Annotated in this window: 90 protein-coding genes, 1 tRNA gene and 20 pseudogenes (1 of these 111 running past the window's edge); 56 read left to right on the top strand and 55 right to left on the bottom strand. The window is 69.4% G+C overall.

All coding sequences use genetic code 11. From position 1 onward, the window contains the following. The coding region (locus ACFYOV_RS17850) for an IS630 family transposase (protein ID WP_389088781.1) at positions 1–524 on the top strand (524 nt) is incomplete at its 5' end. A gap of 155 nt (positions 525–679) precedes the next feature. Further along, positions 680–967 carry a hypothetical protein gene (locus tag ACFYOV_RS17855; RefSeq protein ID WP_389088783.1) on the top strand — a complete coding sequence of 96 codons (288 nt, stop codon included), beginning with the start codon at positions 680–682 and terminating at the stop codon, positions 965–967. A 20-nt stretch (positions 968–987) separates the two neighbouring features. Here the strand turns inward: ACFYOV_RS17855 and ACFYOV_RS17860 are convergent, their stop codons facing one another. Further along, a complete protein-coding gene (locus ACFYOV_RS17860) occupies positions 988–2,022 on the bottom strand; it encodes an IS110 family transposase (RefSeq protein ID WP_389088786.1) in 1,035 nt (344 codons plus the stop codon). Positions 2,023–2,359: 337 nt separating this feature from the next. Here ACFYOV_RS17860 and ACFYOV_RS17865 point away from each other — a divergent pair. The 3 genes and pseudogenes from ACFYOV_RS17865 to ACFYOV_RS17875 all read left to right on the top strand — a co-directional run. After that, positions 2,360–3,387: pseudogene (locus ACFYOV_RS17865) on the top strand (IS110 family transposase); the annotation flags it as partial. Between the two features lie 37 nt (positions 3,388–3,424). After that, a pseudogene (locus tag ACFYOV_RS17870) lies at positions 3,425–3,933 on the top strand (transposase); the annotation flags it as partial. A gap of 377 nt (positions 3,934–4,310) precedes the next feature. After that, positions 4,311–4,745, top strand: a complete 435-nt coding sequence (locus ACFYOV_RS17875) for a hypothetical protein (RefSeq protein ID WP_389088788.1) — start codon at positions 4,311–4,313, stop codon at positions 4,743–4,745. 113 nt (positions 4,746–4,858) lie between these two features. Here the strand turns inward: ACFYOV_RS17875 and ACFYOV_RS17880 are convergent, their stop codons facing one another. The 5 genes from ACFYOV_RS17880 to ACFYOV_RS17900 all read right to left on the bottom strand — a co-directional run bounded on the left by ACFYOV_RS17880 (position 4,859) and on the right by ACFYOV_RS17900 (position 8,725). Next, complete coding sequence (locus tag ACFYOV_RS17880; protein ID WP_389088791.1) at positions 4,859–5,248, bottom strand: galactosyltransferase-related protein; 390 nt, start codon at positions 5,246–5,248, stop codon at positions 4,859–4,861. A gap of 34 nt (positions 5,249–5,282) precedes the next feature. Then, positions 5,283–6,044, bottom strand: coding sequence for a (d)CMP kinase (locus tag ACFYOV_RS17885; protein ID WP_389088793.1), 762 nt, complete (start codon positions 6,042–6,044; stop codon positions 5,283–5,285). A gap of 84 nt (positions 6,045–6,128) precedes the next feature. Next, the gene (locus ACFYOV_RS17890; RefSeq protein ID WP_389088796.1) at positions 6,129–6,806 is read right to left on the bottom strand and encodes an ATP-binding cassette domain-containing protein; all 678 of its coding nucleotides are present in this window, start codon (positions 6,804–6,806) and stop codon (positions 6,129–6,131) included. A 46-nt stretch (positions 6,807–6,852) separates the two neighbouring features. Further along, positions 6,853–7,998, bottom strand: a complete 1,146-nt coding sequence (locus ACFYOV_RS17895) for an acyl-CoA dehydrogenase family protein (RefSeq protein WP_389088798.1) — start codon at positions 7,996–7,998, stop codon at positions 6,853–6,855. 112 nt (positions 7,999–8,110) lie between these two features. Further along, positions 8,111–8,725, bottom strand: a complete 615-nt coding sequence (locus tag ACFYOV_RS17900; RefSeq protein WP_389088801.1) for a TetR/AcrR family transcriptional regulator — start codon at positions 8,723–8,725, stop codon at positions 8,111–8,113. A 128-nt stretch (positions 8,726–8,853) separates the two neighbouring features. Here ACFYOV_RS17900 and ACFYOV_RS17905 point away from each other — a divergent pair, with 128 nt between their 5' ends. The 3 genes and pseudogenes from ACFYOV_RS17905 (at position 8,854) to ACFYOV_RS17915 (ending at position 11,537) form a co-directional block, all read left to right on the top strand. Further along, a complete protein-coding gene (locus ACFYOV_RS17905; RefSeq protein ID WP_389088803.1) occupies positions 8,854–9,939 on the top strand; it encodes a DUF2855 family protein in 1,086 nt (361 codons plus the stop codon). A gap of 101 nt (positions 9,940–10,040) precedes the next feature. After that, positions 10,041–10,297, top strand: a pseudogene (locus ACFYOV_RS17910) (transposase); the annotation flags it as partial. A 535-nt stretch (positions 10,298–10,832) separates the two neighbouring features. Then, complete coding sequence (locus tag ACFYOV_RS17915; protein WP_389088806.1) at positions 10,833–11,537, top strand: hypothetical protein; 705 nt, start codon at positions 10,833–10,835, stop codon at positions 11,535–11,537. 28 nt (positions 11,538–11,565) lie between these two features. On the opposite strand, the pseudogene ACFYOV_RS17920 reads toward ACFYOV_RS17915, so the two are convergent. Both ACFYOV_RS17920 and ACFYOV_RS17925 read right to left on the bottom strand, forming a co-directional pair. Continuing rightward, positions 11,566–12,001 (bottom strand): annotated as a pseudogene (locus ACFYOV_RS17920) (IS5 family transposase); the annotation flags it as partial. A 118-nt stretch (positions 12,002–12,119) separates the two neighbouring features. Further along, positions 12,120–12,251, bottom strand: a pseudogene (locus ACFYOV_RS17925) (hypothetical protein); the annotation flags it as partial. Here ACFYOV_RS17925 and ACFYOV_RS17930 point away from each other — a divergent pair. The 6 genes and pseudogenes from ACFYOV_RS17930 to ACFYOV_RS17955 all read left to right on the top strand — a co-directional run bounded on the left by ACFYOV_RS17930 (position 12,193) and on the right by ACFYOV_RS17955 (position 19,936). Next, positions 12,193–12,471: a DUF6233 domain-containing protein gene (locus ACFYOV_RS17930; protein WP_389088808.1), complete on the top strand. Its 279-nt coding sequence runs from the start codon at positions 12,193–12,195 to the stop codon at positions 12,469–12,471. The pseudogene ACFYOV_RS17925 and the gene ACFYOV_RS17930 overlap by 59 nt on opposite strands. Positions 12,472–12,642: 171 nt before the next feature. Further along, a pseudogene (locus ACFYOV_RS17935) lies at positions 12,643–12,939 on the top strand (DUF4872 domain-containing protein); the annotation flags it as partial. A 315-nt stretch (positions 12,940–13,254) separates the two neighbouring features. Beyond that, entirely contained in the window at positions 13,255–15,861 is a 2,607-nt protein-coding gene (gene lanKC, locus ACFYOV_RS17940) for a class III lanthionine synthetase LanKC (RefSeq protein ID WP_389089230.1), read from the top strand. A gap of 37 nt (positions 15,862–15,898) precedes the next feature. Then, the gene (locus tag ACFYOV_RS17945) at positions 15,899–16,027 is read left to right on the top strand and encodes a SapB/AmfS family lanthipeptide (RefSeq protein WP_149551904.1); all 129 of its coding nucleotides are present in this window, start codon (positions 15,899–15,901) and stop codon (positions 16,025–16,027) included. Between the two features lie 154 nt (positions 16,028–16,181). After that, on the top strand, positions 16,182–17,966 hold the full coding sequence (locus ACFYOV_RS17950) for an ABC transporter ATP-binding protein (protein WP_389088811.1): 1,785 nt from the start codon (positions 16,182–16,184) through the stop codon (positions 17,964–17,966). Next, the gene (locus tag ACFYOV_RS17955) at positions 17,963–19,936 is read left to right on the top strand and encodes an ATP-binding cassette domain-containing protein (protein WP_389088814.1); all 1,974 of its coding nucleotides are present in this window, start codon (positions 17,963–17,965) and stop codon (positions 19,934–19,936) included. The genes ACFYOV_RS17950 and ACFYOV_RS17955 overlap by 4 nt, the downstream gene beginning before the upstream one ends. 31 nt (positions 19,937–19,967) lie before the next feature. Here ACFYOV_RS17955 and ACFYOV_RS17960 read toward each other — a convergent pair whose 3' ends face one another. Continuing rightward, positions 19,968–20,564, bottom strand: coding sequence for a LuxR C-terminal-related transcriptional regulator (locus tag ACFYOV_RS17960; protein WP_389089231.1), 597 nt, complete (start codon positions 20,562–20,564; stop codon positions 19,968–19,970). Between the two features lie 456 nt (positions 20,565–21,020). Between ACFYOV_RS17960 and ACFYOV_RS17965 the strand changes: the two are divergent. Beyond that, positions 21,021–21,545, top strand: a pseudogene (locus ACFYOV_RS17965) (transposase family protein); the annotation flags it as partial. Positions 21,546–21,602: 57 nt separating this feature from the next. Here ACFYOV_RS17965 and ACFYOV_RS17970 read toward each other — a convergent pair. The 3 genes and pseudogenes from ACFYOV_RS17970 to ACFYOV_RS17980 form a co-directional block, all read right to left on the bottom strand. Further along, a pseudogene (locus ACFYOV_RS17970) lies at positions 21,603–21,803 on the bottom strand (CHAT domain-containing protein); the annotation flags it as partial. 57 nt (positions 21,804–21,860) lie between these two features. Further along, positions 21,861–22,186, bottom strand: a pseudogene (locus tag ACFYOV_RS17975) (hypothetical protein); the annotation flags it as partial. Beyond that, positions 22,155–23,579 (bottom strand): MFS transporter, encoded by a 1,425-nt coding sequence (locus ACFYOV_RS17980; RefSeq protein ID WP_389088816.1) that lies wholly within the window; start codon positions 23,577–23,579, stop codon positions 22,155–22,157. The pseudogene ACFYOV_RS17975 and the gene ACFYOV_RS17980, both read right to left, overlap by 32 nt. Before the next feature lie 125 nt (positions 23,580–23,704). On the opposite strand from ACFYOV_RS17980, the pseudogene ACFYOV_RS17985 reads away from it, so the two are divergent. Together ACFYOV_RS17985 and ACFYOV_RS17990 are read left to right on the top strand one after the other, a co-directional pair. Then, positions 23,705–24,339: pseudogene (locus ACFYOV_RS17985) on the top strand (helix-turn-helix domain-containing protein). A gap of 1,178 nt (positions 24,340–25,517) precedes the next feature. Beyond that, entirely contained in the window at positions 25,518–28,058 is a 2,541-nt protein-coding gene (locus ACFYOV_RS17990) for a tetratricopeptide repeat protein (protein ID WP_389088819.1), read from the top strand. A gap of 71 nt (positions 28,059–28,129) precedes the next feature. Here ACFYOV_RS17990 and ACFYOV_RS17995 read toward each other — a convergent pair. Beyond that, positions 28,130–28,891, bottom strand: a pseudogene (locus tag ACFYOV_RS17995) (IS5 family transposase). Positions 28,892–29,012: 121 nt separating this feature from the next. Further along, on the bottom strand, positions 29,013–29,702 hold the full coding sequence (locus tag ACFYOV_RS18000) for a MurR/RpiR family transcriptional regulator (RefSeq protein WP_389088821.1): 690 nt from the start codon (positions 29,700–29,702) through the stop codon (positions 29,013–29,015). A 1,933-nt stretch (positions 29,703–31,635) separates the two neighbouring features. Between ACFYOV_RS18000 and ACFYOV_RS18005 the strand changes: the two are divergent. The 3 genes and pseudogenes from ACFYOV_RS18005 (at position 31,636) to ACFYOV_RS18015 (ending at position 33,968) form a co-directional block, all read left to right on the top strand. Next, positions 31,636–32,802: pseudogene (locus ACFYOV_RS18005) on the top strand (IS256 family transposase). A 222-nt stretch (positions 32,803–33,024) separates the two neighbouring features. Then, on the top strand, positions 33,025–33,750 hold the full coding sequence (locus ACFYOV_RS18010) for a type I-E CRISPR-associated protein Cse1/CasA (protein WP_389089232.1): 726 nt from the start codon (positions 33,025–33,027) through the stop codon (positions 33,748–33,750). Then, positions 33,747–33,968: a hypothetical protein gene (locus ACFYOV_RS18015; protein WP_389088823.1), complete on the top strand. Its 222-nt coding sequence runs from the start codon at positions 33,747–33,749 to the stop codon at positions 33,966–33,968. Before ACFYOV_RS18010 ends, ACFYOV_RS18015 begins: the two co-directional genes overlap by 4 nt. A gap of 64 nt (positions 33,969–34,032) precedes the next feature. Here ACFYOV_RS18015 and ACFYOV_RS18020 read toward each other — a convergent pair whose 3' ends face one another. The 5 genes from ACFYOV_RS18020 to ACFYOV_RS18040 all read right to left on the bottom strand — a co-directional run bounded on the left by ACFYOV_RS18020 (position 34,033) and on the right by ACFYOV_RS18040 (position 38,989). Next, a complete protein-coding gene (locus ACFYOV_RS18020) occupies positions 34,033–34,479 on the bottom strand; it encodes a DUF6234 family protein (protein ID WP_389088826.1) in 447 nt (148 codons plus the stop codon). A gap of 488 nt (positions 34,480–34,967) precedes the next feature. Then, entirely contained in the window at positions 34,968–36,146 is a 1,179-nt protein-coding gene (locus ACFYOV_RS18025; RefSeq protein ID WP_389088829.1) for a cytochrome P450, read from the bottom strand. Continuing rightward, positions 36,143–37,471, bottom strand: coding sequence for an MAB_1171c family putative transporter (locus ACFYOV_RS18030; RefSeq protein ID WP_389088831.1), 1,329 nt, complete (start codon positions 37,469–37,471; stop codon positions 36,143–36,145). The genes ACFYOV_RS18025 and ACFYOV_RS18030 overlap by 4 nt, the downstream gene beginning before the upstream one ends. Beyond that, positions 37,472–38,011: a ParH-like protein gene (locus tag ACFYOV_RS18035; RefSeq protein WP_389088834.1), complete on the bottom strand. Its 540-nt coding sequence runs from the start codon at positions 38,009–38,011 to the stop codon at positions 37,472–37,474. A 177-nt stretch (positions 38,012–38,188) separates the two neighbouring features. Further along, positions 38,189–38,989: a helix-turn-helix domain-containing protein gene (locus tag ACFYOV_RS18040; RefSeq protein WP_389088836.1), complete on the bottom strand. Its 801-nt coding sequence runs from the start codon at positions 38,987–38,989 to the stop codon at positions 38,189–38,191. 753 nt (positions 38,990–39,742) lie between these two features. Between ACFYOV_RS18040 and ACFYOV_RS18045 the strand changes: the two are divergent. After that, positions 39,743–40,324 (top strand): annotated as a pseudogene (locus ACFYOV_RS18045) (acetyl-CoA carboxylase biotin carboxylase subunit family protein); the annotation flags it as partial. Positions 40,325–41,134: 810 nt separating this feature from the next. On the opposite strand, the gene ACFYOV_RS18050 reads toward ACFYOV_RS18045, so the two are convergent. Together ACFYOV_RS18050 and ACFYOV_RS18055 are read right to left on the bottom strand one after the other, a co-directional pair. Then, positions 41,135–41,668 (bottom strand): DUF6448 family protein, encoded by a 534-nt coding sequence (locus ACFYOV_RS18050; protein ID WP_389088839.1) that lies wholly within the window; start codon positions 41,666–41,668, stop codon positions 41,135–41,137. A 533-nt stretch (positions 41,669–42,201) separates the two neighbouring features. Then, entirely contained in the window at positions 42,202–42,666 is a 465-nt protein-coding gene (locus ACFYOV_RS18055) for a MarR family winged helix-turn-helix transcriptional regulator (RefSeq protein WP_389088841.1), read from the bottom strand. A 97-nt stretch (positions 42,667–42,763) separates the two neighbouring features. Here ACFYOV_RS18055 and ACFYOV_RS18060 point away from each other — a divergent pair, with 97 nt between their 5' ends. After that, the gene (locus ACFYOV_RS18060) at positions 42,764–43,711 is read left to right on the top strand and encodes a zinc-binding alcohol dehydrogenase family protein (RefSeq protein ID WP_389088844.1); all 948 of its coding nucleotides are present in this window, start codon (positions 42,764–42,766) and stop codon (positions 43,709–43,711) included. A 547-nt stretch (positions 43,712–44,258) separates the two neighbouring features. Then, on the top strand, positions 44,259–45,305 hold the full coding sequence (locus ACFYOV_RS18065; RefSeq protein ID WP_389088846.1) for a hypothetical protein: 1,047 nt from the start codon (positions 44,259–44,261) through the stop codon (positions 45,303–45,305). 10 nt (positions 45,306–45,315) lie between these two features. On the opposite strand, the gene ACFYOV_RS18070 is transcribed toward ACFYOV_RS18065, so the two are convergent. Together ACFYOV_RS18070 and ACFYOV_RS18075 are read right to left on the bottom strand one after the other, a co-directional pair. After that, complete coding sequence (locus ACFYOV_RS18070) at positions 45,316–45,495, bottom strand: hypothetical protein (RefSeq protein ID WP_389088849.1); 180 nt, start codon at positions 45,493–45,495, stop codon at positions 45,316–45,318. Positions 45,496–45,531: 36 nt separating this feature from the next. After that, positions 45,532–46,083 carry a TetR/AcrR family transcriptional regulator gene (locus tag ACFYOV_RS18075; RefSeq protein ID WP_389088851.1) on the bottom strand — a complete coding sequence of 184 codons (552 nt, stop codon included), beginning with the start codon at positions 46,081–46,083 and terminating at the stop codon, positions 45,532–45,534. Between the two features lie 90 nt (positions 46,084–46,173). Here ACFYOV_RS18075 and ACFYOV_RS18080 point away from each other — a divergent pair, with 90 nt between their 5' ends. Both ACFYOV_RS18080 and ACFYOV_RS18085 read left to right on the top strand, forming a co-directional pair. Beyond that, positions 46,174–46,695, top strand: a complete 522-nt coding sequence (locus ACFYOV_RS18080) for a carboxymuconolactone decarboxylase family protein (protein WP_389088854.1) — start codon at positions 46,174–46,176, stop codon at positions 46,693–46,695. Beyond that, a complete protein-coding gene (locus ACFYOV_RS18085; RefSeq protein ID WP_389088855.1) occupies positions 46,692–46,910 on the top strand; it encodes a hypothetical protein in 219 nt (72 codons plus the stop codon). The genes ACFYOV_RS18080 and ACFYOV_RS18085 overlap by 4 nt, the downstream gene beginning before the upstream one ends. 359 nt (positions 46,911–47,269) lie before the next feature. On the opposite strand, the gene ACFYOV_RS18090 is transcribed toward ACFYOV_RS18085, so the two are convergent. From ACFYOV_RS18090 to ACFYOV_RS18110, 5 genes and pseudogenes are all read right to left on the bottom strand, one after another. Further along, a tRNA-Val gene (locus ACFYOV_RS18090) sits at positions 47,270–47,344 on the bottom strand. 156 nt (positions 47,345–47,500) lie between these two features. Next, positions 47,501–47,930: pseudogene (locus tag ACFYOV_RS18095) on the bottom strand (fic family toxin-antitoxin system, toxin component). After that, a complete protein-coding gene (locus ACFYOV_RS18100; RefSeq protein ID WP_389088858.1) occupies positions 47,930–48,067 on the bottom strand; it encodes a hypothetical protein in 138 nt (45 codons plus the stop codon). Before ACFYOV_RS18100 ends, ACFYOV_RS18095 begins: the two are co-directional and overlap by 1 nt. A gap of 83 nt (positions 48,068–48,150) precedes the next feature. After that, entirely contained in the window at positions 48,151–48,516 is a 366-nt protein-coding gene (locus ACFYOV_RS18105) for an STAS domain-containing protein (RefSeq protein WP_389088860.1), read from the bottom strand. Positions 48,517–48,977: 461 nt separating this feature from the next. Next, positions 48,978–49,298, bottom strand: a pseudogene (locus ACFYOV_RS18110) (alkaline phosphatase PhoX); the annotation flags it as partial. A gap of 152 nt (positions 49,299–49,450) precedes the next feature. Between ACFYOV_RS18110 and ACFYOV_RS18115 the strand changes: the two are divergent. Together ACFYOV_RS18115 and ACFYOV_RS18120 are read left to right on the top strand one after the other, a co-directional pair. Continuing rightward, complete coding sequence (locus ACFYOV_RS18115) at positions 49,451–49,894, top strand: helix-turn-helix domain-containing protein (RefSeq protein WP_389089233.1); 444 nt, start codon at positions 49,451–49,453, stop codon at positions 49,892–49,894. 363 nt (positions 49,895–50,257) lie between these two features. Further along, positions 50,258–51,391, top strand: coding sequence for an alpha/beta hydrolase family protein (locus ACFYOV_RS18120; RefSeq protein WP_389089234.1), 1,134 nt, complete (start codon positions 50,258–50,260; stop codon positions 51,389–51,391). Between the two features lie 19 nt (positions 51,392–51,410). On the opposite strand, the pseudogene ACFYOV_RS18125 reads toward ACFYOV_RS18120, so the two are convergent. Further along, positions 51,411–51,524: pseudogene (locus ACFYOV_RS18125) on the bottom strand (DDE endonuclease); the annotation flags it as partial. A gap of 396 nt (positions 51,525–51,920) precedes the next feature. Here ACFYOV_RS18125 and ACFYOV_RS18130 point away from each other — a divergent pair. Together ACFYOV_RS18130 and ACFYOV_RS18135 are read left to right on the top strand one after the other, a co-directional pair. Next, positions 51,921–52,079: a hypothetical protein gene (locus ACFYOV_RS18130; RefSeq protein WP_389088863.1), complete on the top strand. Its 159-nt coding sequence runs from the start codon at positions 51,921–51,923 to the stop codon at positions 52,077–52,079. 338 nt (positions 52,080–52,417) lie between these two features. Then, the gene (locus ACFYOV_RS18135; RefSeq protein WP_389088865.1) at positions 52,418–53,035 is read left to right on the top strand and encodes a hypothetical protein; all 618 of its coding nucleotides are present in this window, start codon (positions 52,418–52,420) and stop codon (positions 53,033–53,035) included. Positions 53,036–53,786: 751 nt separating this feature from the next. On the opposite strand, the gene ACFYOV_RS18140 is transcribed toward ACFYOV_RS18135, so the two are convergent. Both ACFYOV_RS18140 and ACFYOV_RS18145 read right to left on the bottom strand, forming a co-directional pair. Continuing rightward, on the bottom strand, positions 53,787–54,674 hold the full coding sequence (locus ACFYOV_RS18140; protein WP_389088868.1) for an aldo/keto reductase: 888 nt from the start codon (positions 54,672–54,674) through the stop codon (positions 53,787–53,789). A gap of 12 nt (positions 54,675–54,686) precedes the next feature. Next, the gene (locus tag ACFYOV_RS18145) at positions 54,687–55,622 is read right to left on the bottom strand and encodes an NAD-dependent epimerase/dehydratase family protein (RefSeq protein ID WP_389088870.1); all 936 of its coding nucleotides are present in this window, start codon (positions 55,620–55,622) and stop codon (positions 54,687–54,689) included. A 70-nt stretch (positions 55,623–55,692) separates the two neighbouring features. Here ACFYOV_RS18145 and ACFYOV_RS18150 point away from each other — a divergent pair, with 70 nt between their 5' ends. Beyond that, on the top strand, positions 55,693–56,601 hold the full coding sequence (locus ACFYOV_RS18150) for a LysR family transcriptional regulator (RefSeq protein ID WP_389088873.1): 909 nt from the start codon (positions 55,693–55,695) through the stop codon (positions 56,599–56,601). Between the two features lie 241 nt (positions 56,602–56,842). On the opposite strand, the gene ACFYOV_RS18155 is transcribed toward ACFYOV_RS18150, so the two are convergent. Further along, entirely contained in the window at positions 56,843–57,451 is a 609-nt protein-coding gene (locus ACFYOV_RS18155) for a DUF2867 domain-containing protein (RefSeq protein ID WP_389088875.1), read from the bottom strand. Between the two features lie 96 nt (positions 57,452–57,547). On the opposite strand from ACFYOV_RS18155, the gene ACFYOV_RS18160 reads away from it, so the two are divergent. Further along, on the top strand, positions 57,548–58,120 hold the full coding sequence (locus ACFYOV_RS18160; protein ID WP_389088878.1) for a TetR/AcrR family transcriptional regulator: 573 nt from the start codon (positions 57,548–57,550) through the stop codon (positions 58,118–58,120). Positions 58,121–58,351: 231 nt separating this feature from the next. Here the strand turns inward: ACFYOV_RS18160 and ACFYOV_RS18165 are convergent, their stop codons facing one another. The 3 genes from ACFYOV_RS18165 to ACFYOV_RS18175 all read right to left on the bottom strand — a co-directional run bounded on the left by ACFYOV_RS18165 (position 58,352) and on the right by ACFYOV_RS18175 (position 61,072). Next, positions 58,352–59,149, bottom strand: a complete 798-nt coding sequence (locus ACFYOV_RS18165) for an IclR family transcriptional regulator (RefSeq protein ID WP_389088881.1) — start codon at positions 59,147–59,149, stop codon at positions 58,352–58,354. A gap of 82 nt (positions 59,150–59,231) precedes the next feature. Continuing rightward, positions 59,232–59,957, bottom strand: coding sequence for an MIP/aquaporin family protein (locus tag ACFYOV_RS18170; protein ID WP_389088883.1), 726 nt, complete (start codon positions 59,955–59,957; stop codon positions 59,232–59,234). Between the two features lie 80 nt (positions 59,958–60,037). Continuing rightward, entirely contained in the window at positions 60,038–61,072 is a 1,035-nt protein-coding gene (locus tag ACFYOV_RS18175; RefSeq protein ID WP_389088886.1) for an NAD(P)-dependent alcohol dehydrogenase, read from the bottom strand. A gap of 255 nt (positions 61,073–61,327) precedes the next feature. Between ACFYOV_RS18175 and ACFYOV_RS18180 the strand changes: the two genes are divergently transcribed. After that, positions 61,328–61,660 (top strand): putative quinol monooxygenase, encoded by a 333-nt coding sequence (locus ACFYOV_RS18180; RefSeq protein ID WP_389088888.1) that lies wholly within the window; start codon positions 61,328–61,330, stop codon positions 61,658–61,660. A gap of 306 nt (positions 61,661–61,966) precedes the next feature. Here ACFYOV_RS18180 and ACFYOV_RS18185 read toward each other — a convergent pair. The 3 genes and pseudogenes from ACFYOV_RS18185 to ACFYOV_RS18195 form a co-directional block, all read right to left on the bottom strand. Then, positions 61,967–62,151 (bottom strand): annotated as a pseudogene (locus ACFYOV_RS18185) (transposase); the annotation flags it as partial. 210 nt (positions 62,152–62,361) lie between these two features. After that, positions 62,362–63,045 (bottom strand): alpha/beta fold hydrolase, encoded by a 684-nt coding sequence (locus ACFYOV_RS18190; protein ID WP_389088891.1) that lies wholly within the window; start codon positions 63,043–63,045, stop codon positions 62,362–62,364. A 15-nt stretch (positions 63,046–63,060) separates the two neighbouring features. Beyond that, the gene (locus tag ACFYOV_RS18195) at positions 63,061–63,681 is read right to left on the bottom strand and encodes an isochorismatase family protein (protein WP_389088893.1); all 621 of its coding nucleotides are present in this window, start codon (positions 63,679–63,681) and stop codon (positions 63,061–63,063) included. Positions 63,682–63,819: 138 nt separating this feature from the next. Here ACFYOV_RS18195 and ACFYOV_RS18200 point away from each other — a divergent pair, with 138 nt between their 5' ends. Then, positions 63,820–64,698 (top strand): LysR family transcriptional regulator, encoded by an 879-nt coding sequence (locus tag ACFYOV_RS18200; protein ID WP_389088896.1) that lies wholly within the window; start codon positions 63,820–63,822, stop codon positions 64,696–64,698. Positions 64,699–64,926: 228 nt separating this feature from the next. On the opposite strand, the gene ACFYOV_RS18205 is transcribed toward ACFYOV_RS18200, so the two are convergent. The 6 genes and pseudogenes from ACFYOV_RS18205 to ACFYOV_RS18230 form a co-directional block, all read right to left on the bottom strand. Continuing rightward, positions 64,927–65,307, bottom strand: coding sequence for a gas vesicle structural protein GvpA (locus ACFYOV_RS18205; protein WP_389088898.1), 381 nt, complete (start codon positions 65,305–65,307; stop codon positions 64,927–64,929). A 470-nt stretch (positions 65,308–65,777) separates the two neighbouring features. Beyond that, positions 65,778–66,501 (bottom strand): annotated as a pseudogene (locus tag ACFYOV_RS18210) (transposase). A 53-nt stretch (positions 66,502–66,554) separates the two neighbouring features. Continuing rightward, positions 66,555–67,358: a hypothetical protein gene (locus tag ACFYOV_RS18215; RefSeq protein WP_389088901.1), complete on the bottom strand. Its 804-nt coding sequence runs from the start codon at positions 67,356–67,358 to the stop codon at positions 66,555–66,557. A gap of 425 nt (positions 67,359–67,783) precedes the next feature. Next, positions 67,784–69,526 carry a serine/threonine-protein kinase gene (locus ACFYOV_RS18220; protein WP_389088903.1) on the bottom strand — a complete coding sequence of 581 codons (1,743 nt, stop codon included), beginning with the start codon at positions 69,524–69,526 and terminating at the stop codon, positions 67,784–67,786. Between the two features lie 404 nt (positions 69,527–69,930). Beyond that, positions 69,931–70,593, bottom strand: a complete 663-nt coding sequence (locus ACFYOV_RS18225; protein ID WP_389088906.1) for a DUF5701 family protein — start codon at positions 70,591–70,593, stop codon at positions 69,931–69,933. A 323-nt stretch (positions 70,594–70,916) separates the two neighbouring features. Then, positions 70,917–72,449, bottom strand: coding sequence for a hypothetical protein (locus ACFYOV_RS18230; RefSeq protein ID WP_389088908.1), 1,533 nt, complete (start codon positions 72,447–72,449; stop codon positions 70,917–70,919). A 348-nt stretch (positions 72,450–72,797) separates the two neighbouring features. Between ACFYOV_RS18230 and ACFYOV_RS18235 the strand changes: the two genes are divergently transcribed. From ACFYOV_RS18235 to ACFYOV_RS18245, 3 genes and pseudogenes are all read left to right on the top strand, one after another. Continuing rightward, complete coding sequence (locus ACFYOV_RS18235) at positions 72,798–73,301, top strand: N-acetyltransferase (protein ID WP_389088910.1); 504 nt, start codon at positions 72,798–72,800, stop codon at positions 73,299–73,301. 78 nt (positions 73,302–73,379) lie between these two features. After that, positions 73,380–73,643: pseudogene (locus ACFYOV_RS18240) on the top strand (transposase); the annotation flags it as partial. A 460-nt stretch (positions 73,644–74,103) separates the two neighbouring features. Beyond that, on the top strand, positions 74,104–74,505 hold the full coding sequence (locus ACFYOV_RS18245; protein ID WP_389088912.1) for a hypothetical protein: 402 nt from the start codon (positions 74,104–74,106) through the stop codon (positions 74,503–74,505). A gap of 112 nt (positions 74,506–74,617) precedes the next feature. Here ACFYOV_RS18245 and ACFYOV_RS18250 read toward each other — a convergent pair whose 3' ends face one another. Continuing rightward, positions 74,618–74,827 (bottom strand): DUF1330 domain-containing protein, encoded by a 210-nt coding sequence (locus ACFYOV_RS18250; protein WP_389089235.1) that lies wholly within the window; start codon positions 74,825–74,827, stop codon positions 74,618–74,620. Between the two features lie 341 nt (positions 74,828–75,168). Here ACFYOV_RS18250 and ACFYOV_RS18255 point away from each other — a divergent pair. Next, positions 75,169–75,732 (top strand): annotated as a pseudogene (locus ACFYOV_RS18255) (cupin domain-containing protein); the annotation flags it as partial. Positions 75,733–76,072: 340 nt separating this feature from the next. Here ACFYOV_RS18255 and ACFYOV_RS18260 read toward each other — a convergent pair. Then, positions 76,073–77,023, bottom strand: a complete 951-nt coding sequence (locus ACFYOV_RS18260) for a helix-turn-helix domain-containing protein (protein WP_389088915.1) — start codon at positions 77,021–77,023, stop codon at positions 76,073–76,075. A gap of 995 nt (positions 77,024–78,018) precedes the next feature. On the opposite strand from ACFYOV_RS18260, the gene ACFYOV_RS18265 reads away from it, so the two are divergent. Then, positions 78,019–78,420 carry an ATP-binding protein gene (locus ACFYOV_RS18265; protein WP_389088918.1) on the top strand — a complete coding sequence of 134 codons (402 nt, stop codon included), beginning with the start codon at positions 78,019–78,021 and terminating at the stop codon, positions 78,418–78,420. A 46-nt stretch (positions 78,421–78,466) separates the two neighbouring features. Here ACFYOV_RS18265 and ACFYOV_RS18270 read toward each other — a convergent pair whose 3' ends face one another. Next, entirely contained in the window at positions 78,467–80,770 is a 2,304-nt protein-coding gene (locus ACFYOV_RS18270; RefSeq protein ID WP_389088920.1) for an ABC transporter permease, read from the bottom strand. A 3-nt stretch (positions 80,771–80,773) separates the two neighbouring features. Then, a complete protein-coding gene (locus ACFYOV_RS18275; RefSeq protein ID WP_389088922.1) occupies positions 80,774–81,589 on the bottom strand; it encodes an ABC transporter ATP-binding protein in 816 nt (271 codons plus the stop codon). Between the two features lie 500 nt (positions 81,590–82,089). On the opposite strand from ACFYOV_RS18275, the gene ACFYOV_RS18280 reads away from it, so the two are divergent. Then, positions 82,090–83,364, top strand: coding sequence for an ABC transporter substrate-binding protein (locus ACFYOV_RS18280; RefSeq protein WP_389088925.1), 1,275 nt, complete (start codon positions 82,090–82,092; stop codon positions 83,362–83,364). A gap of 178 nt (positions 83,365–83,542) precedes the next feature. Here ACFYOV_RS18280 and ACFYOV_RS18285 read toward each other — a convergent pair whose 3' ends face one another. Then, a complete protein-coding gene (locus ACFYOV_RS18285; protein ID WP_389088927.1) occupies positions 83,543–84,058 on the bottom strand; it encodes a PadR family transcriptional regulator in 516 nt (171 codons plus the stop codon). 650 nt (positions 84,059–84,708) lie between these two features. Between ACFYOV_RS18285 and ACFYOV_RS18290 the strand changes: the two genes are divergently transcribed. Then, positions 84,709–86,031 carry an ABC transporter substrate-binding protein gene (locus ACFYOV_RS18290; RefSeq protein WP_389088930.1) on the top strand — a complete coding sequence of 441 codons (1,323 nt, stop codon included), beginning with the start codon at positions 84,709–84,711 and terminating at the stop codon, positions 86,029–86,031. A gap of 1,711 nt (positions 86,032–87,742) precedes the next feature. Here ACFYOV_RS18290 and ACFYOV_RS18295 read toward each other — a convergent pair. Beyond that, positions 87,743–88,207, bottom strand: coding sequence for a MarR family winged helix-turn-helix transcriptional regulator (locus ACFYOV_RS18295; protein WP_389088931.1), 465 nt, complete (start codon positions 88,205–88,207; stop codon positions 87,743–87,745). Between the two features lie 151 nt (positions 88,208–88,358). On the opposite strand from ACFYOV_RS18295, the gene ACFYOV_RS18300 reads away from it, so the two are divergent. From ACFYOV_RS18300 to ACFYOV_RS18310, 3 genes are all read left to right on the top strand, one after another. Continuing rightward, entirely contained in the window at positions 88,359–89,846 is a 1,488-nt protein-coding gene (locus tag ACFYOV_RS18300) for an MFS transporter (protein ID WP_389088934.1), read from the top strand. Positions 89,847–90,148: 302 nt separating this feature from the next. Further along, positions 90,149–90,853 carry a type 1 glutamine amidotransferase domain-containing protein gene (locus tag ACFYOV_RS18305; RefSeq protein WP_389088937.1) on the top strand — a complete coding sequence of 235 codons (705 nt, stop codon included), beginning with the start codon at positions 90,149–90,151 and terminating at the stop codon, positions 90,851–90,853. 82 nt (positions 90,854–90,935) lie between these two features. Beyond that, positions 90,936–92,255, top strand: a complete 1,320-nt coding sequence (locus ACFYOV_RS18310; RefSeq protein ID WP_389088939.1) for an aldehyde dehydrogenase family protein — start codon at positions 90,936–90,938, stop codon at positions 92,253–92,255. A 138-nt stretch (positions 92,256–92,393) separates the two neighbouring features. Here ACFYOV_RS18310 and ACFYOV_RS18315 read toward each other — a convergent pair whose 3' ends face one another. Continuing rightward, a complete protein-coding gene (locus tag ACFYOV_RS18315) occupies positions 92,394–93,080 on the bottom strand; it encodes a TetR/AcrR family transcriptional regulator (protein ID WP_389088942.1) in 687 nt (228 codons plus the stop codon). 99 nt (positions 93,081–93,179) lie between these two features. On the opposite strand from ACFYOV_RS18315, the gene ACFYOV_RS18320 reads away from it, so the two are divergent. From ACFYOV_RS18320 to ACFYOV_RS18335, 4 genes are all read left to right on the top strand, one after another. After that, the gene (locus tag ACFYOV_RS18320) at positions 93,180–93,335 is read left to right on the top strand and encodes a hypothetical protein (RefSeq protein WP_389088943.1); all 156 of its coding nucleotides are present in this window, start codon (positions 93,180–93,182) and stop codon (positions 93,333–93,335) included. A gap of 64 nt (positions 93,336–93,399) precedes the next feature. Then, positions 93,400–93,780 carry a hypothetical protein gene (locus tag ACFYOV_RS18325; RefSeq protein ID WP_389088945.1) on the top strand — a complete coding sequence of 127 codons (381 nt, stop codon included), beginning with the start codon at positions 93,400–93,402 and terminating at the stop codon, positions 93,778–93,780. A 604-nt stretch (positions 93,781–94,384) separates the two neighbouring features. Beyond that, entirely contained in the window at positions 94,385–95,257 is an 873-nt protein-coding gene (locus ACFYOV_RS18330) for an alpha/beta fold hydrolase (RefSeq protein ID WP_389089236.1), read from the top strand. Between the two features lie 4 nt (positions 95,258–95,261). Continuing rightward, on the top strand, positions 95,262–96,083 hold the full coding sequence (locus tag ACFYOV_RS18335; protein WP_389088946.1) for a hypothetical protein: 822 nt from the start codon (positions 95,262–95,264) through the stop codon (positions 96,081–96,083). Positions 96,084–96,384: 301 nt separating this feature from the next. On the opposite strand, the gene ACFYOV_RS18340 is transcribed toward ACFYOV_RS18335, so the two are convergent. Next, positions 96,385–96,921, bottom strand: coding sequence for an SRPBCC family protein (locus tag ACFYOV_RS18340; RefSeq protein WP_389088948.1), 537 nt, complete (start codon positions 96,919–96,921; stop codon positions 96,385–96,387). Between the two features lie 64 nt (positions 96,922–96,985). On the opposite strand from ACFYOV_RS18340, the gene ACFYOV_RS18345 reads away from it, so the two are divergent. From ACFYOV_RS18345 to ACFYOV_RS18365, 5 genes are all read left to right on the top strand, one after another. Next, positions 96,986–97,567: a TetR/AcrR family transcriptional regulator gene (locus tag ACFYOV_RS18345; RefSeq protein WP_389088949.1), complete on the top strand. Its 582-nt coding sequence runs from the start codon at positions 96,986–96,988 to the stop codon at positions 97,565–97,567. A 749-nt stretch (positions 97,568–98,316) separates the two neighbouring features. Continuing rightward, entirely contained in the window at positions 98,317–99,552 is a 1,236-nt protein-coding gene (locus ACFYOV_RS18350) for an alpha/beta hydrolase (RefSeq protein WP_389088950.1), read from the top strand. Positions 99,553–99,589: 37 nt separating this feature from the next. After that, positions 99,590–100,624: a trypsin-like peptidase domain-containing protein gene (locus ACFYOV_RS18355; RefSeq protein WP_389088951.1), complete on the top strand. Its 1,035-nt coding sequence runs from the start codon at positions 99,590–99,592 to the stop codon at positions 100,622–100,624. A gap of 4 nt (positions 100,625–100,628) precedes the next feature. After that, complete coding sequence (locus ACFYOV_RS18360; RefSeq protein WP_389088953.1) at positions 100,629–101,726, top strand: effector-associated domain EAD1-containing protein; 1,098 nt, start codon at positions 100,629–100,631, stop codon at positions 101,724–101,726. Between the two features lie 34 nt (positions 101,727–101,760). Further along, a complete protein-coding gene (locus ACFYOV_RS18365) occupies positions 101,761–106,188 on the top strand; it encodes an AAA family ATPase (protein ID WP_389088954.1) in 4,428 nt (1,475 codons plus the stop codon). Positions 106,189–106,903: 715 nt separating this feature from the next. Here the strand turns inward: ACFYOV_RS18365 and ACFYOV_RS18370 are convergent. Continuing rightward, positions 106,904–108,409 carry a diguanylate cyclase domain-containing protein gene (locus tag ACFYOV_RS18370; protein ID WP_389088955.1) on the bottom strand — a complete coding sequence of 502 codons (1,506 nt, stop codon included), beginning with the start codon at positions 108,407–108,409 and terminating at the stop codon, positions 106,904–106,906. 824 nt (positions 108,410–109,233) lie between these two features. On the opposite strand from ACFYOV_RS18370, the gene ACFYOV_RS18375 reads away from it, so the two are divergent. From ACFYOV_RS18375 to ACFYOV_RS18385, 3 genes are all read left to right on the top strand, one after another. After that, complete coding sequence (locus ACFYOV_RS18375; protein WP_389088957.1) at positions 109,234–110,130, top strand: MarR family transcriptional regulator; 897 nt, start codon at positions 109,234–109,236, stop codon at positions 110,128–110,130. A 481-nt stretch (positions 110,131–110,611) separates the two neighbouring features. After that, positions 110,612–111,151: a DinB family protein gene (locus tag ACFYOV_RS18380; RefSeq protein WP_389088958.1), complete on the top strand. Its 540-nt coding sequence runs from the start codon at positions 110,612–110,614 to the stop codon at positions 111,149–111,151. Between the two features lie 754 nt (positions 111,152–111,905). Continuing rightward, positions 111,906–112,184, top strand: coding sequence for a GlsB/YeaQ/YmgE family stress response membrane protein (locus tag ACFYOV_RS18385; RefSeq protein WP_389088960.1), 279 nt, complete (start codon positions 111,906–111,908; stop codon positions 112,182–112,184). 521 nt (positions 112,185–112,705) lie between these two features. On the opposite strand, the gene ACFYOV_RS18390 is transcribed toward ACFYOV_RS18385, so the two are convergent. Continuing rightward, positions 112,706–113,404: a TetR/AcrR family transcriptional regulator gene (locus ACFYOV_RS18390; protein WP_389088961.1), complete on the bottom strand. Its 699-nt coding sequence runs from the start codon at positions 113,402–113,404 to the stop codon at positions 112,706–112,708. 82 nt (positions 113,405–113,486) lie between these two features. On the opposite strand from ACFYOV_RS18390, the gene ACFYOV_RS18395 reads away from it, so the two are divergent. Continuing rightward, positions 113,487–114,728: a choice-of-anchor Q domain-containing protein gene (locus ACFYOV_RS18395; RefSeq protein WP_389088963.1), complete on the top strand. Its 1,242-nt coding sequence runs from the start codon at positions 113,487–113,489 to the stop codon at positions 114,726–114,728. Between the two features lie 106 nt (positions 114,729–114,834). Here ACFYOV_RS18395 and ACFYOV_RS18400 read toward each other — a convergent pair whose 3' ends face one another. Next, positions 114,835–115,343: the 3' portion of a LuxR C-terminal-related transcriptional regulator gene (locus tag ACFYOV_RS18400; protein WP_389088964.1), read on the bottom strand. Its footprint extends 2,284 nt past the window's final position; the window shows 509 of its 2,793 coding nt (coding positions 2,285–2,793); its start codon lies off the right edge, out of view; it ends in the stop codon at positions 114,835–114,837.

Below are 115,343 nucleotides of genomic sequence, written 5' to 3' on the forward strand. Positions count from 1 at the left end.
CCCAGCCGGTGCTGCCGATAATGCCCGGCATGCCTGAACGGCGCACCCACGACTACATCCGCAACGGCCTGACCACCTTGTTCGCCGCGTTCGACGTCGCCACCGGCGAGGTCATCACCGCCCTGCACCGCCGGCACCGGGCGGCCGAGTTCAAGAAGTTCCTGACCAGGATCGACAAGGAGGTTCCCGTGCATCTCCAGATCCACCTGATCTGTGACAACTACGGCACCCACAAGACTCCCGCGATCAGGGCGTGGCTGGCCAAACACCCCCGGTTCCAGATGCACTTCACACCGACCGGCTCCTCGTGGATCAACCAGGTCGAGCGGTGGTTCGGCTTCCTCGCCGACCAGAAGATCCGCCGTGGCGCACACAAGAACGTGCAGGCCCTCGAAGCCGACATCCGCGCGTGGGTCAAAGACTGGAACGAAGATCCCAAGCCGTTCATCTGGACCAAGACAGCCGAGGAAATCCTCGACTCCCTCGCCAACTTCTGCCGACGGATCTCCGGCGCAGGACACTAGCAGGGCTTGGTCAGGTTCGTATCGGGGTGGGTATGTCGCGGTGGCAGGTGGGGCAGGTGCCGGCCCAGAGGGCGAGGAGTGTCTGCAGTTCCCGGACGACCAGGTGCGGCACTGTCAATCGTTCGGTGTAACTCCCGATCATGGAAGATGCATCGATGACGAGTGAGAACGTGGCCGAGCACGAGGCTGTCGAGTCGGCAGCGGATCTGTCGGCGAAGGCCGTGGACGACCAGCTGATCGACAAGCTGGTGAGCCGGGCCCCGGCTGCGGGTCTGCAACTGACTGGTGAGGGCGGACTGCTGCAGCAGCTGACCGCGTTGATGCAGCCCGCGGCACCGCTTGGAGGTCTGACCCGGCAGCTGACCGGCACTTGGGTTGTCCTCGCTTGGAACTGTCGATCTCCCAAGCGGTGCTGCTGCGCGCGGCCGATCGGGCGTCCGTGACTTCATAGCGCCTCTGTGTGTCAAGCGGCTTGAGCGAGGTGGTTCCGCTGGTCTCGTTTCATGATCCGGTAGACCACGTTGGACAGGCGTCGCTTGAGTGCCCGGCGAGCCTCAGAAGGGGTCTTCCCCTCAGCGATCTTGCGGAGGTAGTAGTCCTGCCCGCGCCCGCCGTCGCGGATCTGGCAGACGGCGATGGTGTGCAGGACCGAGTTGAGCGCACGGTTTCCGCCGGTGTTGAGCCGGTGGCGGACGTTGTTGCCGCTGGAGGCGTCCAGGGGTGCGCTGCCGGTGTAGCTGGCGAAGTGGTGTTCGGTGGGGAACCGGCTGATGTCCCCGATGTGGCCGAGGACCTTCGCGGCCAGCACGGTGCCCAGGCCCGGCAGGGTGGTCAGCGTGGTGCGGGTCGCAGCGATGGCCTCGCGCATTTCGGCTTCGTTGTCCTTGACCTGCCGGTCCAGTCTGCGCAGGTCGGCCAGCAGGTCACGGGCTATGTCCCGGCGGCAGTTGTCGGTGGCCGTCACCGGCCGGATGCCCTTCATCAAGGCGGCAGCCTTGTCGGCCGACAAGCCGGTGGGTGCTCCGCCGGGCAGGAGATCGCGCAGGACGGCATGGAGTCGGTTGAGGACGCGGGTGCGCTCGTGGACCAGGTCGTCGCGCCGCTCGGTCAGCAGCCGCAGAATCGTGGTCTGGTCTTCCGGGACCACGACGCGCAGGTCATGGCGGAAGAGGGCGACCTGGGCGACGTGGAGGGCGTCCTTGGCATCGGTCTTGCGGTCTCCGCCGGTGGCCAGCAGCCGGGCCCGGGCCGACAGGGTGGAGGGCACGTCGACCACGTTCTCGCCTGCGGCGGCCAGCTGCTGGGCGAGCGAGCGGCCCAGGCCGCCGGCGCCCTCGACCGCGAAACGTCGGTCGGGCCACTGCTCGCACCAGCGCAGCAGCTGGCGGAAGGTTCCGGCGTTGACCACGAACCGGCGCTGGGCCACCTGGTGGCCGGCGGCGTCGACGGCGACGGCGGTGTGGGACGACTTGTGGGGATCGACACCGATCAGGATCACAGGCTGCTGCCCTCGCACTCGATGAGACAGGAAGGGGAGTGCGGTGGGCACCCTGACTCGAAGTCACTGCGTCACCTTCATGCCTCTGTCGAGCCACACCGCGCGGGTGCCGGCCGGCGGCGGCACGCTATCAGTGAGCCAGCCCGAAGGCGGCAAGGAGCACTGCGGGCCCGTGCCGACCGACACCCTGGACGCTACGGCTGCAGACCGAGCATCTGGGCTCGATTCAACAAGTCAGGAGCCCGGCCAAAGGTCCCATCACTGTCTTGTCCGTCTGCCCGGACCGGCGCGCGTGCCGCACCTCATGTGCCGTACGGAAGGAACAGCAGACACCAGCATGGCAGCGGATGAGATCGCCGTCATCGGCGGGATCGACACCCACACCGACACCCACCAGGCCGCAGTCATCGACACGGTCGGCCGTCACCTGGCCACAGGGCCATTCCCCACCAGCCCAGCTGGCTACCAGCAGCTACTGGATTGGCTGCGCTCGCATGGCGAGGTCCTCGCTGTCGGAGTGGAGGGGACCGGCGCCTACGGCGCCGAGCTGGCTCGGTTCCTGACGGCGAACGGCATCACCGTCGTGGAGGTCGACCGGCCCGACCGCAAGGCCCGAAGAGACAATGGCAAGTCCGACCCCGTTGATGCCTACGCCGCGGCAACGGCCGTGCTCTCGGGCCGCGCAAAGGGAATGCCGAAGTCCCGCGACGGCATCGCTGAGGCCATACGCGCCTTGCGGGGTGGCCCGCAGCTCAGCCATCAAGGCCCGTACCCAGGCCATCAACCAGATCCGCACCCTGATCATCGCCGCGTCTGCCGAAGTGCGCGAGCAGTTCAGGAAAATGCCCACGGTGGAGCTGATCGACCACTTGGCCCGCTCCCGTCCCATCGGCGATTTCGCGGACCCGGCCTGCGCCGTCAGGACCGCTCTGCGGCGTCTCGCCCGCCGATACCGGGCGCTCTGCCAGGAGATCGCCGATACGGACGCTGAGCTGAAGCCCCTGGTGACGAGGGCCGCACCTCAGCTGGTCGCTCTGCCGGGTGTCGGTCCCGAGACTGCCGGCCAGCTCCTGATCACCGCTGGTGACAACCCCGAGCGGCTCCGGTCGGAGGCATCCTTCGCGCACCTCTGCGCGGCTGCACCCATCCCGGCGTCCTCTGGCCGTACGAACCGGCACCGGCTCAACCGCGGAGGTGACCGCCAGGCCAACCGGGCTCTGCACACCATCGTCATCGTCCGCATGCGACACGATCGCCGAACGCAGGAGTACGTTGCCCGCCGCACCGCTCAAGGCATGTCGAAGAAGGACATCATCCGCTGTTTTAAACGTCGTCGCTCGGGAGGTCTACAGACACCTGCCTCGCCCGCACATCACGCCTCAACAGCTTCAGCCGATCACGCCCCCGAGACCGGGACGGCTCCTTCGAGCCAAAGATCGTCAAGAAACGGCAGAAGCGTCTGACCGGTGTCGACGAGATGGTCATCTCGCTGGCCGCCAAGGGCCTGACCACCGGTGAGATCCAGGCCCAGGCCATCTCGCGGAGGTCTACGGGGCCGAGGTCTCCCGGCAGACCATCTCCACCATCACCGACAAGGTCCTGGACGGCATGGCCGAATGACAGAACCGGCCGCTCGACGTCGTTTATCCGGTGGTCTTCATTGACGCCATCCACGTGAAGATCCGCGACGGCGCGGTCGCCAACCGGCCCATCTATGTGGCCCTGGCCGTCACCACCAAGGGCCGGCGCGAAATTCTCGGTCTGTGGGCCGGCGACGGCGGCGGGGCGCCAAGCACTGGCTGCACATCCTCACCGAGATAAAGAACCGCGGCGTGAGCGACGTGCTGATGCTGGTCTGTGACGGGCTCAAGGGCCTGTCCGAGGCGGTGGAAGCGGTCTGGCCCAGGACGATCGATGGCGTCCAGGCGGTCGCTCGGAGTGAGCGGACGCGGGTGCGGACCGTCCGATGCACGGCTCACCGGCTGGCACCTCCCGCCGGACTCTGCCGGTCGGCAAGGGCCAAAAGCTCCGCAGCGATGTCCAGGGCGGACAGGGTGGTGCGCAGGCTGGGAGCACGGCGCCCGCACAACCCCCGATTCCTGCCAAGAACTGCCTTCCGGACAGAACCCGGACATGGCTCTGACCAGGCCGGACACACGCCGGATGTCCGGGACAGCCGGATGGGTTGATCCGCCCGGCCGACGCCCAGCAGGCTCTGTGCTGCCCGGCCGCCGAAAGGCTGGCACTGCAGTCGCCATGCAATCGCCACAACACTTGAGGAGTACGCCATGAGCGTCCGATCCACCCTTGGCGCTGTGCTTGGGGGAGCCCTACTCACCGTCGGCGCAGCGGCCGTCCCCGCCCAGGCAGCCCAGCCGCCAGCTTCCACCGCTTCCGCAGAGACTGCTGCCGCATCCTGCACCAGCCACCTGGAAACACTCCCCATCCGAGCGAGGGCCGATGGCTACGCGAAGGGGCGGGTCTACATCGACGACTCCGCAACACCTTGCAGCGGAAAGCGAATCATCGTCGGTACTCAGACCAAGAACAGGGACGGGAGCTGGAGCCCTCTTCGAGCAGGGCTGCACTACGTCCCGACAGACGAGTTCGGCTTCGAGATGGAAGGCCAGTGGATCTACGCCGGATGCGGAGGCGTCGCCCGGTCGGTGTACCAGCTCGGCAGCCTGACCGTCACCGGCACGGGCTACCGAATCAACTGCTGATCACTCAGACAGCACCGCCCCAGCACCGAGGCCCGGCGCATGCTGCATTGCGCCGGGCCTCGCCGCCTGCACGCGGACGCCGTCGATCCGCTCCGGAAAGCGCATCATTTTCATCACCTCGAAGGCGGCGCAGCACGAGTCATTTGCTCAACTGACGCCGCCCATCGCGCGCCGTGCCCGGCGAGCCGGTAGGCGAGCTCCTGGTCCTCGAGGCCCCAGCCGACGAACGACTCGTCGAATCCGGCGGGCGCGGCCCGCTCCAGGAACCACCGGTCGACCGACACGTTGCATCCGTACGCCAGCGACCAGGGACGGGGTAGATACACCGTGTTGTAGGAGTAGACATCCAGCAGGGCTTCACGGCTGTCCCGGCGGAGCACTTCCCCGCCGGCCGGGTCGGTGACGCCGGGCGGCAGATGGCGGCGGCAGCCGACCACCACGGTGTCGTTGGCGGCCTCGTGCAGGCGCAGGTGCTCGGCGAGGAAGTCGGGCTCCACGAGCATGTCGGAGTCGGGGAGAAGACGACGACGTCGCCCGTCACCACCTGCAGACCGGCATTGCGGCGCCGCTACGGCCACGCGACGCGCCGAGCGAGACCACCCGAGCGCCGCTGGCTGAGGCGACGGCGGCGGTGTCGTCGGGCGAACCGTCGTCGACGACCACGATCTGCACGTCACTGTCGCTACCGGCCGCCGCGGGCGTCAGCCTCGGCAGGCCCAGGCCCAGTTCGTCCCGGCTGCGGCGAGCCGGTATGACCACCCACACGGATCGCCGTCGCCGGCCTAACGCGACCTTCACGCGCTCATGCAGCCGCGAGACGGTGTCATGCAGCGAACACGAGCCCCGGTCCCAAGCCACCATGCCGAGCCGCGGAGAGGCCTCCGGCCGTGCGGCGTCGAGTTCGAGCCCGGCCCGGTGCCGCCGTGCGCGCTGCGCCGGTGACGCCCCCAGGTGAAGGCGCAGCGCGGCCCGCGGGAACGCCTGGTTAGGGCCACGCCCTTCGACGACAGCGTGACGGCCGACGACGAACCGGCGTACTTCGGCGGCGGCGGCCGCCCGGACACGCGGGTCGTCCGCGAACGAATCGGCGTCGGCCGCGGCCGACCCGCGCAAACTGTCGATTCGCTGACCCTTGTACGTGGGCTGTGGGTGGCAGTCCGACGTCCGGTCGGCCCCGAACCGGATGTCGTCGACGGACGCCCGGTCGCCGGTTCGGCGGCAGACCACGGCGCGAGCGCGGTACAGCTCGTCCGTCGAGCACCACCGCCGGCCGAGCCGGGCGGCCAGGGCGGCGGCCACCGCCGCCTCCCTGTTCCGGCCGCCCCGTCGACCGTCACGCCCCTCGCCGGCGGCCCGCTCCCGGCCCGGCCCACCACCGGCGGTTCAGCCAGCCGCATATGCCTTGGCTTGGATGCCGTACAGCTGCGCGTAACGTCCGCCGGTCGCAAGCAGTTCGTCGTGGGTACCGGACTCGGCGATGCGTCCGGCGTGCAGCACCAGGATCAGATCCGCGTCGGTGACCATGGAGAAGCGGTGCGAGACGATGGCGGTGATGGTTCCGATACGCGCGCACAGTTCACGCGCGCGCCAAGTAGCGCTCGAAGATGGCGTGCGCGCTGGGCGCGTCCGGCGAGGCGGTGGGTTCGTCCAGTACGAACAGCAGCGGCGTCCGCCGCATCGAGGCATGAGCCAGTGCGGTCTTCTGTCACTGCCCCTCGGACAGGTCCACACCGTCGAAGCGGCGCCCGAGCTGGGTGTTCGTACCTTCGGCTGGCGCTGGACCAGCGCGTCGGCGTCGGCCGCGCGGACCGCCTCGTGGACCGCCTCGCGGTCCACGAGGCGCCGCACGTCGCCGAGCCCGACGGTCTGCCCAAAGAGGATCTGGAAGCGGCCGAAGTCCTGGAACGCCGCGCTGGTGCGGGCGTGCCAGTCCGCGGCGACCAGACGGGCGAGGTCAATGCCATTGACGCGGACTGTGCCAGCGTGCAGCTGGTACAGCTTGCACAGCAGTTCGATCAGTGAGGTCTTGCCGGAGCCGTACTCGCCGACAACGGCGACCACGCTGCTGGCGGGCAGATGGCAGGCAGGCCGTCCAGCGTGGCTGCGGTCACAGACCGAGGTCGCGGCCGATGAGTTCCTTCATGATCTCGTTCGACCCGGCCCAGATCTTGGTGACCCGGGCGTCGCGCCAGGCCCGGGCCACCCGGTACTCGTTCATGAAGCCGTAGCCGCCGTGCAGTTGGACGCAGGCGTCGAGCACGTCGTTCTGTACCTGCGCGGACCACCACTTGGCCTTCGCCGCGTCCACGGCGGTCAGTTCGCCGTCGTTGTGTGCCATGACCGCCTGGTCGACGAACGCCTGGGCCACCTCCATCTGCGTCACCAGTTCGGCGAGCAGGAACTTGTTGTACTGGAAGGAGCCGATCGGCTGGCCGAAGGCCCTGCGCTGCTTGGTGTACTCGATGGTTTCCGCGAGGATCTGCGCGGCGTGCGCGAGGTTGGCGACGGCCCCTCCGAGGCGTTCCTGGGGCAGGCGCTCCATCATGTGAACGAAGCCACGATCGACTTCGCCGATGACGTGGGTGTGGGGAACCCGGACGTTGTCGAAGAACAGCTCCGCCGTGTCGGACTCGGTCTGCCCTACCTTGTCGAGCTTGCGTCCCCGGGTGAAGCCCTCCATCCCCGTCTCCACGCCGAACAGGGTGATGCCATGGGCCTTCTTCTCGGGGCTGGTCCGTGCGGCGACCACGACCAGGTCGGCCGAGTAGCCGTTGGTGATGAAGGTCTTCGACCCGTTGAGCATCCAGGTGTCGCCCTCCCGCACCGCGGTGGTGCGCAGGGCCGCGAGATCTGAGCCGCCGCCGGGCTCGGTCATCCCGATCGCGGTCACGATCTCCCCGGAGCAGAAGCCGGGCAGCCAGCGGCGCTTTTGCCACTCGGTCGTCAGATCGACCAGGTAGGGGGCAACGATGTCGGTGTGGATGCCCAGGCAGGAGGAGAGTGCCGCGGTCACCTTGGCCAGTTCCTCCGCCAGCACGGTGTTGTAGCGGTAGTCGCGCGCTTCGCCGCCCCCGTACTCCTCGGGGATCTCCAGTCCAAGGAATCCCTGCTTGCCGGCCTCGATCCATATGTCGCGGGGAATCGCGGCCGCCTCGATGAACTCGTCGGTGCGCGGGTGGACGTGGCGGTGCAGGAACTCTCGTACGGAAACCCTGAAGGCCTCGTGATCCGCTTCGAACATGCGGCGTCTCATCAACAGCCACTCCCTCACTGACTAAGCGCTTGCTCATCTTTGGCGGTCAGCGTTGCGGGTGTGCGGCGCCGCCGTCAACCACCGACCATGACTGCCTCGCCCGTGAGTCGGATCACAAGCCGTGTCGCTCGGGCTCAGCCCGCGGCATGCGCAACGCGTTCGTCCAAAGCCGGGTGACGGTCTCGACCAGCGTGTCGAAGGGCACGGACTCCCCCAGGACGAAGGTCACGTACGCAAGCCGGCTGACCATCGCGTTAAGAGCCCGGGCGGTGATCTCCGGATCGAGCTCCGGGTCCGCCAGACCCGACAGCTGGAGGCGGGCGATGGCGGCGGCACTGCGGTCGATGAACACGCGCGACCGCTCCAGTCGCACTTCGACGAACCGCGGGTCGACGGCGGCGGCTTGCTCCATGGCGGCCATCAGTGGGGCGTTGCGCCGATATGACTCCAGGTAGGCGCGGTTCGCATCCTCGACCCCTCGCCACAGGCCCTTGCGTCCGCCGTTTCCGTCGTTGTCACTGCTGTGACCGACTCCGGCGTGCAGCATCTCGCCCTGCAGCCTCTCAAGGACGGCGGCGAACACGTCCTCCTTGGACGCGAAGTGCGTGTAGAAGCTGCCGGTGGCCACTCCGGCTTCAGCTGCTATGTCGACGATGCGGGCGTCCAGGTAGCCGTCCCGTTCGAAGATCCGGCGGGCCGCGGCCACCAGTGCATCCCGGGTGCGCATGCCACGCCGGGTACGCGTCCCAGCCCGCTGTGGCTGGACGGGCCGTTCGGTTCCAGGGTCAGGAGGAAGCATGTGGGTACCCTAACCCACTATTGAATCCGAATCCGGATTCAAGTACGTTCCCGGCCATGGACCACACCACTGCTGCGACCGCCTGGAACCTGCTCGTCCGCCGCGACGACCTGTCGACCTCGGAGCTGGCCGACGCCCCCGTCCCCCAGGTGCGCGACGGCGAGGCGCTGCTGCGCGTCGACCGGGTCGGCCTGACCGCCAACAACGTCACCTACGCCGCGCTCGGCGACTCGTTCCGCTACTGGGAGTTCTTCCCCGCGCCCCGCGCAGGCTGGGGCATCGTCCCTCTCTGGGGGTTCGCCGACGTCGTCGCCTCCCGGGTCGACGGCATCGAGACCGGCAGCCGCTACTACGGCTATTACCCGTCCGCGAGCCACCTGCTGGTTCGCCCCGACCGGGTCGACGCACGCGGCTTCCGCGAGGCCAGCCCCCATCGCGTGCCGCTGCCCCGGCCCTACAACGCCTATGCCCTCACCACCGGCGACCTCGCCTACGAAACCGGCCGTGAGGACCTGCACGTGCTGTACCGTCCGCTGTTCTGGACCTCGTTCATGCTGGCCGACTGGCTGGTGGACAACGCCTGGCTGGGCGCGACGACCGTCGTGTTGTCGTCTGCATCGAGCAAGACGGCGTACGGCGCCGCCCATCTGCTCCAGGGGCAGGGCTGCGAGGTGGTCGGGCTCACCTCCGCCCGCAATCTCGCCTTCACCGAGGGCCTCGGCTGCTACGACCGGGTACTGACTTACGAGGACGCGGCCCGGCTGCCACGCTCCCGGACGCTGTACGCCGATTTCGCGGGCGACGAGCAGCTGTCCGAGCGGCTGGGTGCCCACCTGGGCGACTTCCTGGTGCACGAGGTGGTCGTCGGCATCACCAACCAGGCACCGGCACCCGCCGGCACCCTGGCGGAGACGGGGCCGGGGATGTTCTTCGCCCCCGACCAGATGCGCAAGCGCATCGGTGACTGGGGGCGCGAAGGGCTGGACCATCGTTTCGCCGCGGCGTGGAAGGAGTTCCTGCCCGTGGCCGAGGCGTGGGTCGACATTGTGCACAGCAGCGGCCCGCAGGCCCTCGAGCGGGTCTGGGACGAGGTCCAGTCGGGTCGGACCTCGCCACGCACCGGCCACATCGTCACCCCCTGACCGGCCAAGGGGCTTGATCGTTCGTTGGTGTGGTCACGGGGAAGCGTCAGTTGCGGCCGTGGATAGTGTCGGACGACTGTGGTCGCTGATCGAGCCGTTCGATCCTGTTCGTCCTGCACAGCGGCATCCAGTGGGAGTATCTGCCCCAGGAGCTCGGCTTCGGCTCGGGCATGACCTGCTGGCGCCGCCTCGCGGTCTGGAACGAGGCAGGCGTCTGGGACCAGCTCCACCAGCTGCTGCTGAACAGGCTGCGGTCGAAGAACCAGCTGGACTGGTCCCGGGCGGTGATCGATTCCTCCCACGTCCGGGCCGCACGCAGGGGCCCAAAAGCGGACCCAGCCCGGTCGACGATATTCGGTGACTCCTGGACGCTCTCCTGCCCCACCCACGAGCCGACCGCGACCCCGTCACCCACGCACTGAAGTGGTCGGCCTGGAGAAGACAACGCCAGGCCGTCGCCCACCACTGCCACTACCGAAAACGCAGCTCAGGACACGAACCACTGCTGGAATATTTGGGGACGGCCGGTGACAGCCTCGGGCGTTCGTGGACGGGGCCCACGTGCTCTGTCCCCCCTCGGTTCGCGTCACGCCATGTGGCCGTGTACACCGGCCACCAAAATCGCCTTCCTTCGTACGGCACAGGTCATCGGCCACCGTGCCTACGGTCGTCTACCAGCGGTAGAGGACCGCGGTAGCGGGATCCGCTCGTTCTGCGCGGGCTGAGCCTCCGCGGCACTGGCGCAATCGGCCGCAACTGGACCTCGTTCAGGTGAAGTGGACTCGCGTGTCGCGGGACAGCGGCTGCATCTGGTGATCCTCAAGTACGTCGGTCGGTGACGTCGAGAAGACTGGGGACCGTTCATGAGTCCAGGTGTGCGGGGTGCCGAAGGGGTGGACACAGCTGGCTTCCGGCGACGTGGGCTGACGATCGCCGGCGGACTCATGCTCGGGGGATTCCTTCTCAATGTCATTCTGACCGCGGCACTTCATCCTTCGGGGGAGGAAGACGACCACCCCGCGATCTTCACCGAGTACGCGGAGAGCAGCAGCTGGGTCGCCGTTCATCTTGGCCAGTTCATCGGCGTTCTGATGACGTTGAGCGGCCTGCTCGTGCTGTACCGCGTACTGCGCGGGGTAGGAGGGTCCATCCTGGTTGCGCAACTCGGGGCGGCAGCAGCTGTTGCGACTGCTGCAATCTGGGCTGCGCTGCAGGGGCTCGACGGTGTGGGGCTGAAGCAGGCCGTCGACTCGTGGGTCAGCGCCTCTGGCAGGGAGAAGGAGATCCGCTTCGCCAACGCCGAGACGGTGCGCTGGCTGGAATGGGGGTTCCAGAGCTACTTCCGCGTCATGCTGGGGCTGACCCTCGCGCTTTTCGGGGCTGCCATTCTCGTCAGTCGCCGGATCCCTGGCTGGCTTGGCTGGACGGCCCTCGTCGCGGGCGTGTGCTCTCTGATCTTCGGCGTCGACGTGGGCTACAGCGGCCTGGCCAGTGGTCTTCAGGACGTCCTCGGTATCGCCACCTTCATCCTCGTCCTGGTCTTCGCGGTGGGAGTCCTTGCCGCCGGAGTGCGCGAGCACGGCCGAAACCGCAGCTGATCGTTGGCTGGGTCTCTTATCGATCATTTCAGAATGAGGTTCGGACTCGTCTCAAGCAGATGATGTTGCAGGCGAGTGGGACCAGTCCGAGGTGCGGGTCGGCTCGTATCTCGTAGCGGGTCCGCAGGCGCTTGAACTGATGGAGCCAGGCGTGGGTTCGCTCGACGACCCACCTGGTCCTGCCCGGGGGCCGGATCCGTGGGCGATGCCTTTGCGGGCGATCTTCGGCGTGATGCCGCGAGCGCGGAGGAGCCGTCGGTACTTGTCGTAGCGGCGGTCGGCGAGCAGCCGCCGCGGTCGGTGACGTGGCCTGCCCACCAGGCCGCGGATGCGGGGTATCGCGTCCAGCAGGGCATGAGCTGGGTGACGTCGTGACGGTTTCCGTTGGTCAACGACACCGCAAGGGGAGTTCCGTGCCGGTCGGTGATCACATGGTGCTTGCTGCCCCGGCGGCCGCGGTCGACCCGAGGCCGACGTCTGGCCCCGCCTGCAGACTGTGGCAGCTGCTGCCACACCGAGGACGCCTCCTGCGAAGACTCCAAGCCCCTCTCCGACGTCCGGCCATCCGAACAGGCCGCTCGGGTCGATGTTGTTGACGGGATCGCCGCTCGCGTACAAGTAGCCGTTCTTCTCCTGGTCAGAGGGGTCGGGCCGGGTGAAGCGGGCGAGGGACGGATTGCCCGCGCCGCCCGATTGGGTCGCCGCCTTCGGCATCGGCGGCGGTCGCGAGCCCGCGGAGATCCACGCGGGCGGCTGCCACATGACCGGGCCGCGCTGGCGCACAGTCGACCGCGACGAGGCCCGCCGCCTTCTCAGCTCCGGTGTGCGGGCGTGCGGCCACTGCCAGTCCGACGTCCAGTTGCACATCTTCGATCTGGACAGAAGAGGAAGCCCGTGGTGGGCAAGGGCGGGGCCGGTTGAATTGCCGCCGTGAACGACTTCTGGACGCCTGCTCATTTGGCCGTCGCGTCGGGCATGAGGATGCCGAGACGTTGGCCCGCCTGCTGGCCATGGGTGCTGATCCCGACGAGGTGCAGGGCAGTTCCACACTCCTGACTCGCGCCATCGATGTCGAGGCAGACAGCGCCCTGCAGAGCGGGGCCCGATGACCGCCAGGCACCGCTCGTTCACCCTCACCGCCGCGCCGGGAGCCACCTTCGCCGCGGGACCACATCGTCCCCGCCGTCACCGCCGCCTTTTTCTCGACACGCCCATCGCCAACCCCGGGCGCCGGGGGCTCGAGAAGGCTGCCGAGCTGGTGCCTACACGGTTCCGGCGCACCGACGACCCGGGGCGGGACCTGCCGCAGGCCGCCCGTCTGATGGAGCGGGCGGGCACCGGCGGCGCCTGTTCCGCAACCTCTACCGCGACTTTCTGGCCGAACGCACCCACTGGTCGACAGCGACCGGCTGCCCACTGGGCACCGGCTGATGCTGAGGCGGCCACCCTGTGGACGGAGTCGCGACACGGATCACGAAGGCCAGAGAATCGGGAGACGCGTGGTGGCTCGCCGAGGCGGGCACCGTCCTGCGCGAAGTCGCGCGTCGAGCGCGAGGACATGCGAGGGATGAGCCTCTCGGGGCCTGAGCACGGGCGTCCGGCGCCGGTAAGTTACCTGTGCGTTCCGCACCTCGGAGTCATGACGGTGGTGACTGTTGTGCGTGGTGCGCCGCGTGACAGCGTCTTTCCCGTCACCCACCAGGGGGAGGGAGAAGGCGTGAACAAGGGCTACGCCGTGTACTGCGACGCGGATCCGTACTTCTACGACGCTCCGCACCGCATGGGTCCCGGTACCCGTGACGGGCGTTCCCGGTACGCCGCCGCCTCCCTGCCCGTCCCGGAGGGGTGGAAGCGCAATGAAAGCGGGGACTGGCTGTCGTTGCGCCCGGTGGATGCCGAACTGCCCGACCAGGGCTGGAAGATCCACGTCTCCGCCTGTCTCGACAACGCCGATTCCGTGCTGGAGCGCGTGTACGGTCACTGCCTCGCCCGCGGCACTGCGTTCAAATTCGTCCCCAGCCGCTACCTGCTGCACCAGCGCAACGCCAAGTACGCGGACCGGGCCGGCAGCGGCAAGTTCATCACCGTGTACCCGGCCGACGAGGCGGAGTTCGAGCAGCTAGCGGGTGAGCTGTCGGGCCTGCTGGCCGGGGAACCCGGCCCGCACATCCTGAGCGACCTGCGGCTCGGCGACGGCCCGGTGCACGTCCGGTACGGGGGCTTCACCCGCCGCAACTGCTACGACGAGACCGGTGAGTTGCGGCCCGCCGTGGCCCGGCCGGACGGCATGCTGGTGCCCGACCCGCGCGGACCGGTGTTCCGCGTGCCCGACTGGGTTTCCCCACCGGCCTTCCTGCGCCCGCACCTTGACGCCCGTGCCGCGGTGACCGTCACTGGACTGCCGTACACGATCGAGTCGGCGCTGCACTTCTCCAACGGCGGGGGTGTGTATCTCGCCCGGGACACCCGTACCGGTCGGCGCGTCGTCCTCAAGGAGGCCCGCCCCTACGCCGGACTGGCCGCCGACGGGGCCGACGCGGTGACCCGGCTGCATCGCGAACGCCGGGCGCTGGAGCGGCTGTCGGGGCTCGACTGCACGCCTGAGGTGCTCGACCACCTGACCGTCGGGGAGCATCACTTCCTCGTCCTCGAGTACATTGACGGCAAGCCGCTCAACACGTTCTTCGCACGCCGTCATCCGCTCATCGAGGCAGACCCGGGCGAAGAGCGGCTGGCCGAGTACACCACGTGGGCGCTCGACATCCACGCCCGGGTGGAGCAGGCAGTCGCGGACGTGCATGCGCGGGGAGTGGTCTTCAACGACCTGCACCTGTTCAACATCATGGTCCGCGAGGACGGCAGCGTCGCCCTGCTGGACTTCGAGGGGGCGCACCTGATCGGCGAGCCGGGCCGGCAGACCGTCGCGAACCCGGGTTTTGTGGCACCGCCCGAGCGGCGGGGTATCGCGGTGGATCGGTACGCGCTGGCCTGTCTGCGGCTCGCGCTGTTCCTGCCGCTCACCAGCCTGCTGGCCGTCGACCGGCGCAAAACGGAGCATCTTGCTGATGTGATCGTCCGTCAGTTTCCCGTGGACCGGGCACTGTTGGACGCGGCAGTCAAGGAGATCACGGAGGGGGCCGCCGCCGCCTGGGCGGTGGTGCCCCGCGAGCCGGTCGTCCCCGTCGAACCGGGTGACTGGCCGCGCAGCCGGGACTCGATGGCCGCGGCCATCCGCGCGTCGGCGACGCCGTCGCGCACGGACCGCCTCTTCCCCGGTGACATCGCGCAGTTCGCCACTCCGGGCGGCGGGCTGGCGTTCGGCCACGGCGCGGCGGGCGTGCTGTACGCGCTGGCCGAGAGCGGGGCCGGACACGACGAGGACGGCGAACAGTGGCTGCTGCAGCGAATTCTGGAGCCGCCGTCGGGCATGCCGCTCGGTTTCCACGACGGGCTGGCCGGGATCGCCTGGACGCTGGAACGCCTCGGCCATCGGGACCGCGCGCTCGCCCTCGTCGACCTCCTGCTCGACCAGTCCTTCGACCGGCTGGCCTCGGACCTGCACAGCGGAACCTCCGGGCTGGGTCTGGCACTCGGCTCACTCGCCGCGGTCACCGGCGACGCCGCGCTGCATGCGGCGGCGCTGCGCTGCGCCGATCTGACTACGCGAGGCATACGGCCCGGGGGGTCGCCTTCGCCCCGGGCGCGCGCGGGACTGCTCCACGGGGCGGCGGGGTGCGCGCTGTCCTTCCTGCGTCTGTACGAGCGCACCGCGGACACCGGCCTGCTGGACCTCGCCCGCGACGCGCTCCGCCAGGACCTCGCCCGCTGCGTCCGGGGGGCAGGCGGCGCACTCCAGGTCGACGAGGGCTGGCGCACGATGCCCTACCTGGGGGCGGGCAGCGTCGGCATCGGCATGGTGCTCGACGACTACCTCGCGCACCGCCACGACGAGGAGTTCGCACGGGCCAGGGACGAGATCGTGGCCGCGGCGCAGGCGATGTTCTACGCCCAGCCGGGGCTGTACCGCGGCGTGGCCGGGATGGTGCTCTTCCTCGGGCGCACCGCGGCAACCGGGCCGGGCACCGCAGACGAGGACGTCCGGCGCCAGATCGACGCCCTGTCCTGGCACGCCATGTCCTACCGCGACCGGCTCGCCTTCCCCGGCGAGCAGATGATGCGCCTGTCGATGGACCTCTCCACCGGGACGGCCGGATGTCTCCTGGCCGTCGCCTCGATCCACGGCGACCCGCCGGCCGGGCTGCCGTTCCTTCCGCCGCTGCCCGCGAGGCGGCGGCCCCAGAGCCGGCCCCACCAAGGGCCGTAACGAAAGAGAACCCGTTGCCGTACGAAGGGATAATGTCATGAACCTGTTCGACCTGCAGTCGATGGAGACGCCCAAGGAAGAGGCCATGGGCGACGTGGAGTCGGGCAGCCGCGCGAGCCTGCTGCTCTGCGGCGACAGCAGCCTGAGCGTCACGACCTGTAACTGACGCGCCGGCCGACTGCCGCGGCGACGCGGTGGACCGCGTCGTCCGGCACCGGCGCCCCGGGCTTCCCGCCCGGGGCGCCGGTGCTGTGCCCGGCTAGCTGCCGGGTGCGCGGCCGGCGCCCCGGGGCGTGGGACGGACGGAAGGAAGTCGGCTGGTGCCTTCGACCAGGACCCGGCTGCGGCGCGAGCCCGCGAGGCCGGACGGGACTCCGAAGGGGGCACGCTCCCCCGGGCCCGGAGGCGTTCCCGCATTGCTGGTACTGCTCTGCTCGGTCGCCTCCGCCGTGGTGACCGTGGCCCAGCCCCTCGTGCTCGGCCACACCCTGGATCTGCTGCTGCGCGGCGGCGGCCGTGCCGGACTCTGGCCGGCCCTGAGCGCCGGGCTGCTCGCCGGCGAGGTGCTGCTCGACAGCCTCACCGCGCTGTTCACCGGCCGCTGCACCGCCGCGTGGACGGCGACGATCCGCTCCCGCGCCCTCACCGGCCTGCTGCACGGTGCACCGGACCGCGCACGGCCGTACTCCCCCGGAGACGTGGGGACCCGCCTCACCCTCAACGCCGCCGATGCCGGAGGCGCCCCCGCGGCCCGGGCGGCACTGGTGGCCTCGCTCGTCACACCGGCCGGTGCGCTCATGGCGCTGGCCTTCGTCGACCTGTGGGTTGCGGGGTGCGTCCTGGCCGGGCTGCCCGCGCTGGCGCTGGTGCTGCGCGCGTTCGCCCGCGACACCGGCGCGTCTGTGGCCGCGTACCAGAGGGTGCAGTCACGGATCGCGTCGCGGCTGCTGGAGGCCCTGGAAGGGGCGGCCACCATCGCCGCCGCCGGGACCGGGCCCCGCGAACGCCGGCGCGTCCTCGAGCCCCTGTCGGAACTCGGGGCGCTGGGCGGCCGCATGTGGGCGCTGCACGGCCGGGCGCTGGCCAGGAGCGGCGTCCTCGTGCCGCTGCTGACCCTGGCCGCCACGGCCGTCGGCGGTGTGCGCCTCGCGGCGGGCGGCCTGAGCGTCGGCGATCTCCTCGCCGCCTGCCGCTACGCCCAGCTGGCCGCCGGGGTCGGTGGCGCGGCGACGCTGCTCGCCGCGGTCGTGCGGGGGCGTCGGGCCCGGGAGCGCACCGAGGCGCTGGAACGGCTGCCGGCCCTGGAGTACGGCACTCGACGCCTGCCCGCCGACGGAACGGGCGCTCTCGAACTGCGCGGGGTCCGGGTGCTGCGCGACGGAAGGGAGGTGCTGCGCGCGGACGGGGTGCGGGTACCGGGCGGCACGACCGCCGCCGTCGTCGGGCGCAGCGGAGCGGGCAAATCCGTCCTCGCCGCCGTGGCCGGCCGGCTGATCGACCCCGACGAGGGTCGGGTGCTGCTGGACGGTGTCCGTCTCGACCGGCTGACGCACGGGGAGTTGCGCACCGAGGTCACCTTCGCCTTCGAGCGCCCGGTCCTGGGCGAGGGCACCGTCGCCGAGACCGTCGCCGCCGGGCCGCACCGCGTCTCACCCGAACAGGTGCGCCGGGCACTGCGCGCCGCGGGCGCCGACGCCTTCGTACGCCGTCTGGCCCGCGGTGAGGACACCCCGCTGGCCGAAGCCCCGCTCTCGGGCGGAGAGTTGCAGCGCCTCGGCCTGGCCCGCGCGTTCGCCCACGCGGGGCGGCTGCTGGTCATGGACGACGCGACGTCCAGCCTGGACACCGCCACGGAGTTCGAGGTGGACCGGGCCCTGCGCCGCTCGGTGCGGCCCGGCACCCGACTGGTGGTCGCTCACCGCCCGTCGGTCGCGGCCCGCGCGGACCGGGTGATCTGGCTGGATGACGGACGGGTCCGGGCGGTCGCCCCGCACCGCGAACTGTGGGAGGACGCCGGCTACCGGGCGTTGTTCGGCACCGGTGAGGACGGCGCCCCGCTGCCGCACCGGGACCACGGGCCCCTGTCCGAAGGGGCCCGGTCATGACGCGTGCCAAGGGCGACCGTACGGAGGCGATGGACGACGGCGCCGGGGCGCTGCGCCGGCTCGCACCGCAGGCCCGTCGTTTCCTCGCCCGCCGCAAGGGCGTGTCGGCCCGGCTCGCGCTGTGGTCACTGGCCGAGGCGGCGCAGACCTTCGTGGTGGGCTACGGGGTGGCCCGCGCCCTGGACCACGGGTTCCTCGCCGGTGACACCCGTCGGGGGCTTCTCTGGCTCGGCGTCGCCGCGGTGGCCGTGCTGCTCGGCGCCCCGGTGGTGCGGGGGGTGTTCGCCGAGCTGGCGGGGCTCACGGAACCGCTGCGCGACGCCCTGGTTCGGCGCGCAGTCGACCGGTCCCTGACCGCAGCCCTCGCCCGGCCGGGCGAGGCGGACCGGGCGGCGGTGTCCCGGCTGACCAATCAGGTCGAGATCGCCCGGGACAGCTTCGCCGGCCTCGTCCACACCCTGCGCTCGTTCGTGTTCACCGCCGCGGGAGCGTTGCTGGGCCTGCTGTCGCTGCATCCGGCACTGCTCGTGGTGGTCGCACCCCCGCTGCTGGCCGGTCTCGGACTGTTCCTGGCGACCTTGCGGCCCATGGCGGCGGCTCAGCGGCGGGCCCTGGCCGCCGACGAGGCACTGGGCGGCCACGCGGCCGGGGCACGGGCGGCGCTGCGCGACCTGACGGCCTGCGGCACCGGGCCCGGCGCGATGGCGCGGGGCGCTGACCTGGTCGCCGACGCCGCCACCGCGGCGCGTGTCCTGGCCCGCTGGGCCGCGGTGCGCACGGCCGCGCTCGGCATCGCCGGTCAGCTGCCCGTCCTGGCGCTGCTGGGGGCCGTGCCGTGGCTGCGCGGCCGGGGAGTGACGGCCGGGGCGCTGCTGGGGGCGTTCACCTACCTCGTGCAGTCACTTCTGCCGGCCGTGCACACCCTGATGACGGCGCTCGGAGCGGCGGGGTCCCGGCTGCTGGTGGTCCTGGACCGCATCATCGGCCCGGGGCCCGCGCCGGCAGCTGCCCTGAGCCCCCCGGCGACTGCCCCGAAGCCCGTGCCGACTTCTGCCCCGGCCGCCCAAGCGGCTGCTTCGGAGTCGGCGCCAACACCTGCCCCGCAGTCGGTGCCGCCGGCTGTCCCGGGGCCCGTGCCGGCCCCTGCCTCGGAGTCGGCGTCGGCGCCTGCCCCCGGCGCCCCCGCGGCTGCCGCAGGCCCCCCGTCGGCGGTCGACGCCCCTCAGTCGGACCGCCGGCCCACCGCGGCGGTGGAGCTGTTGGCCGTGACCCTGTCCTACGGGGCCCGTGCGGAGCCCGTCCTCGACGCACTGGACCTGCGCGTCGCCCCCGGCGAGCACCTCGCGGTCGTCGGACCGAGCGGCATCGGCAAGTCGACGCTCGCCCGCCTGGTCGCCGGGATGCTCGCACCGACGAGCGGCGAAATCAGAGTGGCCGGGCTGCCGGTCACCGAGCGCACCGTCACTGAGCTCTCCGGGATGCGCGTGCTGCTCCCCCAGCAGGCGTACGTCTTCGCCGGCACGGTGGGTGAGAACCTCACGTATCTGCGCCCGGACGCGCGTCCAGCCGACATCGACGCCACCGTCGAGAGCCTCGCCCTCGGACCGCTCATCGAACGCCTGGGCGGACTCGACAGGCCGGTGCGCCCGGACGAGCTCTCCCACGGCGAGCGCCAGCTCGTCGCGCTGGCCCGCGCCCACCTCTCGGCCGCGCCGCTCCTGCTGCTCGACGAGGCCACCTGCCATCTGGACCCGGCAGCCGAGGCGCGGGCGGAGGAAGCACTCGCGCGGCGGCCCGGAACGCTGCTGGTGGTGGCTCACAGGTTGTCGTCCGCCCTGCGGGCGGACCGGATCCTCGTGCTGGACGGCGTACGCTCGGTGTGCGGTACCCCTCGGCAGGTCCTGGCTCGTTCGGCCCTGTACCGCGATCTGATGGGCCACTGGAACGGCGGGCCGCACCGCGACGCGTGAAGAGCCGGCCGTGACCGCGCATCCGCGCCGGTCAGGTCCAGCCGGCGCTCTGGACGATGCGTATCGCGTCGACCCGGTTGCGCCCTCCCACCTTGCGGATCGCGGTGGCCATGTAGTTGCGGACGGTGCCCCGGGACAGATGCAGTCGGGTTGCGATCTCGGCCATCGGCGCGCCCTCTGCGGCCAGGGACAGCACGCTCAACTCCCGGTTGGTCAGGGGCATCTGTGCCCCCTTGAGCAGTGCCACTGTGAGCGTTTCGTCGAGGAACCGCTCACCCTTGGCGACCGTGTGCACCGCAGTGATCAGCCGCTGGGACGAGGAGTTTTTGTCGACGAGGCCGAGTGCGCCACCGTCGAAGGCCCTGCGGAGCACCCCGGGCCGCTCCAGAGTCGCCAGGACGACGAGCCGGTCTCCGCACAGCGGCCGAAAGGGGGCGCCGCACACCTCCCCTGGTCCCTCGAGGCAGTCCTCATCGACGATGCACACATCCGTCGGCCCCACGTCGCCGTGCATCGCGTCGGCGCGGGGCGACATGGATGAGACCAGCAGTCCGTCGTCGGATCTGAGCAGCTGCACCAACGCCGACCGCACCAGTCCCTCGTCGTGCACCACGAGAACACGAACCATTCCCACCCGCCCCTGTCCCCCGGCTGTCAGGCCGGTGAGCTCGATGCCCGCCCGCACCACGCCCATGTGCCCCGATCCGTCCCGGGGGAACGCGGCGCGTGGCTTGGCGGGAGGCGCACCGTAGCCATTCCGCCACGCCGAGCGCCCCGGAGGCGGTGGAGAAGCGGGCGTTCGGCCGTGCGAAAACGGCGCAGACGATTCGAACGAGGGGGCGGCGTCCGTGCGTTCGGGAGGGGACGGTACCGCCGTCGCGTCCGGGCCACGGAGCGGGTGCCCTGGCCGGGAGCACATCGACCCCGCCGACGCGACCGCGCCACGCCGGGCACGAGGGCGGCTGGCCCCGACCGGAGCGCGGCCGGAAACAGTCATCGTCCAATCTGACTCTAATCGACCCCCGCGCGGGGTGCCGCGGGCGGTTCGCGCGGCCGGCAGGCGGCCGTCACGTGACCTCTTGCGCGGGAACGTGGTGGCGAGGGGTGTGGGTGGGGTCGTCCGTGGCGGCTGCCGCCGGCCCAGCGGGTGCTGCTGGTGGACGTGTACTACCGCACGAACCTCACCATCCGGCAGCTCGCCCCGCTGTTCGGCGTCTCGCCGGCAACCGTGTGCCCGGGTGATCCAACGACGCGGAGACTCGACTGGTGGTGGCCGCGGCCCGGCCGGTGCCCGGCACCACCGCAGACGCGAAGGCCTGGCGGGACTCCGGCCCGGCCACACACTGCCAGGGCGTGACGGTCCTCGGCGACGGCGCCTGCAACAACACCGGACTGTTCGTCCCGCACCGCGAACGCCCCGGACGGCCCCTGCTCAAGGGCGACGAAGAAGACAACGCGCGGCATCGCAAGGTCCGCGCCCGCGTCGAGGCACACCTTCTCCCGCATGAAGAACTACAAATTCCGCCACGACTGCCGGCAACGCGGCAACGGCCTCCACCACTCCGTCCAAGCCGTCGCCCACATGCACAACCTCGCCCTCACCGCATGATCCGACAGGCCAGCCACCCACTTCAGGCTGCGTGACCACGGCCTTCTGCAACACCCTTCAGGCACCGGCGTGGATGTGCGCCGCCCACAGCGCCGGTGCGAGCGGATACGCGTCACGCATCTCCCGGACGGCCGCGTGCAGCGCGGCAGCGGGCGGCAGTCCCTCTCCGCCGTTCACCGACAGGCGTGCGTAGAAGACCTCCGCGAACCGCGCCGCCACCCGGTCGTCCACGTTCCACAGCGTTCCGATCACATGGGGGTACCCGGCGCGTGATCCACTGGTGCCCGAAAAACTAGGGTGCTCTGACGAAACGTCAGCGCGGTGACAGGTGTTGTCGTCCGTCACCATCCGTTCGATGTGGGTGAGTCCGTGGGCGGCGAACCACGCTCGTGCCCGGGGCAGGTACGCGGACGCTGGCGCCGCCTTCCCGTCCGGCAGGGCATCGGTGTGGCAAGTCGACCGAACCCGTCGATGGCTGAGTGCAGGTATACGTAGCCGCGGCGTTCGGCCTTCTTCTTGCCCCTGTCGACGGACTTGGCATCCCATTTCAGCGGCGACGTGAGCAACGGGGCGAGTTCGGCAGCGCGCTCGACGAGGCGGCGGCGCCCTTCAACGGACGACGGTGCGTTGCGATGAGTCACGCGGCTCACCGCGCTTGCGGGGAGGCGGGGCCGTGGAGGCTCCCTTCGTCCGTGATGTGTGGGCGACGAGGAGGAGCAGTACGCCGCAGATGGCGACCAGGATCCAGCCCGGGCGGGACGCGAGTGCGAGCTCCGTCGGGCTGGTGGCCGTGACCAGGCCGCCGGCGAGAGCGATGCCGAGGGCGGCGCCGAGTTGCCGTGCGGTGGAGGTGATCGCCCCGGCTACGCCGGCACGGGCGGGTGGCAGTCCATTGACCGCGGTGTTGGTGATCGGGGCGTTGGCGAAGCCGAACCCGATGCCGATGAGCGAGTATGCGGCCAACAGCAGGAACACGCTCGTGTGCGGGGTGAGCTGGACCAGGCAGAGAGCGCCAACCGTGATGAACCCGCCGGCCAGGAGCAGCGGCAGCCGCGGTCCCGTGCCGCCGACCATGCGGCCGGACCAGGGGGCGCAGACGGTCGCTCCGACGGCCAGGGGCAGGGTCGCCATGCCGGCGGCCAGCGGCGTCCATTCCCGGGTGTGCTGCAGGTAGAGGGTGTTCAGCAGCAGCGTCATGTTCAGGGCGACGAAGACCGCTACCGCGCCCACGACGGCACCGCTGAAGGCCGGGCGCCCGAAGAGCCGCAGATCCATGAGCGGCTCACGTCGGCGGGACTCGACCCACACGAATCCGGCTGTCGCCACGGCAGCCCATGCGTATCCGACCAGCGCCGCGGGCGACGTCCAGCCGAAGCGCGGCCCTTCGATCAGGACGCCGACCACGACGGCGAGCACCATGGTCAGCAGGACCTGGCCGGGCAGGTCGAGCCGCCGGGCCCGCGGTGCCCGGGACTCCGGCACGAACACCGCACTGAGCAGCAGAGCGGCCACGATGACGGGGGCGTTGATCCAGAACAGCGCCCGCCAGTCGAGCCCGGCGAGCAGCGCGCCGCCCGTGACGGGTCCGGCGGCCATGCTCAGTCCGAACACCGACGCCCAGACACCGATCGCCTTCGCCCGTTCCTTCGGGTCGGGCATCGCGTTCACCACGATCGCGAGCGCCACGGGGCTGAGCATCGAGGCACCGATGCCCTGCAGGGCGCGGGCCGCAATCAGTACGCCGGCCGACGGCGCGAGCGCGCAGACCAGTGAGGCCGCGCCGAACACGGCCAGCCCGCACTGGAACACCCGGCGGCGGCCGAAGCGATCCGCCAGTGCGCCGGAGGAGATCAGGAGACTGGCCAGGACGAGGGTGTAGGCGTCCACGATCCATTCGAGGCCGCGCGTGTCGACATCCAGGCCGCGCCCGATGGCCGGCAGACCCACATTGACGATGGTGGTGTCCAGGCCCACCAGGAACATGCTCAGACAGCAGACGGCCAGCACCGTCCAGCGTCTGCGCGCACTGAGCATGGGTTGAACAGGATGTGTCGTCGCGGTCACGTTTACCTCTGATGTCCGGGAACTATGCCCAGCAAGGGTCAGGCCGATCCACGGCCGCAGACCAGCAATTTTGCGAACACTGCAAAACTGGGTCCATGAACACAGAATCCGGGGACGCGGAGCTCGAGCAGATCCTCGATGGCATCGGGCCCGGCTGCGCAAGCTGCGCCGTGAACGGGAGCTCACGCTCGAGGCACTCGCCACCACCACCGGGATCTCCGTCAGCACGCTGTCCCGGTTGGAATCGGGCAGGCGACGCCCGACTCTCGACCTGCTCATCCCGCTGGCGCGGGCGCACCACATCGCACTCGACCAGCTGGTGGCGGCGCCGGCCAGCGGTGACCCTCGGGTGCACCTCCGGCCCCTGCACAAGGGGCGCGGCAGCGTCCTCGTGCCCCTGACGCAGTACCCGGGCCGAGCGCAGGTCTTCAAGCAGGTGCTGGCACCCCGCCGGCCTGAACTGGTCACCCACGAGGGCTACGAATGGCTCTACGTCCTCGCCGGCCGGCTGCGCCTCGTCCTCGGGGCGCAAGACTTCACGCTGCGGCCCGGCGAAGTGGCCGAGTTCGACACCACCGAGCCACACTGGTTCGGCCCCGCGGACACGAGCGCCGTGGAGATCCTGCACCTGTTCGGTCCACGAGGAGACCGAGCCATCGTCCGGACCAGACCGTGCACCACCGACCCCGTCCCGCCGACCGCCCAAAACCCACCATCAACAACATCATGACCCGCAACAACCAGGGTCAGGGCTGGTCACGGCGAGCCGAGCGACACTGGTAGCGATCGCGGCAGCCGACCGCTTCGGCAGCGCCCAGGGCTTTGCCGTTCCCGATGGTGTGACTGGGCGGTGTTGATTACCTCGATGAGGGCGGCGCATGCAGCCCGGCACACCTGCTCTGGGTGGCAAGGTGTTGTGTGGTGAGGGCGGGCGACATGGAGTTGAACGTCGGCGTGCAGGCGTCCGGCCTCCCAGGCGGCATCCCCCTGACGCTGGCCGGCCGCCCAGGCGGCACCCGCCGGACGGGCTGCGGCGGCACCCCAGCCGACCCTCAACCTCACTACCGTCCGGCGGACTCCCTCGAAGAACACCGAGGCACCACCCGCCGACTCGACCACGCCACAAACGGACTCCGGGAGGCCCTCGTCGACCGCCCCACCGCCCCGATCGGGCCGACCTCGCCCAATCCGCCGGCGAACGCGGCCTGGCTCACCCCGCCCTGCGCCTGTTCACCGCCGCCTACGATGCCGACAGTCAGCCTGCCTACGGCCGTCGGCACGCTCCTGCACAGACCCGGGCGCACTTCGCGCACCGGCTCCAGGACGCTCGACGACGCCATCGCCCGGTGTGAACGCTCAACGAGGCTGGCGACGGTGCCAGTCCCGGACTCGCCGTCAGCCTCTTCCACAACACCGAACGCATCGATGAGGCCATGGCCTGGCTCACCCAGCGTGCCATGCAAGACGACCCCACCGCTCCCGGCTGGATCACCCAACTCCAGTCCACGACCTCTGCCTCAATCACACCCTAAGCCGCCAATCAGAGTGGCCGAGCGGATCAAGGCCTGCGTCCTGTACGACGGGAGGAGGGCCAGGAGTAGAACGGAGCCGGTCCTTCGCGCCGCGCGCTGACCTCCCGCCCGGCCCCGGCTGCTACTGCCCTGTCGCGTGCCGCGCCCGGTGGCGCGAAGCGCGGAGGCTACTCCGCCTGGTCCGGTCTGGCTGGACCACTCGGGTCTGCCCTCCGAGTTCGAGACCGCCGACACGACGGCGAACGTCCTCAATCGGGACGGATACCCCGACCAGCAGTCCCACGCCACGTTCCCGCCGTCGACCGAAGCAGAGCGGCCGTGGCGCTGTGGGCGGGAGTATCCGGAAATTGCCAGGGTTCGATGAACCTTTCGCGGCATGGTGGTGGGGAACGAGGAGGGCGGGATGGCACGCAGGCGGGACGCGTGGGTGGGGTCCGCGGTGGCGGGTACTGCTGCCGTGGTCATGGCAGGGCTGGGGCTGGTGACCAATTACGCCAGCGCCTCGATTCCTGGGTGGGCCGCCGACCCATGGGTGGTGTGGCCTGCCTTCGCGGTTTTACTGGCGGGTGCTGTGGGTCTGCTGGTGTGGGGCCGGCGCCTGGACTCCGGCGGATCCGCAACGGCACCGCTGACGCCGGTGGACCGGCTGGTCGGGAGCCGACACGGCTCGCTGCGACGCCCGCATGTGGAACGGGTACGCGGCCGGGATACGGAACTGACTGCCCTGACCGGGATGTTGCGCCGACCGGAGGGTGAGGTGGCGGTGATCTGCGGCGCTGGCGGGCTGGGCAAGACCACCGTGGCGGCGCAGCTGGCCGCCCAGGCGGAAGAAGACGGCTGGCAGGTGTTCTGGGTGCGTTGGCGCGATCCGGTGGATATCGCGCAGCAGATGACCCGAGTGGCGGTGGCCTGCGGGCTGCCCGAGGCGGAGTTGGAAGCCGCCCGGGCCGGGCAGCGGAGTCTGCCGGACGTGGTCTGGCGGCAGCTTGCCTCCGCGCGGCGATGGTTGCTGGTGCTGGACAACATCGACGAGCCGCACGCCCTGGATCCGGACGGTGAGCCGGTGGCGCATTACCGGGGCTGGATCCGGCCCCAGGGGCGCGGGTTGCTGCTGATCACCAGCCGGGACACCAGCGAGCTCACGTGGGGGCGACGCGCGCGCTTGCTGCACCTGAGGCCGCTGGCCTCGCCCGATGCGGGGCAGGTGCTGCTGGACGCGGCTGCCCGGGCCGGCACCCCGGCGCAGGCGCAGAGGTTGGCAGAGCGACTGGGCAGGCTTCCGCTGGCCCTGCAGGCGGCCGGTTCCTATCTGGCGACCCCTACCAGCCGCTTTCGCACGTTCGAGCGCTACCGTCAGGCGCTGGACGGGGAGTTGGGAGCGTTGCTGGGCGCCGCACACCCGGACGCCTCCCATCCGGACGTCGCCCGTACGGTGGTCCGTCACACCTGGGAGCTGTCCCTGGACCAGCTCGCCACCGAGGGACATGTGCTGGCCCGCCCGTTGCTGCGGTTGCTGGCCATGCTCGCGCCCGCCCCCGTCCCGCTGTTCCTGATCACCCCCGGCCTGCTCGACGCCGCGACGGGGGAACCCGCCACCACCGCGGAGGTGGAGGGCGCTCTGGCGGGCCTGTACCGCTACGGCCTGCTCGGCCTGCCGGAGGAACACAGACCTCGTCCGCAGCCGACAATCGACGACGACGCCCTGCCGGCCCAGGTGGTGCTCCACCCGCTGGTGAGGGAGATCAGTGCCCTCGCCTTGGCGCAAGAGACTGCAGAGCTGGCCTCCTGGCACCGGGCCGTGGCAGTACGGCTGACCGATGCCATCAGCGAGGCGGTCCGCGCTGCTCGCTCCGGCTGGCCCGCAGCCCGGCTTCTGGCCCCGCACGCCCCGCTGTTACTTGACTGCACGATGGCCCTGCCGGATCTGACCGATGTCACCGACACCGTCAACCGGCTTGCCGATGTGCTGTACGACGCGGGCGCCTACACATCGGTGCACACACTGAGTCGGCGCCTCCTCGATGTGCAGACACGCGTCGCGGGTTCCGACCACCCCGACAGCCTCGCCAGCCGACACCGCCTGGGCAAAGCCCTGGACGGCATGGGCCAGTACGCACAGGCAGCCGACCACCACCGGCAGATCCTCGACGACCGCGCCCGCGTCCTGGGCCCCGACCACCCCGACACCCTGACCAGCCGCAACAACCTCGCCAACGCCCTCTACGGGATGGGCCAATACGCACAGGCAGCCGACCACCACCGGCAGGCCCTCGACGACCGCGCCCGCGTCCTGGGCCCCGACCACCCCGACACCCTCACCAGCCGCAACAACCTCGCCAACGCGTTGAATGGGACAGGACAATGCGAACAGGCCGTTGTGCTGCTCCGGCGGACCATCGATGAGCGTGCCCGCGTCCTGGGCCCCGACCACCCCCACACTTTGGACAGCCGCAACAACCTCGCGTTCGCCCTGCACGCGATGGGCCAGTACGCGCAGGCGGTCGAACGGCACCGGCAGACGCTCGCCGACCGTGCCCGCGTCCTGGGCCCCGACCATCCTCACACCCTGGGCAGCCGACACAACCTGGCCGACGCCCTCAGGGGCATGGGCGAGTACGCGGAGGCGGCCGACCTGTACCAGCAGGCCCTAACCGCCTATCTCCGGGTCTTGGGCCCCGATCACCCGAACACCCTCGGCAGCCGACACAGCTTGGCCATTGCCCTGGCGGACTTGGGCCGGCACGCGCACGCAGCCGACCACCACCGGCAAAACCTCGCCATCCGCATTCGTAACCTGGGGCCCGACCACCCTGACACCCTGCACAGCCGTCAAGGCCTGGAGGAGGCGCTGGCCGGCTCACGCGCGCCACAGCGGCCAATGGATCGCCGTCCCTGGCACAGAACCATCACCGACTGAACCAACGGGGCTTCCCGGCACATAGCTCTTTACTGAGCCCTTCTGGAAGTCCTGACAAAGCCTTGGACATGTCAGTGGGTGATGTGGCAGGTAGCGAGGCCGAGGAAGGGCTCATGAATGTCGTCGCACCGTTCCCAGCGGGTACGCAGACGACGGAAGCCGTGGAGCCAGGAGATCGTTCGCTCGACGACCCAGCGGAAGATGCCCAGGCCGGAACCGTGGGGCTGACCGCGTTCGGCGATCACGGGCCGGATGCCGCGTTTCCACAGCTGTCGCCGGTACTTGTCGTGGTCGTGGCCGCGGTCGCCGAAGAGCATGTCCGGCCGTCTGCGTGGCCGACCGACCCTGCCGGCCACGGGTCGAGACCTTGTCCAGCAGCGGGATCAGCTGAGTGCCGTCGTTGCCGTCGCCGCCTGTCAGCGACACCGCGAGCGGGATGCCCTGCCCGTCGGTGAGGACCGTGGTGCTTGCTGCCCGGCCGTGCGCGGTCGACCGGGCTCGGCCCGCTTTTGGGCCCCGCCGGGCCGCCCGCACATGGGAGGAGTCGATCACCGCCCGCCACCAGTCCAGCTTCTTCGCCGACCGCAGTGTCTTCAGCAGCACCAGGTGCAGTTGGTCCCCCACGCCGGCCTCGTTCCAGGCCTCCAGGCGCCGCCGGCAGGTCATGCCCGAGGCGAAGCCCAGCTCCTGGGGCCGGTACTCCCACTGAATCCCGGTGTGCAGCACGAACAGGATCCCGCACAACGCTTGGCGGTCCGGCACCCGCGGCCTGCCCACCACCAGCTTCGGCCCGGCTCCGGCAACAACGGCTCGATGAGCACGGCGCGGGACAGCTGGGGCCCGGGCGTGCACCACGACAGCGCCCACCCCCGACCTCGCGCCCGGTGCCGGTTCCCCGGTGCGGCGAGGCGTCCGGAGGGGCGGAGCGTCCGGACGACGGGCACGGCCCGTCCGTCACACCAGCCCGGTACGGCGCGAGACCTCCTCGGTGTGCCTCATGTGCTGGTGGGCCTCGTCGCCGAGCGCCGTGATGAGGCCCGCGACGACGGTCTCGATGACGGCGAGGGTGGGCACGAGGCTGTCGTACGGGGAGGGGGCCGTGACCTGGCTCGGCGGGACGACCTCGGCGTGCGCGCTGGTGGGTGAGAGCCAGGAGTCGGTGAAGACGGCGAACTTGCCGCCCTGCTCCTGCGCGAGCTGGGAGAGGGCCATCTTGTCGCTCTTGTAGCGGCGGTAGTCGAAGACGACGAGGACGTCCCGGCGGCCAAGGCGGGCCAGGGCGGCGGCCCGTTCGACATCGCGTTCGGGCAGGATGTGGACGTCGTCGCGCAGCTGCATCAGGTGCAGGCCGAGGTACTGGGCCAGCAGGTGCGTGAACCGGCCGCCGACCAGGGTGATCCGGCGCTTGCGGTCGGACAGCAGCGTGATGGCCCGTTCGACGTCGTGCGGCGGGGTTTCGGCCAGGGTCTGGGCCACGGCGGTGGTGAACAGCTTGCTGCTGCGGGCCATGAGGCCCGCGGCCGAGTCGTCGCCGGGAGTGTCCTCTCCCGTCTCCTCGTACAAGGAGAGGGGCGAGGCGTTGCGCTGGTCGAGTTCGGCGCGCAGGGCTGCCTGGAACTCGGGGAACCACGCTCTCGATGGCACTGGGGAACGTGTACGTGCCGGACTGCCCGCCCGTGCTCGCGTCCCACACACGAACAAGCCCGTCCTCCCCTCCGGCGGCCACGACGAAGCGGCCGTCCAGCATCCCTATCGCCCCAGCCCGCACAGAACTCGTGTGTCCCGTCATGGGGGATCCCAGCGCTTCACCGGTGGCCATGTCCCACAGCTGCACCGCCTCTGTCTTGAGGCAGGTCAGGATGACGTCGCGGCCGTCGAACCGTGTCAGGGCCAGGGCCTTCGCACCCTGGGGCTCCACGCCGATCCACTTGTCCGCAGTGAAGGTTCCAGATCCGTACCGACCTGCCCCCAGCACCGGTCACGGCCAGGTGACGCGCCTCCACCACCGCGGTTGCGATTCCCTTAACGTCGTTGTGACCGAGCAGGGGCAGTTGCAGGTGGGCAAGGGTCGAGATGTCCCACACCTGGACCGGCCCCCACGGGCCGTAGCCCACGAGGGCGGCGGGCCGCCCGCCGACCGTTCCCACGGCCATCGCAGTGATGTACGCAGCAGCAACAGGGGCACCGACCAGCTCCCCCGAGGCCAGGTTCCAGACGCGCACCTCCCCCCCCCCTCGAAGCTCACCGCCAGGGGGCGGCCGCAGGCCGGGTCTGCCGACACCACAGACACCTCACCGCGCTGGCAGGTCAAGAAGCCGTTCTGCGTTCCGGCGATCGGGTCCCACACCCGAACGGTCCCGTCGACGCCGCCGGTGACGACGACGGGGCGGCCGCACCACGCTCATCCCCACGGCGGTGACAGTCCCGGTGTGACCGGACAGCGGCCTTCCTCGCTGTTCACCGGTGGCCAGGTCCCACATCCGCACCAGCCCGTCGCGATCGCCGCTGACTCCAACCGGCCGTCCCTCTACCAGTCCGGTGGCCAGCGAAAACACCTCCGCGTCGCCGTGGGGGGGCGAACTCGTCGAGCTGTTCGCCCTCGGCGAGGTCCTACAACCGGACGGCGGAACCGCGACAGCCGGTCACGGCGACGGGCCGACCGTCCAGCGACGCCGTCGCCACGCATACACGGTGTGGGGGTGAGCGGTCAGGGCTTTGCCGAGCTGTCTGCCTGTGGCCAGACACCACCGATGCAACGTACCGTCCCAGCACCCGGCGACAGCGATGCCACCGCCCTCCGCCCCCACGGCCGCCACCACTTGCCCCTCAGCCGACACCGGTAGTGCGTACCGCTGCCGCGCGTCCAGATCGGAACCGGTCGTCCACTGCACCGCCCAGGCAGTCCCATTCTTCCGGGCATCCGCCACCCGGCCGATGTGCTCCGCGAGTTGGTCGTGCCCGTACCGGGCGGCATCCAGCGCCAGCAACTGCCGCCGCGCTCCCGCCGTCGCCCTCCGGTGCACGTGCCCCGATGCCTCATACACCGCCCTCAACAGTGGGGAACCTTCCAGCAACTGCCTGACCTGCTCTGGGTCATCCTTCACCAGCATCTCAACACAAATGTTCGCGTTCTGATAACGCCACCGGCGAAGCCGGTGGCCACCACAGGCGGCCCCCGGATGGCGGGGCGACTCGAGACGGCGTGGCTCCCCCCTCCCCCACACACACGGCCCTCCCCCACACAGGGCTGGGGCGGGATGCCGAGGCCGACCCCGCCATACGACCGATTCCAGTCACAACCCTGTCGCCTGGCCGAATCCAGTGCCATCCTGTGACCGCGGTGATCCTCTTCCTCCCCCAGGCGGAGGCCCCCCTCTGACCCCGTCCGTGTGCTGTCACCTGGGCGGGGCCGCGCCGTCCCTCCCGGCCTCCCCACGGGAGGGACGACGGCTGCGCAGACCCCGCACCATGTGCGTCTCTACGCGCTTGCCTCGCCGATGCGGCGTTTGCCCGCTCGACGGGTCTGTACGGTCTTCGGTGTAATTCCCGATCACGGAAGTGGCACCTGATGAGCGACGTGACTGTCTCTACCGAGGCGGTTGAAGAGGTCCGGCCGGCCGAGTTGCCGGCGGACGTGCTGGACGAGCAGTTGATAGGGCAGTTGGTCGACCGGGTCCGCGAGCGGCCTGCAGCTGACCGGTGAGGGCGGGCTGCTGCAGCAGCTGACCAAGCGCGTGCTGGAGTCCGCTCTCGAAGGCGAGATCACCGACCACCTCGGCTACGAGAAGCACGACCCGGCCGGTGCTGGCAGCGGCAACAGCCGCAACGGGGCCCGGTCCAAGACCGTCCTGCTGTCGCGCGGGGTCTGACGCACGGTGACATCTCCGCCCACCTGGCCGAGGTCTATGGCGCGAGCGTGTCCAAGCAGACCATCTCAACCATCACCGACAAGGTCATGGACGGGATGGCCGAGTGGCAGAACCGGCCGTTGGACCCGGTATATCCGGTGATCTTCATCGACTGCGTGCACGTAAAGGTGCGCGACGGGCAGGTGGCGAACCAGCCCGTTTACGTGGCTCTGGCGGTGACGGTGGACGGCACGCGCGACATCCTCGGCCTGTGGGCCGGCGACGGCGGCGAGGGTGCCAAGTACTGGCTCCAGGTCCTGACCGAGATCAAGAACCGTGGCGTCGAGGACGTGTGCATGGTCGTCTGTGACGGGCTCAAGGGCCTGCCTGACTCCATCTCGGCGGTCTGGCCCCAGGCGGTCACCCAGACCTGCGTCGTTCACCTGATCCGGGCGTCGTTCCGCTACGCGGGCCGCCAGGACTGGGACAAGATCTCCCGCGCGCTCAAGCCCGTCTACACGGCTCCGACTACGAGTGCGGCGGAAGACCGGTTCCTGGAATTCCAAGAGGAGTGGGGCGCCAAGTATCCAGCGATCGTGCGGCTTTGGGAGAACGCCTGGGCCGAGTTCGTGCCCTTCCTCCAGTTCGACGCCGAGATCCGCCGCGTCGTCTGCACCACCAACGCGATCGAGTCGGTCAACGCTCGAATACGCAAAGCCGTCCGGGCCCGCGGGCATTTCCCGAACGCAGCCGCAGCCCTCAAGTGCGTCTACATGGCCGTCATGAGTCTCGACCCCACTGGCCAGGGACGTAAACGCTGGACCATGCGATGGAAGCCCGCCCTGCAGGCTTTCGATATCGCCTTCGACGGCCGACTCTCCGTCGGCCGCCGCTAACTCACCCCACCCGAGTTACACCGTTGGCTGGACAGACCCGACCCCAGCGGCCCATCAGCTGGCGGCTCCGTCCCCTCAGCCGGGAAGGCGCGCGCTCGCCCGCCTGTCGTCGTCCTATTTACTGGCCCTAACAAAGTCTCTGGACGTGCCGACGGGTGATCAGACAGACAGTGAGTCCGAGGAAGGGCCTGGCAGGGGATCGCCGCACTCCTCGCCGACCGCCTGGAGGACGCCGGCGGTAGCGAGGCCCCCTCGCGTCTGCGGCCGGGGATCCTCCAGTGGATCGCCCGGCTGGTGACCGACGGCCACCTTTCTCGCCGTTTCCTCGTCCGTGCCCGCCTGGCGGGCGTCAAGTGCGGAACCCAGCAGTCCGTGGTCGATGAGGTCGTCGACGACCGCCTGGTGATGCCGGTCGTCCTGCTGGGGCAGGACCCCGCATGCGCCCGGCAGGCCATCGCCGCGGTCGAGGACGCCGATCGGGCGGTGCGGCCCCTGGGTGACCTTGCGGCCGACCTCGCCCGGGCGGCCGGCGCCGAGGAGGAGGGGCCGAAGAGCGCGGCCCGGGCCGAGGGATTCGACATCCTGGGCCACCCGTACCGCGGCTGGCTGTCCGCCATCGCTCAGGCTCCCAATCCCTTCGAGCACCGGCACACATGGCAGCGCCAGGTACGGCAGAAGGTGGGACATCTCGGCGACCGTCTCGTCGCCGCGGGCGATGCGGCATGGGAAGGGCGGATCCACACCGATCACAAGGGCGGCACCCACTGGCTGAACGCGGGCCTGGCCGACGTGCGGTTCCGGTCGCGACGGAACAAGGCGCCGGGAGACCCGGGTCCCCGGACGCCGGCGGAAACCCCGCCTCGACCGACGCCGGTCCGCCCGGAGCAGGGCCTGCCGGCCTGGCGGACACCGATCCCGCCTCGACCCAACCCGGAGGTGCGCGTATGACCACCGCATCCACATCAGCCACGTCCGTCCCCCTTCCGGTCCACCAGCGGGTCGCGGCGCTCGCCGCCACGCACATCGGCACCTGGCAGGAGGGATACCTCAAGGACAGGTCCCCGGCGGTCGCCGCTCTCGCCCGCCTGCGCCGCGGTGCAGGCTGGGAGGCGGGAGAGACGCACGCACGCCGCCGTGGGGCAGCACCGGGGTTCCCACCGCTGTGACAACCGGGCTTATCGTCGGCGCGATGATCCTTCAGCTGTGCCCGGGGCCGGACGACCGCGGTGATCAGTGGTGCGATGCGGCCGGGTGGCTGGACACGGATGTGTCGGCCGGGGGGCCGCGGTGTCCGTCGATCTGCGCACCGCCCACAGCGAGGACCAATATGGTGAAGCCGACGAGAACCTGCAGGCAGGCGCTGACAACGGCGCGGAGCCGGTACAGCAGTGCAGCGGTCAGCACCATGACAGCGCCAGCGATGCCCACGTACAGCCAGTTGGGAGTCAGAGCGATGTCGGAGTTGTCCGCCCCGGGGTCGAACGGCTCCCAGCCGCTGTAGTCGATGCCGAGCAGCAAGACCGCGAGGGCCGCGACGCCGTCGAGGACGAGTAGCCCGACGGCCAGGGCGACGTCCCCGATGAGAGGCAGCCACCGGCGTCCGGTTCGCGGGGGCGACACATTGTCACCGCGGAACTGCGGCAGGCCGGAGGGCCGTGGAGAGGCGGGGTCGGGCACGGCACAAGTTTCCCTCGAAAGGAGAACTGGGTCCTGAGTACAGGTACTCAGAACTCGGCGCGTGCCGATGTCAAACGTGCACCAGAGGCGAACCGTGCTTGTCGACGTAGGCGCGCACGTCGTCATGGAGGGCGTCGACGGCCCAGTGGGACGGTTGCAGCAGCCGCTACATCAATCCGCGTCCGACCATGGCCTGGTCGAAATCCCCCAACGGGCGGCTGTGGGCCGCGGCCCAGCAGGACGGGCTGCAGCGTGGCCGGTCGTGACGGGTCCGAAGACGGACGGGAGGTGCCCGTTGTGTCGACCATGGCCCCCTGCCGGTCGCGAGTGCAGGGAGTGCTCACCGCGTCGGCGAGCCGGTCAGCGAACTGGTGCACGGCGTCGCAGCAGCTGCCGGGGCTGCTGTTCGGCGTTTTGGAGGCTCAAAGGGTCATCAACACGGGGGCGGCAACGTCACGACGGCGGACCGGGTTCGAGCAAGCAGATGCTTACCAGCGGACGGGGAGCCGCACGAGGCCTCGCTTGTGAAATGACAGCCACCACTGCAGCTCTTCCGGCTGCGCAGCCAGGGCTACGTCTGGTCGGCGTCGGAAGAGGGTGGTGAGGGCGATCTCGGCTTCAAGGCGGGCCAGTGGTGCGCCCAGGCAGTAGTGAGCGCCGTGGCCGAAACTGAGGTGGGCGGAAGCACGGTACGGGTTGAAGTCGTCGGGATTCTCGAAGAGCGCCTCGTCCCGATTCGCCGATATGAGGGCTACCCAGACACGCCCCCCGGCAGGGATGGCAGTTCCGCCGATGGTGACGTCCTGCAAGGCGAAGCGGCGTACGGCCAGCGGGAAGGGCGGATTCCAGCGGAGCGTTTCTTCGATGACTTGCCGGGGAGAAAGCTCTCCGCTGCGGAGCGACGTGATGTGCTGTGGCTGGAGCAGCAGTCCAAGGACGGCGTTGCCAATGAGGTGGACCGCGTTGTCGTAGCCGGCGAAGAGCAGGAGGAAGGACAGCGAGACCAGCTCGGCCTCAGTGAGGCGGTCATGCTCGTCGTGGGAGGACAGTAGAGCGGACAGCAGGTCGTCCGAGGGGTGGCGGCGCTTGTCCGCGAGCACACCCATGAGGAACTGGTACATGCTCTTCATGGCCGCTCGCGACTCGCCGGCGGCTCCCGGCCGTGGGGACATCAGCGAGTCTGTCCAGGTGCGGAAGTCCCGCCGGGCCCTGGCGGGGATCCCCAGGAGCTCGCAGATCACGGTCATGGGCAGCGGTTCTGCCAGCGCTTCCATGAGGTCGGTCTCCGGTCCGGGAGCCGAGTCAATGAGCTCGTTCACGCGGTGTTGGATGCGTGGGCGCAGCTCTTCGATGCGCCGTGGGGTGAACGCTTGTGCGACAAGGCGTCTGAGCCGGGTGTGATCGGGGGCATCCATGTTGAGGAGGTGAGCGTCCAGTTCCGGAGGCATGGAGGACTGGTACTCGCCGCTGGTGCGTGCATTGGCCTTGTTCAGTGAAAAGCGCGGGTCCGTGAGGATGTCGCGGGCTTGTGCGTAGCGGGTGACCACCCACACAGGCTCGCCGTCGGGAGTGACGCCCTGGTGGACGGGACCGGCCGCGCGGAGCTTTCGGTATGCCGTATGCGGGTCTGCCATCAGTGCGTCATCGAGGAGTCTGTTTGCGCTCATGCTGTGATCCGGTCGCAGGGCTGGCCGTCAGTTGTGGCTGTGAGGTCCTTGACTATGGGAGACGAGTGGTAGGCGGCGGCAATGCGGGTGACCCAGGCCTGTTCCTTCTGGATGTTGCCGTCGGCGGGGTCTTGCGGTGTGCCGGCCGGTGATTCGGGTAGTGGGGCTCCGGCGGCCACGGCGTTGAGGGCGGCCGCGATTTGGGCGGCCTCTACGACGGCTTCCAGGTCGTCTTCCTCGAGGTCGGCGGCCTGCGCGCGGGCGCGGGCTTCTACCGCGATGCGCTGCTCGTAGTAGGGAAGGAGCAGGAGTTGCCCATCGCGGATTTCAGTGATCTGGCGGATGAGTAGCATTTTCAGGTCACTGGCGGTATGCAGTGCCTCGGGATCGTCGTGGGGGCGCAGGGCCAGGCTGCCGTCACGGACTTCTATCACCATCCGGCCGAAGAGCCGGTGTATGTTGCGGGCGTTCCAGTGTGTGGTGCGCGGCGGAGGTGGCTGGAACAGCACTACCTGTGGGAACGCCTCTGCTATGGCGCTCCACAGGGGGTAGAGACTGCGGTAGGCCCTGACGTCGGCTTGGAACTGGCGTATTCGGTCGAGCCCTACGCCCCAGGCAGGCATGGTGAACCCGACGGCGAACAGCGCAGCAGCGATGCTGGCAGACATGGGGGCTACGTAGCTGTTGACCTTGTCCGTGAGCGATGTCTCCCACCGCAGCGAGATCAACTTTGGCACCGCGTAGCCGAGGCCGAAGCCGGCTCCCAGCGTGACGACGCGAAGTCCGCGGCGCAGCCAGGGTTTGTCCACCGCCTTTGCGTAACGCCGGCACAGGAGCATCAGAGCGGACATGCTGACTGCGAAGAGCAGCGCGTACACGAGCAGGAACTCGGAGATGTACGGGGTATGGGCGTAGTGGGCATCGAAGTCGACGGGGTGTTCGCCATCGCTGACATCGCCCAGCAGGAAGAGGACGATCATGGCGATGACAGAGAGGACCGCGTAGCCGACGATGAGCCGGTGGCGTGGGCGTACCTGGGACTGCGCTGAGGACCAGTTGACCAGGAGAGCCAGGAATGAGGTGAGGCAGGTCGCGACGGACAGGTAGACGGGGAGGGTCATCAGGTTCGGGTAGCCGAACAGGGCGTCGAGCCGGACGTACACCCAGGGGGCAGCCAGAACGAAGGGGAGGGCAAAAGTGGCGATGGCAAGGCATAACAGTCGCACTTCGGGGTTGCGCCAATTCCTCGCCAGGTCCTTGGCCTTGTAGAAGAAGGCGCTCCATGTGATGAGTGCCAGGACTCCGTAGACGATGTTGTGGAACACTTACATTCCCTCGGCATTTCGCTCCAGGGAGCGCTCCAGATGGCTCACCAGCTTGGCCACTCCTGGGGCGAGATCTTGGCGACGCGTAGCCTGTCTGCCGGCTTGGCTTGCGCGTATGGCAAACTGTGACGCCACCATCTCGGCCGCCCGTTCCTCGTGGCTGGAGTAGACCGTGCGCCCAAGTACAGTGCGCACGAGGGCAGCGCTGAGGCTGGGCATGAGCAGCTGTGCGACTTCGTCTCGGTGAGCTGGTGCGGATGAGTGCCCCAGCAGCATATGGCCTGCTTCGTGACGGACGATATGGCCGCCGTGGGCTTTACTTGTGTTCTTCTGGTAGAGGATGTAGTCGATGTCGTCGGTGGCGATCCACAGCCCGCAGGGGCTGCCTGGCCGGGTCGGCATCGCCATCGGTACGAGGGATATCTCCCGTTGGCGTATCCGTTCCAGCGCGTCACACAAAGCATTCACGTCGTACGGTGCAGGAACGTCGACCTGCTCGACTACTTCAGCGCAGTAACGCAGAAGTGCCCTATCGTCCATCCCCGCTCCCCCCGGGTCCGTGGCCGGCCATTGCCAGCGAACAAATTCCATGAGCATCCCCCTCGTTCGGCAGGTTGGTGGCTCCGGTCCGGAGCGCTTGCGCCTCGGGGGCACCGACCTGATCGAGTCTGATGCCGCGGAGGATCGGACTACGGGCAGCCCCCAGCCAGTGGCGTGTCACATCCGTTGGCGAGGCCCTGCCTGCCCCAGCTGTTGGATTACGGGCACGAGTGCCCGGCATGCGTCCTCATCAAGGCCGAACAGGGCACGCACGGCGACTTCCCGTGCTCCAACGCTCCTGAGTGCGCTCAGCATTTCCAGGTCCTCGGACATCCTCTTGGCGACCGCAGCATCACTGAAGTAGGCCACCGGCACCATGAAGAAGTTGGCAATGCCCTCAAGGAAATCACGGGACGGAGCGGTCGTGCACTGACCTGTCCGCAGAGCGAAAACGTCGGATTCCGTGACCGGACAGCCTTGAGTGCTCACCGCGCGGGCAACTTCCGCTTCGCTGTATGCGTCGCGGCCTTTCGGAGTCACAACCTTGAAGAGGTAGTCGAGCTGTCGGGCGATGGTGTCGGCAGAGGTGGCTGCCGCCGCCACTCCCGCCTGGTCGCGCCCGCCCGAGCGGAGTGATGCTGTGGCCACGTCGGGTCCGTCAGGGAGGGGCTCGATGGTCAGCTCGTCGGTCTCACCCAGAAGGTAACTGACTCGCACCCGGAAGACGCGCGCAAGTGCTCTCACCGTGTTGACACCAGGGTTCTTGACCGCGCCCGAAGCGATGTTCAGCACGGTCTGGGTACTGATCCCCTTCTCCGCTCCCCCGTCTGCGGCTCCTTTGTTCATGTGCGGCAGCCGTCTGCTCCGCCTGGCGATCTCCTCGTAGGTCGAGGGACCGGTGCCGCTCGGGTGCCGATTCTCGATCAGCCAGGTGAGCCTGTCAGCGATGATCCCGCGGCTGGTGGGCACGTCACCCATCTCGTTGAATCACACTCCTAGCCAGGGACAGCAACCCTTGTGCCCCGCGTCAATCTAGCCGATTGGATTCCGCGTCAGCAACGCCCAACCCTTCCAATGCACTTGACAGCATCATGCGGCACGCGCATAGGGTCAACCCAACCATCCAATCAACTTGATGAAGCAGTGGCGCCGCGAGAAGTCTCAAATTCAATTGAAATCAGAAAGGTACAGCTTCGTGTCGAATTTCCGACCGAGTCGAGCAGTTGGCGAGCCGTCAGGCCGGCCAAACAGCTCCTCTCAAAGTTCTTCCCATCTCCGTTCGCTCGCCGAAATCAGGCTCATTTGGGACTGGTCATGCCGGCCTCGATGCAGGCCCGAAGCCCGACGAGATCGGCATCTGCGGGGTCGAAAACCAGCTGAACAGCGGAAGACCGTCCCCTACTCGATGGCCGCCGTGTCCCGGCCTCCCCCGGGTCCGGCCTCACGGGCAAGTGGGTGCGCTGACATACGCGGTGTCTCAGCACGGGCGGATTGCAGCTGCGCCGCCGGCGCCTGACGTACTTCCTCCAGCCTCGTCCCTACCCTGAAGGAACAACCGTGCCTCGGCCCTTACTGCTCCTCGGCCTCAGCGGAGCCGCCGACGAGAACGAGTTCATCCTCTCTGAAATCACGGCCGCCTACCCTGTTGTTCTGGTCGACGCTGCTGTACCGGACTGGGCGCGCCCCTACCTCGCCAGTCACCTCTGCACCGATCCCGCCGATGAGGCGGTCATGACTGCTGTGGTGCGGCAATATGTTGCCCGACACGGGGCAGCCGGTGTCATCGCCTGCTCCAGCGAGCGGCTCGTGGCCGCCGCGCGACTCGCCGAACGCTTGAGACTGCGGACAGCGTCCCCTCGAGCCGTGGCCAACAGCACTGATCGGGTGGCAGCTCGCCAGGTCCTGGCTCAGCACAAGGTACCGGTGCCGCGGTGGGCGGAAGCAGACAGCGATGAAGCCGCGGCTTCACATGCGGCCTTGATCGGATACCCAGCGGTGCTCCGCGCACGGACGGGGACCCCAGGCGGCAGCTCGGCCCGCAACCGTGAGGAGATGTCCGCCATGTATGGCCGCGCTCCCCGTACGCCTTCAGCGCTGAACGGTCCACCGCGTCGCGGAGTACTGATCGAAGAGCAGTTGGAAGGGCCTCGGGTGGCTGCCGAGACCGTTGTTCTCGATCGGGACGACATCCGGATCGTGGCCATCACGCGCAGCACTCTTGGTCCACCACCCGCCCAGCCAGTGGTACGTCACTGCGTGTACGCGCACGATCGCCTCTTACACAATCGGCTGGTTCGGCAAACGGTCGTTCGGGCTGTCGAGGCTCTCGGCATCGCACTCGGAGTACTCCACATCGAGATGACACTTACGCCTCGGGGCCCGCGTATCACTGACATCAGCCCCCATCTCGCCGGCGATCTGATCCCGCTGCTCGTCCAGCGAGCCACTGGCCTCAGTCTGCCCCGGGTGGCTGCTGACCTGGCGACAGGTCGGCCTCCGCACCTGACTCCCTCGAGCCAGCGAGCAGCCGCCGTCCAATTCGCTTACTCCTCAGTGACAGGTCGCATAGACCATCTCTCGCTAGTCCCACCCGATCACCAGCCGCTCGTTGACCGGACCGCTCTCCATCAGCGGGCCGGTAGCCACGTGCTGGCCGTGGAAGAGTCGGGCATCGAAGACAGACTCGCGCACTGGGTCGTCCTGAGCGCCACAGCTGAGGCATGCTCCTCCGCCCTGGACCGGCTGATGCAGGATCTTTCCGTTTCCGTTTCGCCCTTCGCCAGCGCCGCAGCCTACGCACGATGACAGGCATCTCAAAAACAACTGGAGCGAACGCCGTCGTCCTGGCGCGGGACCACCAGCCGACCATGTACCCATCCGCGCTGGGAAGCCTCGCGCGGTCTCGCTCCATGACCTGCACGTGCGCACCGAGGACGAGCGGTACGGTACGGAGGCCGCCGACACCCTGCGCGCCACGATCGACGCCGTCGGACGAGGCCGAGCAGGGGCGGCCAGCCCGACCGGACGGAACTGCGGCCACCCCCCCAGGCGGACGGCACAGCGGTGCACCTGACCTGGCACCCACCGGAGCGCTCACCGAGGTGACACTCGGACGCCGCTGCTTCAGGAGCGCTGGGTCGGCACATGTGGGGCAGCGGTTGCCTGCTTGTACAGGTGGTGAGCCCACACCTGTAGGCCGAGCCCGGCCTCCACGTATGCGCGGGCGCCCGCCACACCCTCAGCGGCGTGCTCCTTGAGCGCCATGGCACGGCCGTGCCGCTCTTCCACCTGTTCACGGATGATCCCGCAGAGTATCCGGGTCAGCTCGTCCGTGGAGCCGGCGTCGAGGGCGCGCTCGGCAACCGGTATCACCGGTCCGACATCGAGCCCGGCTCGCTTGAGCCCCGTGAAGGGAGCGCCTTCTCCGGTGCGGTGCACGCGGACGACCGTCTCGAAGAACCAGCGGTCGGCCACTTCCTGTGCCTCGTGGCCGAGAGTCCGCGCCTTGACGGTGAGCTTGAACGCCTCACGGACTTCTGGCTCTCCGGCTTCTGGCACGTAGGGCAGGATCCGGTCGACGTTCCTTTCTTCCAGAGCTTTGCGTGCAGCCGTGACGACGGGACCGTCGAGAGAATCACAGTGCGGGGGCATGGCCATCACCTCTTTCGCGGCTTACCTCCATCATCGGCTGACACCGGGTGTCCAGTCGCCCCGAGGACGGCTTCGACCGGTCCACCTCGTGATGCGGGTGTCCATGGTGAGCACCGAGGGTGGCTGCACGGCGATCGTCGTGGTGCGCGAACTGCCCAAGGAGCCGTCCAAAGACTGCGGCCCTGGCGACCCGCTGGGGTTCACCGAGGCCGTACACGCGGCGCCCTCCGACCGGATGTCCCCGGAGACCCGGACAACCGGACGTTCCGCGGAAAGTCGACCCTGGACATGCAGCGGGTGGACCTCCAGCCCCCAGGACCGGGAGCAGCGCGGCTGCCGCCAAACATGAGGAAGTGGGAGTGCCACACGTGCACCGACGCGCTCCGCTCGCTGCAGCCCGCATCACGTTCGGACCGGTCCGCGAAAACGGCCGGTAGCCGGGGCCGGTGGTCGGCCCCCGGGCCCCCGCTTCCCCGGCACCACCAGGCGGGCAGCGCTCCGGGACGAACGTGCCGACCGTGATGGAGCTGAGCCGGGGCTCAGGCGGTGGGCGGGGCTGTCGCGTGGCGCGTCTGCTGGATCAGGACAGCAGTGGCTCGTTCCAGGAGTGCGCAGAGTGCGGCGTGTTCCGATGGAGTGAACGCCTCGGTGAGTGCGCGCTCAAGGATGATCACCTCCTGGTAGGCGCGGTCGAGGACTGCCCGACCCTCGTCGGTCAAGGTGGCGATCTGCACCTTGGCGTGCACCGGAGACGTATCACGGCGGATGAGTCCCTTGACCTCCATGTTGGTCAGCACGCTGCTCATGCTCTGCTGCGTCACACCGCAGGAGCGGGCCAGTTGAGCACCAGACATGCCGCCTTCACGCGAGAGGGTCAGCAGCACGGTGTACTGGGTCATGGTCAGCCCGTAGCCGCGCAACACGGCCTCGTGATGCGACATCAGCGCCTGCTCCGACCGCCTGATCCGGGTACAGAGGGACTCCTCGACCGGGACTTCCACCATGCTCTCCCTCAACTGACAGGCCCATGAGTTGACTCAGGAACCTTACATCTCTAGCCTTCGATATAAGGATACTGAATCAACACAGGGGGCTGTAAGCATGAAGGCTGTACTGCTCGACACGGAGGGCCACTACGAGATCGCCGAAGTCGACGAGCCCGCCCCCGGCCCCGGCGAGGTGGCGATCCAGGTCGCCTACGCCGGGATCCAGTGGGGGGACGTCATGGTCCGGGACGGCGACTTCCCCGTCCCACGCCCCTTCGTCCCCGGTTTCGAGGCGGTCGGGCACATCACTGCTGTTGGCGAGGGCGTCACCCCCGACCGCAACGGCGCCCCCGTGGCCGCGCTGACCACGGGGGGCGCCTTTGCCGAGGTGGTCGTAGCGCCCGCCCTGCTCAGTCTGGACATCGGTGACCTGCCGCTGCGGACGGCGGCGGGCCTCGGCTGGGCCGCGCCGACCGCCTACGACCTGATCAACACCAGGGCTCAAGTGCAGCCCGGCGAAAGCGTGCTGATCCATGCTGCGGCCGGCTCGGTCGGCACGCTCGCCGCCGAGTTCGCCCGGCTCGCCGGAGCCGGTCGGGTCGTCGGCATCGTCGGCAGTGCGGCCAGGGCCGGCTACGCCACCCGGTTCGGCTACGACCAGGTCGTACTCCGTGAAGAGTTCCCGGCCAAACTCGACAACGAGCGCTTCGACGTGATCCTCGACCCGGTCGGAGGCTCGACTCGTCGCGCAGGCCTGGAGCAGCTCGCGCCGCACGGCCGCCTTGCGGTGTACGGCAATCTCAGCACCTATGAACCCGTCCTGGCCGACACCAACGACCTGCTCATGCATGGCAAGTCGCTGATCACTTACAACAGCAACCTGCTCAGCAGGACCCACCCCGAACGTCTCGCCGACAGTGCCCGCCGCGCACTTGACCTCGTCGCAGACAGCACAGTGCACGTGGACATCACCGTCGAATACAGCCTGGCAGACCTGGCCACCGCCGTGCAGCAGCTCGCGGAGGGTGCCACCTACGGCAAGAGCATCCTCCGCATCGTCTGACAACACGCCGAAGGCACCGCGACATACGTCGTTTCTCCCTGCGCCCTGCGTCAAGGGGATGAGATCAACCCCACGCGCCCCACTCATCCAGTGCTGGGCAGCGACCCAGTGTCGCTGCCCAGCCTGCGCATAACCCGCACAGCCGCGGAATCGCGTCCCGCCCAAGTGCGGACGCGAAAGCCTGGAGCGGCCCTTGGCGGAAGTCCGGCGAACCGTGGTTCAGGAGCGTGTGGTGCAAGGACGCCGTTTCGGCCGGGCTGTCGCAGACATGCTGGAGCGCATCGGCGCAGCGGTTGCGGGCCGCCGCCGCTGCGCCGACCGCTCTCGCCACGCCCGGCCCCACGACCCATGATCGGAACCAGCGTGTGGGAATCAGGAATGTGGGCATCCGGATCAGGCCGGTACCCCCCATCCCGCAGAGGCTTTTGGGCTATATCTCGTCAAATGCGGCTTACGTGATGTGCATCCTATCCGGCTGTCCAGGACGAGCTCTAGCTTCTGGGAGATGACCAAAGCCACCAAGACAACAGCGACCGCCGTCCGAGTAGTGGCCGCGGCGGCCACTGCCCTGAGCATCGCCGCGATGGTGCCGGGCCACGCAGTGGCGCAGGCGGCGACTGCTCAACGCATCGTGGTAGACAGCACCAGCGACGCACCCGACGCGTCCGCCCGTGACGGCAGGTGCCTTTCTACCAAGGGAGGATGCACGCTTCGCGCGGCGGTCATGGAAGCCAATGTGCACCCGGGTTCGACCATCGTGCTCCACGCCGGCCGTTACAACCTCAGTGTCCCGCCACTGCTCGGCCGGCCCTTCACCGACTACACCCTCGGCGACACGGCACACGGCAACCTGAAGATCTTCGCACCTACCACCATTACCGGGGCCGGAGCGGACGAGACCGTCATCGACGGCCGGGGTATCGACCGGGTGTTCACCGTCATGAGGCCGACCACGATCACCGACCTCAGCATCACCCGCGGCCGCTCTGAACCCACGGCCTCCCTCTACAACTATTACGGGGGCGGCGCCGCGCTGAACGCGTCGGAGCTGACGATGGAACGGGTGCGTCTGTTCGGGAACAAGGGGCGCATCGGCGGTGCTGTCCAGAACATCCCGTTCAGCTCCTTCACACTGCGCGACAGCGTGGTGGACCAGAACGAGGCGGGCGAGGCCGGAGGTATCCGATTCGACTCGTCCGGGCTGGTCGAACGGTCGACGATCAGCAACAACCGGGTCGTCGACCCTCACGACCCCACACGCCCTGGTGAACTGGCGGGTTACGGCGGGGGAATCGACGTACGAGGCGTCAGGGACGTGACGCTCGTGGACTCCAAGGTGACCGGCAACTACGCCGAGAAGGGCGGGGGCGGCATCAACATCACCCTCGGCTACACGCCTGCCCCACCGCTGCGGGTCGGTCCCGGCAGTGTCAGGCTCAGGAACACCACCGTCATGGACAACAGGCGTTGGGAAGGCCCGGCCAACTGCCGTGCCGTATTGGCGACGTTCGTTGATCTGGGCGGGAACGCGGACTCGGACGGCAGCTGTGGGACGAGTCCCCGAGGTCGAGCATCCGATCCGGATCACGGGTGAGTCGATCGGGTCAACTCCCGAGCTCCGCTGCAGTGCCCACGTACTGCTCCCACGCCGGCCCGCCCCCGCCGTTCCGGTAGGGCTGGGCCACACGGCCCACGGCGAGGTGGAAGAGCGTCGCGCCCAGGATGAAGTAGTAGCCCAGGTCGAGGGTCCTTCGACACGCCCACAAGTGGTCTGCAGCCCGCATCTCATTCGAGCTCACCCAAAAGGCTCAGGAATGGATTCAGGACCTGTTGCTGGTGAGCATGGCGGCTGCCACGGCGCAGGCCTCGTTCGCTGCGGCCGGCGTGCGTTCGCGCAGTGCAGTGACGATGGCCCCGTCCATCAGCAGCACGAACCGCCGCGCGAGTTCGTCGGTCGCCGCATGGCCGTTCTCGGCGAGCAGTCCGGCGACGTACTTGGTGACGTGCTCCTTGTGCTCCGCCGCGACCCGGTAGGCGCCGCTTTCGGTGTCGGCGGTCTCGGCCATGGTGTTGATGAAGGCGCAGCCGCGGAAGTCGGCGCGTGCGAACCGTTCGGCCAGCGCCTTGAACACATCCAGCGGTTTTCCGCCGAGCGCGTTCACCCTCTCCGCCAGCCAGGCGCGCCATGCCTCGTCACGTCGCTGGAGGACGGCCACGACCAGGTCGTCCTTGCTTGCGAAGTGGCGGTAGAAGGAGGCGCGGCCGACCCCGGACTCGGCCAGGATGCGCTCCACTCCGACAGCTCGGATGCCTTCGGCGTAGAAGAGTTCCTCGGCGGTGTCGAGGAGGCGTTCGCGGGCTTTGGTGGCCATGACTGCACCCTATCCCGACCTTGACGAATATGGAACCGATCAGTACCGTTCCGCAAGACGGAACCGATCAGTACCATCTGGAGGTCGACCATGCCCCGCATCCCACAACTCACCGAAGACACCGCAGGACTACTCGACAGGACCCGCCAGCAACTCGGCCGCGTGCCCAACCTCTATGCGACGCTTGCCAACGGACCGGCCGCGCTCGCCGGTTACCTGGCCATGCGTGACCACCTCACCCGTGGCGCCCTGCGCGTCCGGCTCCGTGAACAACTGGCGCTGCTGGTGGCCCAGGAGAACCACTGCACCTACTGCGTCAGCGCCCACACCCTGCGCGGCCGGAAGCTCGGCATGACCGACACCGAGCTGGCCCGCACCCGTGAGGCGTCCGACGACGGCGACCCGCACGCCGATGCGGTGCTGCGCCTGGCCCGCGAGATCATCCGCACTTCAGGGCGGGTCGAGGACACAGTGCTGGCCGCCGCCCGGGAGGCCGGGGTGACCGACGCCGAGCTGGCCGAGATCGTCGCTCACATCGCGCTCAACACCCTCTCGAATTTCTTCAACCACCTGGCTCAGCCCGATCTGGACTTCCCGGAGGTCGCCGCGTGAATGTGAACCCCAACTGGCGTACAGGCTCCATCGAGCTGATGGCCGGCTACACCCTCACCGATGCAGACGGCCGCCAAATCGACCGCGCCGACGACATCCGCTTCGCGATCGAGGGAGGCTACATCAACGTCCAGCTCCCCGACGTCCCGCACATCCAGATCGTCTCGGCCCCCGCCCTGCGTCTGCTGGCCTGCACCGCAACAACCGTCGGGTAGGCCTCGCCGGGCTGACCCGAGACACCAGGGGCCGAATACCTGGTGGATGAGCGGCCCATAGCGGCCGGCCGCGGCACCGCGGGCACAGCGTTCGAGAGGCGTCGCCCTGCGGGGCTCCTCGGACGCCCGCCGGTGACCAGGCCGGCCAAGAGGTCAGCCCCGGCCGGACCCGCCCCCCTCACGCGCGCTGCCTGAGGCCAGCCCCGGCCTCGAAACACACGCCCTCCAGAGCGACTCCACGCCCTGCGGCACATTGACGCACTACTGTCGCGCGGCGGCGACTTCACCAGGGGCGAGCCTGCCACATCGAACGCCGCGGAGAAACAGCCGACGCCGCGCTCGCGCATGGACGGCGAGGGGGCGGGGCGGTCGGATTCGAACCGACGTCCTCCGAGATGTCATCGCGGCGCATTACCTCTGTGCTACGACCCCGCCTTGCCCGTGATCATAAAGCCGAAGGGACCTGAAGGGCTACAGGTTTCCATGGCGGGACGCGTCGAAGGTCAATGTGCCGATGAGCTTGCGCAGCTGCCTTCGGCGACGACATCGCCCGCCGCCAGGCAGAGGACGCAAAGCCCCCGGCTCATCCGTCACCCGCCCGGCCCCCGGCCTCTTCCTGGACTCGGGCGAGCAGCATCGGGACCGCGACGGTGATGCAAGGTCCGCAGCAGGGCGGCGATCTTCCCGGCCGTGCAGGCCGGGTCCAGGAGGAGGTCCTTGAGGGCGACGGCGTCTTCGCGGGCGGGCCTTACGGTGATACCGGCGGCCTCGAGGTACATGACGCCGGTGGCGGGGCCAAAGCCATGCTGGAGCGGTCCAGCCAGCGGCACCGGCCCAGCGTGTGCACCAGGGCAGCGGCCCTGGCGTAGGGGCCGCCGTCGAAGACGCGCTGCTCGAACCCCTCTGCCCGGTGGCGGGCCACCGCCGGGACCGGGACACCATAGTCGTCGGGAGCCGGATCGTTCGCCCGGTGGCCTGGGCGGCCTACAAAATCCAGGGGACGTCGATGTGCAGGTTCATCAGGCGGCGCGAGCTCCCCGAGCCGTCTTCGGCTGCTGGGCGTCTTTGGCTTCGTCGAAGACCGTCTGGTGTTCGGCCAGGAAGCGGGCGACGGCCTCCACCGCGCGGGCCCGCAGTCCGCTGGCATCGTCCTGCACCAGCCGGGCGAGGGGGTCCCCGACGTTCAGCCCCGGATCGGCGGGCGTGACCTCGCGAGTTCCGCGACGTCCGCGTCACCCTGTCAGGAGGTCAGGTCGCGGTAAAGGGCGGGGTAGCAGGGGATGAGTTGGTCAAGGCCGATGAGTTGGACCGTGCTCAGTACGGAGGCGGTGAGCCCGGCCAGGTGCAGCCAGCCGCCGGATTGCCGGGCAGCGTGGTGGGCGGCGATGAAGGCGTTGATGGCGGTGGAGTCGATGAAGGTGACAGCGCTGAGGTCGATCACGGTACGGGCCGTGGCCGTGCCGTGGGGGTACAGCAACGTGTCGCTGAGGTGGGCGGCGTTGTAGTGGTCGATGTCGCCGTGCAGGGTGACCACGCTGATGTCTTCGCTGGTCGTGGGCTGCCCGAAGGGCAGCTGAGGGTGCGATGCTCCATGGTCAGAGGGCACGGAAGCCTTTGGTGAACTGTTGAGGATGGTGCGGCCACTCTCCCGTGCGTGGGTGAGCCGACGGACGATTTTTGAGGAAAATCCATCCTTTCGCATGTCCGGCTGGTGCATGAGACGTGTCCGTCGATGTCGCGGGTATCCGCCTCGGATGGGGTCCGTCACGGGAGTGTCGGTCGTCGCTGCCCCTTGGCATCACGAAGAGGGCGATGCGGGCGGTGATGCGTTGCCGGCCGGCTCGCGCCGCGCTTCGAAGCCCTGGGCGACGGCTGGCACGCTCTCCAGGGCGTGCTGCTCGACCCGCCCGGCCACGGTTCGGGCGGACTATCCGCCCGGCCTGTGGCCGCCGCTGCCGTCGGCCTGCTTGGTGCTGGGCAGAGCTTCGGGCCCGGCATGGTGGACGGCCGAGGGCGCAGGTCGGCGGCAACGCCGTCCTGCCGCCGCCGGCCGTCGCCGGTCGGCGCTCAGGCGGTGGTGCGGAACGGTCCGGTGACTTCGTAGGTGATGCCGCCGGAGGAGGTGCCGGTTGTGCCGCGCTGGCTGGAGAAGTACAGGCGCCTGCCGTCGGGGGAGAACGCCGGGCCGCAGATCTCCGAGCCGGACTGGCCGGTGATCCGCAGGAAGGGGGCGACGATGTCGTCGGGGGTGATGATGCAGATCTCCATGGTGCCGCCGTCCTCGGCGACGAACAGGTCCCCGGAGGAGCTGCCGGTGACGTTGTCGACGCCGGTCAGTGGTGCGGTGCCGTTGGTGACCAGGTTGTCGTCGTAGGCGAGTTCGTAGGTGCACTACTGGGCGGTCGAAGGCCGAGTCGATCCTGTCGAATGCCGAGCGGGCTGCGCTGGAGGGATGGGTGCGGCGCCGTTCCACTTCGCAAGCGTGGGCTTTGCGATGTCGGATCATCCTGGCCTGCGCGACCGGCGCGTCGAACAAGGACGTGGCCGCGCGGTGGGGCTCCACGCCGCATGCGGTGGGTCGCTGGCGGAAGCGGTTCGTCGAGCACCGGATCGCCGACCTGGGCGACATGCCGCGCTCGGGTGGCCCCCGGACGGTCACCGACGAGCAGGTCGCCGCGGTGGTGAAGCGGACGCTGGAGTCGACGCCGAAGAACGCCACGCACTGGTCGACGCGGGTGATGGCCACGGAGATGGGTCTGTCGCAGTCGACCGTGTCACGGAGCCGGCGGGCCTTGGGCCTGCAACCGCACCGCACCGCACCGCACCGAGACCTTCAAGCTGTCCACGGACCCGTACTTCGTCGAGAAGGTCCACGACGTCGTCGGGCCTGTATCTGGACCCGTCCGAGCGCGCTCTGGTGTTCTGCGTCGACGACAAGTCGCAGATCCAGACTCTGGACTGTTCCCAGCCGGTGCTGCCGATGATAGGGGCATCAAACTCGCCGTCCGCTATGAGGCGACCGTGCTGGTCGCAGTCCTCAACGAGTGGCTGTGACCAGCGCTTTCACAGCAGGCCCTAGGCGGAAATTCTTCCTGAACGCATCCCCCACAGAGCTCATCCCCCATCGCTCCTATGAGCCACATGCGCGTGGCATCTGGCCCTCAAGAGCTACTGCTCGAGTTGCCTCTGCAGGGTGATTCTTTGCGGGCTCGATCTTTCTACGTTGCTCTCAAGGCCGGCGCGGTATTGCGCTGCCACTGAGAAAGAGGTAGATGCAGATGTCCGTACGCAGTCATGGAGCCACTGCCGTCCTGCTTGCTGGAGCAGTCGCTGTAGGTGCTATCAGTCTGACCGCTTGCAGTTCTGAGGACTCGGCTGCTGACTCCTCAGTCTCGCCGACCGCTCACGCCGCCGCTTCGGAGGATGGGAAGGGGGACCTCGCGCTTCCTGTCCCGACTGGGGAATACGCGGTAGGACGCAACTCGCTGCACCTCGTCGACCGGAGTCGCCGTGACCCGTGGGCACCGAGGGCGGGCGACAGGGAACTGATGGTGTCGATGTACTACCCGGCGCAGAAGGGAACCGGCAAGCTCGCCCAGTACATGAGCTCCCATGGGGCCCAAGCCTTCCTCAACGAAATGAAGTTGGAGTCCTTTGCCAAGGCGCTCGGTGGCACCCGCACTCACACATACACCGACGCGAAGCCTGAGTCTGGGCGGTTTGCGCTGGTCGTCTTCTCGCCCGGCTTCAAGATGCCGGGTGCCACCCTTACCAGCCTGGCCGAGGACCTGACCAGCCGCGGCTATGTGGTCGCAGTGGTGGACCACGCCTATGAAGCTGGAGGCGTCGACTTCCCGGGCAAGGGCATTCTGCCGTGCATGGCCTGCGGGAAGGTCGGTCCCACAAGCTTTCGGCCCGCCGCCGAGGGCCGAGCGGCTGACCTCTCCTTCACGCTGGACCAACTGATCGGTAACACATCACCCTGGATGCACGCCGACATGATCGAAAAAGACAGTATCGGGATGGCTGGGCACTCCCTGGGCGGTGCCAGCACCGCCGCCACCATGGCCCACGATCCGCGCGTCCACGCCGGGGTGAACCTGGACGGCCCATTCATCGACTCCGGTAGCGAGTCCGGCCTCTCCGGGCGGCCCCTCTTGATGCTGGGTACCAAGGCCGACCACAGTCCCGGCAGCGAGGACAAGACTTGGGCTGCGGCTTGGCAGAAGCTTGAGGGCTGGAAGCGTTGGGCCACGGTGACCGGCGCTGACCACTTCACCTTCACCGACCTTGCCCCTCTTGCGGACCAGTTGGGTGAGGATGAACCCAACGCCTTGCCTGGCAAGCGAGCTGTGGAGATCACCCGTGACTACGTGGGGTCCTTCTTCGACGAGCACCTGCGCGGGAATGACCAGCCGCTGCTCGACGGCCCGAGCAAGGCCCACCCTGAGGTCACCTTCGAGCACGCCTCCGCATACTGACCTTGGATGCTTGTTGTCGTCATGGTGGCTGGCGTCGGAGGCCGGTGCCGGTGAGGCAGCCGTCGAGGACGTCGTGGCGGTACTGGAGCTAGCGTAGGCCGCGTCGGACGGCAGTGATCAAGTCATCGGGCTCACGCTCCCAGCACGGCAAACAGTTGGTCACTGAGCAGCGGCAGCGACGCCGGGCCTTCGAGGCCAGGGCTCTCGGCCCGGCCTGCGACCAGGCGTTGCGCCAACGCTGCACTGATGGGGATCTTCGCAAACGGCTCTGTCCGCAGTTCCGTGAATCCCCAAGTCAGTGAAGTGAGCGAGGGATCGTTTCGGCAGAGTATGTCCCGGCATGGCAAGCAAGACGGTCGAGGCTGTGCTGTTTCCCGGGATCGATGTGCAAGTGGAGCGCGTCAGCGACTCCTCCGACGTCCTGGTAGTGGAGGCGGTGTCCACCGCTCGACCGGGCCGATGCCCGGACTGCGGGAAATAGGCGAGACGCATACACAGCTCGTACCAACAAACCTTGAATGAAAGGCCGTTGGGATCCCATCGCGTCATAGTCCGGCTGCGGGTCCACCGGTACTTCTGCGACCGGAAGAGCTGTGTCCGCAAGACGTTCGTCGAGCAGGTGCCGGGCCTGTCCGAGCGGCACCGCCGCTCCAGCACCGGGCTGACGGCCAGATGGGGCGGGTGGTGAGGGTATTGGGGTGGCCGGGGCGCAGCATCCGCATCATGTTCCGCTGGTGTGCAGCAGTTCCGCTCGCCGTCGCGGACGGGCTCCAGGTTCGGCATCGTCCTCCACGGCGCCCACCGGTTGCGGTGGCCGGCTCGCGGGAGCCGAGCACATCGCCGCACGCTTCTTCGAGGCAGACCAGGCCAGGTTCCCGGCTCCTGGCAGTGGCAGCCGACATCACGCACCGTGCCCCATGTCCACAACTGACCGCACCTCTTCCGCCATGCGTATCACCGCCAAGGATACGAACCGCGGGGGGAACGCCTCCACGGGGGTGGCCGGCCGATTCGTATGCTGTCCCCATGGGCATGTGCATGGAGGTCCTGATCGTCGACTGGGCCCATCTGGAGTCGGTACCGGCCGGGCAGCGGGACGACCTGGTCGAGGAGGCTGCGTTCGGCCCGGACGACGTGTATGACTACAACCTCCCGCCCGGGTGGACATGGCCCGATCCAACAGAGGCTCGGTGGTGGGCGCGCTACGAATTCCTCGGCACCATGACGTCTTACAAAGCGCACTTCTGGGCGGGGGAACGCTGGAACGAACTGCGCGCCTTCGTCAACACGCCGCTGCGAGAGGCTCTCGACCAGTTCAGCGCCCCGCTGTTCTGGAGTGGCTCCACCTACGCCACCGAGGCTTCAGGCTTCTCCCCGGCCGTCGCGCCGCACCCCTGCGACTGGACCTGTCGACTCGATGTCATGCTTTGGCTGTTGCCGGAAGACGTTGCGGCGTTGCATCGCTTCTGGGGGCAGGTCGAGCCGCGCCTCGGCTCACTGCGCGAGCCGTTCGACCGCCACCTGGCCGAACCCATCGGCTGGATCCAGGACTTCGCGTCATTCTCCCGGCTCGTCGCCGAATGGGGTGACGTCGTGAGCCAGGCCGCCCGCCGCGGCTGGGCCGTCATCGGCCTGCGGAGTTGAGCACGTTCAGCTGTCAGCCGCTCAGTGCTCCAGCCACCGCCGGTCGCCGGTTCTCGTCGTGAACCCTGCCTCTTGGTGGCCTCCTCCCCACTGGGGCTACCTGGCGTGTGCACCGCACCGGCGGCCCACGACGATCCGACTGCTCCATCTGTATCCGGGGCCTCTGACAGAGCTGCGCTCAGCGGGCCAGGAGCACCGTACGGCGGAAGCCGGGCCGGCACCTCGAGGCGGCCGGCCCCCGCTGCTCCTCCTGCTTGGGGTGGTTCCCCAGTTGCGCTGAAGACAGGCACGAACAGGTCGCACTTGAAGCTGGCACTCCCCGTCCTTCGAGTCCCGGACGAGCACCTCGGTGCCGTCCGGGAGCGTGCAGGCTCCCACACAGGCGTCCTCCACATCAACGCGGTAACTGCTCCGTGCCATCCGGTCGGAGAAGCGTCGTTGCGTCTCCCTCCTGACGAAGAGCCGAGCCGATCAACGACGTCTCTGCACGTCCGAGGGCCGGAACTGTGGCGAGTCACTTGACGGGCGGTCTCGTTGGCCGGGCCGGTGCCCGGCCTTCGTCTTCGGAGGGGCGGTCAGCCGCAACAGTCCACGGGCGGTGCTGTCACTTTCGTGATGTCCGGCAGCATGCGGTTCACCGAAGGGAGTTACCCAGAGCGGCCCACGCAGCCGCGCCGGTGATGGGCCGGTGCTCACCTGTCGTGGTCGAATAGTGCGTGCATCCGTGAGCCCGGCAAAGGGTGGTGGCGGCTCAGTTGGTCAGTGGGTGTTCCAGTTGTGTCCGTTCCGCTTCGGTCAGGTCGAGCTCGACCGCCTTGGCAGAGTCCTGAATCGATGCCGGGCGGCTGGCGCCCGGTACCGGGATCACCGCCGGGGAGCGGGTCAGCAGCCAGGCAAGAGCGATCTGCTGCGGGCTGACGCCGCGCTCGGCCGCGATGCGGTGGAACGCGGTGTGCGCAGGCTTCGGACCGGAGGGGCCCTCAAGGGAGCTTCGGGAGATGCCGCCCAGCGGGCTCCAGGGCAGGAAGGCCAGCCCGAGCTGCGTACTCAGCCGAAGCTGGGGCTCGCTGTCGCGGACTGCCGGGGAGTACTGGTTCTGTACGGAGACGAGGCCGTCGCCGAGGATCGCGTGGGCCTCACGGATCTGGTCGGTGGTGACGTTGGAGATCCCGGCGGCGCGGATGGTGCCGGTGTCGAGCAGCTCCCGCAGCGCGCCCACGGACTCCGCCCAGGGTACGGCCGGGTCCGGCTTGTGCAGCTGGTACAGGCCTATGGCCTCGGCTCCCAGGCGCTTCAGGGATGCTTCGGCGGCGCGCTTGAGGTGGGCGGGGGTGGCGGTGACGGTCCAGCTGCCGTCGCCGGGGCGGCCTCGGCCGCCCTTGGTGGCGACGAGGATGTGAGACGTGTCCGCTCCGTAGCGGGCCAGGGCTCGGGCGACGAGGAGTTCGTTGTGGCCCGCTTCGCCGGCGTGCCAGTGGTAGCTGTCGGCGGTGTCGATGAGCGTGACCCCGGCGTCCAGGGCGGCGTGGATGGTGGACACGGCCCGCTTCTCGTCCGGGCGGTGCTCGATCGACAGCGGCATGGCGCCCAGGCCGATGGCGCTGATGGTGGTGCCTGCAAGAGTGCGGCGGTATTGCATGGTGTGTGTTCCTCAGGCGATGGGGGCTGGGGCGAGGGCCTCGGTGACGGCGCCGGGGAGCCAGTCGTTGATGTGGGAGAAGCTGAAGCCCAGTTCCTTCGCGCGGGCGTTGCTCATGGCGTAGTGGCGGTCGAAGGAGAACGGCGAGGCCGGCTCGCCCGCGGCGACGCCCCGGTACACGGCCTTCCGGCCGGCCTGCGCGGCGACGACGGCGCCCAGGCCGTACACGTCGAGTTGCCCGTCGGAGCAGGCGTTGACCGGGCCGGTGACGTCGGTGCCTGTTGCCGCCCACAGCAGCAGCTCCGCCAGCTCTTCGTAGTGGATGAAGACCGTGGGCAGCGCCTTCGCGTGCGCGGTGACCGGTGTGCCCTCGGTGACGTGCTCGACGTAGTGCGCCAGCCGACCGGTGAACTCGGCCGCGCCGCCACCGAGTACGTGGGCGCTGCGCACGGTGGCGAAGGCGAACCCCTGGTGCTGGGCGAGGACGGCCTCCGCCTGGCGCTTGCCCTCGGCGTAGTGTGCCTCCAGGTAAGCCGCGTCATGCCACGGCAGGTTCATGACCACCGGCCACGTGGACGGGTTCACGAGTTCCTCCGGCACCGGTGTGCCGGGCGGGACGACCGGAAGGGCGGCGGTCGCCGGATCGTAGACCTCGATGGTGGAGGTCATGACCCAGCGCGGGGTGCGGCCGCTGAAGGCGCGGGCGGCGATCGCGGCCTGCACGGGGGTGTAACAGACCTGGTCGACGACCACGTCGAAGGTGCGGGAACCGAGCGCAGCGATCAGAGCGGCCTCGTCATTGCGGTCGACGACCAGGTGCTCGGCCCCGGCAGGCGGCGGCTCGGAGCCGCGATTGAGCACCGTGACCTGGTGGCCGGTGGCCTGGAGGCGCTGGACCAGGAGCTTGCCGAAGTACCGGCTTCCGCCGATGACGCAGACCTTTTGCATGCCCCCATCCTGGAGACGTACGGTCATCAGCAGAAGTGACTACTTACTGGACGAGTATTAAGGAAAACTGTTGATCGATGTGCAGCGGCTGCGTGTCCTGCGAACGGTGGCGGAGCACGGCAGCTTCAACCGGGCAGCGGCGGCCCTTCGCCTGACTCCCTCGGCCGTGTCGCAGCACATCGCTGCACTCGAACGCAGCCTCGGCGCCCAGGTCGTGGCGCGCAGCACACGCGGAGTCACGCTCACCCCGGCCGGGCAGATCATGGTCGGGGCCGCCGAGTCGGTCGCCGCGGAACTCGAATACGCCAGGCAGCAGGTCGACCGGCTCGGCAGCGGCCGCACCCGGCTCACCATCGCCACGTTCACCAGTGGCGGCAGGCTCCTGCTGCCCCAGGCACTCGCCCGCCTGGCCACCGCCCATCCCGACACCGTGGTCCACGTGAGGGAGAGCGAGCCAGAGGACAGTCTGCCGATGGTCCGTCAGGGTGCCGTGGACCTCGCCCTCGCCTACCACTTCGACGGCCCGCTGCCCGGGCGGCCGGGCCCGAACTCCAGCCTGAAGTGGACCGCTCTCATGGAAGACCCCCTGCATGTCGTCCTGCCGGACGCTCATCCTCTGGCCGACCGCGAGACACTCGGCATCACCGAACTGGCCGCCGAGCCCTGGGTACTCGGTTGCCTCAAGACCGAGGCGTACCTACGTCACTACGCCGGCCGTGCCGGTTTCGACCCCGAGGTGCGCGGCACGACAACGGACTACTTCTTCGCCCGCTCACTCGTCGCCGCGGGCATGGGGATCTCACTGATCCCCTCCATCGCGCTGACCCCGCCGGTGGCGGGAGTGCGCACCGTCCCGATCGAACCGCCGGCTCCGACCCGGCACATCGGCGTTGCCACGATCCATCGCCGCAACCACGCCCAGGTCCGCACGCTGATACAGGTCCTGCAGGGGCAGGCAGCGGCACTGCAGGAAACCTGACCTCCAGGACGCGGTACCCCTCCATCCGTACGCGGCCGACGAGATCGGTCTCCCGGCGTCGCCGGGGAGGGAGGCACTGCCCGCGGCCCGGGCGCCGGTCCGGTCCTTGGCTCATCGCCCAGAGGCGCCTGCGTCCGGGGCCGAGGTGACGGCCCCTGGGCGCTGGCAGAGGAGAGCGGGTGGCGGCGGCAGATCGCCCGCTGCTCTGACGACCTGGCCGCCGGCCTTGCCGGCGGAAGAGTCAGCGAGCTGTTCGGCGTTCCGTGTCCTCTCGCCACTGCCGGCCGATCGATCGGATCAGGGCCGGGTACACCCCCAGATACCGGAAGGGTTTGATGCCGAGCATGTACAGGGAGCCGAGGCGGCCGTTGGGCTTGACCAGAACGGCCATCTGGCCGCGGTACCCGCCGTTCCCGTCGGGGACCCAGCCGATGTGCATCACCCCGTGCATGGTCTTGTTGGCGTACTCGGCAGCCCACTCGTCGTGTGTCTGGAAAACCGATGTGAAGGGCGCCGTGCTGAGGTCCGGTCCCCGTGGTCCCTCGCGCAGGTCGTCCGGGAGGCGGTCGCGCAACGAGGCAACCCGGCCGCCGACGCCCGAGTCCGGCTTGTCCCAGCCGAGCAGCGCGCCGAGCTTCCAGCGCACCGCGAAGAGGAAGCGCCCCACGGGGTTGCCGCCGTCCGGACCACCCTTGCCGTCCGCCATCTGCTGGACCAGGTGGTGCAGGTCGTCCGGGCCGCCCGGCGTGGGCAGCGCCCACAGGTCCTCGAGTTGGAAGTCACCGGCGATCTCGTGGATCCGCCAGGGGCGGGAGGTGTGGTCGGTCGAGGGGAGGCGCAGATCGCTCATGGCAGATCCTGTCTATACGGTGGCGTATAGATCGAGCATAGACCCATCTATACGGTTCCGTATACTCGGCTCGGGACAGGTGAGGGGAGACACAGCGTGGGCGCGATCCGTACGCCGCGGGACAAGTGGATCGAGGAGGGCCTGCGAGCACTCGCCGCCGGCGGTCCCGAGGCCGTCCGGGTCGAGGCCCTGGCCCAGGCGCTCGGCGTCAGCAAGGGCGGTTTCTACGGCTACTTCCGCAACCGCGCCGCCCTGCTGGAGGAAATGCTCGACACCTGGGAGCGGGGGGTCACCGAAGATGTCATCGAGCGGGTCGAGCGCGACGGAGGTGACGCCCGTGAGCGACTCGGGCGCCTCTTCGACTTCGTGGGGTCCGACCAAACGCTGGTGATCAGCGCCGGGGTCGAGCTCGCGATCCGCGACTGGGCCCGCCGCGACGAAAGCGCCGCGCGTTGCCTCCGCCGGGCCGACAACCGGCGCATGGACTATCTGCGCAAGCTCTACGGGGCCTTCTGCCCCGACGAGGACGATGTCGAGGCCCGTTGCCTGATCAGTTTCTCACTGCGCATCGGCGACCACCTCATCGCAGCCGACAACGGCCCGCGCAGCCGTACGGAGGTACTCGCCGCGGTCAGGAACCGGTTGCTGGGCCCCCCGCGTGAGCAGTGACCGGCGCTCACCCGGCGCCTTGGCCGACGGCGCCCCGGACCGTACTGAGCCGAGGCTCAGGAGTGGTCGTGGGGCGAGCCCTTCGGGCGGGGAACGGGTGCGGATGCCGGGCTGCGATGGTCATCCGTGCGCGGAGGCCGTCCGCGCGGTCGACGTCGAACGCGTGCCTGCGGTGTACCCCTGGTGGAAAACGGCCGATGGCTGGTCGAGGGGCCGGCGTCCGGCACCGCTCTACGGCGCCGTGGCCCCGGCAAGCAGACGCGACAGGCGGGCGGCTCCGTCGCGTACGGCGTCCTTGAGCTGCGGATGCCGCTGCTCGAACTGCTCCACGGGGACGGAGGTGGCCACGGCGCCCGCGACCTTCCCGCGTGCGTCGAACACGGGAGCGGCCAGGCAGGACAGACCGCCCTGGAACTCCCCCACCTCGACCGCCACGCCGGACGTCTGCACGTGGGCGAGGTGGTCCTCCAGAACGTCGGGAGCGGTGATCGTGTGCTCGGTGAGCCGGGCGAGGCCGTGGACCAGGTGGTCGCGGCGCCGTGCGGCGGGCAGCGAGGACAGCAGGACCTTGCCGAAGGCGGTGGCGTGCGGCGCCTGGTGAAAGCCGACGTCGAGCGGCTGAGCCCGCGGTGCCGCGGGCGAGTCCACCACCTCCGCGACGACGATCTCCTCGTCCCGGAAGACGGTGTAGTACGCGGCGGCGGCACAGTCGTCGTGAAGCTGCTGGAGCACCCCGAGCACGCCGGGGGTGATCTCCAGCTGCTGGCACAGGCGTCGGTTCAGGCTGGTGAGTTTGTATCCCAGACCGTAACCGCGCGCCTGGTTCAGTCGGACCAGGTAGCCGTCGTGCACCAGGGTGTTGAGCAGGCGATATGTCGTCGGGAGGGTGAGCCCCGCGCGCCGGGCGACCGCCTTGGCGGTGATGCCGTCGCCGCCGGCCGCGACCGCCTCCAGCACCCTCAGGGCGCGTCGGACCGATCCCAGCAGCGCGGCGGTGTCGGCGGCGTGGGGGTCCTTCTCGTACGTCACTGCGCCTCCTGTGCTGCCCCGGGGAGCCGGCCGGACGGACCGCTTCCCGGCGCATGGCCGGGAAGCGGCTGTGGTGCGGCGGTCATGCGGGGATAGTACGCAACCTGTTCATGGCCACGTACAACCGTCCGGCCAGCAGGCCGCCGACCACCTGGGCCGCGAGGTACACGGGCAGCTGGGACCAGTCGGCCGATCCGCCGCCCGCGCCGTACACGAGTAGTGGCCCGAGAGTGCGTGCCGGGTTGAGCGCCGCGCCGGTGACCGGGCCCACCGCGACGGCGATGGCGAACACCGCGAAACCGATGGGCAGACCGGCGAAGCCTCCCGGCGCCCGTTGGTCGACGACTCCGAAGACGACGAAGACCAGGATGAAGGTGCCCAGTGCCTCCGCGAAGAACGCCTGGGAGGCGGAGGTCGGAGAGGCGTAGGAGGCGACACCGAGGCCCAGTCCCACGGCGCGTTCCCCGAGCACGGCGACGATGGCACCGGCTCCGGCGAGCGCCCCGGCGCACTGGGCCGCGACGTATCCCGGCACCTCGCGTCGGGGCATTCTGCCCGTCGCGGCCAGGGCCAGGGTGACGGCCGGGTTGATATGGCATCCCGACACATGTCCTATCGCGAACACGGCGGCCACGACCACCATGGCGAAGGCGAATGCGATGACACCCAGGTCGGCCATGGTGAAGCTGGCCTTCCCGGCTTTCTGCAGCAGCAGGGTGGCCGGAATGGAGCCGACCCCGAGAAACACGAGAAATGCGGTGCCGAGGAATTCTGCGAGCAGCCTTTGGGGATATGTGTTGTCTGTCATGGCTTTTCAGCCCGGGGCCGCGGCCCCGGGATCGACCCCTTCGCGGTGTGTGGCGGTTGGTGTCTTCCGGCGCAGCGCTCTCACCGACCGCCGGGCACCAGGATCCCGCGGCCCCGCAACCGTCCGTGTTCGAGGTCGTCCATCGCGTCGTTCACCGCGTCGAGGGGATAGGTGGTGGTGTGCAGACGCACCTTGCCCTGAGCGGCGAGCGTCATCAGTTCGTCGAGGTCGTTGTAGCTGCCGACGAGGTTGCCGATGACGTTGATCTCGTTGGAGATGATGTCGATGGTCGGAACGTGGACGTGGCCCCCGTATCCGACGACGAAGTAGGAGCCGGCCCGGCGGAGCATGGCCACACCCTGTGCCTCGGTCCCGCGCTCCCCCACGAAGTCGATGACGACGTGCGCGCCCTTCCCCGAGGTGATCTCCCGGACCGCGGCCACCGGGTCGCCGTCGGCGCGCACGGTGTGGTGCGCACCCAGGCTCCTGGCGAGCTCCAGAGCAGCTTCGGAGGTGTCCACGACGACGATCTCGGCGGGGGTCAGGGCGACCAGCGCCTGGATGCCGATGTGCCCGAGGCCGCCGGCCCCGATGGCCACGACGCAGGCACCGGGATACAGCAGTGGCACCGCCTTGCGTACGGCGTGGTAGGCGGTGAGGCCGGCATCGGCGAGCGCGGCCACGTCGGCAGGCCGGAGACCGGGGTCGAGCTTCACGCACGAGCGGGCGCTGGTGAGCATGAACTCCGCCATGCCGCCGTCACAGTCGATGCCGGGGAAGGCACTGTTCTCGCAGTGGACGTCGTCTCCCGAACGGCAGGCGCGGCACAGCCCGCAGGTCATCAGCGGATGGATGATGACGGGGTCACCGACGGCGAGATGGGAGACCCCGGAGCCGATCTGCCTCACCCATCCGGCGTTCTCGTGGCCCAGCGTGTACGGCAGCGAGACCTGTGACTTCTCCTGCCACTGGCCCTCGATGACATGGAGGTCCGTCCGGCACAGGCCGGCCCCACCGATCTCCACGACGACGTCCTGCGGCGAGGTGATCGTGGGCTCCGGAACGTCTTCCACAACAGGCCGCCGGTGATATTCGTGAACGCGCACTGCCTTCATTGCGACTCTCCTTTTTCATTCAATCCCGGGAGGGGATGCGAGGAGATGCTCATGCGCCCGCCACCGAAGGGTCAACGGGATGACGGCTTCAACGTTTCCACCTGTCGAGAAAAAAGACATTCCGGTGCCGTTCACCTCACCCCGGCGCATTTGGTCGGTAGGGCGGCGCGCGGCGGCCGCGGGCCTTCCCCGCGGCCCGTAGGCTCGACGAACCGTACGAAGAGGCCCCTCGGGCCTGTGAGAGGGAGAGACTCGATGATCTTCATTACCGCCAAGTTCCGTGTCCGTCCGGAGGACGCCGACCGGTGGCCGGAGATCGCTGCCGACTTCACCGAGGCCACCCGTGGTGAGCCCGGGTGCCTGTGGTTCGACTGGTCCCGCAGTGTTGAGGATCCGACGGAATACGTCCTCGTCGAGGCGTTCCGGGACGACGAGGCAGGAGCCGCTCACGTGCAGTCCGCCCACTTCAGGGCCGCGCAGCGGACGCTGCCGCCCCACCTGGTGGAGACGCCGCGCGTCGTGAACACGACCCTGCCGCAGGACGACTGGTCGCTGCTGGGCGAGATGGCCGTTCCCGAGGAGAAGTAGATCGCCGGTGCGGCGGCGCGACTGCGGCTCGCCGTGCCGCCGCCCGGTCGCACTCGTGCCTGCTCACGGCAGCGGGCGGGGAGCTACGAGCTGAACTCGTGACGTCGCTGAGTTGCTCAGTGAAACCCGCTGGACGACCACCCGTGGCTACGGCATTCGGCGGGCGTGCGCTGGTCTTGGGCCACGCGCACCGGCAGCGACAGGCGCCCCCAGCACGACCCCGGCCCGGAGGAGCTGTGCTGCTACGACGAGCGAACGGTCCGTGCCGCGTGCCGGAGAGCATCTACCCCTGCACGGCGCACCGCCGTGCAGCGGTGCCTTCCGGCGCATGGTCCACTTCTTGCGGCCCTTCCCTGTCGGGTCCAGGTTCATCAGCGCGCCCTGTGGATGCACTGGAGAGCCGCGGCCTCGTTCGGGAGGTGCCCGCGGGCGCGGACGACCTTGCGTATCCGCGCGTTCACGCCCTCGATCGCGTTCGTGGAGCAGAGAAGGGTTGGTGCCGGCTCTGCTTTGCCTGCAGAGGCGCTCTGAGACCCCGTCAGGCATGTCCTCGGGGGTGATCTGTGGGCGGGCCTCATACCGTTCCTCCCGGCGCTCCCCGCGTCGCCGCGGACCGACTGCCGGGCGGAGTCCCCAGGCCGCGGGGCGTTGGGGCGTGCCGGTGTGACGGCCTGGGGTCCCATGCTCGGTCAGCTGGTTCCTCAGCGGACGAACTCGTCGACTGTGCGGGAGAACAGCCCGGGTTGTTCGAGGTTCCACAGGTGCCCGGCGCCCGGGACGATGCGCATGGTGGCGCCGGGGACACCGGCGGCGATCTCCCGGGCGCCTGACAGGTTCGACCTGTCCTTGGCTCCGTTGAGCACCAGTGTCGGGGCACCTATGCCACCGAGCCGGTCGCGTAGGTCGAGTCGGCCCAGACCTGTGAGCCCGGTGAGCAGCGTGGCCTTTCCCGCCCGGCGCAGGTCCTGCACCGCCTGGTCCACGTACTCGGCCCTACCTCCGGCGTACAGACCCTTGAGGACGTTCACCAGCATCCCCTCGGGCATCAGCCGCAGCATCAGGCGTTGTACGGAGTCCCGGCGCCGCCCCCGCGCCGCACCGCCGGACAGGACCAGGCCTGCGACCTGAGCCTGCTCGGCGAGCGCAGTGAGCAGCGCGACGGAGACCGAGCCGGAGACTGCCACCAGGTGGACTGGCTCGGCCTGGCCGCGGAGCACCTCGCGTACCGCCGCGACGGCTTCGTCCAGCGAGAACGGGCCCGGTGCGGCGCCGTGGCCGGGGAGATCGGGGGCCAGCACACGATGTGTGTCCCCCAACTCCTCGATCTGCGACCGCCAGGCGCGGCTGCTGGATCCGAACGCGTGCAGAAAGACGATGACTGCCACCTGATGCCCTTCGGATCAGCCGCGGTAGGCAGCGGCGAGCTGCCCCACGAGGGTGGCGAAGGGCATGTCGAGGTCGCTGTACACCCCCGCGGCGTCCGGATGCGCGTTGTTCGCCAGGACCTCGACGGCGAGCGAGGCGTAGTCGCTCACGATGACACCCGCCTGCTGCAGGCGCAGCAACCCCGTGGTCCGCTTGGTCTCGGAGAAGGTGCCGCACGCGTCGACGGCCACGTACGCGTCGTAGCCGCTCGCGGTCGCGGAGATCGCCGGGAATGCCGCGCACACCTCCAGCGAGATCCCTGCGATGATGAGCTTGCTGCGTCCGGTCGCCTCGATGGCAGCGCGTACCCGGTCGTCGTGCCAGGCGTTCACCGAGCTGCGGTCGATCACCTTCAGTTCCTGCGGCAGTACGGCCTGCAGTTCGGGGATGAGGGGTCCCCACATGCTGTCGGCGGCGGTGGTGGTGACGAGGGTCGGAAGGTTCAGGCGCAGTGCGGCCTTGGCCAGGCCGGTGACGTTGTGCTTCAGCTCATCGACGCCGATGTCCCGTACGCCGGTGAAGAGACCGATCTGGTGGTCCACGAGGAGCACGGCTGCGTTGTCGGCCGTCAGGGGGGTGTGGAAGCGGTCCTGCATGTTTGTCGCTCTCCTGTCGAGGTCTGCGTACGCGACGCGCGGTACGCGGAACCAGCATCGACACGCTGACCTGCCGGAACAACCGCGATCTGGCACACTCTCGGTGAGCGTGGCTCACCAATGGACGGGGGCGGACGAGTGGAGAAGCACGAGATCGAGACCTTCCTGGTCCTGGCCGAGGAACTGCACTTCCGCCGCACGGCGGAGCGCCTGGGCCTGTCGCAGGGAAGGACCAGCCAGATCATCCGGAAGCTGGAGCGCCGCATCGGCACCCCGCTGTTCGAGCGCACCAGCCGGCGCGTCGCGCTGACCCCGGTCGGGCGCCGACTCCGCGACGGGATCGAACCCGCCTACCGGCGCATCCAGCGGGAAATCGCCAAGGCGTCCGACGCCGGGCGCGGCATCCAGGGGACCCTCCGCGTGGGCTTCTTCGGCCCGGGGACCGCGCAGGCACTGACCGGGATCATCGAGCAGTTCCACGACCGCCACCCGGACTGCCGGGCCCAGCTCGTCCTGGAAACACAGATCGCCGACCACCTGGCGCCGCTGCGTGACGAGAGCATCGACCTGCTGGCCACCCTCCTCCCGGTGGACGAGCCGGACCTGACCGTCGGCCCGGTCGTCGTACGCGAGAGCTGGATGCTGGCGGTCTCCGCCGACCACCCCCTGGCGCGCCGCGACACGGTCGTCCGCGACGACCTGGCCGCCGGCACGGTGCTCGCCGTCGACAACGCCCCCGCGTACTGGCTCGACCAGCACCTCCCGCCACGGACCAGCACCGGGCGGCCCATCCGCCGCGGGCCGTCGGTGACCACCTTCCAGGCGGCACTCGCCCTGATCGCGGCGAACACCGGAATGCTCCCGGTGACCAGCCAGGCAGCCCTCTACTATCCCCGGCCCGACGTGGCCTACGTCCCCATAGCGGACGCGCCGGAGGCCGCGTACGGGCTCGTCTGGCGGACGGCCGGCCGCAACGCGCGCATCCACGCCTTCACCAGCATCGCGGCAGCTGTCTGATCAGCGCCGCAGCAGGGACCAGATGCCCTCGACGAGGTTTGAAGTCGGGCGCGTAGGGCGGCAGGTGGTGGGCGATGTTCCATGCGCCTGGGTCGATGAAGGCCCGCAGCCGCGGTCCTGGTGCACGGTCAAAATGCCCCGGCCGCGGAGAGTCTCCGATGCCGTCCAGTCCTTGCGGAGGGGGAGGTGTGCGGCGCTGATCACCCCGGAGACGTATGTGCTCATCCGTCATTCTCCCTCGCCGTGACGTACACGGCCCTCGTCACGGGCCTGCTGGAAGGCGTTGGAGATCGTCTCCGCGGCGCCGGACAGGGCTCCCTTGGTCTTGCCGCGTGCCCCGGACTCCATCATCTTGCCGGGAAGCTCGGTCAGCCCCGCGGGCTTGCGCGGTCCCGCTTCCAGGTCAAGGCGGTTGCACGCCTCGGCGAAGCGAAGGTAGGTGTCGACGCTGGCAACCACGATCCGTATGTCGATCTTGAGTATCTCGATACCCACAAGAGACACCCGCACGAACGCGTCGATCACCAGCCCGCGGTCGAGAATGAGCTCCAGAACGTCGTACAGGCCACTGGAGCCGCCCCCGCCGCCCTGCTGGGTCGCCACCGTCATCGTCACCAACCCCTTGTCATCTGTCTCTGCGCGGTCCCGTCGGCGCCGTCCCTCACGGACAGATCGATGCCCGGAGGTGTCCAGGAAGTCCGGAACACATGACCGAGCCTGCGTCGCCTACACGCATCGGCCCGCCCGAACCTGCACGAGCAGGCCGACGATGCGTACCGGGCAGCCTTTCACCAGGCACACGCCCACCAGCCGCCAGGTGGTCGCCGCCGCGAGGACCGCGCCGCCGCGGGTAACCCGTGAGCCGCGGCTCAATCCCTTCCTCGAGCACCGCGCCGAGCCTGTTCTGATCTCGTCTTGTTCGGGATACCCGGGTCCTGACCAAGTAGGCGGGCTGCGCCGTGCGGCCCGTCGCAGCGGATCGAAGACGGACGGGACGTGGGCGGACGGGACGTGATGGTCGTGTCGGCCATGCAGCCACCCTCCGTGCCGGCCGCCTTCCGACGCCTGTGTGGTTGTGATCAAGTGGTGGTCTTGGCGAGGTCCTTGATCCAGATCCTCAAGGCGCGGAGATGGAGGCCTGCGAGGTAGCTCTCCGGGGTCTTGTCGAATCGGGCAGCGATGCCCCGCCAGGCCGTCAGCCTGTTGATCAGGCGCTCAACGGTGTTCCGCTCCTTGTAGAGCTCGGCGTCGTGGCGGACGGGCCGACCGCCTCTGCCGCTCTTCCTCTTCCGGTTGGCGGCCTGGTCCTCCTTCTCCGGTAGGACCGCCTTGATGTGTCGTGTGCGCAGGTGGACGCGGTTGCCGCGAGGAGTGCGCCTTGTCTCGGCGACCGCGTCGGGCCGGGTGCGGGGGTGACCGACGGGCCCGCGGACCCGGACCTTTCTTCAGCGCGGGGATGAACTGCGGACTGTCGGCGGCCTGCCCCTCGGTCAGGACGAACACCAGCGGGCGGCCGTTCCGGTCGCCGGCAAAGTGGACCCTGCTGGTCTGGCCGCCTTCCGCGATCACGCCCTCCAGCAGAGCCTCGAAGACACCGGCGTCCCGCCACTACCGGAGACGGTTGTGGACGGTCGACCAGGCACCGAACTTCGCCGCCATCCCGCCATTGCCCGCCCGTCCGGAACCGCCAGATCACGCCCTCGAACTGCTGCCGAACCCCTGGGGCACGGGTCCGTACCTACCAATCGGCAGGTACGGCCCGATGAACTCCCTCCCCCTGTGCATGAGTTGCCTCCGCGTCACGAAAGCAGTCCACCGGACTAGGGCCGAACTACGAGAGCAATCCCACAGATTGATCACGACCCGCCGGAGAAGGCGTCGACCATCATGATGGCCAGCAGGGCCACGCCGTTGAGCCCGCAGAAGAGGATGAACGCTCCCAGGGTGACGTTGAAGCGCCGCATGAACGGCGCCTGCGGCACGAGCACGTCCGACGGGTCCTGGGGGTTGTAGCTGGCCCGAACGTACGGCTCGAAGCTCACGTGGGAGAGGACGCGGGTCGTGCCGGCGGTGTCCGTGTAGAAGTACATCCCCGGTCTGTTGGCCCGCGACGCGACGACGGTAATGCCGTGCTTGAGCAGGCGCCGCTCGCGGTTCCACGTCCACACGCAGTACACGCCGAATCCGAGCCCCGCGGTCGCGATGGCTCCGATCGGCACGATGGCGATGGCGAGGCCCGCGACCCCCGCGATGCCGGCGGTGACGCACAGGGCCCCAACCACTCCGAGGCAGCCGAACACGAACCACTTGAGCCCACGCAGGAACCTCTGGCGCCGGGTCTTGGCGAAGGTGCGCAGCACGACGAGGGCGCCGCCGTCGATCTCCTCGTTCCGTTCGGGCAGCAGCGCGTTCACCGCGTCGGCGAAGGCAGTGGCGGCGGGCTCACTCACGTCCTCGATCCGGTGGACGGACGGCGTGGCCCCGGAAGGGGCCCTCAGCTCGACCGTGACGCTCCGCACCTCGGCGTGGATTCGGGCGATGGCCTTGGCGGGGATTGTCAGCTCTTCGCCGGGGCGTTCCAGGACGAGCCCCTCCTGCTCGGCGCTCAGGACGGTGCCGTCGCGGCCCTGGAGGACGGGTATGGGTGGCATGATCGACATGAGCAGGATCGTACGGACAGGGCAGTCAGCCCGTGAAGCCCCATCAGAGCTCGCTGGCATCCGGCTCCGGGCCCTCATGATCTGGATCACCGTCCTCACCCGGAGAAACCCTTGATCGCAACCGGATACGCGGCCCAGTGGCCACGTGCTGCGCACCAACTTGACTGCATGTCAGCTCGGCCGGATCTTCGGGGTCTCGAAGTCTGCGGCCGGCCGGCGCTTCGGGCGGTGTCCGGCGGCGGGGCCCGGCTGTCCACCGTAGGTGAGGCACGGCCGCCCGCCGAGGTCAGGAAAGAAGTCGTGCGGCTGAGGGCGGGAGGGACCGTCGCGACGCTGCGGCTACCGCGGGCGGTCGGTGACAAGCGACCTGGAACCGCCACCGGACGGCAGGCCGAGACCCATGCTCTGAAAGCAGGACTGGCTTATTATGCCCGCTCGTTGGGCATTACCTTGGTCACTTTGCCGGTGTGGTCCGCTGTCAGGTAGCCGCTTTGGCTGTAGGCGTTGGAGAGGTAGGCGGACATGCGCATCGGGTAACCGAAGGTCGGGTCGGCGCCCTCCACGACCAGGTACCGGGAGGTCACGTCCTTCACCCTCAGTTCCTTCTCCGCGCGTGCGAAGAGGGCCGGGACGGCGTCCCAGTCGAAGTCGTCGGCGTTGAACGGGCTCTCCATTGAGCTCACCGACCCACTGATGAGGCCCTTCTCCACCCCGCGACCTGGCCGGTAGGTCCACGAGTCGTAGCGGGACTTGCTTCCGTCGACCATGACCTCGGCCGAGACGTACTCCGGGTAGGCCGTGAGTCCGGCCATCCGTTGCGTGCCCGTCTCGGCCTTCAGGGCCGCGACGGCCGTGCGGATGCCTTCCGGAGTCAGCAAATTCACCTGCTTCCCGTCCTGCCATGATTCTGCTGGGCCCCCGGAGCCGGAGCCCGCGGGCTCGTCGGCCGCCTTCGTGGAAGCGGGAGCGCCGGGACCGCTCGCGGTTGCGCCCGGTGGCGTCGAGCCGTTGGCCTTCGAGTCGGCGTCCCGTGCGGGAAGGACGTTCCACAACAGCACTGCGAGGAGTGCCGTCGAGACGATCGACGAACCGACGGCGAGATGGCGGACCCACCGCCGGCTCCGCTCATGGCCGGCACGCGGCGGGGAATCGGCGACGGCAGCGCGCGGTCCATGGGCCGGGACGGAGTCCTGGACGGGGTGGGGGCCGGTGAACGGCGGGTGCCGGTACGCAGGGGGCGGCGCCGGAACCGGTGCCGCCGGAGGCGCCAGGCGGAACGAGGTCGTCCCGCTGTCCGCGGCCACCGGCGTGCGCGGGGCTGGTGCCGGCGCATCCTCCGCCTCGGCGAGCATCGCGTCGACGACCGTCGCGCCCGGTCGCCGAGCAGGGTCCTTCACCAGGACCGCGGAGAGGAGGGACGTGAGGACTCCCGCCCGGCGAGGCGGCGGCAGTTCCTCGTACAACACGGCCGCCAGCGTGGCGAGCGTGTTCTCCCTGCGCAGCGGATGGTGGTTCTCGACGGCGACGTACAGCATCATCGCCAGCGACCAGAGGTCGGACTCCGGGCCGCCCTTGCCGCCGGAGATGCGCTCCGGGGCCATGTAGTCGGGGGTGCCGATGAGGGATCCGGTGGCGGTCAGGGTGGTCGACTCCCTGATCGCAGCGATGCCGAAGTCGGTGAGCACGGGACGTCCGTCGGGGCGCAGCAGCACGTTGGCGGGCTTCACGTCACGGTGCTGGATGCCCACCGCGTGCGCGGCCATCAGCGCGCTGAGTATGCCTCGGCCCAACCGGGCCGCCTGACGGGGCTCCATCGGCCCACGGGCGAGCAGGTCGGCGAGCGAACCGCCGGTGACCAGCTCCATGACCAGCCACGGGTACGCATGGCCGGCGCCGTCCACCACGTGGTGAATGGTCACGACGTTCGGGTGCTCGACGCGGGCCAGCGCCCGGGCCTCGCGCAGCACGCGGGCCCGCAACAGCGCCGCGGCCTCGGGATCGTACTCGGCGAGTCCCGGGTCCGGCGGGCGCACCTCCTTCAACGCGACGGCCCGGTCAAGGACCACGTCACGCGCCTGCCACACCGTGCCCATACCACCGCCTCCGAGCCTCGTCTGCAGCTCGAAGCGTCCGTCGATCACCCGTCTGCCGGGCTCCCCGTCGTTCATGGTGCGCAGCCTACGAGAAGGGTCCGACCGCGCGCGTCCCGGCCGGGCAGGTGCCGGAACCGAGGCGGTTCTGAGCCGGTCGCCGTGACCGGTCGACGCTTACCACGACGGCACGTCACCCACCGACTCGGCGAAGCCGCGTACGCACGGTGACGGGATGAGTGTCGAGCACACCACCACCCTCGGCGTCGGCATGGACATCGTCCAACGCAACCCGGGGACCGTAGGGGTCCACCTCCTGTCCTGCCTGAGCGCTGACCGTCGGGCGAACGTACCGGTGGCTGGTGTTCCACCGTCGCCTCACGCGCGACAACGAGAAGCTGCCCGCCCGCTCAGAAGCCGTGATCCACCTCGCCCTGACCGACCTATGCCCCGAGAGGGCGGCACCGGCACTTGAGTACGACTCAGCGCGGTCCGTTCTTGCGGCTCGCGGCAGAGGCGAAGCCCAGCCAGGTGTGGCGATTGCCCCACCAGCACCAGCCGACCTTCGGAGCGTTGCGCCTGTCGCGGCCGTCGCGGCCGGTGCCGTTGCTGATCCAGATGGCGGGGGTACGCGCGTCGTACGTGCCGTTCGGCTTGCGGAGCCGGGAGCCGATGGTCATGAAGCAGCGGTTGCGTTCCAGGGCTGCCGGCTGTTGGAGCACCCAGTGCATGCCTTCCGTGAGCAGCAGCGGGGTGCGGTCCTCCTTGGTGAGCGCCGGTAGTGCCTCTTCGGGGCTCCAGTTGGCCATGTGGTCGCCCCGGTCGACCCCGGTGACTACGTAGATCGGAGCGTCGGGCAGGTCGATCCCGTGGGGCGTGAAACGGTCGACGTCGGGCATGTCGGTCACGACGAAGCCGGGCTTGTCGCCGTGACGGAGCAGCGGAGCGAGGACCGAGGCGGGGACGTGGTCGGGATGGAGGGCCAGCAGCGTGCCACCGTCCTCGTTGCTGTGCTGCTCGGCGAAGGCGCGGACTTCTTCGGCCGGTAACCCGGCATGCGTGTGCAGTCCCCACTCGATCAGGAGGTTTGCCTGGTCGGGAAGCGGCGGCAGGGCGGGCACGGTGGCGGACTGGGTATCGGGCATTGCGTGCTCCTTGCTGGGCGGCCCGGCCGATCCGTGCGAGCTGGGCGGTCTGCTCGGTGTGAGTCCTTCGGCCGGGAAGGGAGTGCGGTGCGCGGGTGACGCTGACGAGCACGTGATCCCACGGATTCACCGAGGTGCTGCCCGCCATGATCGTGTGTACATGACGGGTGATCAAGTGGTCAGCAGGACCGGGCGGGTAGAGGCGGGGTCCCGGCCGGCGCCCCGTTGCGTGGCGGCCCCGCGTTCCGGACCGGTCGGGACGACGGCATCACCGTCCCGCTTCCGAGGAGTGGTTATCGGTGCAATGGTCATCAGTGCAGTGGTTATCGGTTCTCGAGCCTCCGTACGAGCTCTTCCGACACTCTCTTCTGCAGCTCGGCGAGCTGCTCGGGTGTGTACGCGGTGAGATCACCGACCTTTCCCGGTGGGGCGGGCTTGTCCTTGTGCTTCTCCCTTTCCCTGCGGGCGAGTTCGGCTTCCTCGGGTGATCCGGGCGCCGCGTAGGCACACCGGATGAGCGCTCCGTCGGCGGCCTTCAGGCAGGTCGCCTCGCGGCCGTGGACCTGGCCCCTGCCCTCCACCCGGTACCGGATGTTCTGCTCGCTTCCGAGCGTGGCCGTCCATGTGCTGCCACCGGTCGGAACGACCTCGAACACGGTGTCGTCGTTGTAGCAGCAGACGTCCCGGTACTCGGCCTTGATCAGGGCGACGAGCGCCTTGGGCGACGACCACGTGGGATCCAGCCGATGCACGGTCATAGGGGCGAGTCCGCCGCCCTGATGACGGCTCGGCACCCTCGACACGGCCACGACGGAACTGGCCTCTCCCTGGGGGGTGAGGGGCGTGACGTAGGCGCTGCGTGCCGTCTCCTCGCGGTGGCGGAGGGCAAACTCGGACTCGTTGCCCTCGTTGGCGCCGTCCTCAGAGGCGTCCCAACCGCTGCGCTCGAACCACCAGTCGGCGAAACTGCCCACGGCAGAGGTCGCCTCGCGCTGCCGGGCGGCGAGGCTCATCGGATACGACGGGCCGGGCACGTCGGCCGTGTCGGTGGTGACCGTGACGTCTCCGGTCTTTCCGTTGTACAGCGCGACTCCGGCGGGCCGCTCGGTCACCACCATGATCCCGGTCTGGCGCTTGAGGGGGACGACGACGATCGGTGTGTCACCCGAGCAGGTCACGTACGCGTCGTCGGCCTCGAAGCGGACCCAGCGCTTCTGGTCAGAAATCTTGCGGCCGAGGTTGTGAGTGAACCAGCCCCCGATCCGTGCGTCCGCCCTGTCGACGTCGAACGCACAGCGCTGCTGGTCACGACTGTTGCCTCCCAGGGGGACGTACTGGACCAGGCCGACCTCGTAACCGGCCAACCAACCGCGGCGTTCGACCAGGGTCGCGAAACGATCCGAGTCGGGCAGGTAGGAGATGTCGGCTATCTCGCCAGTGACGTCGCCGAGATGGGGGGCGGCCTGCGCCTTTCCGACCACGTAGGGCGCCCGGGGCGCCAGTTCGGGCACCGGCTCGGCCACGACTCGTGCGTCGCCCATGTACTCGCGGTCCTGGAGGTACGCGCCGTAGACCAGCCACCAGACGGCCAGCCCCAGCGCGATGGCGGCGCCCATGCAGCCGAGCACCGCCGGGACGCTGCCACCCTCATCGCCCTTGCTCCTGCGGAGTAGCTTCACGCCCAGCCACGGGAGGGCGACCGCAGCGACGAACAGCAGGGGCGCGGCCAGCCAGGAGAAGATCTTCCTCAGTTCCCAGACCATGATCGTGGTGGCATACGAGGCGTACCAGAGGAACAGCCCCGCCAGTACAGTGATCAGAAGAACAGGTAACCCCACCCGCAGTGTCCGGCCCATCGCATCTCCCCATCGCAGCAGGTCAAGATCTTCCGCCTGACGCCGACGTACGTCATCCCCTCGGGACCGACGAACTTGTCCTCGCAGGCTCGCTCGGGACTGCGTTCATCATGCCCGGATCCCAACGATGTACAGCGCTCGTTGTGGCAGGGCCGTGACATGGGGCGCTCGGTGCTGCGGGTGGGCCGGCAGCGGGGAAGTAGGCGGTGGGGTTCACGGGTCAAGCGGCGCGCATTGCGGCGGGCGCCTGTCGTGATCGCGGGCCCTGCCCGGCATGAGAGCAGGGCCTGGCGGTATACGGGGAATCCAGGGGGAGCGGACGGCCGCGCGCTGCTACGGTCGGGCGCCATGAGCTGGCTTCCCGATGACTTCGTCCACCCCGTCCTGGTACGGCTGCCGGGCGGTGGCCATCACCTGCGGCCGATCCGGGAGGCGGACACCCCGCTCGACTATCCGGCTGTGATGGGTTCGCGCGAGCGGCTGTGGACCATCTTCGGCCCGGCCTGGGGCTGGCCCGCGGCCACCATGACCTACGAGGCCGACCAGGCCGACCTGTTGCGGCACGAGAAGGAGATCGCCGCACACCAGTCCTTCAACTACGCGCTGTTCGACGCGGCGGAGACAGCTCTGCTCGGCTGTGTTTACATCGACCCACCGGAGAGGGCCGGTGCGGACGGCGAGATCTCCTGGTGGGTGGTGGACGAGCTCGTGGGCAGCAAGGTCGAGCAGGCCCTCGACGCGCTGGTGCCGCAGTGGATCGCCGCCGACTGGCCGTTCGAGCAGCCGCGCTTCCTCGGCCGCGAGATCTCCTGGTCGAACTGGCTCGTCCTGCCGGAGCATCCCGACACGTAAGTGGTAGTTGCCGTACCGATCTCAAAGGCCGTCGATCGAACGGCAGTCTCGATCGGGTGACTGCGGCGGTTTTCGCGCGTGAAAGCAGGGCCTCCAGGTAGCTCGGGGGTTCGATCCACTTCCGAGTGGTTCCCGGAGGCCCTGTTGTCGTGGTTGCACGTTCCCGAGCATGTTGACTTCAACTCGCCCACCGTGTCGTGCGATTGCCTCGCGCACGTGTACGGCAACGCGGCCGACCATCCGGACCGGGTGCGCCGGTATCCGTCGGACATGACGGACGCGGAGTGGGCGGCCGTCCGGCCGCTGCTGCCGGTGCCGGCAAGACACCTGACAGGTCGCCGACCTGCGCATCGAGATTGACGTACTGCATCGGCCTTCACCCCCGTCCATGGCTCCCTACTGGCCGACGAAGCGTCGCACATGCTGACCACATGGGATGACGTCCCATTCGTGGCATTGGTGGAGTAATCGCCGTTCTCGTGAGACCGAGAGGTGGTCTCCGTACCGCCGACGGCGATGTCGTTCGCAACGCCGTGCTCGCGGTGCTGAGGCGGGCGGAGGCCGGCCGGCCACAGGTCTGGCTGATCACCTGGTGTCAGGAGTCCGGTCGTTCCTGCGCGGGAATCCCTTGGCGGGCCGGCGAGCGGATCGTTCATTTCCATGCGTCGCTCCCGGGCAAGTTCCGGGGCGCGGAGAGGAAAGTCGTGGCGATGAACGGACCTAGCATCACGTTGTGTCAATCGCGTCCGCCGCCGATCCCGCCGCGGCGCACTGATCCACGATGCACTGGAGGGAATTCCCCATGCGGACAGCAACAAAGAAGGCACTGGTGACCATGGCCGCAGCAGCTGCTGCAGTTGGCGGAACCGTCGCCACTCAGGGCACCGCTCAAGCAGCCACGACCGGCTTTCGTGTGAGCAACTTCGCCGACAGGCCGCTGGACATGAAGGTGGTTGCCGGACCGGGAGGCGGCACCATCAACAAGGGACTGACTGCCGGGAAGTCCGAGGTCTACAACGTGAACTACAACACCACCTCGAACTGGACCTGCACCGTCAACTACGCAGGCCGGACCATGGCGTCGGGCACATTCAGCCGTGCCGAGTTCAAGGAATGCCTCGTTCACCGGAGGGGAGACGTCGGTCGGCTGCTCCTCAAGAGGCCCGATGGATCTGAGGTCGAACGGGCCCGTATCAACCTCTGACGCACCGCTCACAGCGCTCGTGCCGCTACTCTCGTAGCCGGCCTTTCCTCAGGCCCCTCACCCACGGTTCCCACAGGGGTGAGGGGCTGCGCCGGACGCTGGTCCTGTGAGCTCAGGCGTTTTCGCCCACGACTACCGCGACTGTGGACTGCCTGCGGCGCAGAGTTTTCCGCGGCTGGTACTCCGGGGAGTTCCAGAACGCCTCGACAGCGGCCCTGCTGGGGAACTCGTGGACGACCGGCGTGGACGGCTGCCAGTCACCCTCCAGGACCAGTGAGTTCTCATCAATGAGGAGGTTTCGACCCCCGGCCTTCTCTATCAGGGGGTCACGTTGTCCACATAGCGCTGAAACCCTTCGGGGTCGGTGATGTCAAGGTCGATGACGACATAAGCGGCCACGATCCGCCTCCGTGATAGGGATGGCCAACGGCTTTCGTCATCGACCGTATGCCGCGCCGGGAAGTACTTCCCATACCAAAGGGAGTGCACAACATGCGTGATCGTCCCGGGCATTCGGCCGCGCACCAGGTTCGGTCCCTGGACGTCTTCAGCGATGTCATCGCGACTGTGCGGAACGGCCGTGCCAAGTTCACCCGTTCATGGCGCAGCGGACCGTGAGGAAATCGCTTCGGGCCCTACCCCGGTGCGGGTTTCCATGTGGTGGTGGGCGGTGCATGCTGGCTCATCCCACCGTCCGGCAGGCCGATACGGCTCAGCACGGGCGATGTGGTGTTCCTTCCGCACGGAGCGGGGCACGGCATGAGCAACACTCCGGACAGGTCCCTCGTCGAACTGCCCCCAGCGCGGCCGGACGACCACGGAGTGCCTCCTACGGAGCCCGCCGAGAGCGATGTGGTGCTGCTGTGCGGCGCGTACCGGCTCGACAGCGGGCTGACGCATCCCTTCCTCCGTGGTCTCCCGGAGGTCATCCACCTGCCCGCCTGGCTGGGCCGTTGTCCCTCCCTGCGGGCTGCCGTCGATCTGCTGAGCGCCGACCCGACACACGACTCCTCCGGAGCGGAAGCCGCTCTTCCGGCGCTGCTCGATCTCCTCCTCCTCTACCTCCTGCGTGCCTGGCTGGACGAGCAGGCCATCGTCGGATCCGGCTCCGGTTGGTGTGCAGCGCTCAACGACCCGGCTGTCGCCGCCGCACTGAACCACATCCACCGGCAACCGGCACACCCGTGGACGGTGCAGGCACTGGGCACCGCAGTGGGTCTGTCGCGTACGGCTTTCGCCAAGCGCTTCACCTCGTACGTCGGCCAGTCCCCCATGGCCTACCTCACCTGGTGGCGGACATCGCAGCCCGGCTCCTGCGTACCGGGAACGCTCCTCTCGCCACCGTCGCCCACCAAGTGGGCTAGACGTCGGAGTTCGCCTTCGCCAACGCCTTCAAACGCGCATACGGCACAGCGCCGGGTCGTTTCCGCCGCGAACCGGCCGCGGGCACGGAGCCCGTACTGCACCCTCTCGACGACCGCGACGATCACGAGCGTGCGGAGTGGTCGCCGCGGAGTGGGTGACGGACAGGTGCCGGCCGGGATCGTCGTTGCGGCTGCGGAAGGGTTCACTCGGCAGCGGCACGCCATTCGCGTGGGGACATGCCGTAGGCCGCCCGGAACACCCTGCTGAAGTGCGAGGGGCTGGTGAAGCCGTAGCGGTGTGCGACGGCCGCCACAGCCGGTCCGGCATCGCCGGGGCGAGCCAGTTCACGTCGACAGGCCTCCAGTCGGCGGCGTTGGATCAACCGGCTGACCGTGATGCCCTCACCTTGGAAGAGTCGGTGCACGTAGCGCACGGACACATGGTGCGCGGCGGCGATCGTCTGCGGGGAGAGGTCCGGATCGGCGAGGTGACTGTCGATGAACGCCCGGACACGCAGGCGCAGCGCAGCCGCGGTGTCGACGGAACCGTCGGTGGCCCGGCCCAGCCGCTCCGCCACCAGCGTGCCCAGCAGGTCCACCGCGTTGCGGGCGAGCCGGTCGCCGATGTGAGGCGGGTAGGCGTCGACTTCGGCCGAGAGCCGGGACAGGAACGAGGCCACCAGTGCGGCCGGACCCGTATCGGGCCGCAGCCTCAGCGCGGTGACGCGCCGCAGTTCGTCCTCGGGGAGGCCGAGCATGTCCCGCGGCATGGCGAAGACCTGCATCCGGAAGGGTTCGGAGAAGCTGAGAGTGTAGGGACGGGTGGTGTCGTAGAAGGTGAGGTCGCCCGGGCGGAGGAGCGCCTCCCTGCCGTCCTGGACGACCAGTCCGGGACTGCGCCCCTGCACGCCCACATTGACGTACCCCCGGTCGGCCTCGGCGATCAGGCGCGTGGTGCGGCGGACCCGGTTCGCGTCGCCTTCGACCGTGGAGATCTGCACCCGACCCAGCCCACTGGTGGTGATCCTCCCGCGGAACGGCGTGTCGACGGTCGGGCTGATGTGCAACGGCACGCAGGTCCGGCCGATCACGTCATGCCAATAGTCCAGCCTCTGATCGGCGGCCACCGAGTCCGTGGACTGCACAAGACTCATGCGTCTTCTCCCCCCGGGACTCACACCGTGCGAATGTAACCGGCTACGGCGGGGGACGGTCAGTGCGCTCTGAGCCAAGTGTCGGTGCACCAGTGTCATCTGCTGTCCTCGTCCTCGCTGCGTCAGGTGTCGCTGCGGTATGCCTCTTCGCTCGAGCACGTCCTGGCCTCACATGCCGGTCGCTCCGTCGATGCACTCGCGGAGCAGGTACGCGCGGCCGTCGTGGCGGGCGCCTCGATCATGCGGGAGGGCCCAGCGAAGATCATGTGGGTCAGAGACGCGACGCCCTTCCGCGCCAGGAGCCGGCGTGTGGGAGCGGCATGGCGCCGGGACGGCGGCCGGGCGGCTCACCGCCCTCGGCGTCCGGGGTGGGAAGCCTCCGCGACGAACCGCTCGGCGAAGGCCACCTCGGTTCGCCCGGCAGGACGACGCCGGCCTTCTCTCTGCCGCTGGGCACCCCCTACGGCTCGTGACTGGCCGTCGACCACTCATCACCTCTGCTGCCGTCGGTGTGCGGAGCTGCCCGCCGAATCGAGCAGGGCCCTGAGACCGATGCGCCCCTGCCCCCGCAGACGGGGCCGTCGTCCAGCGTGGGAGCGGATCCATACCTACCCGTTGGGTCCTCCCTCGAGGTCCCGATGGCGTCTTTTGGTGGTTACCTGCTGTTTCCCGCCGACATCCATTGACACTCTCCTGCGGCCATACATAACGTGTAAGTACGCAACTGCCCCGCACGAGGACGTCGGCTCACCGCAGTCGGCCAGGGAACTCCCACCGCTCGTGCCCGGCATCGCCGAGCGGAGTGTCACGTGGAGCAGAGGACGCGCGTCACGACGACCGCCCGGTGGCTGAAGAGGTCAGCGAGGCATGTCATGGATTCCACCCGGGCCGACGCCGTCACACCGTGCAGGTTCCGTCCCGTCCCGAGCCGCACGGCGGTGACGCCGATCCCACCGGCAAAAGTACCGGGACCGGACGGGAGCCGGCATGCGTTGATGGCGCTCCCGGCGGAAACACGCCGGGTCTGCAGCGTCCGACGCTTCCTCTCCCACCTCCTGAACAGCTGGGGAGTGATCGAGTCGGACCGCGACACCGCCGGCCTGATCGTCAGCGAGCTGGCCGGCAACGCGGCTCTGCACGGTGGCGCACAGATGACGGTGAGGGTGAGCCTGTCGGCTCGGCTGCTGCGCATCGACGTGGTCGACACCGGCCCCGCGACGAGTCCACCCCCATCTCGGGCCGAGGACTCCGCCGACGAGCACGGCCGTGGCCTTGGCATCGTCGATCACCTGGCCGAGTGGATCGACATACAGGCCGAGCCCGACAGCTGGCGAAGCAGCGCGGGCCTCCGGGTGAGCAGTACCACCCAGATGCGCAGCGCGCCCCAGGCGGCGTGACCCGAGCCGTGGCCGTCGCCTGCGCATCGTCAGCGGCCACGGACGGTCAGAGCGTGTCGCTGAGTGTGTCCGCGAGGCGGTGCCGGACTGCGCGCAGGGCGGGCAGGAGCGACACCGCCACCGCGCTGACCACCGCGGCCGCGACCAGCACCCCCAGGGCGGTGGCCGGCGGATGCTGGGCGATACCCGAGCCGATGCCGCTGGTGGCGCCTTGCCGGTCGATGAGCCACCGCGCGAGCAGGACACCGAGACCAGTGCCGACTGTGGCGGCGGCCAGGGCGATGAAACCGGTGCCGGCCACGATCACCGCGACGATCTGGCGCGGGGTCAGCCCGATGGCCTTGAGGGCCAGCAGGTCGCGGCGGCGGTCCCGCACTCCGGCGGCGACGGTGGTGGAAAGCTCCGCAAGCCCGATGAGTGCCAGCACCGCGATCAGCCCCACGATGACGGGGCGCACGGAGGAGAGCTCACTGACCGGATGGGTGCTCTCACGGATGTCCAGCCGTCCGTCCGCGCCCTGCGCGATCCGGTCACCGGCCACCGAGGGCGCTACGCCCGGCTTCAGCACGAGAGCGTAGAACTCCGGACCGAGCGCAGGGTCGGCCTCCCGCAAGGTGGTCAGGGAGGTGGAGATGACCCGCCCACTGTCGTCGGGTTCGATGCTGCGACCGACGATGTGCAGGACCTGGGGAGTGCCCTCCACCGTCATGCGGACCCAGTTCCCCACGCGGACGTCCAGCAGGTCCAGCAATCCCTGTCCCGCGACGGCCTCGTCCGGACCGTCAGGTGTCCGGCCCTCGGCCACGGCGAAGGGATAGGGGTCCTGAGCGGTGCCCAACCCGCGGAGCTTGATGGTGCCGGTCTGGCCGGGCACGAGCGCCGCAACATCGGCGCCGGGGTACGCACCCCTCACCGCTGGATCCTCGGTGAGCAAACGCTGCACCGAGGTGTCGTCCAGACCGTCACCGCGGGCGTCGAGCGCCGCGACGATCCCGACGTCCTCGGGAGAGTCCTCGAAGCGGTCGAGCGTCGTCCAGGTGCCCAGTGCGATCGTGATGAGCAGGAGGGGAACCGTCAGGCGGCCCACTGCCGCACACGCGCGGAGGGGGAACTGGAAGGCACCGCGCCAGCCGAGCACCAGTGCGGGAGACAGCCGCAGACCGAGAGCACGCCGGGCCGTCCCCGACATCCGCCGGCCGGCCGGGACCGTGGCCCGGGCCACCGGCACGGGTGACACACGGCCCGCCCGCCAGGCGGCCGCGGTGATGGTGGCAGTGATCAGCAGTATCGCCCCGCCGGCGATTCCGGTGGGTACCCAGACGTGCCCGGGAAGCGCCTGCCACAGTTGGACCGCGTCGCCTGCCCGGCCGGGCAGGCGGGCTCCGAGCGACTCGGTCACGAGCGTCCCCACGACGATGGCCAGGAGCGCCACGGCCAGGTACTCGGCCAGGAACATCTGGATCAGCTGCGCCGGAGTGAAGCCGATCGCCTTCAGCACGGAGATATCCCGCAGGGAACCGCGGATTCTGGTGCTCACGGCACCCGCCACCGCGAGTGCGGCGGCCAGCAGCGCGCCAAGGCCGAAGACCCCGAGCAGCAGGCCGAGGAGTCGGTCGCCTCCCTGTGCCTCCGCTCTCGCCTCCTGCCAGGTGACGATCTTGGAGATCTGGTCGGCTCCTAGTTCGGTGACCGCTCGCTGGATCGCGAAGTCGGTGTCGTCGGGGTCGGCGAGCCGCAGTCCGACGACCTGCTCATGGCGCTCCTGCGGCTCGAGACGGGCGAACGTCGAGGTCGCCACCCACGCCACCCCGGGGGTCTCTCCCGGCTCGTAGCGCGGTTCAGCGAACTCGGCGAGACCCGAGATGGTCAGGGACTGGACGGTTCCGTCCTGTCTGCGCACGCTCAGTCGGTCGCCGGGCTCTGCCCACAGAGCGCGGGCCAATGAGCTTTCCACCACTACTTCGTCCTCCGCGCCGGGGGCGAGCCAGCGGCCCTCGGTGACCAGCGGCCGGGCCACCTGCGGCGGCCAGTCGGCGGCTCGCAGCTGCACGGCCGCCGCGCTGCCGGCGAGGTCGGCGGTTGCCGGCGCGGTGCGGAACGGGCCGGACACGGACTGGACCCCGTCGAGCCGGCCCAGGTCCGCGGGGTCGGCGCCCGCCTTCGTCTGGATCCACACGTGCGCGCCCGAGGACTGGGTGAAGATCCGCTGCCAGGGGTTGGCCGCGTAGGAGAGAAGAGCACCGGCCAGCAGCAGAGAGACGATGATTCCAGCCGTCGCCAGGAACAGGAACAGGACCTCGCCGCGATGTCCGCGGAGGTCGGCCCGCACCCAGCGCAGCATGGCCCGCATCGCTCATCCTCCGAGTTCCAAGGTGCCGGAAACACCACCGGGCGGCGATTTCTGGCGGCCCAGTGTGGCGTCGTCGGTGATCCGGCCGTCGAAGAGGCTGATGACGCGGTCGCCGGCACTGGCCATCCGGGCGTCATGGGTCACGAGCACGATGGTCTGGCCCCGTTCGTGGAAGCGGGAGAGCAACCGCAGCACTTCTCGGGTGCCTTTGCTGTCGAGGCTGCCGGCAGGCTCGTCGGCCAGGAGCAGAGCGGGGTGGTTGACCAGGGCACGAGCGAGGGCCACACGCTGCTGCTCACCGCCGGAGAGTTCGCCGGGGGTGCTGTTCTCCTTGCCCTCCAGGCCCAGGTCGGCCAGGAGCCCCGCTCGGTGTTCCCGGGCCTGCGAGGGGCTGCGGCCGGCCAGTAGCGCCGGCAACTCGACGTTGTCGGCCACGGTCAGCTGGGAGACCAGGTTGAAGAACTGGAAGACGATGCCGATGCTGCGGCGACGAAGCACGGCCCAGCGGGCCTCGCTGTAGGTGTCCGTCCGCCGGCCCTCGAGCCAGATCCGGCCGGTGTCGGGGCGGTCGAGTCCGCCCAGCAGATGGAGCAGGGTGGACTTACCGGCCCCGGAGGGACCGGTGATGGACACGAACTCGCCGCGCCCGACACTCAGGTCGACCCCGCGCACGGCCCGCACCGCGGCCTCGTGAGCCTGGTAGGTCTTGGTCAGGCCCTCGGCCCGCAGCAGGGGCTCGGCCTCGGCGGCTTGCTCCCCGTTCCCGGCAGGGTCGATCGAGGAGGGGTCAGTTCCGGAAGGTGCCCGGCGGCCGTTCATTCATGCTCCTCCTGACGACGCTCCGACGCGGTCCGTCGGCCGGGTGCAGGACGTGCCCCGCCGACGGGCAGGGGATGGCGTCCTCCCAGTGCTTGACCCGCAGCGACTCCGGTCACGTCGGGCGTCCGGCTGACGGCGGCACCGCCCGTTGATCGGACCGAACCGAACTGCCGCCCCGCGACCGGTCCGGAGCGACCCGGCCGGACACAGCCGACGGCCCCTGGGGTGGGGTGCGCCTCTCACCTGCGTGGCTGAGGTGCCGCGACACCGAGCCTCCGGAGCCAGGGTCTGTACGGCTCGTCCCTGAGCCGCCCGGCCGTAGCCGGCGGAGACAGCCGCACGCTCGCCCGCCTCCCTTCCCCGACGTAGGGTTCATGTGGACAGCCCCCGACGGCGCGCTGTGAGTGGGTTCACGGTCGTCTGTGCATCGTCCATTATCCCGCAGACCGTCGGACGGCACGTCGCGGCGCGAGTGGTCGGCCCCTGCCCCGGGAGGAGCGATGCGGTGGACCCGCACCGCCGGCAGGATTCTGCTGGCGGTCACCCTGATCGGCACGGGGTTCGTCGGCTGCACGGCCACGGAGCCGGAGACACGCGACACCGCAGGCCGAGGCCCCCTGACGCTGGTCACCGGTGAGGATCTCACGGGATACCTGGACGAAGTCCTGGACGAATGGAACCGGGCACGACCCCGCGAGAAAGTGACCCTGGTCGAGCTCCCGGAGGCCGCCGACGAGGTCCGCGCGCAGATGGTCACCAGCCTGAAGTCCGACAGTGATCGGTACGACGTGCTCAACATCGACGTGGCCTGGACGTCGGAGTTCGCCGCAGCCGGCTGGATCTCCCCGCTCAACGCCGATCGCTTCCCGATCAAGAGCTTCCTCCCGCCCGTGGTGGGCACGGCAACCTTCGACGGACGTCTGTACGCGCTGCCCTATGTGACCAACGCCGGCCTGCTCTACTACCGCCGGGACATCCTGGAGAAGGAGGGGGAGCAGCCGCCTCGCACATGGGCCGAGCTGGAGCGCCTTGCCAGGACGGTGGCGCCGAAGTACGGACTGGGCGGGTACGCGGGGCAGTTCCTGCCGTACGAGGGGCTGACCGTGAACACCGCCGAGGCCGTCCAGGCCCAGGGCGGTTCGATTCTGGTCGACGAAGGCAGGCGGGTGACGGTCGACTCCCCCGCTGCCCGTCGGGCCCTGGAGTCCCTGGCCGGCGGAGTGCGGGACGGCTGGATCCCCCGGGAGGCGCTCACGTACAAGGAGGAGGAGTCGCGCCTGGCCTTCCAGGACGGTCGGCTGCTCTTCCTCCGCAACTGGCCCTATGTGCACGCGCTGGCGAGCGCCGATGGCTCCAAGATCTCGGGAAGGTTCGGTGTGATGCCGCTGCCCGGCACCGGAGCGGACGCGGTGGGCATTCTCGGCGGCTCGAATCTTGCCCTCAACACGGACTCCCGCCACCGTGCGTCGGCGGACGACCTCCTGGCGTACCTGACCAGCGAGAGCGTGCAGCGGCGCGTGCTGGTCGACGGCGGTCTGCCCCCCGTGCGAGCGGACCTTTACACCGAACCCGGGTTGGTACGGCGCTACCCGTACCTGCCCATCCTGCGTGAGGCCGTGCTGGCCGCGAAACCGCGGCCCAAGAGCCCGCGCTACGACCAGGTGAACCTGGCGATCCAGGCCGTCGTGCACGACACCATGGCCCAGCGGGAGGCCCCTGCGGAGTCCATTGCCCGTCTGAACCGGGAGCTCGAGGCGATCGCCCGGCAGCACTGACCGTGTTGCGCGCGCCGTTCGGCGCCCTGTGGGCCGTGACCTGAATCTTGGACAGGGGCCCCGTCGGGCCACTTCGTTGCCGACGGAGTGCCCGTCCGAGCCGAAGGAGCCGGCGGCGCCACCTTGGGAGGAGGCGTCCGCCGGGCGGACGGCCACACGGGACAGGCACCGAGCCCGGTCACTCCCGCTCCTCCAGCTCTTCCTGGCACCGCTCCAGCCAGTCGAGATCGGCCTGCAGGTGCAACATCGCCCCCTCGATCAGCAGGTGCGCGATGCGATTGTCCCGGTCTTCGGAGGCGGCGAGCCGCGACAACTGCCGCATGGTGTTGAGGTACTGCCGCCGCTGGTTGTTGATCAAGGCGAACTGGTCGGCGAGACCGGCCTGCGGAGCGAGCGCCAGCTTCAGGAAGAACTCGTCCCGCACCCGCGGCTCGTCCGCCGTCTCCTCGTACCAGGCGCGCAGCGCCTCGTGCCCGGCCTCGGTGAGGTGGTAGACCTTCTTGTTCGGCCGGTTGGCCTGCTCGACGTCCTCGCCCTCGATCAGTCCCGACTTCTCGAGGCGGCCGAGGGTGACGTAGATCTGGCCGATGTTCGGCTGGGGGTACGCCGAGCCCAGCAGTTGCTCAAGGTCCTGCTTGAGTTCGTAGCCGTGGGCCGGGCCGCGTGCCAGCAGGGCCAGCAGGGGCAGCCGCACTCGCGCTCTCCACTTCCCGTCCGTCCCGACTCGCGCCGCCCGGTCGCCACCGGCCCGGCCGGGCGCCATGCCGTCGTCCTGATGGCTTTGGCTTCCAGGCTTACATAACCGCTATCCACAGTATCCGTCCTCGGGCCAAGACGCCCGGAATGCCGAGCCCGCCACGGCGAAGGCACCGACGCATGGGTGCCGCGGCAGCCTCGGGCCAGGCCGAGGGCAGCCAGCCGATAGCTACTCGTTAGGTAACGCGAACATATCGTTCATGGCCTTTCCATGGCGATATGCACCTATTCTCCCTGGTGACTCTCCGGTAGCTCTCGCATGCATATTGACGCGCTCGCGATGCACCTACCTAACATGCATGCACCAACTCTCATGGCGGACCTCCGGGCCTCCGCGAGCACAGACAGGTCGACGCGGTGAGTCTCGAGCGCAGCCACACCCACCACCGGTGGCGCGACGCAGAAGATCCGCAAGGCACCGGTCCGCAAGGCGAGTGACGGTGCGAGCACCGTGTGCCTTCACCACGGGCCGTGCCGGCGTCGGGCCCCGGTTCCACCGCCACCCGATGGATCGGCGACGGCGTCATTCCCCTCTTTCCGACCCGTGCCCTCTTCGTGCCCTCCTCTCCTGCAAAAGGGACATCTACGATGACGCGACGACGTACCACGCTGGTCACCACCACCTGCATCGGCCTCAGCCTGGCGCTGGGCGCCACCGCCTGCGGAAGCCCCGCCACGGGCGACAGCGGCAACGACCTGGCCGGTCGGAGTGTCACCGTGGCCGGAGTCTGGTCCGGCAGTGAGCAGAAGAACTTCCAGAACGTGTTGGACGCCTTCACCGACAGGACCGGCGTGCGGACGAGGTTCGTCTCCACCGGCGACGACGTCTCCACCTTCGTCGGCGGCAGCATCCGGGACGGCAACGCCCCCGACGTCGTCCTGGTCCCGCAGGTGGGCGCGCTCAAGCAGTTCGCCGAGAAGGGGTGGATCACGCCGTTGTCCGAGCTCACTCAACAGTCGGTGGATGCCAACTACGCCGACATCTGGGGACACTACGGCAGCGTCGACGACATCCTGTACGGCCTGTACTTCAAGGCGACGTACAAGTCGACCGTCTGGTACAGCCCCGAGGCTCTCGACAAGACGGGCGCCCAGCCACCCGCAACGTTCGAACAGATGCTGACCCTCGCCCGCACCCTCTCGGACTCCGGTCTCGCCCCCTTCTCCGTTGCCGGGCAGGACGGCTGGACGCTGACCGGCTGGTTCGAGAACATCTACCTCTCGCAGGCCGGACCCGCACGGTACGACGCCCTCGCCGCGCACGAGATCAAGTGGACCGACCCGACGGTGGTCGAGGCACTCACCACACTCGGTGAGCTGTTCGAGGACGAGGAGCTCATCGCCGGCGGTCCGGAAGGCGCGCTCCGCACCGACTTCCCGGAGTCGGTCGAGAAGGTGTTCGGGCCACGGCCCGAAGCTGCCATGGTGTACGAGGGGGATTTCGTGGCCGGTATCGCCAAGAACCAGTTCGGCAAGCAGATCGGCCAGGAAGCGGCCTTCTTTCCGTTCCCCGCTGTCGACGGCCGTGCGGAACCCGTGGTCAGCGGCGGCGACGCGGCTGTGGTGCTGAAGGACGGGAAGGACCCCGAGGCGGCCATGGCGCTCGTGGAGTACCTGGCCACGCCCGAGGCCGCGACCGTGTGGGCCGAGGCGGGCGGCTTCCTCTCCCCCAACAGACGTGTGCCGATGAGCGCCTACCCGGACGTCGTCACGACCTCCATAGCCGCCTCTCTGGTCGACGCCGGCGACCTGGTGCGCTTCGACATGTCCGACCAGGCTCCGGCTGCCTTCGGCGGCACCGAGGGAGCCGGCGAGTGGAAGATACTCCAGGACTTCCTGCGCGATCCTTCGGACCCCGAGAAGACCGCTGCCGAACTCGAGGCGGCCGCGGCCGAGGCCTACGGGAACTGACCGTCACGCCCGGCCGCTGGTGGACGGACCCTGCCGGTCGGCGTGCCACACGCCGGCCCTCGCAGTCCCGCGTCAGGGTGTGCCGGCATCAGCCGGCCGGGAATGATCAGTCAGTGCTCTCCGGGGAGCCACTACCGCTGGGGGAGGCGCTGCTGCTGCCGGAAGCACTGGTAGAGGGTTTCACGGACGGGGTCACGGGAGGGGCGTCGGAGGGGGTCGGCCTCGTCGAGGGCGGGCGAGGGCGGTCACTGGAGGGCCGGGGGGTCGGCTTGGCCGTCGTGGGTGGAGGTGCGGTGGTGGTGACAGCGGGTCGGGAGGCCGACGTCCCGCCGCGCGTCACCGTCGGCAGAGGGCGCCTGATGCCCGTACCGCCGTGGTCGCGGTCAGCCCTTCGTGCCGGAGGCGTGGTCGCCTTCTCGGACGTGGGTGGTGGTGCGGTGACGCGGGGCCCCGGCTCCTCGAGGGGTGGCGGTTCCGGAACGGACACCGTGCGTGGGGCTGTTGATTCACCGTGCAGCGACGCAGCGGCAAAGCCTCCGAGGACGCTGAAGGCGGCTGCGGCAAGTGACCCGGCGGCATACCTCTTCAGCCGTGGCGCCCGGTTGCGGTGGGCCGCTGACGAACCGTGCGGGGAAGTCGGGGACCTGGGAACCTCAGGTGCCTCGGAGGGGTCGAAACTCCCGCCGTGGCGGACCTCCGGCAGCGCGGAGTCGACTGCCGGAAGAGCCTCTTCCCGCCGATCGCTCACCTGCGGCACGTCGGGGTCATAGGCACCGCACTCCGGGCATGTGACGGCGCCATTGAGTGTCCGGTTGCACGGGATGCAGTAATCCATGAGGCAACCGATCAGCCGTTGCGCCGGGGGCAGGAGACGCGCATACGGGCCCGCATACGGGCCGGGGGACGATCAGCAGTCGAGAGCTGCCGCTCGGTCGCTTTCGGAGCTTCCTTTTTCATGTGCGAACCTCACTCACCGGTCTACGGGAAGGTCACCGGTCACTGGGGTCAACGCGGCGGATTCTCCGAGTGCTCAGTCACCGTCGGAGAAGTGGGGTATGTAACACCGCCGGGAATGCCGGGTTCTGAGCAGGACGCGCGTCAGGACCCGGGCCTACGAGTCGACGGTCGCCGTTGGTGGCGGTGTGGGCGCTGTTCACTCTCCGGGGCATGGCAGCACCTGGGTGAAGGTGCTGCCTTCGCTTCCGCAGACGTTTCCGGACGTTCTTTCGGGCATCCGCGCCTCATTGCGAGCACCACCCGGCCGCCGAGCCGTCCTGGATGCCTCGTGGACCCCTTGTGAAACCGTTACCGGCACAGGGTGGCGAGGTGTCGAGTTCGGGGGGCGCCGGTCGCGCGGGAGGTGCAGACCGACTCGGAGGCGGGGCGGCCGTGGAATGGGGCCGGGAAGCCGACCGTGGTCACCAAGAAATACTCGGCGCGATGGCGGTGGAGACGGTGGGGATCCGGTTCGTCACCCGGTCCACAGGGGCCGATATCCGTTCCCGGCCGGGACCCACCGTCTGCGCGAGCAAGCCGACACATCGACAGAGCCCTTTGAACGACCGCACCCTCGACCCATTCGGTTCACAGCACCGCATGCCCCCGGTTGCCGCACCCGCCGAGTGCCGCGCCTGCCGGGGAGCCCGGAAACGCGACCAGGGAACACTGCACGTTCGCGAGATACCGGCAGCGGTCGGCACCCCCGCAGCGGTCAGGTGGCCGGGTCGGGGTGCATGCGCCCCAGTAGTTCGTGAAGACTGCGACGGCCCTCCTCGTCCAGGCGAGCAAAGGCTGCCGAGGTGGCCCGCATGTCGGCCCGGATGAGGCGGACGGCCTCCCTTCCCTCCTCGGTGGCGACCACGTTCTTGATCCGCCGGTCGGCCGCGTCGTGGTGCCTGGAGACCAGACCACGGGCCTCCAGTCGGTCGACGAGCCCGGTGATGTTGGAGGCGTCACAGGCCAGCAGTCCCGCGAGGGCACGCATGGGCAGCGGCTGCCGAAGCAAAATGAGCATCTTCGCCTGCGTCATGGTGAGCCCGTGCAGGGCAGCCGCCGCCGTCAGGTCGCGGTAGTAACCGGCAGCAGCGCGTGCCAAGCGTTCCATGAGTGCGTCGTGAGCAGGATCGCTGCCCTGTGCGGCGGAACCTTCGGCGGGCGGGGCTGGGGTCTGGGCCATGCCTCAAGTGTAAGCGAACCTCAAAGGTTGACATCCTCAACCTTCGACGTTTACCGTCTCGTGCACTGCTTGACTGTACCAAGCATCTACCTGGCGACCCTTCACCTCGTCGAGGTCCCGACGCCTCCATCCCGCAACGGAGAAAGCTCCCGTGCCACAGCCCCTTGCTCCGCCGCACCGACGACAACGAGCCGAGACCGCGGTCGTCCTGGCCCTGAGCCTCGCCGCGATGATCGTGTCGATGATGCAGACGCTGGTGGTGCCGATCCTCGGCCTGATACAGCGGAGCCTCGGCGCCAGCGCGGCCGAGGTCAGCTGGGTCACCACCGCGACCCTGCTCTCCGCAGCCGTCTTCACCCCGCTGCTCGGCCGCTTCGGCGACCAGCACGGCAAGAAACCGACCCTCATCGGCGTGCTGGCGGTGATGATCGTCGGTTCCGTCCTGGCCGCCACGACCGACTCGCTGCTCTGGCTGATCGTCGGCCGCGTGTTGCAGGGTGCCGCCACCGCGATCTTCCCGCTCGCTCTGTCCGTGCTCCGCGAGGAGGTACCTGCCCGCCGTCTGCCGGGAGCGATGGCACTGGTCAGCGGAACCCTGGCGTTCGGCAGCGGTGTCGCACTCGTGGCCACCGGCCTGCTGACCCGGGGCGAGAACCCCGACTACCACCGCGTCTTCTGGCTGGCCACCGGCCTCGCAGTGATCACCCTGCTCGCCGTTGTCCTCCTCGTACCGGCGAGCCGCAGCAAGACCGGCGGACGCACCGACATACTCGGCGCCCTGAGCCTCGGCCTCTTCCTGGTTCTGCTGCTTCTGCCGATCTCCCAGGGCCACGAGTGGGGCTGGACCTCCGCCCCTACGCTGGGCAGCTTCGCGGGAGCGGTCGTGACAGCCGGCCTCTGGGGCTTCATCGAGAACCGTGTCCGCGAACCCATGGTCGACATGAGGATGTTCTTCCACCGCCCGGTGCTCTTCAGCAACCTTGCGGGCCTCTTCGTGGGGTTCGGGATGTTCGCCCAGTTCCTCGGCGTCTCCTACCTGGCACAGGTACCGAAGGACGTCGCAGGCTACGGCTTCGGCGCCTCAGTTCTCCGCGCCTCCGTCGAGTTCCTGCTGCCGAGCACGATCGCCTCCCTGGTGACCTCCCAGTTCGGCGGCGTGCTGATCCGAAGGATCGGTCCACGCCTCACCCTGGCGCTCAGTGCGGTGATCGGCGTGGTCGGCTTCGCATGGCTGGCCGCCGCACACTCCTCGACGCCCTCGGTCATCGCCGCCGCCATGGCTGTCGGCACCGCCATCAGCCTCGGCTACGCCGCGATGCCCGCCCTCATCGTCGCGGGGGTGCCACCCCACCAGACCGGCATCGCCAACGGCATCAACTCCATCTCCCGGTCCGTCGGCAGCTCGATCGGCAGCGCGCTGATCACAACGCTCCTCGCCTCCAGAACTCTCGAGCACCTTCCGGCCGGAGTGCCCCCGCTGCCCGCCGAGAGCCAGTTCACCCTGAGCTTCGCCCTCGCCGGTGTCGCCTTCGCCCTGGTCCTGGCCGTCTCACTGATCGGCCTCAAAAGGGAACAGGAGGCCCCCCGCACGGAACACCGGTCCGCCGCAGAGCCGGCCGTTGCCACAGCCGCTGCCTGACAAGCCCCACCGCGGGTGCGCCACCGCCACCGGCGCGTAGGTCTTCGTGCGACCCCACGCCCGGAGCTCGAGGCCCCCCTCACCGAGCGCGCCGAGCGCGAGGAGCCGCGGTGGAGGTGGCCGCCACGCTCTCCCCTCGGTCAGGCCGCCCACGCCCACCACCTCAACTGCGAGGGCCGCATCCGCGGCAAGATCATCACCACTGTGGCCCGAGCAACCGCTCGCCACCGCACCGTCACCGGCAGCCGGCCGGCCATCCACACCCACCCCCGCTCGACCCACGTACATCGAAGGAGACAGTCGTGACCACCGTTCTGTTCGTCGTCACCGGCGCCGACCACTGGACGCTCGCCGACGGCACCCCGCATCCCACTGGCTACTGGGCTGAGGAACTCGCCACACCGCACCGGTTGTTCCGCGAAGCCGGGTTCGACGTCACCATCGCCACACCCGGTGGCGCGGCTCCGACCGTCGACGCCGTCAGCCTCGCCGCCGCTTCCGCCGGCGGCAGGGAGCAGGCCGACGCCATCGCCGCCTACCTGGCTTCCATCCGCGCCGACCCGGAGAACCCCGTCAAGCTCGAAGAGGCCGACCTTGACGCGTACGATGCCGTCCTCTACCCCGGCGGCCACGGCCCCATGGAGGACCTCGCCGTGGACGCCGACTCCGGCCGCCTGCTCACCGCGGCGCTGGACTCCGGCAAGCCGCTCGCGGTGCTGTGCCATGCCCCGGCGGCCCTGCTCGCTGCCCGGCGAGAGGACGGCAGCTGGCCGTTCGCCGGCTACCGCATGACCGGCTTCACCAACGCCGAGGAGTCCGCGGCCGGCTTCGCCGACAAGGCCAAGTGGCTGCTTCAGGACCGCCTCGTCGAACTGGGGGCGGACTTCACCGCGGCAGCCCCGTTCAGCTCTCACGTCGTGACGGACCGCAATCTGCACACCGGCCAGAACCCCGCCTCGTCGGAGCAGCTCGCGCGGAACATCATCGACATCCTGATCGGCGGCTGATCTCCCCGTCGGCGCCACTGCCCGGGCCCGCCCCGCGGCACGGGCGACAGCAACCGTCCACACACCACACCTGTGAGGAACCATGAACAACCCTGCGTCCGAGCAGCCGGCCGAGCTCGTCGCCCGGCTGCGCGCCACCTTCCGCAACGGCACCACCAAGCCCGTGGACTGGCGTACGGGGCAGCTGCGCCGGCTGCGTACCCTGCTCACCGAACAGGGGGAGACACTCGCCGCGGCGCTCCATGCCGACTTGGGAAAGAGCCACACCGAGGCTTACCGCACAGAGATCGACTTCGTCATACGCGAGATCGACCACACCTTGGAGCACCTCGACGGCTGGCTGCGCCCCGAACCGGCACCCGTCCCCGCGTTCATCGGGGAGGCGAGCGCCTGGACGCAGTACGACCCGCTGGGTGTCGTGCTGATCATCGCCCCCTGGAACTACCCGGCACAGCTGTTGCTGGCCCCGGTCGCCGGTGCGCTGGCGGCGGGAAACGCGGTGGTGGCCAAGCCCAGCGAGCTGGCCCCGGCCACCTCCGCCGCGCTCGCCCGCCTCCTGCCGCGGTACCTCGACACCGACGCCGTCGCCATCGTCGAAGGCGGGGTGCCGGAGACCACCGCCCTGCTCGAGCAGCGCTTCGACCACATCCTCTACACAGGCAACGGCACGGTCGGGCGCATCGTGATGGCCGCGGCCGCCCGACACCTCACGCCCGTCACCCTGGAACTGGGCGGCAAGTCCCCGGCGTTCGTGGAGCGGGGCACTGATCTGGACACCGTTGCCGCTCGTCTCGCGGCCGGTAAGTTCCTCAACGCCGGACAGACCTGCGTCGCTCCCGACTACGTCCTCACGGACCCCGAGACCGCACGCGCTCTGGAGTCCGCCCTGGCCGGGGCCATCGAGACGCTGTACGGCAGCGACCCGTCCACTTCCCCGGAATACGGCCGTATCGTCAACGAACACCACTTCGACCGGCTGACCGCCCTCCTCGACTCCGGCCGTCAGGTCAGCGGCGGCGTGTACGACCGCGATACCAAGTACATCGCGCCGACCGTCCTGGCCGATGTGTCACCGGACGCACCCGTCATGCAGGAGGAGATCTTCGGCCCGATCCTCCCGATCGTCGAAGTCGCCGGGCTCGACGAGGCCATCACCTTCATCAACGACCGCGACAAGCCACTGGCCCTGTACGCGTTCACCGACTCCGACTCCACCCGGGAGCGGCTCGCCGTCGAAACCTCCTCGGGGGGCCTCGGGTTCGGCCTGCCGCTGGCCCATCTCACCGTCCCCGACCTGCCCTTCGGCGGCGTGGGAGAAAGCGGCATGGGCCGTTACCACGGCCGCTACTCCATAGAGACCTTCAGCCACCGCAAAGCAGTCCTCGCCAAGCCCCTCAGCTGATCCGGCCGGGGGTGCGGTCGGCATCGTCGTCGCCGTGGGCGACGACTCCGCCGTCGGCACCCTCGCCATGGTTGATCACGTCCTGCACGGGATCGGCTGGAGTGGTGAGAAGGACGGGAGGGAACGGTTCGGGGCGGGTCAGCGGTGGCCGGGGAACCGCAGGGCGTTCGCCCAGAGCCGGGTGACCGTGGACACGAGCTCCTCGAAGTCCATCGGAGTGCTTTCTTCCTGCTGTTCGCCGAGCACGAAAGCGTTGTAGGCCATGACGCTGACCATGCCCGACAGCGCACGCGAAGCCATCAATGGATCGACCTCACGGTCTGCGACACCCCGCGCCTGCAGGTCGGCGATGCCGCGGGCGTTGCGACGGATGAACGCGTCGGTGCGCCGCATTCGGAACTCACGGAACTCCGGCTCCACTTGGGCCACCTGCTCCAGCAGGGCCATCAGTTTGGCGTTCCGTTTGTACGCCATGAGGTACGCGCGATTGCTCGCCTCGAGTACGGCATACGGATCATCGGTGACCAGCACGCGGCGCATACCGGGATGCATCATGTCCTCCTGCGCCTCCAGGAGGACGGCGGCAAGCACCTCTTCCTTGCCGGCGAAGTAGGTGTAGAAGGATCCCGCCGCGCATCCGGCCTCTTTGGTGATGTCGGTCAGGCGGGTGTCGAGGTAGCCGTCACGCTCGAAGATCTTTCGCGCGGCCTTTACCAACGCGGCCCTTGTCCGCGCTCCGCGCTTCGTCGTTGGCGGCTCACGAAGGTGCGAGAGGGGGGCCACCGGCGGTGCCTTCTCGCCGTCCTCGTACGCGGTGCTGTCCATTTCCGCAACTGTACGTGAATCCGACACCGGACTCATGAGTGAGCATCGTGCGACAGGCGGGATGCGCGTCGGTGCCTGCACGGCGAGTATCGAGCGGCCGTGTGCGACGTGTGCGACCTGTGCGACCTGGGCGACCTGGGCGACCTGGGCGACCTGGGCGACCTGGGCGACCGCGAACGGAGCGCACGGTGCCTCGGCATGGCCCTGGTCGTGCTTGACGGACTCCTCCGTCATGTGCTGGAGACATTCCCGTAGGACCGGCAGGGCCGCGCGTGCCCGCCTTGGCGATCTGTAGGATCGGCCGGCCGGAGGGGATGCGATGTTGCAGGTTCTGTACAGCGGGGAGACCGGAGAGCTCAAGCTCTCCGGGACGCGTCGAGGGCTCCTGGCGCTCGGGCAGTTGTTGCGGGGAAAGGCGGGCAGCCGTGATCTCTTGGAGAACCGGCGCCCCTTCCCCTACGAGAGGTCGTTGTCCGGCATCGCGTTCCGGGAGGATCCGGAGCGCGACACCGTTTCGATCGTCACGGTGGACCGGATTCTGAGGATCCAGGGAGGGCGGGATGCTCTCGACCTCCTCGCCGACAACGTTGAGAGCTTCGCCTCCGAGGCTGATACAAGCGATCATTGCCACGTCGACGCTCCGACATACGACTACATCGCGCCGGAGTCGGATCCGCTGGTGATCGCGTTCATGAGGTGAGCGGAAAGCCTCCCGCCGCACGGTGGTTGAGCTCGCCGGCAGCGCGCGAGATCGATCGTGGACCGGTTCGGGCTGCCGGTCGACCTCGGGCGAGTCGACGGACCATGACATCGATCATCGCCCGACGGGCCATCGTCTCCGAAGGGGTGGGGCTGCTGTCGCAGTCTTGGCGAGGTGGCGGTGGGCATGGTGCACGAGAGAGTGCGCTCCCCCACCCACCGCTCGGGTGACCCTCAAAGACACGCTGGGCCTGCTCCTTGCGGACGATCTCCAGCCCGCTGCCGACCCTATGAGCGGTCACTGGGCCAGGCGGCCCGGCGCAGCCCTGGTCGGCCGGTGCGCAAGGGCACGGGCGGCAAGCTCCTTCGCTTGGGTGTCGTTGAACACGTTGCTGGTACGTCTTCCCGATCAATGTCCTGGCCGTCGCGACGATGACGGTTGACCTCTTGTCGCCTGCCTGCTTCCGCCCGTCTGGTCACCAATGACAGGCGCCATCCGCCCGTAAGGCGAACGAGGGCCCGGCTGTAGTTGAATTTGGCGTCAAGTTCAATCACTATCTGAACCGACCGGCCATCCGACGTGAAGGGGTGGGTTCGTGGCCGAGCTGAGCATCTCCACCGCTGCGGGCGTGTTCGACGCGATCGCGGCGGGTCCGTCCGAGGGCCGCCCAGTGCTGCTTCTGCACGGCTTCCCGCAGACCAGGCTGGTGTGGCGGCGACAGATCGCGGCGTTGGCCGCGCACGGCTACCGGGTCGTCGCCCCTGACCAGCGTGGATACTCCCCCGGGGTCCGCCCCGAGCGGCCGGAGGATTACCGCATCTCTGTCCTGGTCGAGGACGTGCTCACCCTCACGGAGGAACTGGGCTGGACATCGTTCGACCTGGTCGGGCACGACTGGGGAGGGGCGGTGGCGTGGTGGACCGCCGATGCCCACCCCGACCGGGTCCGCACCCTGACGGTCGTCTCGACCCCCCACCCCGGCGCTCTGGCCACCACCCTGCGCACCGACCCGGACCAACGCGAACGATCACGCTACATGCTCGACTGGCGTGAAACGCCCGCGACCGAAGAGCGCATGCTCGCCAATAACGCCGACAAGCTTCGCGCCGCTTACGCCGGAAAGATCCCGCAGGACAATGCCGAGGCCTACGTGCGGCACCTGTCCCAGCCGGGAGCTCTCACCGCGGCGCTGAACTGGTACCGGGCGGGCCGCCCCGAAGGCGCGATCGGCGTCATCGACGTGCCCACGCTGTACGTCTGGAGCACGGAGGACACCGCGTTCGGCCCGGCGGCCGCGCGGGAAACCGGACGGTGGGTGAGCGGGCCGTACCGGTTCGAGATCCTCGAGGGTGTCAGCCACTGGGTCCCCGAGGAAGCACCCGAAACGCTGAGCCGCCTGCTGGGCGAACATCTGCGAGCGGACGGCGAGTACGGAATCACCACGAACACCCCGGCTGTTGACTCCTGCAGAAAGTAGACCCATGAAGACAGCGCGAGCAGCCTGGCGTCGGCTCGAGCCCGTACACGCCATGATCTACTTCGCCCCCGAGGCAAGGCGCCGGTACGCGGACCTGGGACTGACCGGCCGCGCCGGGTACTTCACCTCGCGCAGCGCCGCCTTCGGCCCGGCATCCGCCGAGCTGATCATCTCGACTTTTTACAACTTCAATCCCGATTTCGTGCGGCAGGCGGTCGACGGGGCCTGGGACACGACGACGCCGCAGCATGTGTTGGACGCGCGGCACACCGCGGCGGGCGAGGCCCTGCGGCGGGCTGGCGTCCACGAGGTGCCCGGCCTGGACGACATCCTGGTACTGACCCGCCGGGCCGCCGAGGCGGCCTGCGACCACGGCCACGGCCGCCCGCTGTTCGCCGCGCATGCCGCACTGCCGTGGCCGGAAGATCCGGTGCTCCAACTGTGGCACTACCAGACCCTGCTCCGGGAGTTCAGGGGAGACGGTCATGTCGCAATCCTGCTGAGCGAAGGCGTCGGCGGCTTGGAAGCCCTGGTTCTGCACGCCGCCACCGGTGAGGTTCCCGTCGGCTTCCTCAAAGCGAGCCGCGCATGGCCCGAGGAGGAGTGGGCCGACACCGAGGAACGCCTGCGCAAGCGGGGTCTCCTCGACGGCGACTCCCTCAGCACGGAAGGCGTACGCCTGCGCCAGCACATCGAGGACCGTACCGACCATCTGGCCCTTCCCGCCTACGCCGCTCTGGGTGACGCCGACTGCGAACGCCTCGCCGACCTCGCACGCCCCTTCGGCCGCGCCGTCGTCCAAGCCGGCCTCCTCAAGCCGGGCTGAAAGAACCTTCTCCACGGTTGTCCGGGCAAACCAGCACGCCGGAGCACTCAGGAGAGGGCAGTCCACCCCGGCGAGCCCGCTCATCATGCGCTCGGACGCTCACGCGCCGGGCGGAGCACCATGGTCCACCTGGCCACAGACGGCCACGCACGGCCCCTCGCCTTCGCCACACCGCAGGCCAGAGGGGCGACGGGCCCGCCTTCGAGTCGGTGATGTCCCTCATCGAGTGACCCCGCGGCGGTCCGGCAGACCTCCGACCCGGCCCCTGGCTCCAAGGCCGCACTCCACCTCGCGGGCATGCTCATCGCCCGACGCCGGCCAGAGAGACAGAACCGGGCCTCCTCCCTGCCGCGCGAGCAGCCAGCGCACGCAGGACGCGCACGTACGGCGACCAGCGGGCCGGGCTGGCGACGGTGCCCGTGCAGGCGCGTTCCGCCCGGTCGAAGGCGTCCTCCAAGCAGGCGTCGTGCAGGGGGCGGAACGCCAGCGGCCAAGTGATCCGAGCCAGGCCTGTGGTGGACATGGTCAGCGTGTGGTGGATCCGGGTGCACCCTGGGCCGGCCGGCAGCACGGCCAGCTCGTGGAAGCCGTGGAAGCCTCGCGGCCGGGTGAATTCGAACCGGATCCAGCGCCCGGGAACGTATCCGGACACGGTGTAGCCCACCGGCCAGTGGCCGCCCACCGCGCCAGGACCCAGTGGCCTGTCGAACTCCATCGGCGACCAGTCGCGGCCGGGCCACAGGAGGTCGCGGTCCCCGCTCGCCAGGGTGTCGATGAGAGCTCCCACCTCGCTCTCCTCCGCGGCCAGCAGGCGTTCGTGGACGTTGTGGACGGCCATGATGCTCCTCCTCCATGAGTATTGGAGGAATCCCTCCAATTAAATGGAGAGTACTCTCTGATTCATGGTGAGACCACCCCGCTTCGACACCGATCAGCTCCTCGACGCGGCCGTCCGCCTCGCGGCCTCCGGCGGGCCGCCCGCTGTCACCATGTCTGCGGTCGCCCACGCCGTCGGCGCTCCCAGCGGATCCGTCTACCACCGCTTCGCCGGACGTGCGGCGCTCCTGGCGGAGGTGTGGCTGCGGACGGTGGAACGCTTTCAGGACGGCTACCACGCCGCCCTCGCCCGGGAGAGCGATCCCCACCTGGCGGCGCGCGCGGCCGCCCGGCACGTGGTGGGCTGGAGCCGAGCCAACCCGGACGAGGCCGCCGTCCTCCTGTACGGCGCCGCCGATTTCGGCCGCGCCGACTGGTCCGAAGCACACATCCGGCGCTCCGACCTGGGCAACGAGCGCGTGTTCGCCTCCCTGAGGGCCCTCGCCGAGGCCCTGGGAGCAACGGACGAGCGGAGTCGTGAGCGGGTCGCCCTCGCTTTGGTGGATCTACCGCTGTCCGTGGTCCGCCGACACCTGCGAGCGGGCGAGCCCCTGCCGCCGTATGCCGAGCACCTCACCGAGGAGTGCTCGGCCGCACTGTTGGCGTAGCGCCCACGCCGATGCCGCGCGGGCCGCCCGGCACGCGGCGCTGGACGCTCCTATGGCTGCGGCGATGGCCTGGTCACACCCGCAGCGACTCCGCGGGGCCGCCGGCCCTGCGCAGTGGGATCGCCCGTGCTCGTCCACGCGCACGACGGGCGGATGCCGCACCCCACGGTGCACGGCGATCTCCCGCTCGAGCTGCACGATCCAGTCGTCGGCCGGCTGCGGCAGCCCACGGTCCTGTCCGGCCGAACGACCTTCAGCGCCCTGTGGCGGCCGTCACTGCTGTGCACCACGGCGTGGACGACGCCCATCCCGCCCCGGCCGGAGTTCCCCCTCGACCACCCATGCGCCGATCTGCCGACGCTGTGGACCGTGGTCTGTCGCGTCTTCCAAAGCCGTCCCCCGAACGGCAGTTGCGCTCCATGGTCCTCCGAGCCGGGCCCCAAAGGTGGGTGCGCACGGCGCAGGCGGGAGCACATGGGTGCAACGGGCGCGCAAGAGAGCGCGAACGCGCCCACTCTACGGCCACGAGCACGCGCCCCGTGCCCCGCGCCCCGACCCGCAGCGTCCACGCGCCATGGGCACCCGGGCCCTCGCCCACCGGGCGCCGACCCGCCACCGCAGCCCCTATGATGCGCGGATGGGGCCATGGTGTCCCGGGCAGCGCATCGAGGTCCGTGGGGGGACGAGTGGAGGACTGGGGACCGCTGGTGCCCGCGGTGGCACGCGTGTGGACCAAAGCGGCCGGGTTATTGAGTGAGACAGAACTCGAGCGTCTGGAAGCGCGTGTACTCGTGGGGCTGCGTGCGCTGGACCGCGCACGGGACACTGGGGATGCCGCCCCGGACGCGGTCGACGTGGCGGCCCGAGAGGTGGCCGCGGCCTTCGAAGCCCATGAGCCGCTCGGCGTCCTGCTGGCCCAGGAGTTCAAGAGCCTGGCCGACGGCCGGGAACGGTTCGGCCCGGCTCCCCCGCCGTCGCACTGGGTCCCCTGGCAGCGCTCCCTTCTCGTTCCCGTCCTCTTCGCCACGGACCGGGCAGCCGTGAAGACCGCACCGGACGGAGTCCGCTTCGGTGGGAACAGCGGCCCCTTGACGTACGGGGAGCTGCGCGTGGCGATTCCCGACGACCACCGCATGGGTGCCGCGGAGAAGCCCCGCCGGTGGCGGCTGCGCTTCCGGCCCACCCCTGCCGACGTCGCGACGCTCGGTTCCGTGACGACGTCGACCGCAGAGGACTTCCAGGATCTGGCCGGCCGGCGGCTCTCCGGGTGCGAGCCCCGGCAGGGGCTGCTGTTCGTCCACGGTTACAACGTCACCTTCGGCGCGGCCGCGATCCGTGCCGCCCAGATCGCCTACGACCTCAACTTCACCGGCGTCCCTCTGCTGTACAGCTGGCCGTCGAAGGGCAGCGTGGGCGGCTATGCCGCCGACGAGAACTCCGTCAGCAGGTCGGTGCCGTCCTTCCAGCGGTTCCTGCGCCTCGTGCTGACCGCGACGGGCGTCTGTGAACTGCACGTCATCGCCCACAGCATGGGCAACAGGGTGCTCACCGAAGCGCTCGCGGACCTCGACACCACGCGCCTGCCCCAGGGCTCCGGGCGGCTCGGCCAGGTGATCTTCGCTGCTCCCGACGTGGACGCCGAGGTGTTCCGGCAGCGACTGCCCCGCATCGTCCGGCAGTCGGAGGGCTGCACCCTGTACGCCTCGTCCGCCGACCGGGCGCTCGCCGTCTCCCGAGCCATGGCCGCCGCCCCACGAGCCGGTCAGGCCGGTCCGGGGATCGTCGTGGCAGCCGGTCTGGACACCATCGACGCCACAGCCCTGGACACCGGGCTGATGGGCCACTCGTACGTGGGCGACCACCGGTCCGTCCTCGCCGACGTCTACGGGCTGTTGCGGCAGGCCCGTTCCCCGTCCGAGCGTTTCGGACTGGTGTCCGTGCCGCACGCGGACGGATCCTACTGGTCCTTCCAGCCCGAGAGGTGACCGGGCCGCAACCGCACTGCTCGACAAGGTGACATCGATGACGCATTTCCTGGACAGCCTTCCCTTCGACTGGAGCGCGGCGGGTGCTCGCGAACTGCGCGACCTTCTCGCCTCGTCCTACGACGACCCGGCCGAGGCGAGGTCCATGGCCCGGCAGGCGGGGATCGCCACCCAGTACGTGAAGTGGCAGCAGACGAGCAGCGCACTCTGGTTCGACCTCATCACCGTCGCGCGCAATCAGAACAAGCTGAGGCCGCTGCTCGCCCAGATCGAGCAGGGACCGGACGCCGCCGTGGCCGAGCGTGTGCGGGAACTCACCGCGGACCATCCGCGTGTGGAGGCCCCGGAACCCCAGCCCCCGCCGGGCGCGTGGAAGCACTTCACCGCCCCGGGCATCCAAGAGCGGCAGATCTTCGGCACCGCCACCTTCCAGGACGTGGCGTTCCTCCGACGGGGAACGGAACAGGCGACAGGTGTCTGCCAGTTACGGGTGACGGACCGTCAGGGCAATCCTTACCACGGTACCGCCTTCCGAGTGGGGCGTGAGCTCCTCCTGACGAACCACCACGTCCTGCACGCGTCCGACGGAAGCCCCATGGCCCGTGTCGAGGCGTGGTTCGGATACGAGCGGGACCTGGACGGGCGCGACCTGCAACACGTCACCGTGGCCTGCGATCCCGCCACGGTCGCCGGTGACGCCACGGACGACTGGGCGGTGATCGCAGTGGCCGAGCCCATGCCCGAGCAGGCGGTCGTCCTGCGTCTCGACGAGGGGGCGACCGTGGGGGTCGGAGACCGGGTCTACATCGTCCAGCACCCCAACGGCGGGGTGAAGAAGCTGGCCGCACGGCACAACGTCGTCCGTCATGTCGACGACCAGGTCGTGCAGTACTGGACGGACACCGACAAGGGATCGTCGGGCTCGCCCGTCTTCGACGAGCGGTGGCGGCTCGTGGCACTGCACCGCCGCCACACCTGGACGGGTCGGCTGAGCGAGCGGACGGAATACCGCAACGAAGGCGTCAGGATCGAGCGGGTCGTCGCCGGCATGGCGATCGCGGGGCTGAGGTGAGACGGTGGTACACCTGCTCGACCACACGGTCTTCACCCTCGACGACGATCCCCAGGCCCGCGAACTGCTGGACGCGCTGCTCCAGGCCTACGAGCTCGAGGACGACGTACGGCGTCTGGTCAAGACCGCCGGCATGAGCCCGGTCGCCGTGGACTGGAAGGGCCCCCTGACCGACGTATGGCCGCGCGTTCTGGAGCACGCGGCCCGAGAAGGCAGACTGCGGACACTGGTCCAGGTCGTCTCGAGGGACGAGAACAGCGCCGCGTACGACATCTTCAAGCTGCTCCTCACCCAGGAGGACCCCGACCGCACGTCGGACCCGTGCGCCGCCCTCCTGCTCGGCTCAGGAGTGCCGCGCGCCTTCATCGACCGGCGCGAACTGCGCGTCACGCTGCGCGAGATGCTCGGCGTACCCGAGGGCCGAGTGCTGATCGTCGACGGCGACCGGCGGTCCGGCAAGACCTGGACCTGGTATCTGCTCTGCCATGTCCTGCGCCGGCACGGCACCAGGCCGTACAAGATAGACCTGTCGGCCTACGCGCAACCCGTCGAGGTCAGCGACATCGTGGCCGAACTCGAAGACCAGCTCGGCTGGGAACTCGGCCAGGACGATCCCTTCGCCTCGGAGGACGCCCGGGTCCGACGCGTGGTGAACCGCGCCAAGCAACACATGCGGGCGGCCGCGCGGGACGTGTGGCTGGTCTTCGACGGCCTGGTCACCACGGCGCTCACCCCGCAGGCTCTGCGCCTGGTGGAGAACCTGGCGGAGGCCGTGGCGAGAGGTGAGGCCGGCGACCGGCTGAGCATCGTTCTCATCGCCTACGCCGGACAGTTGCAGCCGTCGGTCGACCCCTACGTGTGGCGCACCCACCTCGGACCGATCCATGTCGCGGACCTGCACGAGTTCTTCTGCGCCATCGCCGAGAGCGCCGGAGCGGGCATGCCCCCGGACGCCGCGGACGTGCTCGTCGACGAGGTGCTGCGCGCCACCGTCGGCGACGACGTCGATCGCGCCGCGCCCCTGCCCTTGGAGAAGATCTCCGCCGCGGCCGCCCTGCGCGGCCGGCAGCTTTATCAGATGTACGGGGGAGCCGGTGCCTGAACGCTCTTCATCGCGCGAACTCACCTCACGCGACATGCTGAACCTGCTGCGCGAGACCGCACTCGCGGTGGCCGGCCCGGACTACGCCGACGTCACCCCCGAGCGGTGGGCACTGCGGGCCAGAACCGCTCTGGTGGGCGCCTTCGACGCGGCCGAGTTGGATCGCCGGAGCGGCGACGGCGGCGCCGAGGCCGCTCTGCGGGAGTTCCTGATCCACGACTGCGACCGGGTGCGCACCCGCTGGGGCCGCCGCTGGCGCCTGGCGTCCTCCGCGCGTACGGCGACGCTCGAGCGACTGTGCACCCCCCACCAACTGCTGCAGGCGCTGCGCGCGGGCGTCCCGGCGGGCAAGGACACCGCCCGGGACTGCGCGGAGCAGGTGCTGAGCGGCAGCGGGCCTGCGCTCACCGAGCGGAGCCTGGAGGAACTGCACGCTCTCCACACCCTCGTCCAGTGGATCGACGACGCACCGGGTGTCCGCGAGGCCTTGGCCGAAGCTGCCGTGGACCTGCCGTCACCGGACGAGGTCGCGCGGCACATCGAACGGGCCCGACTGCTGCAGCCGTTGAGAGCTCTCGCCGACTCGACGTTCTGCGGGCGCGAGCGCGAACTGGAGGAACTGGCCACGTACGTCGCGGGCGGGGCACCGAGCCCGGAGCAGACGTCCGGGGACGGCCCACCCCGCACCGCACGCCGTGACTGGCTGCTCATCCACGGCCCCGGAGGCATCGGGAAGTCCACCCTTGTGGCCCGGTTCGCTCTCGACCACATCAGCAGAGCCCCGACCGAGCCGGGACTCCTGTTCGTCCATCTGCCCTTCGACCGTACGGACCTGCCGGCGGAGCAGCCCCTCGCCCTGCTCGGCGAGGCTCTGCACCAACTGCGGGTCCTCCTGCCCGGCCTCGACGCACGGGCCGCACGCGAACTGGAACTGACCGTCCGCGCCACCCTCGAGGCGGACCACAGGGCCGAGAGCGAGGAGCAGGGCAGCAGAGGCCTGAGGTCGGGACGAGATCACGACGAATCCAGCCTCGCGATGCTGTTCTCCCACCTGGTCGGAACGGCGTCGAACGGCACCGACCGGCGCGTACTGCTGTTCCTGGACACCTTCGAACAGGCGCAGCGCAGGGGCCCGCTCGCCCTGACCCGGCTCCTGGACTTCCTGGACGTCCTGCAGGACGCGTGCCCCTGGCTGCGGATCGTCGCCGCCGGACGAGCACCCGTGGCGGACCGGCGGTTCAGGCCCATGCCACTGGAAGCGTTCGATCCGCCCACCGCCCAGGCGTTCCTGCGCCGGCTGCTGCCCGGCTCCGGCCCCGAGTACGAGACGGCGCTCGCCGCCATCACCCGGACCGCGGGCTCCGACCCACTGAGCCTGAAGCTGGCCGCCGCCCTCTTCCGCAGGGAGGGACCGCAGGCACTGAGCGACCCGGCGCTGCGCCGCCGGATCCAGCTGCGCCTGCAGCCGGAGGAGGTCCAAGGCGTGCTCTACCGGCGCATTCTCGACCACCTGGAGGACCAGGATCTGCGCCGCATCGCCAGCCCGGGACTCACCGTCCGGCGGGTGACACCCGACGTCATCCGCAGGGTGCTCGCCGCACCGTGCGGACTGAGGAACGTCAGCGCACGGCGGGCCCGGGTCCTGTTCCACCGGCTCCGGGACGAGGCCGCGCTGGTGGCTGACGTTCCGGGTCGGGAAGCCGTCGTCCACCGCGCGGACGTGCGCCGGGTGATGCTGCCGATGCTCCGCAGCGACGCGGGCAAGGTCGTCGACCAGATCCACCGCAAAGCGGTCGCCTACTACCAGGAACTCGCCGAGACCGACCCGGCCGACGCCGTCGAGCACCGGGCGGAGGAGCTGTATCACCGGATGTGTCTGGGGCAGACGGCCAGGACGCTCGACGGCCGCTGGCTGCGGGAGGCCGGGCCGCTGCTGGACACCTCCCTCGAGGAACTGCCCGCCCGTAGCCAGGTCTACCTCTCCGAACGGCTGGGTCTCACCGTCCGTCCCGAGCTCCTGCGCCAGGCCGACGACGAGACCTGGGCCCGCCAGGCACTGCGTGCCTGTACGAGGCATCTCACCGAGGGCCGGGCCGAGGCGGCACTGGACCTGCTCGGCGAACGCCCGGACCAGGTCAGCGAGGACGTACGGCTGGGAGCTTTGCGGATCCGCGCACTCGCCGCGCTCGGGCGGACGGACGAGGCACGGACCTTGGTCGACCCGATGCTCGAACTCGCCTCACGTGCCGGTGACCCCCGCGGTTTCGTGGACATCGCGTTGCGCGGAGCCCGCGTCGAGGAGGACCTCGGACGATTCGTCGCCGCGCGTTCCCTGCTCGACCAGGCACGCGACGCCGCGGCGTCCGCCGGGCTCGGGGAGGTGTCCCTGCTCACCGTCGCCGTGGCCGAACTGCGCCTGCACCGGCGGGAGGACACCATCGACTCGGCGGAGGCCGGGCAGCTGCGCGCCGAGGTCCTGGAGCGTGTCGCACGTCTCGGCACACGCGAACGCTCACGGCACCCGGCGCTGGTGCGCGAACTGGCCGCCGAGGTCGGCGACCAGGTGCCCGGTCTGGTGTCGGAGTCCGCGCGCCAGCTCGGGGTCGACGTGACGGGCGCCACCGGGCAGGTCCTGCGCAGGTCGCTCAGTGCGGAGGACGTGCGCGACCTGGAGCGAACCACGCGGACCTCACCGAACGCGACCCCTGGCGCCGCGGTGACGGACGTGGACGACGCCCCGGGCCTCATCGTCCTCAACAGCCACATCGCCCGCGGCAGCGCCGTAGGCTCCTACATCGACCGGGAAACCGAACACCGGCGGTCCTGGAACCACGCGCTGGTCAGCACCTACCAGTACGAGGTCGACCAGGCGGAGTTCACGCGGACCCGCTCCGGCGGCGGCTGGGAACCCGTCGGCGGTCGGCCGACACCGCGGGACGCGGTCGTCCTAGTACCCGGATTCATGGGCAGCGCCCTGGTCGACACCCTCAGTGGTCACCCCCTCTGGGGTCACGAGTCCGTCGCGGGCCTCGCGCGCACCTGGCTGCGGGACGGCGGCAGCGACGACCTGCGGCTGACGGCCGACGAACTGCGGGGCGACCAGCAGCGGGTCCGTCCCGTGTCCCTGCTGCGCACGCCCTCCTGGGCTCCCATGCTGGGCGGGATCGAGTCGTACGAACCCCTGCGCCGGACCGTCCGCTCCTACGCCGCGCACCCCGACGCCGTGCTGGATTTTCCCTACGACTGGCGTCTGGCCGTGACGCACAACGCCCGCCTCCTGGCGCAGGCGGCCGCCTGGCACCTCGAGCGCTGGCGCGCCCACCCGGCCGTGTCTCGGCTGCGCGCGGACGGAGGCGACGGGCCGCCGCCACGGCTGGTGTTGATCGCGCACTCCATGGGCGGGCTGGTGGCGTGCGCTGCGCTGGGCCAGAACGCCTGGCTCGCTGAGAACACCCGGGCCGTCGTGTGCATCGGCACTCCCTTCAGAGGCATTCCGCAGGCCCTGGGCATGCTGAGCGCGCGGACCGCTTCCGGCCCGTCGCCCGTGACCCACCGTCGCATGCGACAACTCCTGTGCACCTGGCCCGGGTTCTACGACCTGCTTCCCGACTACCGGTGCATCGAGGAGAACGGCCGCGTACGGCACCTGCAACGCGGCGACGTGTGGCGGCTGGGCGGCGACACGGTGCTCGCCGAGGAGGCCGTGAACAGGCGGCCGGACATCCAGCGGGGTACGCTCGGCCGGCGCGTCCTCGCCGTGGCGGGCCTCGGCGTGCGCACCGTGCAGAGCGTCGACCTGACCGACGGCGCCGTCCGGCTGCGGTACACCGCGCCGCGTCTGGCCACCGACGGATCACCTTTGCGGGACGAGCGCGGGGCGCCGCTGCGCTGGGATGCGGGTGGGGACGGGCTGGTCCCCAGCGTCTCGGCCGGCACGCCGGCGCACGCCAACGACTTCGTCCCGGTTCGGAGCGGCTCACTCGTGGTCGAGGATTCGGTCATGTCGTTCCTGGCGGGCGTGTTGTCGGCCGGCCCTCGTGCTTCGGAGCTGCCCCTGACGAGGGGGGAAGACACATGGGGCCTGCCGGAGGAGCGTCTGGCACGGCACCTGTCCGACGACGGCGGCATCGGTCTGCCCTCGGCGGTGGGTCTCTCCCTGTCCCTCCCCGAGGTGGCGGTGGCAGGGCGGCCCTACGACATCCTCGTCCGCGGTGCCAGGTCCCGGGACGTCCGAGTGCGGTGCGCCCCGGTGACGGGCCGCCGGGAGGGCGCGGAAGTGGCGGCCTCGTTTCGGCAGCCGGCCGCCGGCGAGGGGCTGCTGGCCAGGCTGATTCTTCCGGCGCCAGGTATCTACCGGGTCACTGTGGACGACGGCGGACAGTCACTGAGCCGCCTGGCCTTCGCCGTGGATCCGGCGGACGCCGCTCTTCCCGCTCCTCCGCAACCTCCGTTTCCGTCATGACCGGCCCCGCCCACGCGTCACCCGAGGGAGAAGGTGCCCTGGCGCGGCAGCATCACCGTGCCCGACGACTCCGGCGGGCGAGGCCGGACCGCCGCCCCGGAGGCGGGCGAGCGGTGCTGTTCGGCGCGATCGGGGGTGATGTGGCGGGCGGCGGCAATGGCTCCGCGAGAGCGCAGCGTGTCGACTCCGGCGGGACGATGCTGTTGGCGCGGTGTTCGCCGGCGCGTTGTTCCTGGTCATGACGGGCTTCACCGTGGCACCGGACGGCTGCGGGGTCGCGTTCGCGCTGTGTGCTCACGTGGGACGTACGGGCACCTTGGCGTTGGCGCCGGTCTCGTCGTGGTGGTGGTGTCTGCACACCCGACACGGGCGCCCACGAGCCGACCGAGCCGGCCGCCGGACCGGTCCCGGCGTCCATGAAGGTGAGACCCCTGTCGCCACGAATCGCGAACGCGCGGAACTGGAGCCACCAGGATGAAACAACCGCAGCTGATCAGGTCACGACGATTACGGCTGCTTGTCCACTGGGCAGCTCGCGACGCCGGGCAGGTACCAACGGTTCCGGGAGGATGCCCGTCCGTGGCGGTGGGCGCGCCAGTGACATGGTTCCGGCCAACGGCATGTGTGTCCCCGTTGCATCGACGGACCTGGGTGGAGCGGACGGAAGAGGCCCATCACCGGCCGACCGCCCCCGGTGTCCGACGCCGACCCAGGGTCATGTTCTGCCCTTCGGTCCTCGCCACAGGCCGGCGCCGTGGGGCCGCGATGGGGAGGCTGGGTGCTGGTGCGGCTCGAAGAACGCCACCTGGTTCTTGCCCGCCGTCTTGGCTCGGTACAGGGCGGTGTCGGCGTCCCGCAGCGCCTCCGCCGGCGTGATCGGCCAGCTGATGCTGCGTGCCCCGATGCTGGTGCTCAGGTCGACAGAATCGCCCTGAGCAAGGAGAAACGGATCCTGAAAGGCGTCGAGGATCCGCATGGCGTAGTCGTGCAGAGCAACACTGTCCACGCCTTCGACCAGAAGTGCGAACTCGTCGCCGCCGAGCCTGGCCACCAGGTCCTGATCGCGGACCCGACCAGCCAGTCGTCCCGCGACGTCGATGAGCAGCTCGTCGCCGGCCGGGTGGCCCAGCGTGTCGTTGACGTCCTTGAAGCCGTCGAGATCGAGCATCACCAGTCCAGCAGGGCAAGCGATGGAGCACCGGGCGAGAGCGGACTCCAGGCGCTCGTTCAGCAGCGCCCGGTTGGCCAGGCCCGTCAGCGGGTCGTGGGTGGCCTGATGGCTGAGCTGCTCTTGGAGCTGGGCCTGTTCACGCAGTGAGGCGGCGAGGGCCGTGGCCCTCCCCTGGGCGTACTGGGCCAGGAACGCGATGCGCAGCAGCAGAAGAAGCGACAGGCCGGCCATCATGCCGACGATCACCGTGACGTCCACGGGCTGGTTGCGGATGCCGCTGACGTTGGCCAGCACGATCAACGGCCCCATCAGGATCAGCGCGATCAGGACCGTCAACCGCCGCGGGGGGAGATGCTCCTGGTCGACCGCCAGGTGTGACGGCCTCGCCACGGAGGAGTGCAGGGCCGCTGCCCCCAGAAGGAGGGAGGAGATCATCCATGCCACTTCGGACGCGTCTTGCGCGACCGCTGTGCCCGAGGTGGCCTGGGTTCCGTAGTAGAGGCCGTCGGCGGTGAGCAGGACCACCAGCCATCCGATGACCAGAAGGAAGGACGGGGTGCGGGTGCCGGTGGTGAGCATCAGCCGCGCGGCCACGGACAGCAGCACCAGGTCGGTGGCGGGATAGGCGATGGACAGCGCGAGCGGCCACGCGGACATGTCGCTGCGCAGGTAGGGGGCGAGGATGAATGCCCAGGACAGGGTGGCGAACCCCAGTGTGACGATGCCCGCGTCCAGAAGGCCGGCCCAATGCAGGCGGCCCGCCTGCTGTCGGGCCAGGGTGACGAGACCGGCCGTGAACAGCAGGTAGCTGCCCAGGTAGAGCCAGTCGGCCACGCCGGGGAACGGCACCTCTGCTTCGCGGACCTGGTAAAGGCCCCAGATCGTGTCCGCCGCCGCGTACGGTGCCATTCCCGCGGCGAACAGGCCCCACGGAATGAGTGAGGGCGGCCTGTTCCTGCTCACTCCCACCGAGATCGCGAAGACCACCGAGGCAGAGACCAGCGCAGCCATCATGTAGCGCACCGGGGTGGAGCTGAGCAGATAGGTCACGATGGCCGCGGTCCCTGCGGCCGCGTATGCCCAGGCCGCCGCGTCGCGGCGGGAGGGCAGCCGAAAACGCATTTTTCTCACGGAGCATCCTTCCCACTGCCGCCTGAGCGGTAAGCAGCTCAGAAGGGGGTAAGCGCTGGCCGTCATCCGGGTGATCTTCCGAGGGTCGTAGCGGGCCAACGCTCGAAAGAGCACGGGCACCCTTTGGTCGATCTCACAGCCGTCCACCAGCAGCGGACGCCTGGGGTGGGCCGACGGGGCGCGTGCAGCACCGTGCAGCGAAGCGAGGCCCCGGGCCGGGGGGACGTGGCGATCGAAGGCCCGTAGGTGATGAGCTCGAGCAGATTCCGGACCCGTTACGAATGTTCATTCGAACACCAGGCCGCACACCGTGCGGCGCCGCCGCAGCCGACGCTGCGGGCACCGGAGGGGAAGCAACGCGCACTCGTCGAGCCAGCCGGGTGACAACCCAGCCAGTACCGGAGTTTCGCCACTGCGTCAGCCGATGGTCCCGCAGTGGGCGACTGCAGGCGCAACGTTCTCCGAGGTCTCCCGCCCCGACCAACTCGGGAAAACGCTGAACGTCGCCAGTCAAAAAGCACCGGACGGCCAGTGCCAACGGCGCGAGGCGCGTCCCGGCGCACCCTCGCTCCCCGACCACCGGCCGGGTCCGGTCTGCCGAATCGCCCAGCCGAAGCGGTGAGCGAGCTGCTCACCGCGCCGCGCGCCACGGCCGCCGTCGGTCACATCCTGATCATCGTCAGCAGACCATCAGTTGCCCCGTGCGTAGGACACGGTCCTGGATTGAGGCGTAGAACGTTGCCATGTCAATGCCACTACCGATACCGACCCGGGAGGACATTGCCCGGGACCTCTGGCGGCTGTTCGAACCGATCCACGCCGTCGTCTACTTCGCCCCGGAGCCGCTGGAAGAGTTCAGGACGGCGGGCTATCGCGGCTTCTGGATGGGCTACTTCGCCGGACGGGCCGCTCCCCTGGGCCGTGTCGGCGCCGATGTCGTGCACGCACTGTTCTACAACTTCGCCTATGCGCGGGTGAGTCGCGCCGTGCCGGCGGCCTGGGGCTTCGCTCCGCCGGCCCAGGCCCTGGAAGCCCGCGTACGAGGATCAGTGCGTGCTCTGCGCCGGGCACTCGGTCCTGCCGCCGACTGCGCTGACACGGCGCGGGCGGCAGAGCTTGCCATGCGTGCCGCTCAATCGGCGCCACTCGAAGGGCGAGTCCTGTTCGCCGCCCATCACTCCCTGCCGGTGCCTCAGGAGCCTCTTGCGCAACTTTGGCATGCCGCCACGCTTCTTCGTGAGCACCGCGGCGACGGTCATGTCGCGGCTCTGGTTGCCGCCGGCATCGCCGGCCGCGAGGCGCACGTCCTCCACGCGATCGCGAGCGGGGTTCCTCGCGATGTCTACTCGTCGGCACGCGACTTCGACGAGACGGAGTGGACGGCGATGCGTGACGCCCTCGAAGAGAAGGGGCTCCTCGAGGGCGACAGGCTTTCGCGTAGGGGACAACGCCTCAAGGCTGACATCGAGGAACGAACCGACCGACTCGCCGCCACCGCCTACGACGCGCTGACCGCCGAGGAGACCGACGAACTCATCCGGCTCCTACGTCCCCTGGCAAGCGCCGTGGTGCGCGAGGGCGACATTCCCCTGGACAACGCCATGGGACTCAACCTGCGTGGGTCCGTCGATGGGGCGTGAACTCACAGGGTGGACCACCTGGAGTCCGCCCGGCGACATGTCATCAACCGTTCGCGCGCGTCGCAGGCCGACGGCGTCCATCGGCTGGTAGGGAAGACTGTGCAGTTGGTCGCGGGTGGGCGGGTAGTGCCGCGAGTTCCGCCGAGACATCGGCGTCCCGGTCTGGCGGCCGGCTTCTTCTCTGCCGGTGCCGCCGAAGCACAGGAAGGGATCAGGGTCCGGGCTGCCTGGCCGCAGCGGTGCACCATGCATCCCAGTCTCCGGACGACGAGGGTGAAGAGCGCCGCGGGGAATACGGTGCCGTCTGCTGCGTCGCGGGTCGCAGACGCGGCGGACGATCTTGCCGGACAGCGGTTTCGGGCAGGCCCGGCAGCCGCCACGTGCCTCGGGTCCGACCGTCGGCCCAGAACACGGTTCCGCCCCGACCAGGGCGGGAATCATCCATCCCTTCCGGGGCACAAGAGCGGGTGGGGCGAACATCATGGGTGAGCACGGGGCGATGGACCGGCAGGCCGTGCGCGACGACTACGCGCGGGCACGGCAGACCTTCCACGCCCTCGTGGACGCCGCCTCGCAGGGCGCCCTCGACCGCCCGAGCAACGGAACGCGGTGGACCAACCAGCAGCTGCTGTGGCACATGCTGTTCGGCTATGTCATCACCCGCGTCCTGCTGGTCCTGGCAGGCATGTTCAGCAGGCTGCCACGGCAGCTCAGCCGGGGGTTCGCCCGGTTGCTGGACGCGGGAACCAGGCCCTTCGACCTCGTCAACTACCTCGGCCCCTGCGGGGCTGCCAGGGTGATCACTCCGCAGCAGATGAGCGCCATGTTCGACCGGGTCACCGGCGCATTGGAGCGGCACCTCGCCGCCACCTCCGACGCCGACCTCGCCCGTGGCATGCACTACCCCGTCCGGTGGGATCCCTTCTTCGAGCACTTCATGACCCTCGCGGACATCTACCGCTATCCCACCCAGCACTTCGACTTCCACTACCACCAGCTGACCCTCGACGAGCCACGCTGAGCATGGCGGGCTGCCGCTCCCACCCCGCGGGTCGAGCCAGCCGCGTTGATCCCCGCTTGGTTGCCGGCTGCGGGGCGCGCACCTGATCACGACCGTCCCGGCGAGGCACACCGGCCCGCCGATCATGCCCCGGCGTCCAGGGCGTAGCTCTGATCTTCAAGGGGTCACCGTTGACTGATGTGGCGCCGCACCGGCCCTGGACTGACGTCTTCGGCGGGCAGGAGCCGCAGCGGTGGGGTCGGCCGACCTACTGTCGGCCCGACCGCTCGAATTTCCCGCTCGGCGAGCGTCGTCCACGGGTTCGCGCGGAGGCGGTCGGTACCTGTCGGGCGGCGACCGGCGGACGACGGGCAGCACCGCGTTTCCCCTTCCTTCGCAGGAGTCGCCCGTAGGCCCGTTCGGTACGCGCTTTCGCGTAGGGATCCGGAAGTCGCTCGTGGTGCCGCAAGGCCTCCGCAAGGGCGTCTTCGTCGGCGTGGATGAGCCCTCGACACCGTGCGCTCACCGCACGTCCCCATACGGAAGGCGTCCGTTGGACCTGATCCACGAGCTCGCGAGACCGGTGAGACCGACGGTCGGCAGGCCGGCCTCTCCGGCCTCTGAGGCTGAACCGGACGTGGGCATCGCCCCGGGCGAGGGCCGCGGGAGCGATGCGGCGGTCGGCGGCCGAGGGCAGTCCGCGGGTTTGAAAGTGGCCGACCGGTAAACACGATGCATTAACAGAAGCTTTATACGACGAGGTAGGAGACGCGTCATGGGCGTTATCGCTTGGATTCTCATCGGCCTGCTCGCCGGCTTCATCGCCAAGGCACTGATGCCGGGTAAGGACCCCGGCGGCGTCATCATCACCATGCTCATAGGCATCGCCGGTGGTCTCCTCGGCGGCTGGCTCGGCAAGGTGATGTTCGGTGTCGACTCGATCGACGGGTTCTTCGACCTGTCCACCTGGGTCGCCGCAATCATCGGTTCCGTCATTCTCCTGCTTCTCTACCGCCTCATCACCGGCAATCGCCACTCCCACCGTCACGCCTGATCCGGCATTCACCCGCACCGGGAACGGCTCCTCGTCCCATCCGACGAGGAGCCGTTCCCGTTTCCGTCCAGGCGTCCACCGACGGTCAGGAACGGGTTGGAGGGGGCGGCACAGGCTGTGAAAGGGAGGAGGTGCCGCCCACGTGCGGCACGTTCATCGGTCCCCCAACTTCCACTGTAGCCCGGTCTTCTGGCCCTGACAGAGTCTCAGGTCGTGGTGGACTCATCCGTGTCTTCGGTCCCGACAACCTCTCGGCCGATGCTCACAGAGCAAGCAGCAGTCGGGCCATGAGAGTCACCGGAGTGGACGGGATCGGGAACCAACCGATCGAGCCACTGCCGCGGTCAGGACAACGAGGTGACTCCTGAAGGGGATCACCTTCGGCGACGGGCTGCTCGGCGTGCGTGTCGAACGCGGACCGGGAGGGAATGACGAGCAGTGGGGATCCGGTGCCTCAGGCCGCCGAACCCGCGACCGTGCTGTTCCATGAGCGGACCCCCTCGCCTCGGCGGGCCCGGCGCTCATGCCTCTCCCGGCTCTTCCTCCTGGGCGTCCTTTGCCAGATGGGCCACGCCCATCAGGGAGAGACAGATGTGCAGCACCGTGTCCTCCAGGTCGGGGACCTCACCGATGCGTCCCTGACGCAGACAGCGGCACACGGCTTCGTGCGTGGCGTCCGCCGCCGCCAAGCAGGCCTCGTGGGTGACGCTGCGGCGACCGGAAAGCCTGGCGTGCCAGGCGCGCATCGACTGGGCGAACCAGGAGCGGCAGGAGTCCTGGTGCTCCCGCGCTCGCCCCCCGGCCACCGACGTCTCCAGGAAGAACGCCCTGGCGAATTCGGGTTCTTCTGCGATGAACCCCAAATACGCACGGATCGAGGCACGAAATGTCGCAACCGGGGACAGCGATTGTGCCGATGACCGTGCGAACGACGCCTCCAGCCGCTTCACCATCAGCTCACGGCCTGTGTCCGCGGCGGCAATGAAACAGTCCTCCTTGTCCCCGAAGAGCTCGTAGAAGGTCTTGCGGGACACGCCTGCCCGGGCTGTGACGTCAGCCACGGTCGAGGCGATGTAACCCTTCTCGGCCACGACGACCGTCATGGCGTAGAGCAGCCGCTGGCGCTGCGAGCCCGTCACAAGCTCCCGCGCGAGCCCATGGGGCCCGCGCGGAAGGCCGGTCAGGTTCGGCTGCAGCAGCGGCCGGATCGAATCTGTCATGGGTGAGAAACATTCTGATACACGTCATGTACACCAGCGTTTCTCACCTTCGCGCACTACGAATCAGTAGGAGCCGCACGTCATGAGAAAACTGACCGACCTTCCGGCGTCAGCCGCCGTTGTGGCTGTCCTCGCTGCTGCCGCTGCCTCCATCCCGGTCACTGCGCAGGCAGCTCCCGAACGCACGACCGTCACGGTCGACTCCACCGAAGACGCCGTGGACGCGGACGCGTCCGACGGTGTCTGCCGCACCGCCGCGGGGACCTGCACCCTGCGTGCGGCGGTCATGGCCGCCAACGCCGAGCCCGGCAGCACGATCGAGTTACCCGCCGGCCGCTACCGGTTGACCATTGCTCCCGACCCCGACCTGTTGAACACACGCACCGCAGACCCGACCACAGGCGATCTGAACGTTCTCGCGCCGACCACGATCCGGGGCGCCGGGGCCCGCGAGACCGTCATCGACGCCAACCACGTCGACCGGGTCTTCCGCATGGGTGCCGACACGACGCTGTCCGACCTCACCATCACCGGAGGAGACGCCAAGCAGCGGGAAGTGCCTGTCACCGACCCGGGCGGAGGCGGCATCGCCAACAGCAAGGACATGACACTGCGCCGGGTGACGGTGACAGGGAACACCGCCGGCTACGGAGGCGGCATCTTCAACATTCCCGACTCCCACCTGACGCTGATCGACAGCACCGTCAGCCGCAACACGGCGGGTGAGGCCGGAGGCATTCGGTTCGACGACACCGGCACCGTGGTCAATTCGACGATCGCCGACAACCGAGTCACCGACCGCTGGGAACGGCCGGGCAGCCTCTCCGGATACGGCGGTGGCATCGACATACGCGGCACCGGCCTGGTCGACATCCGCCACTCCACGATCACCGGCAACACCGCCACCGACGGCGGCGGCGGGATCAACATCGCCCCCGCCTACCTTGACAGCCTCCCCAGGCCCATCCCCGACATCGTCAACCTGCCGCTCGGTCACCTGACCCTGCGCGACACCATCATCGCCGGGAACACCGTCGGCCAGGCCCCCGGCGACTGCAAGAAGGCGTTCGCCACCATCGAATCACGTGGCAACAACCTCGACAGCGGCAACAGTTGCAGCCTCACGGCCGAAGGCGATCTCCCTCGACGTGACCCCCACCTGGCGCCCCTCGGCGACCACGGCGGCCCCACAGACACCGTGCCGCTCCTGGCCGGTAGTCCCGCCCTCGACGCCGCACGGGACTGCCCCTCCGCCGATCAGCGCGGCGTCCCCCGGCCCCAGGGCCCGGCGTGCGACATAGGGGCCTTCGAACACCAGCGGTGACTCACCGAACCCGTCACCGCCTCGAGGACTCCACGCGCGGTGGAGTCCTCGAGGTCGGCGCGGAGAACCGAGACCGGCCTTCGGACCGGCCATGGCCGGCAGCGGATCACGTGCCGGAACCCGTGCCGACCGTGCACCGGCGGATCAGGTCGGCGCGCGAGGTGATTCCCAGGCGTTCGAAGACGCGACGCAGGTGGTAGTCGACGGTGCGTGGACTCAGGTACAGCTGCGCCGCTATCTCCTTGTTGGTCGCCCCTTGGGCGACCAGACGGACGATCTGCTGCTGACGGGACGTCAGTACGGTCGACCATGAGCCACGTACGGCCGCCGGGCTCTCCGTCGGCTCCCCGTCGTCCCCGGTGGCGCGCAGCTCGGCCCGGGTCCGGTCGAGCCACAGCCGCGCTCCGTGCCTGCGGAAGATGTCAGCGGCCTCCCGGAGTTGGGCGCGGGCGTCCGCGCGTCGACGCTCGCGGTTGAGGTACTCGCCGTAGAGCAGGCAGGTGCGAGCCAGTTCGAGTTCGCGGTCGCCGATAGGGTGCAGACGCAGAGCGTGCCGGAAGTGTCCTTCGGTGTCGCCGGTTCCCAGCAGGGCGCGGCAACGGGCTGCCAGAGCGG

The sequence above is a fragment of the Streptomyces sp. NPDC005931 genome, from assembly GCF_042871235.1.
In the GTDB taxonomy this organism is placed as follows: domain Bacteria; phylum Actinomycetota; class Actinomycetes; order Streptomycetales; family Streptomycetaceae; genus Streptomyces.

Bases quoted from the DNA above. Each gene is read 5' to 3' on its own strand.
- ACFYOV_RS17855 (WP_389088783.1), top strand. From the start codon at position 680: ATGACGAGTGAGAACGTGGCCGAGCACGAGGCTGTCGAGTCGGCAGCG.
- ACFYOV_RS17875 (WP_389088788.1), top strand. From the start codon at position 4,311: ATGAGCGTCCGATCCACCCTTGGCGCTGTGCTTGGGGGAGCCCTACTC.
- ACFYOV_RS17880 (WP_389088791.1), bottom strand. From the start codon at position 5,248: ATGCTCGTGGAGCCCGACTTCCTCGCCGAGCACCTGCGCCTGCACGAG.
- ACFYOV_RS17895 (WP_389088798.1), bottom strand. From the start codon at position 7,998: ATGAGACGCCGCATGTTCGAAGCGGATCACGAGGCCTTCAGGGTTTCC.
- ACFYOV_RS17900 (WP_389088801.1), bottom strand. From the start codon at position 8,725: ATGCGCACCCGGGATGCACTGGTGGCCGCGGCCCGCCGGATCTTCGAA.
- ACFYOV_RS17905 (WP_389088803.1), top strand. From the start codon at position 8,854: ATGGACCACACCACTGCTGCGACCGCCTGGAACCTGCTCGTCCGCCGC.
- ACFYOV_RS17945 (WP_149551904.1), top strand. From the start codon at position 15,899: ATGAACCTGTTCGACCTGCAGTCGATGGAGACGCCCAAGGAAGAGGCC.
- ACFYOV_RS17955 (WP_389088814.1), top strand. From the start codon at position 17,963: ATGACGCGTGCCAAGGGCGACCGTACGGAGGCGATGGACGACGGCGCC.
- ACFYOV_RS17960 (WP_389089231.1), bottom strand. From the start codon at position 20,564: ATGGTTCGTGTTCTCGTGGTGCACGACGAGGGACTGGTGCGGTCGGCG.
- ACFYOV_RS17980 (WP_389088816.1), bottom strand. From the start codon at position 23,579: ATGCTCAGTGCGCGCAGACGCTGGACGGTGCTGGCCGTCTGCTGTCTG.
- ACFYOV_RS17990 (WP_389088819.1), top strand. From the start codon at position 25,518: ATGGTGGTGGGGAACGAGGAGGGCGGGATGGCACGCAGGCGGGACGCG.
- ACFYOV_RS18015 (WP_389088823.1), top strand. From the start codon at position 33,747: ATGACCACCGCATCCACATCAGCCACGTCCGTCCCCCTTCCGGTCCAC.
- ACFYOV_RS18025 (WP_389088829.1), bottom strand. From the start codon at position 36,146: ATGAGCGCAAACAGACTCCTCGATGACGCACTGATGGCAGACCCGCAT.
- ACFYOV_RS18035 (WP_389088834.1), bottom strand. From the start codon at position 38,011: ATGGACGATAGGGCACTTCTGCGTTACTGCGCTGAAGTAGTCGAGCAG.
- ACFYOV_RS18040 (WP_389088836.1), bottom strand. From the start codon at position 38,989: ATGGGTGACGTGCCCACCAGCCGCGGGATCATCGCTGACAGGCTCACC.
- ACFYOV_RS18050 (WP_389088839.1), bottom strand. From the start codon at position 41,668: ATGGCCATGCCCCCGCACTGTGATTCTCTCGACGGTCCCGTCGTCACG.
- ACFYOV_RS18055 (WP_389088841.1), bottom strand. From the start codon at position 42,666: ATGGTGGAAGTCCCGGTCGAGGAGTCCCTCTGTACCCGGATCAGGCGG.
- ACFYOV_RS18060 (WP_389088844.1), top strand. From the start codon at position 42,764: ATGAAGGCTGTACTGCTCGACACGGAGGGCCACTACGAGATCGCCGAA.
- ACFYOV_RS18070 (WP_389088849.1), bottom strand. From the start codon at position 45,495: ATGCGGGCTGCAGACCACTTGTGGGCGTGTCGAAGGACCCTCGACCTG.
- ACFYOV_RS18075 (WP_389088851.1), bottom strand. From the start codon at position 46,083: ATGGCCACCAAAGCCCGCGAACGCCTCCTCGACACCGCCGAGGAACTC.
- ACFYOV_RS18080 (WP_389088854.1), top strand. From the start codon at position 46,174: ATGCCCCGCATCCCACAACTCACCGAAGACACCGCAGGACTACTCGAC.
- ACFYOV_RS18135 (WP_389088865.1), top strand. From the start codon at position 52,418: ATGGGCATGTGCATGGAGGTCCTGATCGTCGACTGGGCCCATCTGGAG.
- ACFYOV_RS18140 (WP_389088868.1), bottom strand. From the start codon at position 54,674: ATGCAATACCGCCGCACTCTTGCAGGCACCACCATCAGCGCCATCGGC.
- ACFYOV_RS18145 (WP_389088870.1), bottom strand. From the start codon at position 55,622: ATGCAAAAGGTCTGCGTCATCGGCGGAAGCCGGTACTTCGGCAAGCTC.
- ACFYOV_RS18155 (WP_389088875.1), bottom strand. From the start codon at position 57,451: ATGAGCGATCTGCGCCTCCCCTCGACCGACCACACCTCCCGCCCCTGG.
- ACFYOV_RS18170 (WP_389088883.1), bottom strand. From the start codon at position 59,957: ATGACAGACAACACATATCCCCAAAGGCTGCTCGCAGAATTCCTCGGC.
- ACFYOV_RS18175 (WP_389088886.1), bottom strand. From the start codon at position 61,072: ATGAAGGCAGTGCGCGTTCACGAATATCACCGGCGGCCTGTTGTGGAA.
- ACFYOV_RS18180 (WP_389088888.1), top strand. From the start codon at position 61,328: ATGATCTTCATTACCGCCAAGTTCCGTGTCCGTCCGGAGGACGCCGAC.
- ACFYOV_RS18195 (WP_389088893.1), bottom strand. From the start codon at position 63,681: ATGCAGGACCGCTTCCACACCCCCCTGACGGCCGACAACGCAGCCGTG.
- ACFYOV_RS18205 (WP_389088898.1), bottom strand. From the start codon at position 65,307: ATGACGGTGGCGACCCAGCAGGGCGGCGGGGGCGGCTCCAGTGGCCTG.
- ACFYOV_RS18215 (WP_389088901.1), bottom strand. From the start codon at position 67,358: ATGTCGATCATGCCACCCATACCCGTCCTCCAGGGCCGCGACGGCACC.
- ACFYOV_RS18220 (WP_389088903.1), bottom strand. From the start codon at position 69,526: ATGAACGACGGGGAGCCCGGCAGACGGGTGATCGACGGACGCTTCGAG.
- ACFYOV_RS18225 (WP_389088906.1), bottom strand. From the start codon at position 70,593: ATGCCCGATACCCAGTCCGCCACCGTGCCCGCCCTGCCGCCGCTTCCC.
- ACFYOV_RS18230 (WP_389088908.1), bottom strand. From the start codon at position 72,449: ATGGGCCGGACACTGCGGGTGGGGTTACCTGTTCTTCTGATCACTGTA.
- ACFYOV_RS18235 (WP_389088910.1), top strand. From the start codon at position 72,798: ATGAGCTGGCTTCCCGATGACTTCGTCCACCCCGTCCTGGTACGGCTG.
- ACFYOV_RS18245 (WP_389088912.1), top strand. From the start codon at position 74,104: ATGCGGACAGCAACAAAGAAGGCACTGGTGACCATGGCCGCAGCAGCT.
- ACFYOV_RS18260 (WP_389088915.1), bottom strand. From the start codon at position 77,023: ATGAGTCTTGTGCAGTCCACGGACTCGGTGGCCGCCGATCAGAGGCTG.
- ACFYOV_RS18265 (WP_389088918.1), top strand. From the start codon at position 78,019: ATGGCGCTCCCGGCGGAAACACGCCGGGTCTGCAGCGTCCGACGCTTC.
- ACFYOV_RS18270 (WP_389088920.1), bottom strand. From the start codon at position 80,770: ATGCGGGCCATGCTGCGCTGGGTGCGGGCCGACCTCCGCGGACATCGC.
- ACFYOV_RS18275 (WP_389088922.1), bottom strand. From the start codon at position 81,589: ATGAACGGCCGCCGGGCACCTTCCGGAACTGACCCCTCCTCGATCGAC.
- ACFYOV_RS18280 (WP_389088925.1), top strand. From the start codon at position 82,090: ATGCGGTGGACCCGCACCGCCGGCAGGATTCTGCTGGCGGTCACCCTG.
- ACFYOV_RS18290 (WP_389088930.1), top strand. From the start codon at position 84,709: ATGACGCGACGACGTACCACGCTGGTCACCACCACCTGCATCGGCCTC.
- ACFYOV_RS18295 (WP_389088931.1), bottom strand. From the start codon at position 88,207: ATGGCCCAGACCCCAGCCCCGCCCGCCGAAGGTTCCGCCGCACAGGGC.
- ACFYOV_RS18310 (WP_389088939.1), top strand. From the start codon at position 90,936: ATGAACAACCCTGCGTCCGAGCAGCCGGCCGAGCTCGTCGCCCGGCTG.
- ACFYOV_RS18315 (WP_389088942.1), bottom strand. From the start codon at position 93,080: ATGGACAGCACCGCGTACGAGGACGGCGAGAAGGCACCGCCGGTGGCC.
- ACFYOV_RS18325 (WP_389088945.1), top strand. From the start codon at position 93,400: ATGTTGCAGGTTCTGTACAGCGGGGAGACCGGAGAGCTCAAGCTCTCC.
- ACFYOV_RS18335 (WP_389088946.1), top strand. From the start codon at position 95,262: ATGAAGACAGCGCGAGCAGCCTGGCGTCGGCTCGAGCCCGTACACGCC.
- ACFYOV_RS18340 (WP_389088948.1), bottom strand. From the start codon at position 96,921: ATGGCCGTCCACAACGTCCACGAACGCCTGCTGGCCGCGGAGGAGAGC.
- ACFYOV_RS18345 (WP_389088949.1), top strand. From the start codon at position 96,986: ATGGTGAGACCACCCCGCTTCGACACCGATCAGCTCCTCGACGCGGCC.
- ACFYOV_RS18355 (WP_389088951.1), top strand. From the start codon at position 99,590: ATGACGCATTTCCTGGACAGCCTTCCCTTCGACTGGAGCGCGGCGGGT.
- ACFYOV_RS18365 (WP_389088954.1), top strand. From the start codon at position 101,761: ATGCTGAACCTGCTGCGCGAGACCGCACTCGCGGTGGCCGGCCCGGAC.
- ACFYOV_RS18375 (WP_389088957.1), top strand. From the start codon at position 109,234: ATGTCAATGCCACTACCGATACCGACCCGGGAGGACATTGCCCGGGAC.
- ACFYOV_RS18380 (WP_389088958.1), top strand. From the start codon at position 110,612: ATGGGTGAGCACGGGGCGATGGACCGGCAGGCCGTGCGCGACGACTAC.
- ACFYOV_RS18385 (WP_389088960.1), top strand. From the start codon at position 111,906: ATGGGCGTTATCGCTTGGATTCTCATCGGCCTGCTCGCCGGCTTCATC.
- ACFYOV_RS18390 (WP_389088961.1), bottom strand. From the start codon at position 113,404: ATGACAGATTCGATCCGGCCGCTGCTGCAGCCGAACCTGACCGGCCTT.
- ACFYOV_RS18395 (WP_389088963.1), top strand. From the start codon at position 113,487: ATGAGAAAACTGACCGACCTTCCGGCGTCAGCCGCCGTTGTGGCTGTC.